The 115,343-nt window shown below is 54.0% G+C and carries 107 protein-coding genes and 1 riboswitch (1 of these 108 only partly in view); of the genes, 53 read left to right on the top strand and 54 right to left on the bottom strand.

The genetic code is table 11. The features are described from left to right. Window positions 1–77: 77 nt before the first annotated feature. Window positions 78–458: a YbgS-like family protein gene (locus ACMVME_RS06370; protein ID WP_025204646.1), complete on the bottom strand. Its 381-nt coding sequence runs from the start codon at window positions 456–458 to the stop codon at window positions 78–80. A 304-nt stretch (window positions 459–762) separates the two neighbouring features. On the opposite strand from ACMVME_RS06370, the gene aroG reads away from it, so the two are divergent. Next, on the top strand, window positions 763–1,815 hold the full coding sequence (gene aroG / locus ACMVME_RS06365; RefSeq protein ID WP_014169194.1) for a 3-deoxy-7-phosphoheptulonate synthase AroG: 1,053 nt from the start codon (window positions 763–765) through the stop codon (window positions 1,813–1,815). Between the two features lie 61 nt (window positions 1,816–1,876). Here aroG and gpmA read toward each other — a convergent pair whose 3' ends face one another. The 7 genes from gpmA to modE all read right to left on the bottom strand — a co-directional run bounded on the left by gpmA (window position 1,877) and on the right by modE (window position 9,628). Continuing rightward, window positions 1,877–2,629 carry a 2,3-diphosphoglycerate-dependent phosphoglycerate mutase gene (gene gpmA, locus ACMVME_RS06360; RefSeq protein WP_068795092.1) on the bottom strand — a complete coding sequence of 251 codons (753 nt, stop codon included), beginning with the start codon at window positions 2,627–2,629 and terminating at the stop codon, window positions 1,877–1,879. Between the two features lie 206 nt (window positions 2,630–2,835). Continuing rightward, complete coding sequence (gene galM / locus ACMVME_RS06355; protein WP_068795091.1) at window positions 2,836–3,879, bottom strand: galactose-1-epimerase; 1,044 nt, start codon at window positions 3,877–3,879, stop codon at window positions 2,836–2,838. Next, the gene (galK, locus tag ACMVME_RS06350) at window positions 3,873–5,021 is read right to left on the bottom strand and encodes a galactokinase (protein ID WP_414743399.1); all 1,149 of its coding nucleotides are present in this window, start codon (window positions 5,019–5,021) and stop codon (window positions 3,873–3,875) included. Before galK ends, galM begins: the two co-directional genes overlap by 7 nt. A gap of 3 nt (window positions 5,022–5,024) precedes the next feature. Then, window positions 5,025–6,071, bottom strand: coding sequence for a galactose-1-phosphate uridylyltransferase (gene galT / locus ACMVME_RS06345; protein WP_014169198.1), 1,047 nt, complete (start codon window positions 6,069–6,071; stop codon window positions 5,025–5,027). A 9-nt stretch (window positions 6,072–6,080) separates the two neighbouring features. Further along, entirely contained in the window at window positions 6,081–7,097 is a 1,017-nt protein-coding gene (galE, locus tag ACMVME_RS06340; protein WP_020884951.1) for a UDP-glucose 4-epimerase GalE, read from the bottom strand. A 202-nt stretch (window positions 7,098–7,299) separates the two neighbouring features. Then, on the bottom strand, window positions 7,300–8,772 hold the full coding sequence (gene modF / locus ACMVME_RS06335) for a molybdate ABC transporter ATP-binding protein ModF (protein ID WP_414743398.1): 1,473 nt from the start codon (window positions 8,770–8,772) through the stop codon (window positions 7,300–7,302). Window positions 8,773–8,839: 67 nt separating this feature from the next. After that, window positions 8,840–9,628: a molybdenum-dependent transcriptional regulator gene (gene modE, locus ACMVME_RS06330; protein WP_047366362.1), complete on the bottom strand. Its 789-nt coding sequence runs from the start codon at window positions 9,626–9,628 to the stop codon at window positions 8,840–8,842. A 127-nt stretch (window positions 9,629–9,755) separates the two neighbouring features. Between modE and ACMVME_RS06325 the strand changes: the two genes are divergently transcribed. The 4 genes from ACMVME_RS06325 (at window position 9,756) to modC (ending at window position 12,608) form a co-directional block, all read left to right on the top strand. Then, complete coding sequence (locus ACMVME_RS06325; RefSeq protein WP_020884948.1) at window positions 9,756–9,905, top strand: AcrZ family multidrug efflux pump-associated protein; 150 nt, start codon at window positions 9,756–9,758, stop codon at window positions 9,903–9,905. Window positions 9,906–10,084: 179 nt separating this feature from the next. After that, window positions 10,085–10,858: a molybdate ABC transporter substrate-binding protein gene (gene modA, locus ACMVME_RS06320; protein WP_020884947.1), complete on the top strand. Its 774-nt coding sequence runs from the start codon at window positions 10,085–10,087 to the stop codon at window positions 10,856–10,858. Further along, entirely contained in the window at window positions 10,858–11,547 is a 690-nt protein-coding gene (gene modB / locus ACMVME_RS06315) for a molybdate ABC transporter permease subunit (protein ID WP_014169203.1), read from the top strand. Before modA ends, modB begins: the two co-directional genes overlap by 1 nt. A gap of 2 nt (window positions 11,548–11,549) precedes the next feature. Next, window positions 11,550–12,608, top strand: a complete 1,059-nt coding sequence (gene modC, locus ACMVME_RS06310) for a molybdenum ABC transporter ATP-binding protein ModC (RefSeq protein WP_063156245.1) — start codon at window positions 11,550–11,552, stop codon at window positions 12,606–12,608. On the opposite strand, the gene ACMVME_RS06305 is transcribed toward modC, so the two are convergent. Then, a complete protein-coding gene (locus ACMVME_RS06305; RefSeq protein WP_025204641.1) occupies window positions 12,609–13,427 on the bottom strand; it encodes a pyridoxal phosphatase in 819 nt (272 codons plus the stop codon). Window positions 13,428–13,567: 140 nt separating this feature from the next. Between ACMVME_RS06305 and pgl the strand changes: the two genes are divergently transcribed. Next, window positions 13,568–14,563 carry a 6-phosphogluconolactonase gene (gene pgl, locus ACMVME_RS06300; RefSeq protein WP_014169206.1) on the top strand — a complete coding sequence of 332 codons (996 nt, stop codon included), beginning with the start codon at window positions 13,568–13,570 and terminating at the stop codon, window positions 14,561–14,563. A gap of 91 nt (window positions 14,564–14,654) precedes the next feature. Here the strand turns inward: pgl and ACMVME_RS06295 are convergent, their stop codons facing one another. Further along, complete coding sequence (locus ACMVME_RS06295; protein WP_014169207.1) at window positions 14,655–15,938, bottom strand: putative acyl-CoA thioester hydrolase; 1,284 nt, start codon at window positions 15,936–15,938, stop codon at window positions 14,655–14,657. A gap of 224 nt (window positions 15,939–16,162) precedes the next feature. Between ACMVME_RS06295 and hutI the strand changes: the two genes are divergently transcribed. From hutI to hutH, 5 genes are all read left to right on the top strand, one after another. Continuing rightward, entirely contained in the window at window positions 16,163–17,386 is a 1,224-nt protein-coding gene (hutI, locus tag ACMVME_RS06290) for an imidazolonepropionase (protein ID WP_044867708.1), read from the top strand. Beyond that, window positions 17,383–18,321: a formimidoylglutamase gene (gene hutG, locus ACMVME_RS06285; RefSeq protein WP_068795090.1), complete on the top strand. Its 939-nt coding sequence runs from the start codon at window positions 17,383–17,385 to the stop codon at window positions 18,319–18,321. Before hutI ends, hutG begins: the two co-directional genes overlap by 4 nt. Before the next feature lie 19 nt (window positions 18,322–18,340). Next, window positions 18,341–19,075 (top strand): histidine utilization repressor, encoded by a 735-nt coding sequence (locus tag ACMVME_RS06280; protein WP_014169210.1) that lies wholly within the window; start codon window positions 18,341–18,343, stop codon window positions 19,073–19,075. A gap of 136 nt (window positions 19,076–19,211) precedes the next feature. Continuing rightward, the gene (gene hutU / locus ACMVME_RS06275; RefSeq protein WP_044866435.1) at window positions 19,212–20,897 is read left to right on the top strand and encodes a urocanate hydratase; all 1,686 of its coding nucleotides are present in this window, start codon (window positions 19,212–19,214) and stop codon (window positions 20,895–20,897) included. Next, complete coding sequence (gene hutH / locus ACMVME_RS06270; protein WP_044866436.1) at window positions 20,897–22,417, top strand: histidine ammonia-lyase; 1,521 nt, start codon at window positions 20,897–20,899, stop codon at window positions 22,415–22,417. Before hutU ends, hutH begins: the two co-directional genes overlap by 1 nt. Window positions 22,418–22,459: 42 nt before the next feature. On the opposite strand, the gene ACMVME_RS06265 is transcribed toward hutH, so the two are convergent. Together ACMVME_RS06265 and bioA are read right to left on the bottom strand one after the other, a co-directional pair. Continuing rightward, complete coding sequence (locus ACMVME_RS06265) at window positions 22,460–22,936, bottom strand: kinase inhibitor (RefSeq protein ID WP_014169213.1); 477 nt, start codon at window positions 22,934–22,936, stop codon at window positions 22,460–22,462. Window positions 22,937–23,008: 72 nt separating this feature from the next. Next, window positions 23,009–24,298 (bottom strand): adenosylmethionine--8-amino-7-oxononanoate transaminase, encoded by a 1,290-nt coding sequence (gene bioA, locus ACMVME_RS06260; RefSeq protein WP_074439247.1) that lies wholly within the window; start codon window positions 24,296–24,298, stop codon window positions 23,009–23,011. An 86-nt stretch (window positions 24,299–24,384) separates the two neighbouring features. On the opposite strand from bioA, the gene bioB reads away from it, so the two are divergent. The 4 genes from bioB to bioD are packed head-to-tail and all read left to right on the top strand — an operon-like array spanning window position 24,385 to window position 28,012. Then, window positions 24,385–25,425 carry a biotin synthase BioB gene (gene bioB / locus ACMVME_RS06255; RefSeq protein WP_014169215.1) on the top strand — a complete coding sequence of 347 codons (1,041 nt, stop codon included), beginning with the start codon at window positions 24,385–24,387 and terminating at the stop codon, window positions 25,423–25,425. Beyond that, window positions 25,422–26,579 (top strand): 8-amino-7-oxononanoate synthase, encoded by a 1,158-nt coding sequence (gene bioF, locus ACMVME_RS06250; protein WP_044866437.1) that lies wholly within the window; start codon window positions 25,422–25,424, stop codon window positions 26,577–26,579. The genes bioB and bioF overlap by 4 nt, the downstream gene beginning before the upstream one ends. After that, window positions 26,563–27,318, top strand: a complete 756-nt coding sequence (gene bioC, locus ACMVME_RS06245) for a malonyl-ACP O-methyltransferase BioC (protein ID WP_050737368.1) — start codon at window positions 26,563–26,565, stop codon at window positions 27,316–27,318. Before bioF ends, bioC begins: the two co-directional genes overlap by 17 nt. Next, the gene (gene bioD, locus ACMVME_RS06240; RefSeq protein WP_050737367.1) at window positions 27,311–28,012 is read left to right on the top strand and encodes a dethiobiotin synthase; all 702 of its coding nucleotides are present in this window, start codon (window positions 27,311–27,313) and stop codon (window positions 28,010–28,012) included. The genes bioC and bioD overlap by 8 nt, the downstream gene beginning before the upstream one ends. On the opposite strand, the gene ACMVME_RS06235 is transcribed toward bioD, so the two are convergent. Next, on the bottom strand, window positions 27,975–28,697 hold the full coding sequence (locus tag ACMVME_RS06235) for an ABC transporter ATP-binding protein (protein ID WP_014169219.1): 723 nt from the start codon (window positions 28,695–28,697) through the stop codon (window positions 27,975–27,977). The genes bioD and ACMVME_RS06235 overlap by 38 nt on opposite strands. A 750-nt stretch (window positions 28,698–29,447) precedes the next feature. Here ACMVME_RS06235 and uvrB point away from each other — a divergent pair. Beyond that, on the top strand, window positions 29,448–31,463 hold the full coding sequence (gene uvrB / locus ACMVME_RS06230; protein ID WP_020884934.1) for an excinuclease ABC subunit UvrB: 2,016 nt from the start codon (window positions 29,448–29,450) through the stop codon (window positions 31,461–31,463). Window positions 31,464–31,549: 86 nt separating this feature from the next. On the opposite strand, the gene yvcK is transcribed toward uvrB, so the two are convergent. Then, a complete protein-coding gene (yvcK, locus tag ACMVME_RS06225; protein ID WP_020884933.1) occupies window positions 31,550–32,458 on the bottom strand; it encodes a uridine diphosphate-N-acetylglucosamine-binding protein YvcK in 909 nt (302 codons plus the stop codon). A 226-nt stretch (window positions 32,459–32,684) separates the two neighbouring features. Continuing rightward, a riboswitch (molybdenum cofactor riboswitch) is annotated at window positions 32,685–32,819 on the top strand. Here yvcK and moaA point away from each other — a divergent pair. From moaA to ACMVME_RS06195, 6 genes are all read left to right on the top strand, one after another. Further along, complete coding sequence (moaA, locus tag ACMVME_RS06220; RefSeq protein ID WP_032677720.1) at window positions 32,807–33,796, top strand: GTP 3',8-cyclase MoaA; 990 nt, start codon at window positions 32,807–32,809, stop codon at window positions 33,794–33,796. It overlaps the preceding riboswitch by 13 nt. A 24-nt stretch (window positions 33,797–33,820) precedes the next feature. Further along, window positions 33,821–34,333: a molybdenum cofactor biosynthesis protein B gene (gene moaB, locus ACMVME_RS06215; protein WP_020884931.1), complete on the top strand. Its 513-nt coding sequence runs from the start codon at window positions 33,821–33,823 to the stop codon at window positions 34,331–34,333. A 3-nt stretch (window positions 34,334–34,336) separates the two neighbouring features. Then, window positions 34,337–34,822 (top strand): cyclic pyranopterin monophosphate synthase MoaC, encoded by a 486-nt coding sequence (gene moaC, locus ACMVME_RS06210; RefSeq protein WP_008501142.1) that lies wholly within the window; start codon window positions 34,337–34,339, stop codon window positions 34,820–34,822. Next, the gene (gene moaD / locus ACMVME_RS06205) at window positions 34,815–35,060 is read left to right on the top strand and encodes a molybdopterin synthase sulfur carrier subunit (RefSeq protein WP_020884929.1); all 246 of its coding nucleotides are present in this window, start codon (window positions 34,815–34,817) and stop codon (window positions 35,058–35,060) included. Before moaC ends, moaD begins: the two co-directional genes overlap by 8 nt. Window position 35,061: 1 nt before the next feature. Next, window positions 35,062–35,514 carry a molybdopterin synthase catalytic subunit MoaE gene (gene moaE, locus ACMVME_RS06200; protein ID WP_014169225.1) on the top strand — a complete coding sequence of 151 codons (453 nt, stop codon included), beginning with the start codon at window positions 35,062–35,064 and terminating at the stop codon, window positions 35,512–35,514. Between the two features lie 58 nt (window positions 35,515–35,572). Next, complete coding sequence (locus ACMVME_RS06195) at window positions 35,573–36,280, top strand: Bax inhibitor-1 family protein (protein ID WP_014169226.1); 708 nt, start codon at window positions 35,573–35,575, stop codon at window positions 36,278–36,280. 58 nt (window positions 36,281–36,338) lie between these two features. On the opposite strand, the gene ACMVME_RS06190 is transcribed toward ACMVME_RS06195, so the two are convergent. Genes ACMVME_RS06190 through ACMVME_RS06180 form a run of 3 tightly spaced genes read right to left on the bottom strand, consistent with a single transcriptional unit; the run spans window position 36,339 to window position 39,300 of the window. After that, window positions 36,339–37,301, bottom strand: coding sequence for a lysylphosphatidylglycerol synthase transmembrane domain-containing protein (locus ACMVME_RS06190; RefSeq protein WP_020884928.1), 963 nt, complete (start codon window positions 37,299–37,301; stop codon window positions 36,339–36,341). Beyond that, window positions 37,301–38,542: a cardiolipin synthase ClsB gene (gene clsB / locus ACMVME_RS06185; protein WP_014169228.1), complete on the bottom strand. Its 1,242-nt coding sequence runs from the start codon at window positions 38,540–38,542 to the stop codon at window positions 37,301–37,303. Before clsB ends, ACMVME_RS06190 begins: the two co-directional genes overlap by 1 nt. Then, window positions 38,539–39,300, bottom strand: a complete 762-nt coding sequence (locus tag ACMVME_RS06180) for an endonuclease/exonuclease/phosphatase family protein (RefSeq protein WP_014169229.1) — start codon at window positions 39,298–39,300, stop codon at window positions 38,539–38,541. The genes clsB and ACMVME_RS06180 overlap by 4 nt, the downstream gene beginning before the upstream one ends. Window positions 39,301–39,433: 133 nt before the next feature. Between ACMVME_RS06180 and ACMVME_RS06175 the strand changes: the two genes are divergently transcribed. Next, window positions 39,434–39,844, top strand: coding sequence for a YbhQ family protein (locus ACMVME_RS06175; RefSeq protein WP_014169230.1), 411 nt, complete (start codon window positions 39,434–39,436; stop codon window positions 39,842–39,844). On the opposite strand, the gene ACMVME_RS06170 is transcribed toward ACMVME_RS06175, so the two are convergent. The 5 genes from ACMVME_RS06170 to cecR are packed head-to-tail and all read right to left on the bottom strand — an operon-like array spanning window position 39,806 to window position 45,446. Beyond that, window positions 39,806–40,912 carry an ABC transporter permease gene (locus tag ACMVME_RS06170; protein WP_014169231.1) on the bottom strand — a complete coding sequence of 369 codons (1,107 nt, stop codon included), beginning with the start codon at window positions 40,910–40,912 and terminating at the stop codon, window positions 39,806–39,808. The genes ACMVME_RS06175 and ACMVME_RS06170 overlap by 39 nt on opposite strands. A 9-nt stretch (window positions 40,913–40,921) precedes the next feature. Further along, a complete protein-coding gene (locus ACMVME_RS06165; protein ID WP_068795088.1) occupies window positions 40,922–42,055 on the bottom strand; it encodes an ABC transporter permease in 1,134 nt (377 codons plus the stop codon). Continuing rightward, window positions 42,045–43,784, bottom strand: a complete 1,740-nt coding sequence (locus tag ACMVME_RS06160) for an ATP-binding cassette domain-containing protein (RefSeq protein WP_068795087.1) — start codon at window positions 43,782–43,784, stop codon at window positions 42,045–42,047. Before ACMVME_RS06160 ends, ACMVME_RS06165 begins: the two co-directional genes overlap by 11 nt. Continuing rightward, entirely contained in the window at window positions 43,777–44,772 is a 996-nt protein-coding gene (gene hlyD, locus ACMVME_RS06155; RefSeq protein ID WP_068795086.1) for a secretion protein HlyD, read from the bottom strand. Before hlyD ends, ACMVME_RS06160 begins: the two co-directional genes overlap by 8 nt. Next, on the bottom strand, window positions 44,769–45,446 hold the full coding sequence (gene cecR, locus ACMVME_RS06150) for a transcriptional regulator CecR (RefSeq protein WP_014169235.1): 678 nt from the start codon (window positions 45,444–45,446) through the stop codon (window positions 44,769–44,771). Before cecR ends, hlyD begins: the two co-directional genes overlap by 4 nt. A 236-nt stretch (window positions 45,447–45,682) precedes the next feature. Between cecR and rhlE the strand changes: the two genes are divergently transcribed. Continuing rightward, entirely contained in the window at window positions 45,683–47,071 is a 1,389-nt protein-coding gene (gene rhlE, locus ACMVME_RS06145) for an ATP-dependent RNA helicase RhlE (protein ID WP_020884924.1), read from the top strand. Between the two features lie 96 nt (window positions 47,072–47,167). Continuing rightward, window positions 47,168–49,345, top strand: a complete 2,178-nt coding sequence (gene dinG, locus ACMVME_RS06140; RefSeq protein WP_068795085.1) for an ATP-dependent DNA helicase DinG — start codon at window positions 47,168–47,170, stop codon at window positions 49,343–49,345. On the opposite strand, the gene ACMVME_RS06135 is transcribed toward dinG, so the two are convergent. From ACMVME_RS06135 to ACMVME_RS06115, 5 genes are all read right to left on the bottom strand, one after another. Beyond that, window positions 49,332–49,835: a fimbrial protein gene (locus ACMVME_RS06135; RefSeq protein ID WP_068795185.1), complete on the bottom strand. Its 504-nt coding sequence runs from the start codon at window positions 49,833–49,835 to the stop codon at window positions 49,332–49,334. The genes dinG and ACMVME_RS06135 overlap by 14 nt on opposite strands. Before the next feature lie 5 nt (window positions 49,836–49,840). Then, window positions 49,841–50,830, bottom strand: coding sequence for a fimbrial protein (locus ACMVME_RS06130; protein ID WP_068795084.1), 990 nt, complete (start codon window positions 50,828–50,830; stop codon window positions 49,841–49,843). 22 nt (window positions 50,831–50,852) lie between these two features. Further along, window positions 50,853–53,396, bottom strand: coding sequence for a fimbria/pilus outer membrane usher protein (locus tag ACMVME_RS06125; RefSeq protein WP_139108125.1), 2,544 nt, complete (start codon window positions 53,394–53,396; stop codon window positions 50,853–50,855). A 26-nt stretch (window positions 53,397–53,422) separates the two neighbouring features. Further along, on the bottom strand, window positions 53,423–54,097 hold the full coding sequence (locus ACMVME_RS06120) for a molecular chaperone (protein WP_068795083.1): 675 nt from the start codon (window positions 54,095–54,097) through the stop codon (window positions 53,423–53,425). A 68-nt stretch (window positions 54,098–54,165) separates the two neighbouring features. Next, a complete protein-coding gene (locus ACMVME_RS06115) occupies window positions 54,166–54,702 on the bottom strand; it encodes a fimbrial protein (RefSeq protein ID WP_014169244.1) in 537 nt (178 codons plus the stop codon). Window positions 54,703–54,958: 256 nt separating this feature from the next. Here ACMVME_RS06115 and ybiB point away from each other — a divergent pair, with 256 nt between their 5' ends. Further along, window positions 54,959–55,921 carry a DNA-binding protein YbiB gene (ybiB, locus tag ACMVME_RS06110; protein ID WP_068795082.1) on the top strand — a complete coding sequence of 321 codons (963 nt, stop codon included), beginning with the start codon at window positions 54,959–54,961 and terminating at the stop codon, window positions 55,919–55,921. 115 nt (window positions 55,922–56,036) lie between these two features. Here the strand turns inward: ybiB and ybiJ are convergent, their stop codons facing one another. From ybiJ to mcbA, 3 genes are all read right to left on the bottom strand, one after another. After that, a complete protein-coding gene (gene ybiJ, locus ACMVME_RS06105; RefSeq protein WP_020884917.1) occupies window positions 56,037–56,297 on the bottom strand; it encodes a DUF1471 family protein YbiJ in 261 nt (86 codons plus the stop codon). A 285-nt stretch (window positions 56,298–56,582) separates the two neighbouring features. Continuing rightward, on the bottom strand, window positions 56,583–56,849 hold the full coding sequence (locus ACMVME_RS06100) for a DksA/TraR family C4-type zinc finger protein (protein ID WP_014169247.1): 267 nt from the start codon (window positions 56,847–56,849) through the stop codon (window positions 56,583–56,585). A gap of 117 nt (window positions 56,850–56,966) precedes the next feature. Beyond that, window positions 56,967–57,233, bottom strand: coding sequence for a DUF1471 family periplasmic protein McbA (gene mcbA, locus ACMVME_RS06095; RefSeq protein ID WP_032677729.1), 267 nt, complete (start codon window positions 57,231–57,233; stop codon window positions 56,967–56,969). 243 nt (window positions 57,234–57,476) lie between these two features. On the opposite strand from mcbA, the gene rlmF reads away from it, so the two are divergent. After that, on the top strand, window positions 57,477–58,388 hold the full coding sequence (gene rlmF / locus ACMVME_RS06090; RefSeq protein ID WP_044866819.1) for a 23S rRNA (adenine(1618)-N(6))-methyltransferase RlmF: 912 nt from the start codon (window positions 57,477–57,479) through the stop codon (window positions 58,386–58,388). A gap of 46 nt (window positions 58,389–58,434) precedes the next feature. Here the strand turns inward: rlmF and ybiO are convergent, their stop codons facing one another. The 6 genes from ybiO to rhtA all read right to left on the bottom strand — a co-directional run bounded on the left by ybiO (window position 58,435) and on the right by rhtA (window position 65,037). Then, window positions 58,435–60,645, bottom strand: a complete 2,211-nt coding sequence (ybiO, locus tag ACMVME_RS06085; RefSeq protein WP_068795080.1) for a mechanosensitive channel protein — start codon at window positions 60,643–60,645, stop codon at window positions 58,435–58,437. 131 nt (window positions 60,646–60,776) lie between these two features. Further along, the gene (glnQ, locus tag ACMVME_RS06080) at window positions 60,777–61,499 is read right to left on the bottom strand and encodes a glutamine ABC transporter ATP-binding protein GlnQ (protein ID WP_014169252.1); all 723 of its coding nucleotides are present in this window, start codon (window positions 61,497–61,499) and stop codon (window positions 60,777–60,779) included. Next, entirely contained in the window at window positions 61,496–62,155 is a 660-nt protein-coding gene (glnP, locus tag ACMVME_RS06075) for a glutamine ABC transporter permease GlnP (protein WP_014169254.1), read from the bottom strand. The genes glnQ and glnP overlap by 4 nt, the downstream gene beginning before the upstream one ends. A gap of 84 nt (window positions 62,156–62,239) precedes the next feature. Next, on the bottom strand, window positions 62,240–62,983 hold the full coding sequence (gene glnH / locus ACMVME_RS06070) for a glutamine ABC transporter substrate-binding protein GlnH (protein ID WP_014883108.1): 744 nt from the start codon (window positions 62,981–62,983) through the stop codon (window positions 62,240–62,242). Window positions 62,984–63,345: 362 nt separating this feature from the next. Further along, the gene (dps, locus tag ACMVME_RS06065) at window positions 63,346–63,849 is read right to left on the bottom strand and encodes a DNA starvation/stationary phase protection protein Dps (protein ID WP_010428924.1); all 504 of its coding nucleotides are present in this window, start codon (window positions 63,847–63,849) and stop codon (window positions 63,346–63,348) included. A gap of 300 nt (window positions 63,850–64,149) precedes the next feature. Next, the gene (gene rhtA / locus ACMVME_RS06060) at window positions 64,150–65,037 is read right to left on the bottom strand and encodes a threonine/homoserine exporter RhtA (RefSeq protein WP_068795079.1); all 888 of its coding nucleotides are present in this window, start codon (window positions 65,035–65,037) and stop codon (window positions 64,150–64,152) included. A 354-nt stretch (window positions 65,038–65,391) separates the two neighbouring features. Between rhtA and ompX the strand changes: the two genes are divergently transcribed. After that, on the top strand, window positions 65,392–65,910 hold the full coding sequence (gene ompX / locus ACMVME_RS06055; RefSeq protein ID WP_020884910.1) for an outer membrane protein OmpX: 519 nt from the start codon (window positions 65,392–65,394) through the stop codon (window positions 65,908–65,910). A gap of 96 nt (window positions 65,911–66,006) precedes the next feature. On the opposite strand, the gene ACMVME_RS06050 is transcribed toward ompX, so the two are convergent. After that, window positions 66,007–67,590: a phosphoethanolamine transferase gene (locus tag ACMVME_RS06050; RefSeq protein ID WP_068795078.1), complete on the bottom strand. Its 1,584-nt coding sequence runs from the start codon at window positions 67,588–67,590 to the stop codon at window positions 66,007–66,009. Window positions 67,591–67,873: 283 nt separating this feature from the next. After that, window positions 67,874–68,005 carry a manganase accumulation protein MntS gene (mntS, locus tag ACMVME_RS06045; protein ID WP_020884908.1) on the bottom strand — a complete coding sequence of 44 codons (132 nt, stop codon included), beginning with the start codon at window positions 68,003–68,005 and terminating at the stop codon, window positions 67,874–67,876. 183 nt (window positions 68,006–68,188) lie between these two features. On the opposite strand from mntS, the gene mntR reads away from it, so the two are divergent. The 9 genes from mntR (at window position 68,189) to ACMVME_RS06000 (ending at window position 78,829) form a co-directional block, all read left to right on the top strand. Then, window positions 68,189–68,662, top strand: a complete 474-nt coding sequence (gene mntR, locus ACMVME_RS06040) for a manganese-binding transcriptional regulator MntR (RefSeq protein WP_014169260.1) — start codon at window positions 68,189–68,191, stop codon at window positions 68,660–68,662. Continuing rightward, window positions 68,659–69,768, top strand: coding sequence for an anion transporter (locus ACMVME_RS06035; RefSeq protein WP_040016987.1), 1,110 nt, complete (start codon window positions 68,659–68,661; stop codon window positions 69,766–69,768). The genes mntR and ACMVME_RS06035 overlap by 4 nt, the downstream gene beginning before the upstream one ends. A 101-nt stretch (window positions 69,769–69,869) precedes the next feature. Next, entirely contained in the window at window positions 69,870–70,964 is a 1,095-nt protein-coding gene (locus tag ACMVME_RS06030; protein ID WP_020884906.1) for an HlyD family secretion protein, read from the top strand. Then, complete coding sequence (locus tag ACMVME_RS06025; RefSeq protein ID WP_014169264.1) at window positions 70,961–72,532, top strand: DHA2 family efflux MFS transporter permease subunit; 1,572 nt, start codon at window positions 70,961–70,963, stop codon at window positions 72,530–72,532. Before ACMVME_RS06030 ends, ACMVME_RS06025 begins: the two co-directional genes overlap by 4 nt. Then, window positions 72,532–74,052 (top strand): efflux transporter outer membrane subunit, encoded by a 1,521-nt coding sequence (locus tag ACMVME_RS06020; RefSeq protein WP_068795077.1) that lies wholly within the window; start codon window positions 72,532–72,534, stop codon window positions 74,050–74,052. The genes ACMVME_RS06025 and ACMVME_RS06020 overlap by 1 nt, the downstream gene beginning before the upstream one ends. Window positions 74,053–74,158: 106 nt before the next feature. Beyond that, window positions 74,159–75,199: an aldo/keto reductase gene (locus ACMVME_RS06015; protein WP_014169266.1), complete on the top strand. Its 1,041-nt coding sequence runs from the start codon at window positions 74,159–74,161 to the stop codon at window positions 75,197–75,199. A 147-nt stretch (window positions 75,200–75,346) separates the two neighbouring features. Further along, window positions 75,347–76,723, top strand: a complete 1,377-nt coding sequence (locus ACMVME_RS06010) for a glycoside hydrolase family 1 protein (protein ID WP_032677737.1) — start codon at window positions 75,347–75,349, stop codon at window positions 76,721–76,723. 51 nt (window positions 76,724–76,774) lie between these two features. Then, complete coding sequence (locus tag ACMVME_RS06005; protein ID WP_068795076.1) at window positions 76,775–78,097, top strand: PTS sugar transporter subunit IIC; 1,323 nt, start codon at window positions 76,775–76,777, stop codon at window positions 78,095–78,097. A 15-nt stretch (window positions 78,098–78,112) separates the two neighbouring features. Next, a complete protein-coding gene (locus ACMVME_RS06000; RefSeq protein WP_014169269.1) occupies window positions 78,113–78,829 on the top strand; it encodes a GntR family transcriptional regulator in 717 nt (238 codons plus the stop codon). A gap of 70 nt (window positions 78,830–78,899) precedes the next feature. Here the strand turns inward: ACMVME_RS06000 and ldtB are convergent, their stop codons facing one another. After that, complete coding sequence (gene ldtB / locus ACMVME_RS05995; protein WP_025204618.1) at window positions 78,900–79,820, bottom strand: L,D-transpeptidase; 921 nt, start codon at window positions 79,818–79,820, stop codon at window positions 78,900–78,902. 221 nt (window positions 79,821–80,041) lie between these two features. On the opposite strand from ldtB, the gene ACMVME_RS05990 reads away from it, so the two are divergent. Then, window positions 80,042–81,637 carry an ABC-F family ATPase gene (locus tag ACMVME_RS05990; protein ID WP_014169271.1) on the top strand — a complete coding sequence of 532 codons (1,596 nt, stop codon included), beginning with the start codon at window positions 80,042–80,044 and terminating at the stop codon, window positions 81,635–81,637. 76 nt (window positions 81,638–81,713) lie between these two features. Here ACMVME_RS05990 and ACMVME_RS05985 read toward each other — a convergent pair whose 3' ends face one another. Both ACMVME_RS05985 and ACMVME_RS05980 read right to left on the bottom strand, forming a co-directional pair. After that, complete coding sequence (locus ACMVME_RS05985; protein WP_068795075.1) at window positions 81,714–84,077, bottom strand: TIM-barrel domain-containing protein; 2,364 nt, start codon at window positions 84,075–84,077, stop codon at window positions 81,714–81,716. A gap of 17 nt (window positions 84,078–84,094) precedes the next feature. Beyond that, window positions 84,095–85,396: an MFS transporter gene (locus tag ACMVME_RS05980; protein WP_020884899.1), complete on the bottom strand. Its 1,302-nt coding sequence runs from the start codon at window positions 85,394–85,396 to the stop codon at window positions 84,095–84,097. A 287-nt stretch (window positions 85,397–85,683) separates the two neighbouring features. Here ACMVME_RS05980 and ACMVME_RS05975 point away from each other — a divergent pair, with 287 nt between their 5' ends. Further along, window positions 85,684–86,757, top strand: a complete 1,074-nt coding sequence (locus ACMVME_RS05975; RefSeq protein WP_068795074.1) for a LacI family DNA-binding transcriptional regulator — start codon at window positions 85,684–85,686, stop codon at window positions 86,755–86,757. Here the strand turns inward: ACMVME_RS05975 and ACMVME_RS05970 are convergent. The 4 genes from ACMVME_RS05970 to ACMVME_RS05955 all read right to left on the bottom strand — a co-directional run bounded on the left by ACMVME_RS05970 (window position 86,754) and on the right by ACMVME_RS05955 (window position 92,473). Beyond that, entirely contained in the window at window positions 86,754–88,010 is a 1,257-nt protein-coding gene (locus ACMVME_RS05970) for a DUF1479 domain-containing protein (RefSeq protein WP_068795073.1), read from the bottom strand. The two genes, ACMVME_RS05975 and ACMVME_RS05970, sit on opposite strands and share 4 nt — an antisense overlap. Window positions 88,011–88,159: 149 nt before the next feature. Next, window positions 88,160–88,975 carry a Cof-type HAD-IIB family hydrolase gene (locus ACMVME_RS05965; RefSeq protein WP_025204614.1) on the bottom strand — a complete coding sequence of 272 codons (816 nt, stop codon included), beginning with the start codon at window positions 88,973–88,975 and terminating at the stop codon, window positions 88,160–88,162. A 161-nt stretch (window positions 88,976–89,136) separates the two neighbouring features. Continuing rightward, window positions 89,137–91,569: a formate C-acetyltransferase/glycerol dehydratase family glycyl radical enzyme gene (locus ACMVME_RS05960; protein ID WP_068795072.1), complete on the bottom strand. Its 2,433-nt coding sequence runs from the start codon at window positions 91,567–91,569 to the stop codon at window positions 89,137–89,139. Between the two features lie 4 nt (window positions 91,570–91,573). Further along, on the bottom strand, window positions 91,574–92,473 hold the full coding sequence (locus ACMVME_RS05955; protein WP_068795071.1) for a glycyl-radical enzyme activating protein: 900 nt from the start codon (window positions 92,471–92,473) through the stop codon (window positions 91,574–91,576). A gap of 128 nt (window positions 92,474–92,601) precedes the next feature. On the opposite strand from ACMVME_RS05955, the gene fsa reads away from it, so the two are divergent. Beyond that, a complete protein-coding gene (gene fsa / locus ACMVME_RS05950; protein WP_068795183.1) occupies window positions 92,602–93,264 on the top strand; it encodes a fructose-6-phosphate aldolase in 663 nt (220 codons plus the stop codon). 40 nt (window positions 93,265–93,304) lie between these two features. On the opposite strand, the gene moeB is transcribed toward fsa, so the two are convergent. Beyond that, window positions 93,305–94,057 (bottom strand): molybdopterin-synthase adenylyltransferase MoeB, encoded by a 753-nt coding sequence (moeB, locus tag ACMVME_RS05945; RefSeq protein WP_040017000.1) that lies wholly within the window; start codon window positions 94,055–94,057, stop codon window positions 93,305–93,307. A 1-nt stretch (window position 94,058) separates the two neighbouring features. Next, on the bottom strand, window positions 94,059–95,294 hold the full coding sequence (gene moeA, locus ACMVME_RS05940; RefSeq protein ID WP_414743397.1) for a molybdopterin molybdotransferase MoeA: 1,236 nt from the start codon (window positions 95,292–95,294) through the stop codon (window positions 94,059–94,061). Between the two features lie 188 nt (window positions 95,295–95,482). On the opposite strand from moeA, the gene iaaA reads away from it, so the two are divergent. The 5 genes from iaaA to gsiD are packed head-to-tail and all read left to right on the top strand — an operon-like array spanning window position 95,483 to window position 101,745. Next, window positions 95,483–96,421: a beta-aspartyl-peptidase gene (gene iaaA, locus ACMVME_RS05935; protein ID WP_068794879.1), complete on the top strand. Its 939-nt coding sequence runs from the start codon at window positions 95,483–95,485 to the stop codon at window positions 96,419–96,421. Between the two features lie 11 nt (window positions 96,422–96,432). Next, window positions 96,433–98,304: a glutathione ABC transporter ATP-binding protein GsiA gene (gene gsiA, locus ACMVME_RS05930; protein ID WP_014169283.1), complete on the top strand. Its 1,872-nt coding sequence runs from the start codon at window positions 96,433–96,435 to the stop codon at window positions 98,302–98,304. Window positions 98,305–98,327: 23 nt separating this feature from the next. Next, a complete protein-coding gene (gene gsiB, locus ACMVME_RS05925; protein WP_068794421.1) occupies window positions 98,328–99,866 on the top strand; it encodes a glutathione ABC transporter substrate-binding protein GsiB in 1,539 nt (512 codons plus the stop codon). A gap of 45 nt (window positions 99,867–99,911) precedes the next feature. Further along, entirely contained in the window at window positions 99,912–100,832 is a 921-nt protein-coding gene (gene gsiC, locus ACMVME_RS05920; RefSeq protein WP_020884889.1) for a glutathione ABC transporter permease GsiC, read from the top strand. A 1-nt stretch (window position 100,833) separates the two neighbouring features. After that, on the top strand, window positions 100,834–101,745 hold the full coding sequence (gene gsiD / locus ACMVME_RS05915) for a glutathione ABC transporter permease GsiD (RefSeq protein ID WP_020884888.1): 912 nt from the start codon (window positions 100,834–100,836) through the stop codon (window positions 101,743–101,745). A gap of 51 nt (window positions 101,746–101,796) precedes the next feature. Here gsiD and rimO read toward each other — a convergent pair whose 3' ends face one another. Then, window positions 101,797–103,104: a 30S ribosomal protein S12 methylthiotransferase RimO gene (gene rimO, locus ACMVME_RS05910; RefSeq protein WP_068794422.1), complete on the bottom strand. Its 1,308-nt coding sequence runs from the start codon at window positions 103,102–103,104 to the stop codon at window positions 101,797–101,799. Between the two features lie 43 nt (window positions 103,105–103,147). Here rimO and ACMVME_RS05905 point away from each other — a divergent pair, with 43 nt between their 5' ends. The 5 genes from ACMVME_RS05905 to ACMVME_RS05885 all read left to right on the top strand — a co-directional run bounded on the left by ACMVME_RS05905 (window position 103,148) and on the right by ACMVME_RS05885 (window position 108,927). Further along, entirely contained in the window at window positions 103,148–105,034 is a 1,887-nt protein-coding gene (locus tag ACMVME_RS05905) for a recombinase family protein (RefSeq protein WP_414743396.1), read from the top strand. A 560-nt stretch (window positions 105,035–105,594) separates the two neighbouring features. Further along, entirely contained in the window at window positions 105,595–105,756 is a 162-nt protein-coding gene (locus ACMVME_RS05900) for a hypothetical protein (RefSeq protein WP_175392640.1), read from the top strand. A 78-nt stretch (window positions 105,757–105,834) separates the two neighbouring features. After that, window positions 105,835–106,356 carry a hypothetical protein gene (locus ACMVME_RS05895; RefSeq protein ID WP_068794423.1) on the top strand — a complete coding sequence of 174 codons (522 nt, stop codon included), beginning with the start codon at window positions 105,835–105,837 and terminating at the stop codon, window positions 106,354–106,356. A 54-nt stretch (window positions 106,357–106,410) separates the two neighbouring features. Then, window positions 106,411–107,805 (top strand): hypothetical protein, encoded by a 1,395-nt coding sequence (locus tag ACMVME_RS05890; RefSeq protein WP_414743395.1) that lies wholly within the window; start codon window positions 106,411–106,413, stop codon window positions 107,803–107,805. Between the two features lie 555 nt (window positions 107,806–108,360). Continuing rightward, entirely contained in the window at window positions 108,361–108,927 is a 567-nt protein-coding gene (locus ACMVME_RS05885; protein WP_350588582.1) for a DUF2778 domain-containing protein, read from the top strand. 725 nt (window positions 108,928–109,652) lie between these two features. On the opposite strand, the gene ACMVME_RS05880 is transcribed toward ACMVME_RS05885, so the two are convergent. From ACMVME_RS05880 to ACMVME_RS05865, 4 genes are all read right to left on the bottom strand, one after another. Then, window positions 109,653–110,318, bottom strand: a complete 666-nt coding sequence (locus tag ACMVME_RS05880) for a hypothetical protein (RefSeq protein WP_068794427.1) — start codon at window positions 110,316–110,318, stop codon at window positions 109,653–109,655. Between the two features lie 243 nt (window positions 110,319–110,561). Next, a complete protein-coding gene (locus ACMVME_RS05875) occupies window positions 110,562–111,167 on the bottom strand; it encodes a hypothetical protein (protein WP_068794428.1) in 606 nt (201 codons plus the stop codon). Window positions 111,168–111,176: 9 nt separating this feature from the next. Continuing rightward, on the bottom strand, window positions 111,177–111,740 hold the full coding sequence (locus ACMVME_RS05870) for a hypothetical protein (RefSeq protein WP_134178968.1): 564 nt from the start codon (window positions 111,738–111,740) through the stop codon (window positions 111,177–111,179). Then, window positions 111,713–112,072: a hypothetical protein gene (locus ACMVME_RS05865; protein ID WP_217493741.1), complete on the bottom strand. Its 360-nt coding sequence runs from the start codon at window positions 112,070–112,072 to the stop codon at window positions 111,713–111,715. Before ACMVME_RS05865 ends, ACMVME_RS05870 begins: the two co-directional genes overlap by 28 nt. Here ACMVME_RS05865 and ACMVME_RS05860 point away from each other — a divergent pair. Further along, window positions 112,071–112,622, top strand: coding sequence for an EAL domain-containing protein (locus tag ACMVME_RS05860; protein ID WP_068794431.1), 552 nt, complete (start codon window positions 112,071–112,073; stop codon window positions 112,620–112,622). The genes ACMVME_RS05865 and ACMVME_RS05860 overlap by 2 nt on opposite strands. Window positions 112,623–112,662: 40 nt before the next feature. Here ACMVME_RS05860 and ACMVME_RS05855 read toward each other — a convergent pair whose 3' ends face one another. Together ACMVME_RS05855 and ACMVME_RS05850 are read right to left on the bottom strand one after the other, a co-directional pair. Further along, window positions 112,663–113,472 (bottom strand): chaperonin, encoded by an 810-nt coding sequence (locus ACMVME_RS05855; protein ID WP_068794432.1) that lies wholly within the window; start codon window positions 113,470–113,472, stop codon window positions 112,663–112,665. A 161-nt stretch (window positions 113,473–113,633) separates the two neighbouring features. Continuing rightward, complete coding sequence (locus ACMVME_RS05850; protein ID WP_068794433.1) at window positions 113,634–114,197, bottom strand: hypothetical protein; 564 nt, start codon at window positions 114,195–114,197, stop codon at window positions 113,634–113,636. A 35-nt stretch (window positions 114,198–114,232) separates the two neighbouring features. Here ACMVME_RS05850 and ACMVME_RS05845 point away from each other — a divergent pair, with 35 nt between their 5' ends. Continuing rightward, entirely contained in the window at window positions 114,233–114,778 is a 546-nt protein-coding gene (locus ACMVME_RS05845) for a terminase small subunit (RefSeq protein WP_254660370.1), read from the top strand. 144 nt (window positions 114,779–114,922) lie between these two features. Next, window positions 114,923–115,343: the 5' portion of a phage terminase large subunit family protein gene (locus ACMVME_RS05840; protein WP_316246176.1), read on the top strand. 194 nt of this gene lie beyond the right edge of the window; the window shows 421 of its 615 coding nt (coding positions 1–421); it begins with the start codon at window positions 114,923–114,925; the stop codon falls past the right edge of the window.

The following is a 115,343-nucleotide window of genomic DNA, read 5'->3' as shown; positions in this document are numbered from 1 at the left end:
GTGTAGCGTTTTTAATGGCTTACTCCAAAAAGAAAGGAGAGCCAGAGCTCTCCTTTTACGTTTACATCCGTCACGGATTATTGGGTTGTGCCATCCGTTTTGGTATTGGCATCGTCGCCCACTTTGTCATTCGAATTCGGACACTTACCGTCTTTGCACATGGTGTTCTTATGCATCTCATCGGTACTCATCGTGTCATGATTCATGGTGCCAGAGCCGCTACTGTCCGGATGCAACATCGTGCCTCCGGTATTGGTGTTCCCGGTATTGATCTGGCTGTTATCGACATTATTCGGGGCGATATTCTGTTTTGCATCAGGGGCGACCTGACCCGCCGCCGCCGCGGCATTTGCATCACCGTTGTTATCTGTTGAGCCCGTCTCAGCGGCAAGGACGCTGCCGCTTGCCAGGGTGAGGGAGGCTGTGAGGAAGAGGGTTGCCAGTTTCGTCATTTTCATCTTGGTGCTCCTGTTCTTGTCGTTACGCTGGATAACATTTTCCAACAGTGCATCTTTTTCAGAGGCGAAAGATTCCGTCATACGGACTTACGTCAGTATGGAATCGCGTTTAATCAAATAAAAGTGGTTGTTACAGTTAAAAAGCTTAGGTTAGATCTCGTTTTTCGCTATTTTGTGGCGATTTTTAGGTGAATTCCAGGAATTATCTGCGTGAAGTGTAAAACCGTGTTTACACTTTCTGGTCGGCAAGTTAGATTGAAAGGATTGCTTTCATTACTAAAGATATGGCAGAGCTGGAAAGAAAATGAATTATCAGAACGACGATTTACGTATTAAAGAGATCAATGAGTTATTACCTCCTGTAGCACTCCTTGAGAAATTCCCCGCCACTGAAAATGCCGCAAACACGGTGTCTCATGCTCGTAAAGCGATCCATAAGATCCTGAAAGGTAATGACGATCGTCTTCTGGTGGTGATTGGCCCTTGCTCAATTCACGATCCTGCTGCGGCCAAAGAGTACGCAGCAAGGTTGCTCCAGCTTCGCGAAGAACTGCAAGGCGAGCTGGAAATTGTCATGCGTGTTTACTTTGAAAAGCCGCGTACGACCGTTGGCTGGAAAGGGCTCATTAACGACCCGCATATGGATAACAGTTTCCAGATCAACGACGGTCTGCGTATTGCGCGCAAACTGCTGCTGGAGATCAACGACAGCGGTTTGCCGGCTGCCGGTGAGTTCCTCGACATGATTACGCCGCAATATCTGGCGGATCTGATGAGCTGGGGCGCAATCGGTGCGCGTACTACAGAATCTCAGGTTCACCGCGAACTGGCGTCAGGTCTCTCGTGTCCGGTTGGTTTTAAAAACGGTACCGATGGCACCATTAAGGTGGCAATTGACGCCATCAATGCCGCCGGGGCACCGCACTGCTTCCTGTCCGTCACCAAATGGGGTCACTCCGCCATTGTGAATACCAGCGGTAACGGTGACTGTCATATTATTCTGCGTGGCGGTAAAGAGCCGAACTACAGCGCAAAACATGTCGCAGACGTGAAGGTCGGGCTGGAAAAAGCGGGTCTGCCACAACAGGTGATGATCGACTTCAGCCATGCCAACTCCAGCAAGCAGTTTAAAAAGCAGATGGAAGTCGGCGCCGATGTTTGTCAGCAGATTGCCGGCGGTGAGAACGCGATTATTGGCGTGATGATCGAAAGCCATCTGGTGGAAGGTAACCAGAATCTGGAAGGCAGCGAGCCGCTGGTCTACGGTAAGAGCGTCACGGACGCCTGCATCGGCTGGGACGATACGGATGCTCTTCTGCGTCAGCTGGCGAATGCGGTAAAAGCGCGTCGCGGCTGAGTTTCAGGAGCCAAATAAAAAAGCGTGGATTGCTCCACGCTTTTTTTATGTCCAGCGAAAATTATTTCGCTTTACCCTGGTTCGCTACAGCCGCGGCTTTTGCAGCGATCTCATCAGCGTTGCCCAGATAGTAATGTTTGATTGGTTTGAAGTTTTCGTCGAACTCATACACCAGCGGAACGCCAGTTGGGATGTTCAGTTCGAGGATCTCGTCTTCACCCATGTTGTCCAGGTATTTCACCAGCGCACGCAGGGAGTTACCGTGAGCTGCGATGATCACGCGCTCGCCGCTTTTCAGGCGTGGCAGAATGGTTTCGTTCCAGTAAGGCACAACGCGGTCGATGGTCAGCGCCAGGCTCTCGGTCGTTGGCAGCTCAGCATCCGTCAGTTTCGCGTAACGCGGGTCGTGGCCCGGGTAGCGCTCGTCATCTTTGGTCAGCTCTGGTGGGGTTATCGCGAAGCCGCGACGCCACTGTTTAACCTGCTCGTCACCGTATTTTTCAGCGGTTTCCGCTTTGTTCAGACCCTGCAGCGCACCGTAGTGACGCTCGTTCAGTTTCCAGGATTTCTCAACCGGCAGCCAGGCCTGATCCAGTTCGTCCAGAACGTTCCACAGAGTATGGATGGCACGTTTCAGCACAGAGGTGTAAGCAAAATCAAAGCTGAAGCCTTCAGCCTTCAGCAGTTTACCTGCTGCTTTTGCTTCGCTTACGCCTTTTTCTGACAGATCAACGTCGTACCAACCGGTAAAGCGGTTTTCGTTGTTCCACTGGCTTTCGCCATGACGCACCAGGACCAGCTTAGTTACAGCCATATCGTACTCCTCATAAGCTTTATTGAATGATAACAATTCTCATTATATTGCCGTGACAGTGCCAGCAGCAACGCTTAACCCTAACCATAGCGAAAATAGTCTCTGAGTGTAAGATGCTTGTGAATCCAGGGTTATGATTTTGTCTGCGATCGGCGCTATTTTCAGCAAGACGGAGAGAAAAAGCCCTCCGCAAGGAGGGCTGGGAATTATGAATGCGGGATGAAATGATATTCTGTCACGCTAACGTACTCTTCACCCGGGCGCAGCACACAGTCCGGCTGTGGCCATTCTGGATGGTTCGGGCTGTCCGGCAGGAACTCGCTTTCCAGCGCCAGCCCTTGCCAGTCGCTGTACTCTTCATGTTCGCGTGCCGTGGTGCCGCCAAGGTAGTTGCCTGAATAGAATTGCAGGGCAGGGGCCGTGGTGTAGACCGTCATCTGCAGTTTCTCATCCGCAGACCAGACCTGCGCGGCAGGCTGAGTCACATCGCCTTTCGCCTGCAGCAGGAACGCGTGGTCATAGCCTTTCACCTTGCGCTGATCGTCATCGCTCAGGAAATCCTGCGCGATGGTTTTTCCGCTGCGGAAATCAAAGCTGGTACCGCTGACGGCCTTGAGCCCCTGATACGGGATCCCCATTTCATCCACCGGCAGATAGGCATCGGCCAGGATCTGGAGCTTGTGATTACGCACGTCGCACTGGTTGCCGTCCAGGTTGAAATAAGCGTGGTTGGTCAGATTGACCGGGCACGGCTTATCAACTTTCGCGCGATATTCAATGGCGATACGGTTATCGTCAGCCAGCGTGAAATGCGCGAACGCGGTGAGGTTACCGGGGAATCCCTGGTCACCGTCACGCGAGTCCAGTGAGAACAGCACTTCGCGGTCGTTTTGCTGAACGATTTTCCAGCGGCGCTTATCGAACCCTTCAGGTCCACCGTGTAACTGGTTTTCGCCCTGACTGGAAAGCAGCGAGTAACGCTCGCCATCAAGTTCGAAAGCGCTTTTCGCGATGCGGTTAGCATAACGGCCGACAGACGCGCCAAGATAGGCGGACTGATTGACATACTGCTCAGGCGACGCGCAGCCAAGCAGGGTTTCACGTACGCTGCCATCAGGCATTGGTACGCGAGCGGATAGCAAAGTGGCACCCCAGTCCATTAACGTAACCACCATTCCTGCGCTGTTGCGCAGGGTTAACAGGCGATACGGCAGGCCATCCGGGGCAAGGGTTGGCGTTTCGTTTAGCACTGTCCTGCTCCTTGTGATGCTTTACACACGTAGAAAGTTTCTTTAATACCTGTTTTCGCTTCGTACTGTTTTTCCACCGCCTGCTGGACGGCAGGGACGAGCTCTTCCGGCATCAGGGCAACAATGCAGCCACCGAAGCCGCCGCCGGTCATACGCACGCCGCCTTTATCGCCAATCGTGGCTTTGACGATGTCCACCAGGGTATCGATTTGCGGAACGGTGATTTCAAAATCATCGCGCATGGAGGCGTTAGATTCTGCCATCAGTTCACCCATACGTTTCAGGTCACCTTTCGCCAGCGCGGACGCCGCTTCAACGGTACGGGCATTTTCCGTCAGCACATGACGAACGCGTTTCGCCACTACCGGATCCAGTTCGTGTGCCACTTTATTGAACTCGTTGAGCGAAACGTCACGCAGCGCAGGTTGCTGGAAGAAGCGTGCGCCGGTCTCACACTGCTCGCGGCGGGTGTTGTACTCACTGCCCACCAGCGTGCGTTTAAAGTTGCTGTTAATAATTACCACAGCTGCGCCTTTTGGCAAGGGAACGGCTTTGGTGCCCAGAGAGCGGCAGTCGATAAGCAAGGCATGCTCTTTTTTACCCAGCGCGGAGATCAGCTGGTCCATGATGCCGCAGTTACAGCCCACAAACTGGTTTTCCGCTTCCTGACCATTCAGGGCGATTTGTGCCCCGTCCAGCGGCAGATGATAAAGCTGCTGGAAGACGGTACCCACGGCGACTTCCAGCGACGCGGATGAGCTTAATCCGGCGCCCTGAGGCACGTTTCCGCTGATGACCAGATCAGCGCCGCCCACGTTTTTATTACGTTTCTGCAGGTGTTTTACCACGCCGCGCACGTAGTTAGACCATTGCTGGCTGTCGTGGGTAACGATGGGTGCATCGAGGGAAAACTCATCCGTCTCATTGTTGTAATCCGCTGCAATAACGCGGACTTTGCGATCATCGCGCTTAGCGCAGCTAATGACCGTCTGGTAATCAATGGCGCACGGCAGAACGAAACCATCGTTATAGTCGGTATGTTCACCAATCAGGTTCACGCGGCCAGGCGCCTGAATGACATGGGTGGCAGGGTAGCCAAATTTCTCAGCAAACAGGGATTGTGTTTTATCTTTCAGACTCATTTTTTAGACTCCTGATTCGCGATAATGGACGTCACTCACAGCACGCAGGCGTTCTGCAGCCTGTTCTGCCGTCAGGTCACGCTGGGTTTCTGCCAGCATTTCATAGCCCACCATGAATTTACGTACCGTCGCAGAGCGCAGCAGCGGCGGATAGAAATGGGCATGCAACTGCCAGTGTTGATTCTCTTCACCGTTAAACGGAGCGCCATGCCAGCCCATTGAGTAGGGGAAGGAGCACTGGAACAGGTTGTCATAACGGCTGGTCAGTTTCTTCAGTGCCAGGGCGAGGTCATCGCGCTGTGCGTCGCTCAGATCGGTGATGCGCAGAACCTGTGCTTTTGGCAGAAGCAGCGTCTCAAATGGCCATGCTGCCCAGTAAGGTACGACGGCCAGCCAATGCTCGGTTTCCACCACCGTTCGGCTGCCATCGGCCAGTTCACGACGGGTGTAATCCACCAGCATCGGCGATCCATTTTCCGCGAAATAGGCTTTTTGCAGACGGTCTTCACGCTCGGCTTCGTTTGGCAGGAAACTGTTGGCCCAGATCTGACCGTGCGGGTGCGGGTTAGAGCAGCCCATTGCCGCGCCCTTGTTTTCGAACACTTGTACCCACGGGTAGGTCTGGCCCAGTTCAGCAGTTTGCGTCTGCCAGGTGCTGACGACCTCTTTCAGCGCGTCAACACTCAGCTCCGGCAGCGTTTTGCTGTGGTCGGGCGAGAAACAGATAACACGGCTGGTGCCGCGCGCGCTTTCACAGCGCATCAGCGGGTCCTGGCTATCCGGCGCGTCGGGCGTGTCGGTCATCAGGGCGGCAAAATCGTTGGTGAAAACGAAGGTGCCTTTGTAGTCCGGGTTTTTATCGCCCGTTACACGCGTGTTGCCCGGACACAGGAAGCAGTCCGGGTCGTGCTGCGGAAGCGTCTGTTTTGCAGGCGTCTCTTGCGCCCCCTGCCAGGGGCGCTTGGCGCGATGCGGAGAAACCAAAATCCATTGCCCGCTTAGCGGGTTAAAACGACGATGCGGATGATCGACGGGATTGAACGAAGTCATGACGGATCCTTAGTCCGGATAACCTTGTGGATGGCGAGACTGCCAGTGCCAGGTATCCTGTGCCATTTCATCAAGCGTGCGGGTGACACGCCAGTTAAGCTCTTTATCGGCTTTGGAGGCATCGGCCCAGTAAGCCGGGAGGTCGCCTTCACGGCGCGGTGCGAAGTGATAATTCACAGGCTTACCGCAGGCCTTACTGAAGGCATTCACGACGTCCAGCACGCTGCTGCCGATCCCGGCGCCGAGGTTATAAATATGCACGCCTGGCTTATCGGCCAGCTGCTGCATTGCCGCCACGTGGCCGTCGGCCAGATCCATGACGTGGATATAATCACGCACACCGGTACCGTCTTCGGTTGGATAATCATTACCGAAAATAGCCAGAGACTCACGGCGGCCAACGGCCACCTGGGCGATGTACGGCATCAGGTTATTCGGGATGCCCTGTGGATCTTCACCCATATCGCCTGACGGATGGGCGCCAACCGGGTTGAAGTAGCGCAGCAAGGCGATGCTCCATTCAGGCTGTGCTTTTTGCAGATCGGTGAGGATCTGCTCCACCATCAGTTTGCTTTTGCCATACGGGCTTTGCGGCGTACCGGTCGGGAAGCTTTCAACGTAAGGGATTTTTGGCTGATCGCCGTAGACGGTTGCGGAAGAGCTGAAGATAAAGTTTTTGACGTTCGCTGCGCGCATGGCGGAGATCAAACGCAGGGTACCGTTGACGTTGTTGTCGTAATACTCCAGCGGTTTCGCGACGGATTCACCCACCGCTTTCAGGCCGGCGAAATGGATCACCGTCTCAATGGCATGGTCGTGAAGGATCTCGGTCATCAACGCTTCATTGCGGATGTCGCCTTCCACGAAGGTCGGTTGTTTACCGCCAAGACGTTCAATCACAGGCAGCACGCTGCGCTTACTATTGCACAGGTTGTCGAGGATGATGACATCATGACCATTTTGCAGCAGCTGCACGCAGGTATGACTACCAATGTAACCGCTACCACCTGTTACCAGAACTCGCATATTTCGCTCCATTGGGCTTATGGTATGTAATAACCATAGCATAACAGAGACGCGAAAAGTGTGACATGGGATAAAATAGTGGAATCGTTTACACTGCTTTTAAAATCCGTTTTTTGGCGGCAATGCGACATTGTAGATCAAAGGGATAGTGAAGTCTTTGTGCAGGTTATCCGAAAAAACGGAGGGGCAGAGCCCTCCGGAGTTAATCGATTTTGCTCAGCAGGTACTGATAGCGTTCACCGTCGGGCACAAACTCGAGGCGGTGCGTAATGCAGGACGGGGCATCTTCGGCATGATGGGAAACGAACAGCAGCTGCGTTTCACCTTCGCTAATCAGGACATCCACAAAACGGCGGATCAGCTGGCGGTTTAATGGGTCCAGCCCCTGTAGCGGTTCGTCGAGGATCAGAAGGGTCGGGTGTTTCACCAGCGCGCGAACGATCAGCGCCAGACGCTGCTGTCCCCATGAAAGGCTATGAAACGGCGCGTCAGCGACCCGGTTATCCATCCCCAGAATATCCAGCCACTGCTGGGCCAGCTTATGCTGTTTGTCCGAGACCGCCTGATAAATGCCGATGGAATCAAAATACCCGGACAGGATCACATTGCGCACCGTGGTGCTGACCCGGTAATCCAGATGCAGGCTGCTGCTGACATAGCCGATATGCTTTTTGATATCCCAGATCGTTTCACCGCTTCCGCGGCGGCGGCCAAACAGGGTGAGATCGTTACTGTAGCCCTGAGGGTGATCGCCGGTGATCAGGCTCAGCAGCGTTGATTTTCCCGCGCCGTTGGGGCCAACAATTTGCCAGTGTTCACCCGGGTTGACCGTCCAGCTGAGATGATTAAGGATCGGCCGATCGTCATACGCTACCACGCCATCACGCAGCACGATGCGCGGCTGGTGGGGATCTAACGCGTGGCGGGCAGAAGGTGCGTCCGGTTCCGGCAGCGTAATGCCGTCCAGGTTTTCACTGTGCGCCAGTTGGGCAATTAACGCCTGCTTAAGTAACGCCGATTTTTCGCCGGTTTCAGTCAGGTTGCAGTCAGTGAGCACGCCGGCGTTCTGAATAAACTCAGGAATTTCATCAAAACGGTTAAGCACCAGTACCAGCGTATAGCCCTGCTGGTTAAGCGAGCCGAGCAGGGTGGCCAGCTGTGCGCGGGACTGCACGTCGAGACCGTCGAACGGTTCATCAAGAATCAACAGTTCCGGCTCGCTCATCAGCGCCTGACACAGCAGCGTTTTCCGGGTCTCACCGGTCGAAAGGTATTTAAAGCGCCGGTTCAGCAGGGAGGTGATGCCAAACTGTTCTGCCAGATACGCACAACGGGCAGGATTGTTGACCTCATCCTGAATAATGTCTGCCGTTGTGCGGCCCGTATCCTCTTCACCCGGGCTGAGTAAATCGGTGTTATTGCGCTGCCATTCATCGCTCACCAGCTTTTGCAGCTGCTCGAATGACAGGCGCGTCAGGCGCGTAAAGTTACACTGGTATTCACCTTTAAGGTGCGCGAGCTCTCCGCTCAGCGCACGGGCCAGCGCTGATTTCCCGCTTCCGTTTGTACCGACAAATGCCCAGCTTTCACCGGCGCGTATTGTTAAATCAGAAATCGTCAGCGTTCGGGTGTCGCTAAGACGAAACGTGCCTTGCGAAATATGCAATGATGACATGACTTATCCCATTTTTTGCAGCAACAGTTGTCAGGGATACTCACTGTCGACACGCTTGTCAATGTGCTCAGCACAATGTGGCGATAATCACCCGGTCGGCGTTGAAATATGCGGTCACCACAGCACCTTCTTCTAATTCTGCGGCATCGCTGAGGGGAAGGGTTGCGCAGAGTTCTTGCCCGTCCGGCAGGGTCATCAGTACTTCACACTGCTCTTCACCGCGTTCAACGTGGCGGATGGTACCGCGTAGCTGGTTATCAGCGGCTTTTGCTTTTTCGGCATCGGCAGTGATATTCACCCATGGCGCTTTCAGTAACACCAGCACCTCTTTACCTTCATTCAGCGCCAGTCGGTCTGCGCTTTGTGCGGTAATCGCGGCTTTCAGACGGGTTGTTCCATCGGCAAGCAGGATCTCAATATGACGCTGCACCTGGGCGTTATCGCCCGCCATCACCGTACCAAACCACTGGTTACGGGCGCTGGTTTGCAGCGAAAAGCGGGAAATGGCAGCCAGCAGGCTGTCCAGCGGGAGATTATCGTCGTCACTTAACACATCAAACGCTTTTTGCTGGATCTGCGCCAGCAGATCATACAGTTGAACCAGGCGCTGGCCGTAACGTGTCAGGATCGCACCTCCACCGCCTTTGCCGCCCGTGGCCCGGTCAACCAGCGTTTGCTCGCTCAGGGTGTTCATGTCGTTGATGGCATCCCAGGCGCTTTTATAGCTAATGCCAGCGTTCTTAGCCCCCTGGCTTATTGAACCGGTTTGTTCTATTTGTTTAAGCAGGGCGATACGTCGCGGATCGGCGAAAAGCTTCTGCTGTAGTCGTAGAGTGAGGAGAATTTCGGCCTGCATAACACTGTCCTGGCAAAAAGTGCATTGTGACCCAAATGGCGAAGGTCGCAAAGGGCACCGCACAAAAGGGGATGTTTTTCTCACTTTTCAGGGTAGAATAAGCCATTCACAATATCTGGAGAAAACCATGTTGGAATTGTTGAAAAGTCTGGTATTCGCCGTGATCATGGTACCAGTAGTGATGGCCGTTATCCTCGGTGCCATCTACGGCCTGGGTGAAGTGTTCAACGTATTTTCGAACATTGGTCACAGAGACCAGGCTAAAAAGCAGCATTAATTTCCCCCCGAAACGCCCGGCTTGCCCGGGCGTTTTGCTCTCAAGTATTTCCCTTTCTCGCCGATATGATTTAAAGCATCAGCTTGCTGTACCCCTTGAGCGGTACGATTTAACGCTGGGATCTCCCCGGAGTTACCGTTATATTAGTGTGTATATAACGATACTCACAGGAGCTACAAATGGCACGTACATGGGTACGCCTTTTCGCAGGGGCAACGCTGACACTTTCGCTGAGCGGACACGCGCTGGCTGACGAGGGTAAAATTACCGTCTTTGCGGCAGCGTCGTTGACCAACGCGATGCAGGATATTGCGACAGCGTATAAAAAAGAGAAGAACGTCGAGGTGGTCTCCTCTTTTGCTTCTTCATCGACGCTGGCACGTCAGATTGAAGCGGGAGCGCCGGCCGATCTGTTCATCTCTGCAGACCAGAAGTGGATGGATTACGCGGCTGAAAAGAAATCGATTGATGCGACAACCCGCGAAACATTGCTGGGGAATAGCCTCGTCGTGGTGGCGCCGAAAGCCAGTAAGCAAGGCGAAATCACTATCAACAACGAGACCCCCTGGACCCGGTTGCTGAACGGAGGACGCCTGGCCGTTGGCGATCCGGAGCATGTACCGGCGGGGATCTACGCCAAAGAAGCATTGCAAAAACTGGGTGCCTGGGAGACGTTATCGCCCACACTGGCTCCGGCTGAAGATGTGCGCGGTGCTCTGGCGCTGGTTGAACGTAATGAAGCGCCGCTGGGGATAGTCTACGGGTCGGACGCCGTCGCCAGTAAAGGGGTGAAAGTGGTTGGTACGTTCCCGGAAGACTCCCACAAGAAAGTGGAATATCCTGTTGCGATTGTTGATGGACATAAAAATGCGACCGTGACGGCCTTCAGCGAATACCTGAAAGGACCCGAAGCGTCCGCAATCTTTAAACGTTACGGATTTACGACTCACTAATGATATTGACCGATCCCGAATGGCAGGCTGTCCTGCTGAGCCTGAAAGTCTCTTCCCTGGCGGTTGCGCTGAGTTTGCCCTTTGGGATCTTCTTTGCCTGGTTACTGGTTCGCTGTAAGTTTCCCGGCAAAGCCCTGCTGGATAGCGTTCTTCATCTTCCCCTCGTGTTGCCACCGGTGGTGGTTGGCTACCTGCTGCTGGTGTCGATGGGGCGGCGCGGTTTTATTGGCGAATGGTTATATGACTGGTTTGGGCTGACGTTTGCGTTTAGCTGGCGAGGGGCGGTACTGGCGGCGGCGGTGATGTCATTCCCGCTGATGGTCAGGGCCATTCGCCTGGCGCTGGAAGGGGTTGATATCAAACTGGAACAGGCTGCCCGCACGCTGGGTGCCGGGCGCTGGCGCGTTTTTTTCACCATCACGCTCCCGCTTACGCTGCCGGGCATTATTGTCGGCACGGTACTGGCGTTCGCCCGCTCGCTGGGTGAGTTTGGTGCCACGATTACCTTTGTGTCGAATATCCCCGGTGAGACGCGAACGATCCCGTCAGCAATGTACACCCTGATTCAGACGCCGGGTGGAGAAGGTGCCGCGGCGCGGCTGTGCATTATCTCAATTGTGCTGGCGCTGGTCTCGCTGCTGGTTTCGGAATGGCTGGCGCGACTCAGTCGCGAGCGGATGGGGAAATAGTCATGCTCGAACTTCAGTTCACCCAGACGCTGGGAAATCATACCCTGACCCTTAACGAGACGCTGCCTGCGAGCGGCATTACCGCCATCTTTGGCGTATCTGGTGCAGGGAAAACCTCATTGATCAATGCCATCAGCGGACTGACGCGGCCGCAGTTCGGACGGATTGTGCTCAACGATCGCGTCTTAAACGACGTTGAGAACAAAATTTACCTGGCACCGGATAAGCGGCGAATTGGTTATGTTTTTCAGGATGCGCGATTATTTCCGCATTACAGCGTGCGCGGTAATCTTCGCTACGGCATGGCCAAAAGCATGGCCGCGCAATTTGATAAGCTGGTGGCGCTGCTGGGCATTGAGTCACTGCTGGACCGGCTCCCTTCATCGCTTTCTGGTGGTGAAAAACAGCGCGTGGCGATAGGCCGCGCGTTGCTCACCGCGCCAGAACTGCTGTTGCTCGACGAACCGCTGGCCTCGCTGGATATTCCGCGAAAACGTGAACTGCTGCCCTATCTTCAGCGCCTTGCGCGTGAAATCAATATCCCGATGCTCTACGTCAGCCACTCGCTGGATGAGATCCTGCATCTGGCCGATAAAGTGCTGGTACTGGAAGAGGGCAGCGTTAAGGCATTCGGTAATCTGGAAGAGGTGTGGGGCAGCAGCGTGATGCACCCGTGGTTACCGAAGGAGCAGCAGAGCAGCATCCTTAAGGTGAGCGTGCTGGAACATCACCCGCATTATGCGATGACCGCACTGGCGCTGGGCGACCAGCATTTGTGGGTCAACAAAATCGACAAACCGCTGCAGTCTGCGTTGCGTATACGCATTCAGGCTTCAGATGTCTCTTTGGTGCTGCAAGCGCCGCTGCAGACCAGCATTCGCAATATCCTGCGCGCGAAAGTGGCGGAGTGTTTTGATGATAACGGTCAGGTTGAAGTGAAGCTCGAAGTGGGCAGCAAGACGCTCTGGGCGCGCATCAGTCCGTGGGCCAGAGATGAGTTAGGGATCAAGCCTGGCCTGTGGCTTTACGCACAAATCAAGAGCGTCTCCATCACCACCTGATTACAGCAGGTGGGTATAAATATACTGCGCGATGCTGTCGGTGGTGTTATCACCAATCACGACGTTAGCACGCGCTTTTACCGCATCGTCGGCGTTGCCCATTGCCACGCCTGTACCGGCGGCCTCCAGCATGCTGATGTCGTTGTAGTTATCGCCAAAGGCAATCACATCCTGCATTGACCCGCCCTGAGACTCCACGAACTGCGTCAGACGCTTGCCTTTGCTGTTGCCTTTGCGGGCGATATCGACCTGGTCGTGCCAGGACCACTCGCACTCCAGACCCAGCGTTTGTTCAACGTGCGTCGCGAAGGCATTCAGTTTGGTGGTATCTTCATCCGTCAGCGCAAATTTCCAGATAGCATCGACATCCTGAGCCGCCTGGCGCAGGGAGGAAACCTGGGTAAAGACCGGACGCTGCGCTTCAGGCAGAGACAATGCCCAGTTGCTGGTGCGGATCACGTGGCCTGTCGGACGTTCATACACCATTGCGTTATCCACGTACATCAGGCCGTGAATAGCATGCTCATCAAGCAGATCAATCAATTGCAGCGCCTGAGGCACGGGCAGCGGATCGGATTCTAAAACCTTTTTTGCCTGATAATCATACAAATAAGTGCCATTACAACAAATTGCAGGTGTATCTAACGCCAGTGCCTGATAAAAAGGATGAATGGCAACGTGATGTCGACCCGTTACGATAAGGAGTTGATATCCCACTTCCTGCGCGCGTTTGAGTGCTTCAAGGGAAGAGGGGAGAAGGGTTTTCTGCGGAGTAAGTAAGGTACCGTCTAAATCCAGAGCAATTACACGCGAGGTCATTTGTTTTTCCGGGTTAATATTGAATTTACGTTCTGAAGGGATGGTACACCGAGAGGCAAAGGCTTCAAAATTCCCGATGACAATTCAGCATTCACCGTCAAAAGTTAATTACTTTCATGCGCAGTGAGGAGTGAATATTCATGAAACAAACCGTTTATACCGCCAGTCCTGAAAGCCAGCAGATCCACGTCTGGCGTTTAAATACCGAGGGTACCCTCACGCTGGTTCAGGTTGTTGATGTGCCAGGTCAGGTGCAGCCGATGGTTATCAGCCCGGATAAACGTTTCTTGTACGTGGGTGTGCGCCCGGAGTTTCGCGTGCTGGCCTACCGCATCTCGCCGGACGACGGCGCGCTGACTTACACTGCGGAAGCACCTTTACCGGGCAGCCCAACGCATATCTCCACCGATCGCAAAGGCAACTTCATCTTCAGCGGCTCTTACAATGCCGGCTGTGTCAGCGTAACGCGTCTGGAAGCGGGCCTACCGGTTGAAACCGTGGAGGTGGTTGACGGGCTGGAAGGTTGCCACTCGGCGAATATTTCTCCGGATAACCGTACGCTGTGGGTCCCTGCGCTGAAACAGGATCGTATCTGCTTGTTTACCCTGAGCGATGACGGTCACCTGGTGGCGCAGAATCCTGCAGAAGTGACCACCGTTGAGGGCGCGGGCCCGCGCCATCTGGTGTTCCACCCGAACCAGCAGTACGCCTATGTGGTGAACGAGCTGAACAGTTCTGTGGACGTATGGGAACTGAAAGATCCTAACGGCAAGATTGAGTGCGTGCAGACGCTGGATATGATGCCGTCTGACTTCTCTGACACCCGCTGGGCGGCTGATATTCACATCACACCGGATGGGCGTCATCTGTATGCCTGCGACCGTACCTCCAGCCTGATTACGGTATTCAGCGTTTCTGAAGACGGTAGCGTGCTGGCGATTGAAGGTTTCCAGCCTACCGAAACCCAGCCACGCGGGTTTAATATCGATCACAGCGGTAAATACCTGATTGCGGCGGGGCAAAAATCTCACCACATCGCGCTGTACGAAATCAAAGGTGCGCAGGGGCTGCTGGAAGAGAAAGGGCGTTACGCCGTCGGCCAGGGGCCAATGTGGGTGGTGGTAAACGCACACTAAAAGGCTTAAAACAAAAAACCTCGCAAATGCGAGGTTTTTTTATGCCCGGTGGGCACCGGGCGAGTACAGCAAAAGACATCAACGCATTCTTTTATTGCTTAGGCTCAGCAACCACTTTGCTACCCAGACCGCGGTTGTTGTATTCCCACATGCGGTTGAAGTTCGCGTCATTCAGGTTGCGCTGCACGTTACCTTTATCATCCACGCTACCGGTATTGCCGGAGAAAGGACGTTTGGAGATAGCGGCATCGGCCCATGGCTTAGCCATGTTGAAACCTTCGTTGATCACGCTGTCACGAATAACAACCTGACCGTTGGTGGCAGAGTCCACATCCAGCGAGCGGCCCAGCTGCGCGACGCCGTCACCGGACGCGTTAAAGCGGCTGTTAACGGCCAGGAAGCCGTAGAACAGGTTAGATTGCGTGGCAGGGGCAAACACATAACCTTCCTGCTGAGTGCGTGAATTCACCACGCGGAAATCGGTGTTCTCAAACACCACCGCGCCGCGACCGGAGACCAGATCCACGTCACCTTCAACGTAGCTGTTAGTGACCAGCGTACGGGTCAGACGGTTATTCTGCAGCGTGTTCTGAACACCGCTGTTTGTCACAAAGAAGGTGTTCTGACGGCCGAGAATATTCACGTTGTTGATCTGCACTTTATCGCCATCGCTACGCAGTGCAACGGCCTGGTGGTTACCGGCATCAACGCTATCGCCCAGGGTATTCTGAATGGTCAGGTTCTGCAGCTGCAGGCCATTATTCTGAGACCAGACGACCGCCGAACACATCACGCCGATGGTAGCTGCACGCTTGCTCTGGCAGTTGTCAAACATATACCACGCCGGTTTGCCTGGCATGTATTTACCCGCCGGGTTGACCAGGCGACGCCAGGTGTTGCTGTCGATTTCAGAATCAATCGCCAGACCAATTTTCACGTCGACCGCTTTCTCGCCTGTCCCGTAAAGGGTGATGCTGCCCGGTGCTGCCGGAACGTAAACGGTGCCTTCATATTCCCCAGGTAGGATCGCGATGTACTGGCGAGAGGCGCTGTGTTTGGTGATAGCCGCGTCAACCGCAGCCTGAATCGTCGTGTGCGTCACGCCCTGCGTACCTGCCGGACCGACAACGAAGTCAGGTTGTTTCGGCAGGTTAATAGAAGACGGTGTCCACGGCGCAGCGTTAGGGTCCATCGCCGAGAAGTAGTGTGCACGGTCAAAGTTCTTCGCTTCATCAGCGGACAAAATCGGGCGAGAGGCGGTACCCGGTGCAACCTGCTCAGAAGGTTGCTGGTCCGGTGGGGTAGAACTGCATGCGGATAATGTCACGCCAAAGGCGAGCGCTAACGCCAGACGGGAAATCCTGGAAATGTTCAAGGTAAAGCTCCTGGGTATGCAAGTCTTAACGGGATAGACGAAATAGCCTGCTTTTTTATACTAAGTTGAGCGAAACGGGAAGATAAAAAGGGTAAAAGATGCATTTTTTACCCGCGGGAGGCGGGAAAGTCATCACAAATAAATAACATTTTCCGCCAGAGCGGTTGACAGCAGGGGGCAGATGAAAATAAATGTCTATACAACCCATGACAAGTGGAATGCCCATGCAGCAGCTTCATCCCGACGATGTAATATGGCGCAATGCGCGACTGGCGACAATGATCCCGGACGACAGCACGCCTTATGGCCTGAAAGCGCAGCACGCCCTGGTGGTGCGCGGCCAGACGATTCTGGCCGTTATTCCCGAATCTGACATCCCTTCCGGCCACCGTCACTGTGTCGATCTGCACGGTCGTCTGGTCACCCCCGGGCTGATTGACTGCCATACCCACCTGGTGTTCGGTGGCGATCGTGCGGCAGAGTGGGAGCAGCGTCTGAACGGCGTCTCTTATCAAACCATCAGCGCGCAGGGCGGCGGGATTAACGCGACCGTGACGGCGACGCGGAGCAGTTCGCCCGAGACCCTGCTCAGGCTGGCGCAACAGCGTCTGCAGCGGCTGATCGATGAAGGGGTGACCACGGTTGAAATCAAGTCGGGATATGGTCTCAACGCCGAAGCGGAAGAGAAGATGCTGCAGGTCGCCCGCCAGCTGGGCCAGAACAATCCGGTAGAGATCAGCCCAACGCTTCTGGCTGCGCATGCGGTTCCGGCGGAATACCGCCACGACGCGGACGCGTATCTCACCAGGGTGTGCGAGCAGATGATGCCCACGCTGTGGCAAAAAGGCTTATTCGAAGCCGTGGATGTGTTTTGCGAAAACGTCGGCTTCACGCCAGCGCAAACCGAGCGGCTCTTCCGCGCTGCCAGCGCCCTGGGGATTCCGGTCAAAGGACACGTGGAACAGCTTTCAAATCTTGGCGGCGCGGCGCTGGTCAGCCGCTTTAAGGGGCTTTCCGCCGATCATATTGAATATCTCGACGACGCCGGTGTTCAGGCGATGGCGCACAACGGCACGGTTGCGGTATTACTGCCGGGGGCGTTCTATTTTCTTCAGGAGCGCCAGCGTCCGCCGGTTGAACAGCTCAGAAAAGAGGGCGTTCCCATGGCTGTCGCCACCGACTATAACCCCGGCACCAGCCCGTTCGCGAGTATTCATCTCGCGATGAATATGGCCTGCGTGCAGTTTGGCCTGACGCCTGAAGAGGCCTGGGCTGGCGTGACGCGACATGCTGCCCAGGCGCTGGGACGCGGGGCCACGCACGGGCAGCTGCAGGCTGGATTCGTGGCTGACTTTGTCGTCTGGGATGCACATCACCCGGTCGAAATGGTCTACGAGCCGGGACGCAATCCGTTGTATCAACGTATTTTCCGTGGGGAGAGCGTATGAGACTCTGGCGGCCGGTTGCCGAGACCGTCTGGCAGGGGCGCGACGACAGCGCCGAGGCCAGCAATGCAAAACGTATTTTTCAGACCCTGCGAGAGATGCCGGTATTTACCCCTCAGTCGTCCGGCATCGCTTTGATAGGGTTTGAATGTGATGAAGGGGTAAAACGCAATCAGGGCAGGCCCGGCGCCGTACAGGCCCCGGAGGTGCTTCGCAAAGCGCTGGCGAACATGGCAAGTCATCATGGACATGACCGGCTGGTAGATATGGGGTCGGTGTATGTCGAGGGCGATAATCTGGAAGCGGCTCAGCGGGCGTTAAGCGATGCCGTGCAGGCCTGCCAGCAGTCCGGCATGCGTACGCTGGTTTTTGGCGGGGGACACGAGACCGCCTGGGCGCATGGCCGCGGGGTTCTGGATGCTTTCCCGAACGCGCGCGTGGTGGTGATAAACCTGGATGCACACCTTGACCTGCGCAAGGCGGACCACGCGACCTCCGGCACGCCGTTTCGTCAGCTGGCACACTACTGTGCGGAACAGGCGCGCGATTTTCAGTATGCCTGCCTGGGCGTCAGCCGGGCGGCGAACACGCAGGCGCTGTGGGATGAAGCTGAGCGACTAAACGTCACGCTGGTGGAAGACCTTCATTTCAGGCGAGATGCGTTATCGGCTCTGGACAAGATTCTGGCCCAGGCCGACCGCGTTTACCTCACCATTGACCTCGATGTTTTGCCTGCTGGCGAAATGCCAGCCGTCTCAGCGCCCGCGGCGTTAGGGGTACCCGCGCTGGATCTTCTGCCGGTGATTGAACACATCTGCCGCAGTGGAAAACTGCAGGCTGCCGATCTGGTAGAATTTAACCCGCAGTACGATCGGGACGGACAGGGGGCAAAGCTTGCCGCCCGTCTGGCCTGGCAAATTGCTCACTGGTGGGCATAACAACGTTTAAGGAGTCAGAATGTTTTCACGCTCACCCCTGTCGCAGTCCAGCCCTCCCGCGCCTTTCTACGAAAAGGTGAAGCAGGCCATCAGCGAAAAAATCGCAACCGGCGTCTGGCGGCCGCACGATCGCATTCCGTCCGAGGCCGAACTGGTCGCACAGTTTGGTTTTAGCCGAATGACCATTAACCGGGCGCTGCGCGAGCTGACCGATGAGGGCCTTCTGGTGCGTCTGCAGGGGGTCGGAACCTTCGTTGCGGAGCCGAAAGGGCAATCGGCACTGTTTGAGATCAGAAGTATTGCCGATGAGATAGCTTCGCGTAACCATCAGCACCACTGTGAAGTGCTGGTGCTCGAAGAGACACAGGCCAGCGCCGAGCAGGCCGTGGAGCTAAATGTCAAAGAGGGAAGCCGCATCTTTCATTCCGTGATGGTGCATTATGAAAACGACATCCCGGTGCAGATTGAAGATCGCTGCGTGAACGCCGATCGGGTGCCCGAGTACCTGGATCAGGATTACACCCAGACCACGCCGCATGCCTATCTTTCGCTCATCGCGCCGCTGACGGAAGGGGAACACATCGTGGAAGCGGTTCGCGCTACGCCGCAGGAGTGCGAACTGTTGCGGATCAAAGAGCACGATCCTTGCCTGCTCATTCGTCGCCGTACCTGGTCTTCGTCGCATATTGTGTCGCATGCCAGACTGCTGTTCCCGGGAAATCGATACCGGTTGCAGGGCCATTTCATGTCGTAAGGGTCATACGTTTTAAAAGCGTGATAGCTAACGCAATATAACAAAATTGTATCTTTTTTGTTAAATCCGACCTTGTGTGTGCTTGTCTATACAAGTATATCTGAATACATCATCTGTCCCGTATGAGGAGCACACAATGTCGTCAGGTAAATACCGCCAGCAGGATGTCCGCGCCGCGCGCGGCACCACACTTACCGCCAAAAGCTGGCTCACCGAAGCCCCGCTGCGCATGTTGATGAATAACCTCGATCCTGAGGTCGCGGAAAACCCCCACGAGCTGGTGGTGTATGGCGGCATAGGCCGCGCCGCGCGCAACTGGGAGTGCTATGACGCGATTGTTGAATCCCTGACTCATCTGGAACATGACGAAACCCTGCTGGTGCAATCCGGCAAACCGGTCGGCGTGTTCAAAACCCACAAGAATGCACCGCGCGTGCTGATCGCCAACTCTAACCTTGTCCCGCACTGGGCGACCTGGGAACACTTTAACGAGCTGGACGCCAAAGGGCTGGCGATGTATGGCCAGATGACGGCGGGAAGCTGGATCTACATTGGCAGTCAGGGGATTGTGCAGGGCACCTACGAAACCTTCGTGGAAGCCGGTCGTCAGCATTATAACGGTTCGCTGAAAGGTCGCTGGGTACTGACCGCCGGTCTGGGGGGAATGGGGGGCGCACAGCCGCTGGCCGCGACCCTTGCCGGTGCCTGCTCCCTGAACATTGAATGTCAGCAGAGCCGCATTGATTTCCGACTGCGTACCCGTTACGTCGATGAACAGGCTGAAAACCTGGATGACGCGTTGGCACGCATCAAAAAATACACGTCAGAAGGCAAAGCGATGTCGATTGCGCTCTGCGGCAACGCGGCTGACATTCTCCCTGAACTGGTGGCCCGTGGCGTACGCCCGGATCTCGTCACCGACCAGACCAGCGCACACGACCCCCTTCACGGCTATCTGCCATCGGGCTGGACGTGGGAAACGTATCAGCAAAACGCCGAAAGTGACCCGGAAGGCACGGTGCTCGCCGCTAAACGTTCCATGGCGGAGCACGTGAACGCCATGCTGGCCTTTAGCCAGATGGGCATTCCGACATTTGATTACGGCAACAATATTCGCCAGATGGCGAAAGAGATGGGCGTGAGTAACGCCTTCGACTTCCCGGGGTTTGTGCCTGCCTATATTCGTCCGCTGTTCTGTCGCGGTATTGGTCCGTTCCGCTGGGTGGCCCTGTCCGGCGACCCGGAAGATATCTACAAAACCGACGCCAAAGTGAAGGAGATCGTCGCCGACGACGAACATCTGCACCACTGGCTGGATATGGCTCGCGAGCGCATTAACTTCCAGGGCTTGCCGGCGCGGATCTGCTGGGTCGGGCTGGAGTGGCGACAAAAACTGGGTCTGGCCTTTAACGAAATGGTGCGCAGCGGTGAAGTCTCCGCGCCGATTGTTATCGGACGCGACCATCTCGACTCGGGCTCTGTTGCCAGCCCGAACCGTGAAACCGAAGCCATGCGCGACGGCTCCGATGCCGTCTCCGACTGGCCACTGCTGAATGCCTTACTGAATACCGCCAGCGGGGCGACCTGGGTGTCGCTGCATCACGGTGGTGGCGTAGGAATGGGCTTCTCCCAGCACTCGGGAATGGTCATCGTGTGTGATGGTACGGATGAAGCGGCAGCGCGTATCGCTCGCGTGCTGCATAACGACCCGGCAACCGGCGTAATGCGCCACGCGGATGCCGGTTACGAGATTGCGATTGAATGTGCCAAAGAGCAGGGCCTGAACCTGCCGATGATCCCTGCCACACAAGGAAAGCATTAATGAACGCCTTAACCCTCACTCCCGGCTCACTGACGCTCAAACAGCTGCGTAACATCTGGCGTCAACCGGTTACGCTCTCACTTGATGAAAGCGCCCACGCCGCGATTAACGACAGCGTTGCCTGCGTTGAAGCCATTATTGCCGAAGGACGTACCGCCTACGGCATCAACACCGGATTTGGTCTGCTGGCGCAGACGCGTATCGCCACGCACGATCTGGAAAATTTACAGCGCTCGCTGGTGCTTTCGCATGCGGCGGGTGTCGGTCAACCGCTGGATGATGACATTGTCCGCCTGATGATGGTGCTCAAAATCAACAGTCTGGCACGTGGGTTCTCCGGAATTCGCCTCAGCGTGATCGAGGCGCTGATGGCGCTGGTGAATGCGGAAGTCTATCCGTGGATCCCGGCAAAAGGTTCCGTCGGTGCATCCGGCGATCTTGCGCCGCTGGCCCATATGTCGCTGCTGCTGCTCGGTGAAGGTCAGGCTCGCTGGAAGGGCGAGTGGCTCCCTGCGAAAGAGGCGCTGAAAAAAGCCGGGTTAACCCCGATAACGCTGGCGGCGAAAGAAGGGCTGGCGCTGCTTAACGGGACCCAGGCCTCGACGGCGTTTGCGTTGCGTGGTCTGTTTGAAGCCGAGGATCTTTTCGCCTCCGCGGTCGTGTGCGGTGCGCTGACCACCGAGGCGGTGCTTGGCTCACGTCGTCCGTTTGACGCCCGTATCCACGAGGTGCGCGGCCAGCGCGGGCAGATTGACGCCGCGGCGATGTACCGTCACCTGCTGACCGAGACCAGCGATATTGCAGACTCTCACCATAACTGTGACAAGGTACAGGATCCCTATTCGCTTCGCTGTCAGCCCCAGGTGATGGGAGCCTGTCTGACGCAGTTGCGCCACGCGGCAGAAGTGCTGCTGGTGGAGGCGAATGCGGTGTCTGATAACCCGCTGGTGTTCGCTCAGGAAAACGAAGTGGTCTCCGGGGGAAATTTCCACGCCGAGCCTGTGGCGATGGTGGCGGATAATATCGCGCTGGCGATTGCGGAAGTAGGGGCCTTATCCGAACGTCGCATCGCGCTGATGATGGATAAACATATGTCCCAGCTGCCGCCGTTCCTGGTCCGCAACGGCGGGGTTAACTCCGGTTTTATGATTGCCCAGGTGACGGCCGCGGCGCTGGCGAGCGAGAATAAGGCCCTGTCGCATCCGCACAGCGTGGACAGTCTGCCAACGTCAGCGAACCAGGAAGATCATGTTTCTATGGCCCCGGCCGCCGGACGTCGTCTGTGGGAGATGGCCGCCAACACCCGCGGCGTGCTGGCGGTGGAATGGCTGGCCGCATGTCAGGGCGTTGATCTGCGTGAAGGTCTGACATCCAGCCCGCTGCTGGAACAGGCGCGTCATCTGCTGCGTGAACAGGTCGCGCATTACGATGATGACCGTTTCTTTGCGCCGGATATTGATAAAGCGATCGCGCTGCTGGAGAAGGGAAGCCTGGTGGGCTTACTGCCTTCGGTGCTCTAAGATTTGCCCGGTGGCCCGGACACGTACAGGCCACCGGTTTTTTTACGAATACATCGCCGTGATCGATGCGCTGCCCAGCGAATGAAAATGGACGTTAAAGCCGACCATTGCGCCACTCGCGCCCTCATCCACCTCAATCTTGTCCACATCCAGCGCGTGAACCGTGAAGATATAGCGGTGCGTTTCCCCTTTTGGCGGCGCGGCGCCACCGTAACCCGCTTTGCCAAAATCGGTTCGGGTCTGGATAGCGCCTTCAGGCAGCGCCACCAGGTCAGAGCCGGAACCTTGCGGCAGAACGCGCGTATCCGCAGGCAGGTTCGCCACTATCCAGTGCCACCACCCTGAGCCTGTAGGAGCATCCGGGTCATAGCAGGTGACAACAAAGCTTTTGGTTCCCGCCGGAACATCATCCCACGCCAGATGCGGAGAGATATTATCCCCCTGATAACCCATGCCGTTAAAAACGTGGCGTTCAGGCAGTTTTTCCCCGTCGCGCAGATCTTTACTGATGATTTTCATACGATTTACCTCGGTACCCGATTATGCAAAAAGTGTAATGCATAAACAGAGTACCGACGTTAACGCTCAGGGTTAAATCGCAAAATGTGCGGGAATGTTAACGGCGTCAACTACCGCAGCCGTTAACTGACGTAGCTGAGCCGGCGAGATAACATAAGGCGGCATCAGATAGATAAGCTTGCCGAAAGGACGCACCCACACTCCCCGTTCCACGAAGAAACGCTGCAGCGCCGCCATGTTAACCGGATGGGTGGTCTCAATCACGCCGATGGCACCCAGCACGCGCACATCCGCCACGAATTCAGCCGCTGACGCTGCGCTCAGCTCCTGGCGAAGCTGCGCTTCAATCGTCGCGACCTGCGTTTGCCACTCGCCGCTCTCGAGAATGGCCAGGCTTTCGCTCGCCACCGCGCAGGCCAGCGGGTTGCCCATAAACGTCGGGCCGTGCATAAAGCAGCCTGCGTCGCCGTCGCTGATGGTGTCGGCAACGTGGCGCGTTGTCAGCGTGGCGGACAACGTCATGGTGCCGCCGGTCAGCGCTTTACCCAGACACAGAATATCCGGTGCGATCCCCGCATGCTCGCAGGCGAACAGCTTGCCGGTGCGGCCAAAGCCGGTGGCGATCTCATCGGCAATCAGCAGAATGCCCTCGCGATCGCACATCTTACGAATGCGCGTCAGCCACGCCGGGTGGTACATCCGCATCCCGCCTGCACCCTGCACAACCGGCTCAAGAATAACGGCGGCAATCTCATGGCGGTGGGCAGCCATCAGCCGCGCAAAACCGACCATGTCCATTTCATCCCACTCCCCGTCAAAACGGCTTTGCGGTGCCAGGGCAAAGAGGTTCTCTGGCAGATAGCCCTTCCACAGGCTGTGCATGGAGTTATCCGGATCGCACACCGACATCGCGCCGAACGTGTCGCCGTGATAGCCGTTGCGGAAGGTGAGGAACCGCTGGCGGGTCTCACCTCTGGCGTGCCAGTACTGCAGCGCCATTTTCATCGCCACTTCCACGGCAACAGAGCCGGAATCTGCAAGGAAAACGCACTCCAGCGGGGCCGGGGTCATCGCGACCAGACGCCGGCACAGGTCAACCGCAGGCTGATGGGTGATACCGCCAAACATCACGTGCGACATCTGGTCAATCTGCGCTTTCATCGCCGCATTCAGACGCGGGTGGTTATACCCGTGAATAGCCGCCCACCAGGATGACATGCCGTCCACAAGCGACTCACCGCTGCTCAGGGTCAGTTCGCACCCGTGAGCCGAGGCGACCGGGTAAACGGGGAGGGGGCGGGTAGTGGAAGTGTAAGGGTGCCAGATATGCTGCTTGTCGAAGGCGAGATCGTCCTGGGTCATAATCGACTTGTAAACCATTTTGAAAAGTTTTAGGTTTACGAGTATAAACCGATCTGAAAATTAACAAAACCCTTTGGAGAAGCCCCATGGCTCACCACGCACGCTGGACGATGTCGCAAGTTACTGAATTATTCAATAAACCTTTCCTTGAGCTGATGTTTGAAGCCCAACAGGTGCATCGTCAGCACTTCGATCCACGCCATGTGCAGGTCAGTACGCTGCTGTCGATCAAGACTGGCGCATGCCCAGAAGATTGCAAATACTGCCCGCAGAGTGCGCGCTATAAAACCGGGCTTGAATCTGAACGTCTGATGGAAGTGGAGCAGGTGCTCGACTCTGCCCGTAAGGCGAAAAATGCAGGCTCAACCCGATTCTGTATGGGCGCGGCATGGAAAAACCCGCACGATCGCGACATGCCGTATCTGGAGCAGATGGTGAAAGGGGTGAAAGAGATGGGGCTGGAAGCCTGCATGACCCTTGGCACGCTGAACGAAGAGCAGGCGCAACGCCTTTCCGCGGCAGGGCTGGATTACTACAACCACAACCTCGACACCTCCCCTGAATTTTACGGCAATATCATCACCACGCGGACCTATCAGGAGCGTCTCGATACGCTGGATAAAGTGCGTGACGCCGGCATCAAAGTCTGTTCAGGCGGGATTGTGGGACTGGGCGAAACGGTGAAAGACCGTGCGGGTCTTCTGCTGCAGCTGGCGAACCTGCCCACGCCGCCGGAAAGCGTGCCGATCAACATGCTGGTGAAAGTTAAAGGTACGCCACTGGCGGATAACGAAGACGTGGATGCATTTGATTTTATCCGCACCATTGCGGTGGCGCGTATCATGATGCCGACCTCCTACGTGCGCCTCTCGGCGGGTCGTGAACAGATGAGCGAGCAGACGCAGGCGATGTGCTTTATGGCCGGGGCCAACTCCATCTTCTACGGCTGCAAACTGCTGACCACCCCGAACCCGGAAGAGGACAAAGACGTCCAGTTGTTCCGCAAGCTGGGGCTGAACCCGCATCAGACCGACGTCCTGACGGGGGATAACGAGCAACAGCAGCAGCTGGAGCAGCAGATTTTCAACGCCGATACTGACCAGTTCTACAACGCGGCAACCGTATGACCTGGCAGGCACGTATCCATTCCGCGCTTGAAGAACGGCGGGCGGCAGATGCCTTTCGCGTTCGCAACGTGGTAGAAAACGGCGCAGGCCGTTTTCTCACCCGCGAGGGCCGGCAGTTTTGCAATTTCTCCAGCAATGATTATCTCGGGCTGAGCCAGCACCCGGCGATCGTCCGCGCCTGGCAACAGGGGGCGGAGCGGTTTGGCGTCGGCAGCGGCGGTTCGGGGCATGTCAGCGGCTACACCACGGCGCATCAGGCGCTGGAGGAGGCCCTTGCCGACTGGCTGGGGTATCCGCGTGCGTTGCTGTTCATTTCAGGTTTTGCCGCCAACCAGGCGGTCATCACCGCGCTAATGGGCAAGGACGACCGCATTGTTGCCGACCGCTTAAGTCACGCCTCGCTGCTGGAAGCGGCAAGTTTAAGCCCTGCGCAGCTCCGCCGCTTTGCCCATAACGATGCGGCTCAGCTTGCTGGCCTGCTCGATAAGCCCTGCACCGGACAGCAGCTGGTGGTCACAGAAGGGGTGTTCAGCATGGACGGCGACAGCGCACCGCTGCGTCCGCTGCATGAGACGGCGCAGCGACAAAACGCCTGGCTGCTGGTTGATGATGCCCATGGTATTGGCGTGATGGGTGAGGAAGGGCGCGGTAGCGTCCATCAGCAAAACGTGAAGCCGGAACTGCTGGTGGTGACTTTCGGGAAAGGTTTTGGCGTGAGCGGGGCGGCCGTGTTGTGCAGCGAGTCTGTCGCCGACTATCTGCTGCAGTTCGCCCGTCATCTCATTTACAGCACCAGTATGCCACCCGCACAGGCCGTGGCGCTGTCTGCATCACTGGCGGTGATCCGCAGCGCTGAAGGTGCGGAACGACGAGCGCGTCTGGCGGAACATATTCGGCGTTTTCGCCAGGGGTTACGCCATCTCCCGTTCCAGAGCACCGATTCGCAGAGCGCAATCCAGCCGGTGATGGTGGGGGAAAACGGTCTGGCTCTCACGCTGGCGCAGACGCTTCGCGAGCGCGGGATATGGGTGACGGCTATTCGTCCACCAACCGTACCGCCAGGCACTGCCCGGCTGCGTCTGACGCTCACGGCGGCGCACGAAGCAGAGGATATCGAGGCACTTCTGGAGGCGCTGCATGACACCCGTGAATAAACAGGCGATCGCGGCGGCATTTGGCCGGGCCGCGCGCAGCTATTCGCAGCACGATGAACTCCAGCGTCAGAGCGCGCAGGGGCTGCTTACTTTACTCAACGAGACCCGGTTCCCTCAGGTGCTGGACGCCGGGTGTGGGCCGGGTGCCAATAGCCGACACTGGCGTGCGGCCGGCAGCGAGGTGACGGCTATCGATCTGTCGCCCGATATGCTCGAGGAGGCCCGTCAGCAGCAGGCCGCGCACCACTATCTGGTTGCCGATATTGAGTCCATTCCGCTGCCGGATGCGCGGTTTGATCTGGTCTGGAGCCATCTGGCGGTACAGTGGTGCAGTAGTCTCCCGCAGGCATTAAACGAGCTTTATCGCGTGGCGCGCCCGGGTGGATGCGTGGCCTTCACCACGCTGCTGGAAAGCTCTTTACCGGAGCTCAATCAGGCGTGGAAAGCGGTGGATGAACAACCTCACGCTAACCGTTTTTTGTCGCACGAGCAGGTCATCCACGCGCTGGCGGGATGGCGCTATCGCTGTGCTGAGCAGACCATTACGCTGAATTTCGACGATGCCTTCAGCGCCATGCGCTCCCTGAAGGGCATTGGCGCGACCCATCTGCATGCGGGGCGTGAAAAGAAACCTCTTACCCGCGGCCAGTTGCAGCGTCTGGAGCTGGCGTGGCCGCAGCAGCGGGGGCAGTTCCCGCTCTCATATCAACTTTTTCATGGGATTATTGAACGTGACTGAACGTTATTTTGTCACCGGAACAGATACCGAAGTGGGCAAGACGGTTGCCAGCTCAGCGCTGCTGCAGGCGGCGCGCATGCAGGGAAAAACCACCGCCGGATATAAACCTGTCGCCTCCGGCAGCGAGATGACGGCGCACGGGTTACGCAATACCGACGCGCTGGCGCTCCAGCGCAACAGCACGCTTGAACTTGCCTATTCAGCGGTGAATCCGTACACCTTTGCCGAGCCCACCTCACCGCATATTATCAGCGCCGATGAAGGTCGCCCGATTGATTTTGCCGTGCTTTCTGCCGGGTTACGCGCCCTTGAACGCCAGGCTGACTGGGTACTGGTGGAGGGCGCCGGTGGCTGGTTTACGCCACTTTCGGCGGACCAGACCTTTGCTGACTGGGTGCAAATCGAGCAGCTGCCGGTAATTCTGGTGGTAGGGGTCAAACTCGGCTGTATCAACCATGCGATGCTGACTGCCCAGGCCGTTCAGCAGGCCGGGCTGCGCCTGGCCGGCTGGATAGCCAACGACGTGGTTGCGCCGGGCAGGCGACATCAGGAGTATCAGGCAACGCTGAAGCGGGTGCTTCCTGCGCCGTTTCTTGGGGAGATCCCGTGGCTGGCTGACACTGCCGGGTGCGCTGAAACCGGGCATTACCTCGATCTCAGCGTCTTGCCTCCAGCGACATCCAGTGGGCGATAAGCTCGTCATCCAGCTCGTTAACGTGGCCCTGGGCCACGTTACGCCCGCGATACAGCATGCAAAAGCGCTCCGCGACCCGGCGGATAAACGACAGCTGCTGCTCAGCTAACAACACCGTCATTCCCAGTTCCCGGTTTAACCGCACCAGCAGCTGGCTCAGCTTCTGGGCGAAGCTGTGGCCCGCGCCATGCATCGGTTCATCCAGAATCAGCATCCGCGGACGGATGACCAGCGCATTGGCCAGCGCCAGCTGATACTGGTCGTCTGGCGAAAGCGTGTTGGCCCGGGTTTGTCGCAGCGCATAGAGTTCCGGAAAGAGGTCGTAAACGTCACTTTTCGCTTCAGGGTCAGGTTTCCCTGTCGCGCGCATGGCGATATGCAGATTTTCATCAATGGTTAACTGGGAGAAAATCCGCCTGTCCTGCGGGACATAGCCTATTCCCGGGCCAGCGAAGGGTTCTGGCGTCTGGCTAAGCAAATCTCGCGGCGGTGCACCGGCTTCGTGCCAGATGATGGTGCCGCTGTCGACAGGCACTTTCCCGGCGATGCAATTCATCAGGGTCGTTTTGCCCATCCCCGGCAGGCCAACAACGCCTGTACACATGCCTTTGGGAAAATCTAAATCCACGTTCCATAGCGTATGTTGGCTTCCGTAAAACTGGTTAACTGCACGCAGACTCAACATCTTTCTCTCCTTAAAATCTGTGTGGATGAGGCTCATTGTGGGATGTGCAAAACTCCTGCCAGAAACCCTAAATTGATTAAAAAAGAGACTTTTTTAGGAATTTGTCCCGGATAAGCGGTGTGTGATTACCCCCTTTGCACATCCGCGGTGCCGGACGTGATGAGTTGTGGTGCAGGGTTAAAATGGTGGAAATGTGAGCAAGATCGCATCGGTTGGTTATGAATGACACAACTGTTTATCAGCAAAAAATAGCTATAAAAAATTTTTGCTGCCGTTTCGTGGGAAAAGTCGGGAATTTGCTGAGCGGCGGTCTGCACGGGCTGGAAGCAGTTATCCACTATTCCTGTGGATAACCATGTGCATTAGAGTTAGAAAACACGCGATAAGCGAGAGAAGACGCGGGTTACGACCAAATTGGCGCGAAACGCGGCTTTAGAAAATATCGCTTAATATTTAATTGGTTAGATAAAAGCAATTGCCGTAATGAAAGTGTCACCTGTTGCCATAAAACTATCATTACCTGGCTTGACAAATGTTAAAAAAGAAAAAGTTCTGGGGATAACCCGTCCTGACTGGTGTTTTATGTTGTCACAGTCCAAATTTTGACCGCTATCGCGCTAATCACCCTGCCGGTACTCTAAATATCCTGACATGCTACTGGTTTTTCATCCAGTGTTTTTTACTGGCATTCCTGGCAGCAACGAGTAAAATTACTCACCTGCCGCTTATAACGTCATCAGGTTGTCGCCCATGAGTAAACCGTTCAAATTGAATTCTGCATTCCGTCCTTCCGGCGATCAGCCTGAGGCGATCCGACGTCTCGAAGAGGGGCTGGAAGATGGGCTGGCGCACCAGACGCTGCTGGGGGTAACCGGTTCGGGCAAAACGTTTACCATTGCCAACGTTATCGCCGATCTGCAGCGCCCCACGATGGTGCTGGCCCCAAACAAAACCCTGGCCGCTCAGCTTTACGGCGAGATGAAAGAGTTCTTCCCGGATAACGCCGTGGAATATTTTGTCTCCTACTACGATTACTACCAGCCTGAAGCGTATGTCCCGAGCTCTGACACCTTCATTGAGAAAGATGCCTCGGTGAACGAACACATTGAGCAGATGCGTCTGTCGGCGACGAAGGCGCTCCTTGAGCGTCGCGATGTGGTGGTGGTGGCGTCAGTGTCGGCTATCTACGGTCTGGGCGATCCGGATCTCTATCTGAAGATGATGCTGCACCTGACCCAGGGGATGATCATCGATCAGCGCGCTATTTTACGCCGTCTGACAGAGCTGCAGTACACCCGTAACGATCAGGCGTTCCAGCGCGGTACCTTCCGCGTGCGCGGCGAGGTGATTGATATCTTCCCGGCAGAGTCGGACGATATCGCCCTGCGCGTTGAGCTGTTTGACGAAGAGGTTGAACGCCTGTCGCTGTTTGACCCGCTGACCGGCCACGTCGAGTCGGTCGTTCAGCGCTATACCATCTACCCGAAAACGCACTACGTGACGCCACGTGAGCGTATCGTGCAGGCGATGGAAGAGATCAAAGTTGAGCTGGCAGACCGCCGTAAGGTGCTTCTGGCGAATAATAAGCTGCTGGAAGAGCAACGCCTGAGCCAGCGCACCCAGTTTGACCTGGAGATGATGAACGAGCTGGGCTACTGCTCCGGTATCGAAAACTACTCACGTTTCCTCTCCGGGCGTGGTCCGGGCGAGCCACCGCCGACGCTGTTTGATTATCTGCCGGCAGACGGTCTGCTGGTGATCGACGAATCTCACGTGACTATCCCGCAAATTGGCGGGATGTATCGCGGTGACCGAGCGCGTAAAGAGACGCTGGTGGAGTATGGTTTCCGTCTGCCATCGGCGCTGGATAACCGTCCCATGAAGTTTGAAGAATTTGAGGCGCTGGCACCGCAAACCATCTACGTCTCGGCTACGCCGGGCAACTACGAGCTTGAAAAATCGGGCGATGAGGTGGTTGACCAGGTGGTGCGTCCGACCGGGCTGCTGGATCCGATTATCGAGGTGCGTCCGGTCGCCACTCAGGTTGACGATCTGCTGTCAGAAATCCGTATCCGCGCGGCCATCAACGAGCGCGTGCTGGTAACGACGTTGACCAAGCGCATGGCGGAAGATCTCACCGAGTATCTTGAGGAGCACGGTGAGCGGGTGCGTTACCTCCACTCGGATATCGATACCGTCGAGCGTATGGAGATCATCCGCGACCTGCGTCTGGGCGAGTTTGACGTGCTGGTGGGTATCAACCTGCTGCGAGAAGGCCTGGATATGCCAGAAGTCTCGCTGGTGGCGATTCTGGATGCCGACAAAGAAGGCTTCCTGCGTTCTGAACGCTCCCTGATCCAAACCATTGGCCGTGCCGCGCGTAACGTTAACGGTAAAGCGATCCTTTACGGTGACAAAATTACCCCGTCAATGGCGAAAGCAATTGGCGAAACGGAGCGTCGTCGTGAGAAACAGCAGCGTTACAACGAAGAGCACGGCATTACGCCGCAGGGCCTGAACAAGAAAGTGGTGGATATTCTGGCGCTGGGTCAGAACATTGCGAAGACCAAAGCGAAAGGGCGCGGGAAAGCGCGTTCAGTGGTTGAGCCGGATACCGTCGAGCTGACGCCAAAAGCGCTGCAGCAGAAAATCCACGAACTGGAAGGACAGATGATGCAGCATGCGCAGAACCTCGAATTCGAAGAGGCCGCGCAAATCCGCGACCAGCTGCATCAGTTGCGCGATCTGTTTATCGCCGCCTCCTAGGTAAAAGCAAAATGACAGCCGCAGGCTGTCATTTTTTTAGTGTTTGCACTCTCCCGTGGGAGAGAGGTTGGGTGAGGGCATAATCTCTATCCCAGATCCTGAATCGCCTTCTCCAGCGCTTCACGCAGCAGGTGACGGTCGTGACGATATTTGATATCGCTCGCTTCCAGCGGCTCCTGCACCACCACGCGATCGCCAATCCCTGATACATCAACTTTCGGGCCGACCACTACGCCATCGATGATTTTCTTCCCGACGTACTGCTCCATCAGATTCAGTTTGTCCGCCAGCGACAGGCTGGCCGCCGCCGGGCTCAGCTCACGGCCTAAATTGCCGATGTAAACCATGGGGGCGGGCGTTCTGCGCAGGGCCTGTGCCAGCTCTTTGACCAGTAAAATGGGCATCAGGCTGGTGTAAAAACTGCCCGGCCCAATCAAAATCAAATCCGCTTCGCCGATGGCCTCAATGGCTTCACGCGTGGCGGGCACGCTTGGGTAGGTCATCAGCTCTTTTGGCGGCACGGTAAGCTGGTCGATGTTCACTTCGCCATAAACCTCGTGCCCTTCCGCATCGATTGCCATTAAATCGACCGGTTGTTCGGACATCGGGATCAGGAACGCGTCAACCTTGAGCAGGTTTCGGATCAAATTGATGGCTTCCAGCGGGCGCACTGACAGGTGATCCAGCGCTTTAAGCATCAAATTTCCAAGGTTATGCCCGGAAAGTTCGCCGTTACCGCCAAAACGGTACTCAAACATCGCCGAAGCGACGCTCGGCTCGGTAATTAACTGGTTCAGACAATTACGCATATCGCCCCAGGCGATACCCCCTTCCGCGCGTCGAATACGCCCGGTGGAGCCGCCATTATCCGTGGTTGTCACTATCCCTGTCAGCCTTGAGCCAAGTGAGGACAGAGAAGACATCACTCGCCCCAGACCATGGCCTCCGCCAAGAGCGACAACACGGTCAAGATCCGCAAAAGTGCGATTGCGCATACACATTCCTTATCACGTTCGATCTGCGTAACACTACCTTAACTACCCCTAAAAGACGATGCCTCACCCGGCGCAAAATGACGTATATCAATGTGAATATGCTGTTTTTAGGTATTCTGTAGCGAAAATACACGATTATGTCGTTATGTATATGGTTATATAGCGTTAAGTGATAATGGCGAAGGGAAGATTTCCGCGCTACTATCGCCATAACCACGTTTTCAAATTTGAAAACATACACTCGAGCCCTGGCGCCTGTGTCGAAAGATATGGCGTCCTGGCCGTGGCGAATATGCCACCAGGGTACAGAAAGAAATGACTGTGCCTCCCGTCTCTGGAAAGGTGTACATGGCTTCACAACTTACTGATGCATTCGCGCGTAAGTTTTTTTACTTACGTCTGTCGATTACCGATGTGTGCAACTTCCGTTGCACCTACTGCCTGCCCGATGGCTACAAACCGGGCAGCGTCACCAATAACGGCTTTCTCTCCGTGGACGAAGTGCGCCGCGTCACGCGCGCATTCTCTGAACTCGGCACGGAAAAGGTCCGCCTGACCGGAGGGGAACCCTCTCTGCGTCGTGATTTCCCCGATATCATTGCTGCGGTGCGTGAGAACGATCGTATTCGTCAGATTGCGGTCACCACCAACGGGTACCGCATGGCTCGCGACGTTGCGGCCTGGCGCGACGCGGGCTTAACCGCCATCAACGTCAGCGTGGACAGCCTCGATGCCCGCCAGTTTCATGCCATTACCGGCCAGGATAAATTCCGCCAGGTGATGGACGGTATTGACGCGGCGTTCAGTGCCGGTTTCCAGAAGGTCAAAGTCAATACGGTGCTGATGCGTGACGTCAACCATCACCAGCTTGATACCTTCCTGGCGTGGATCAAATCCCGCCCCATCCAGTTGCGTTTTATCGAGCTGATGGAAACTGGCGAGGGCAGTGAGCTGTTCCGTCGGCATCACATCTCCGGGATGGTGTTGCGAGATGAGCTGCTGAAACGCGGTTGGATCCACCAGATCCGTCAGCGCAGCGACGGCCCGGCGCAGGTTTTTTGTCACCCGGATTACGAAGGGGAAATCGGGCTTATCATGCCGTATGAGAAAGACTTCTGTGCCAGCTGTAACCGTCTTCGCGTCTCCTCCGTTGGTAAGCTGCATCTGTGCCTGTTCGGGGATGGCGGTGTCGACCTTCGCGATCTGCTGGCGGAAGACGCCCAACAGGCCGCGCTTGAAGCGCGGATTTCTGAAGCTCTGACGCACAAAAAACAGACCCACTTCCTGCATCAGGGCAACACCGGCATTACTCAGAACCTGTCCTACATTGGCGGGTAATCAGGCTTAAGAAGGAACCAGAAGATGAGTCAGGTTAGCGCGGAATTTATCCCGACACGCATTGCTATTCTTACCGTTTCCGACCGCCGCGGTGAAGAGGATGACACCTCCGGCCACTGGCTGCGCGATGCGGCACATGATGCCGGGCACAGTATTGTTGATAAGGCGATCGTGAAAGAGAACCGTTATGCCATTCGTGCCCGGGTCTCTCAGTGGATTGCCAGCGATGAGGTGCAGGTGGTGCTGATCACCGGTGGCACCGGTTTTACCACAGGCGACCAGGCTCCCGAGGCGCTCGTCCCGCTGTTTGACCGGGAAGTGGAAGGCTTTGGTGAAGTGTTCCGCATGCTCTCGTTTGAAGAGATTGGCACCTCCACGCTGCAGTCGCGTGCGGTGGCCGGTGTGGCGAACGGGACGTTGATTTTTGCCATGCCCGGCTCGACAAAAGCGTGTCGCACCGCGTGGGAAAATATCATTGCGCCGCAGCTGGATGCCCGTACCCGTCCGTGTAATTTCCATCCCCATTTAAAGAAATAAGTTATGTCGCAACTGACCCACATTAACGCCGCTGGCGAAGCACATATGGTGGATGTCTCCGCCAAAGCCGAAACGGTGCGTGAGGCGCGTGCTGAAGCCTTCGTGACCATGTTGCCAGAGACCCTGGCGATGATTATTGACGGCAGCCATCACAAAGGCGACGTCTTTGCCACCGCCCGCATCGCCGGGATCCAGGCTGCGAAACGCACCTGGGACTTAATTCCGCTCTGCCACCCGCTGATGCTGAGCAAGGTGGAAGTCAACCTGCAGGCGCAGCCGGAGCATAACCGCGTGCGCATCGAGTCGCTCTGCCGCTTAACCGGGAAAACCGGGGTTGAGATGGAAGCCCTGACGGCGGCCTCTGTGGCCGCGTTGACTATCTATGACATGTGCAAAGCGGTGCAGAAAGATATGGTGATTGGCCCGGTTCGTTTGCTGGCGAAAAGCGGTGGTAAATCCGGTGATTTTAAGGTGGACAGCCATGATTAAGGTGCTCTTTTTTGCTCAGGTCCGCGAGCTGGTGGGCACCGACAGCCTGACGCTTGATGCCCCGTTTGACACCGTTGCCGACCTGCGTGCGCATCTTGCCGCGCAAAGCGACCGCTGGGCGCTGGCGCTGGATGAAGGCAAGCTGCTGGCCGCGGTTAACCAGACGCTGGTGGAGCTGACCCATCCGCTGACGGCCGGGGATGAAGTGGCCTTCTTCCCGCCGGTGACAGGGGGCTAAGATGGCTGAAACCCGAATTCTGGTAGGTCATGACCGTTTCAGCGTTGGTACAGAATATGACTGGCTGGCAGAGCGTGACGAAGACGGTGCGGTTGTCACCTTCACCGGCAAAGTGCGTAATCATAATCTCGGCGACAGCGTAAAGGCGCTGACGCTGGAGCACTATCCGGGCATGACGGAGAAATCCCTCGCGGAGATCGTTGAACAGGCGCGTGGCCGCTGGCCGCTCGGGCGAGTGACGGTTATCCACCGTATTGGTGAAATGTGGCCTGGCGAGGAAATCGTTTTTGTCGGCGTGACCAGTGCCCATCGTAGTAGCGCGTTTGCCGCAGGGGAGTTCATTATGGATTACCTCAAAACCAAAGCGCCATTCTGGAAACGTGAAGCGACGCCGGAAGGCGACAGGTGGGTTGAGTCGCGTGACAGCGACAAAGAAGCCGCCAGTCGTTGGTAGTCGGTTTGCGTGAATGTGTTAGTCTTAACGTGTGTGTCTACTTAATCAGGAGTGAATCATGGACCGATTTCCGCGTTCCGATTCAATAGTACAGCAGACCCGTACCGGGCTGCAGACGTATATGGCTCAGGTTTATGGCTGGATGACGGTCGGTTTACTGCTGACCGCCTTTATCGCATGGTATGCAGCCAACACGCCTGAGCTGATGATGTTTATCTTCTCAAGCAAAATCACCTTCTTTGGGCTGATCATCGCGCAACTGGCGCTGGTCTTTGTTCTCTCCGGCCTGGTGCAGAAGCTGAGCGCCGGAATGGCGACCACGCTGTTTATGCTCTATTCGGCACTGACGGGGCTAACGCTCTCCAGCATCTTCATCGTGTATACCTATTCCTCCATCGCCAGCACGTTTGTGGTCGCTGGCGGGATGTTTGGTGCGATGAGCCTCTACGGCTACACCACGAAGCGTGACCTGAGCGGTTTCGGCAGCATGCTGTTTATGGGGCTGATTGGGATTGTGCTGGCGTCGCTGGTGAACCTGTGGCTGAAGAGTGAAGCGCTGATGTGGGCGGTGACCTATATCGGGGTGGTGATCTTCGTCGGTTTGACGGCCTACGACACTCAGAAGCTGAAAAATATTGGCGAACAGATTGACGTACGCGACAGCTCAAACCTGCGCAAATACGCGATTCTGGGCGCCCTGACGCTGTATCTGGACTTTATCAACCTGTTCCTGATGTTGCTGCGTATTTTAGGCAACCGTCGTTAAGGGTATTTCCCTTACCCGACCTGCGTTGCGCAGGCCGGGTAAGTTCCCCCGCCAGACCTCACTTCGCTAACGCTTTCTCATTCTTCGCCCGCAGTTTCTTCGCCCGACTCTCCAGCACCAGATAACATACCGTTGCCAGCGCCAGCGGCAGGAAGTAATAGAGCATACGGTAGGCCAGCAGGGCGGCAATAATCGTACCCTGTGAAACATGCTCTCCGGCGAGCAGGGCGATAAATACCGCCTCCAGCACCCCAATCCCCGCCGGAATATGCACGATCACGCCGGCAATGCTGCTGACCAGCAGCACGCCCAGCACAAAGAAGTAATTCACATCTTCACCAATGAGCATCCAGATAATCGCCCCCATCGCCATCCAGTTGGCGCTGGACACGGCCATCTGCAGGACCGCGAATTTCCACGAAGGCAGCACCAGTTTTTGCCCCTTGATGGTCATGTGTCGGCGTTTGGCAAAGGCGCAGGCCCAAAGATAGAGCGCAATAATGAGCAGTAATGCAAAGCCTAAAATTCGCAGCGTGGTTTCATCGATGTACCAGTGCGCAGGCAATTGCACCACGCCGATGGTGAAAATCACCCCGCCGAGCAGAATGTAACCCAGCCAGTTGGTGGTGATGCTGAGGGAAAAAATGCGCGTAATGGTCCCGCCCGGCAGACCGAGGCGCGAGTAAAGGCGATAGCGCATGCCGATCCCGCCCACCCAGGTACTCAATGTCAGGTTAAAGGCGTAGCAGATAAACGACACCAGCATGACCTGGCGCTTCGCAAGCTTATGGCCGCAGTAGGCGCGGCCCAGCAGGTCATAGCAGCCGTATATGAGGTAGCTTACAATCACCAGCCCCACCGCGCCCAGCAGCACCAGCCGGTTGTAGTTGCGGATAACTTTCCACACCTCTTCCCAGTCAACTTTCTGTGCGTAAACCACCAGCAGAACCGCGACGGCGATGAAAAACAGCCAGGTGAGGATCTTTTTAGCCAGCCGCCAGCGTGGATGTGATTTCGACATCAGGTTTTCCCTCCATCTTCCGCTTCAACGCGGTCCTGGGTTTCCATTTCGGGCTGGACAGGCGGATCCACCAGCGCAAGTTTTGGCGTGTGCGCCGGCAGCCAGCCCACCATCGCCGGGAAATGACGCAGGAAGTGGAACACCACCACGCTAATGCCCAGATTCCACCAGGTGCGTTTGGGCACCATGGATTCGTCCACGCGCACGCAGTCGTTCACGATCAACGCCTGCAGGTTATCCCTCAGAGTCTGGTTGAACTGGCGATCGTGGATGATCAGGTTAGCTTCAAGATTGAGTGACAAACTCAGCGGGTCGAGATTGCTGGAGCCCACGGTGGCCCAGTGATCGTCCATCAGGGCTACTTTGCCGTGCAGCGGCCGGCGGCGATATTCGTAAATTTGTACGCCACCTTTCACCAGATAGTTGTACAGCAACCGGGCACCGATTTTGACAATCTGCATGTCCGGCTCGCCCTGAACAATGAGCTTCACGCGCACGCCGCGTCGGGCCGCATTGCGCATGGCATGCAGCAGGCGATAGCCCGGGAAAAAGTAGGCGTTGGCGATAATCACTTCGCGCTTTGCATTCGCCAGCATCTTCAGGTAATGCCGCTCAATGTCGTCCCGGTGCTCACCGTTATCCCGCCAGACAAACAACGCCTGCGCTTCACCGGGGTGACGGTTCTCTTCCGGGCGATGATGGCGGCGCTGCCACCAGCGCCGGGCAGCCTCTTTACCGGGCAGGTTTTCCAGCTCAAAGAGCAGGATATCCTGCACCACCGGTCCTTCAATGCGAATCGCGTAATCCTGCTTGGCTTCCGGGCCGTAATCGGACATATGTTCAGCGGAGTAGTTAATGCCGCCAACAAACGCTACCGTCTCATCCACCACCACAATTTTGCGGTGCATCCGGCGGAAAAGATTGGTACGCATGCCGAAAAGGCGAGGGCCAGGATCGTAGTAGCGGAACACGACGCCTGCTGAGGTGAGCTCATTGACGAACGCATCACTGAGGTCCGGTGAGCCATAGCCATCCAGCAGCACTTCGATTTTGACGCCACGCAGGGCAGCACGCAGCAGCACGCTGTGCAACTGCTTACCGACGTCGTCTTCGAACCAGATAAACGTTTCAAGGATCACTTTCTGCTTTGCGTGGTCAATCGCGTCAAACACCGCGGGGTAATATTCATCCCCGTTGACCAGCAGCGTGATCCGGTTGCCTTCCTGCCATGAACATTTCATAAGTGGATCTCCGCGCTGAGCGGCGCATGGTCGGAAAGATGTCGCCAGTTAAGTAACGCCAGTGCGGTCGGGCTGCTGGCATGGGCGTTTTTCACGTAGATTCTGTCGAGTCGCAAAAACGGGAACCGTACCGGAAAGGTGCGTGCAGGCCTGCCGTTTGCACGGGTGAAAATCTCCTCAAGTCCCGCATCAACCTTCAACGGATGGTTAGCCCGCTGCCGCCAGTCGTTGAAATCACCGGCCACGACCACGGGTTCACCTTCGGGCAGGGCATTGGTCCATTCGGCCAGCATTTTTAGCTGTGCCTGGCGATGGGCTTCGCGCAGGCCCAGATGAACACAGCCCACGTGCACCGGGAACGCCAGGTCCGGCGGGGCGATGCGGCAGTAAAGCAGCCCGCGTTTTTCACTTTCACCCACAGAGACGTCGCGGTTCTCGTAATGTTCAATGGGAAAACGTGACAGCACCGCATTACCGTGATGCCCTTCCGGGTACACCGCGTTGCGCCCGTAGGCGTAATCACTCCACATGGTGTCGGCCAGGAATTCGTAGTGCGGGGTGTCCGGCCAGTTTTCAAAGTGAAGCGGATGCACTTCGTGGGCGCCCATGACTTCCTGAAGACAGACAATGTCCGCGCTGACGGTGCGTACCGCGTCGCGCAGCTCCGGTAAAATGAAGCGGCGGTTAAATGCTGTGAAGCCTTTATGAATGTTTATCGTCAGCACTTTAAGCGAGAAATGCTGCATTTTTTTGGTCATACGTTCCTTCCAGGGTGACTATCCCGATGAAAATAAAGTGTAGTAGGCGTCACAAAAAGATGCGGTGTTACGGAATTTTCCGTAAAGTGCGGTAGTCTGATTAAGCAGAGAAAAATCCTTCAGGAGAGAAGCCATGAAGTGGCAACAACGCGTTCGTGTCGCAACTGGCCTGAGTTGCTGGCAGATAATGTTGCATTTACTGGTCGTGGCCGTGCTGGTGATGGGCTGGATGAGCGGCACGCTGGTGCGGGTCGGCTTAGGGCTATGCGTCCTCTATGGCGTCACCGTACTGTCGATGCTGTTTTTACAGCGCCACCACGAAGCACGCTGGCGTGAGGTGGGTGATGTGCTCGAAGAGCTCACCACCACCTGGTACTTTGGTGCGGCGATGATTGTGCTTTGGTTGCTGTCGCGTGTGCTGCAAAACAACCTGCTGCTGGCCCTGGCCGGTCTGGCAATCCTCGCAGGGCCTGCCGTGGTCTCGTTACTGACCAAAGAGAAAAAGCTACGCGATGTTTCGTCTAAACATCACGTACGCCACTGAGCCCGTCGTGGCCGCTATGATCAGTAGCGGCCACAAACTTCCCCAGACAATGTCCAGACTCGCATCCTTCAGATAGATCTGCTTGGTGATATCCGTGAAGTGCCGAATCGGGTTTATCCACGTCAAATCCTGTAACCATACCGGCATGTTCTCGACGGGTGAGACGTAGCCCGAAAGCAAAATCGCCGGCATCATAAAGACGAACACGCCAATAAATGCCTGCTGCTGGGTAGAGCAGAGCGCGGAAATCAGCAGTCCAAACCCGACCAGCGACAGCCCGTAAATCACCATCGTGAAGTAGAACAGCGCCAGCGAACCGGCGAACGGGATCTGGTAGGCCCATATTCCCACGCCCAGCACGATGGTGGCCTGGAAGGTCGCGACAATCAGCGCCGGAACCGCTTTGCCGACGAAAATTTGCCATGTTGCGAGCGGGGAAACCAGCAGCTGATCGAGCGTCCCCTGTTCGCGCTCACGGGCGACGGAAAGCGACGTTACGATCATCACTCCGATAGTGGTGATCATGGCAATCAGCGATGGCACCACGAACCATTTGTAATCCAGATTCGGGTTATACCAGTTGCGCACCACCAGCTCGCTGTTGTTAGGTTTTGGTTTCCCGTCCATCAACTCCTGTTGGTAATCTTTCACCACCTGCTGAAGATAGTTGGCTGCAATCTGGGCGCTGTTGGAGTTGCGCCCGTCGAGGATTAACTGCATTGGTGCCGTCTGGAAGGTATCCAGGTTGCGGGAAAAATCGGCCGGAAAACGCACCAGCAATAACGCTTTTTGCGTATCGATGGTGGGCTGGATCTCCTGCGGGCTTTTCAGCAGCAGGATGTGGGTAAAAGCCTTCGCGCGGGCGAAACGCTGCGTCAATTCGACGGAATGTTTGCCGTTATCTTCGTTGTAGATAGCAATGGTGGCGTTAGTCACCTCCAGCGTGGCGGCAAACGGGAAGAGCAACACCTGAAGCAACACCGGTAATACCAGAATGGCGCGCGTCTGCGGCTCGCGCAGCAGCGACTGCAGCTCTTTGCGTATCAATGTCCATAAACGGTGAAACATGTTCGCTCCTTAATCCAGACGCCGTTTGGTCTTTATCCACGTCAGCCCAATAAACATCGTTGCCGATACCAGCAAAAACAGCGTGTTGATGATCAGCACCACCGGAATATTCCCCGCCAGGAACAGGCTTTGCAGCGTACTCACGAAGTAGCGCGCCGGAATAATGTAGGTCACGGCACGGATCACGGCGGGCATGCTGTCTATCTGGAAAATAAACCCGGACAGCATAATCGACGGTAAAAAGGCGGCGTTCAGGGCCACCTGCGCGGCGTTGAACTGGTTACGGGTGATGGTGGAGATAAGCAGCCCCATCCCGAGGGTGCTCAGTAAAAACAGACTGGTGATAAAGAACAGCACCACCAGCGATCCACGGTACGGCACGCCGAGGATAAACACCGAGACCAGCATGCAGAGCAGCATCGCCAGCATGCCGAGGAAGTAGTAGGGGATAAGCTTACAGAGCAGCAGTTCAACCCGTGTGACCTCGGTAGACAGCAGCGCCTCCATGGTGCCGCGTTCCCACTCGCGGGCAATCACCAGCGAGGTCAAAATGGCGCCAATAACCGTCATGATGATGGTCACCGCACCCGGGATAATAAAATGCTGGCTAATGGCCGCAGGGTTAAACCAGTAGCGCGTCTGCACGTCGATCAGCGGTTCGAAGGTTTCCCCGCGATCTTCGGCGCGCTGCATTTGCCACAGCTGCCAGATGCCCTCCACATAGCCTTGTACAAAGTTCGCGGTGTTTGGCTCGCTGCCGTCGGTGATCACCTGCACCGGCGCACTGGCATCGGTGCGCGCCATGTTGGCGGCAAAATCCACCGGGATCACCACCAGCCCGCGTATCTTCCCGGCCTGCATCATCTGGATTAACGCCTGCCGGTTGTCGCTGATGGTGGCGTCGATGTAAGGGGAGCCGGTCATGGTGTGGGTGAAATCAAGCGCCTCTTCGCTCTGCTGCTCCAGCAAAATCCCGACCCGCAGTTTGCTGGAGTCGAGGTTGATCCCGTAGCCAAAGATAAAGAGCAGCAGCAGGGGGATCACCACAGCGATCAGCCAGCTGCTGGGGTCACGCACGATCTGGCGCGTCTCTTTGATACACAACGCACGCACCCTGCGCCACGAAATGGCGTTATTGCGCATGGGCATTCTCCTTATCCCAGTCGTGGATGAGGGTAATAAACGCCTGTTCCATGGTCGGGTCCGGCACCTCGTCATCGGCGGCCTGTTCTTTCAGGTCGTCCGGCGTACCGTGGGCAATCAGCTTGCCGCGATACACCAGCCCGATGCGGTCGCAGTATTCCGCCTCATCCATAAAGTGGGTGGTTACCATGACCGTGACCCCTTTCTCCACCATGCTGTTAATATGCAGCCAGAACTCGCGGCGGGTGAGGGGGTCAACGCCGGACGTCGGCTCATCGAGAAACAGGATATCGGGCTCATGCATTAATGAGCAGGCCAGCGCCAGCCGCTGCTTGAAACCGAGCGGCAGTTCGTCGGTGGCATGGGAAGCAATGCCCGTCAGGCCAAAGGCCTCGCTCATGCGGTGGATTTTCTCGTTCTGCGCGCGGCCCCGCAGGCCGTACACGCCGGAGAAAAAGCGCAGGTTCTGCTCGACCGTCAGGTTGCCATACAGCGAGAATTTTTGCGCCATATAGCCCAGATGCTGACGCGCCTTGCCGGAGCTGACCTTCAGGTCCATGTCGAGCACCAGCGCTTTCCCCGAGGTCGGTACCAGCAGACCGCACATCATCTTAAAAGTGGTCGATTTCCCGGCGCCGTTTGGCCCGAGCAGGCCAAAAATCTCACCGCGTTTCACCGCGAAATTGACGTTATCGGTGGCGGCGAAATCCCCAAACTTTTTGGTGAGGGATTTGGCTTCAATCACCGTTTCACCCGGCGTACCTTCAACCGTGTGCAGGATCGCGGCGAGGGGGGATTCTGATGTCCCTGCGCCGCCGAGCAGATCGATAAACGCATCTTCAAAGCGTGGCGCGGTCTCCTCCATCTCAATTTCAGGCATACCCGGTGCACGGCGTATATCGTCCTCGGTCGCCTCTTTCGTGAGGATCACGCGCACCGAACGGCCCTGAATCATTCCATCGCTGACCTGAGGTAGCTTTAGCACCCGCTGCAGCAGCTGACGGTTGGAGGCCTGGGCGCTGTGCAACAGGAAGCTGCGACCAGCCATGCTCTGCGTCAGCGTGGTCGGCTCTCCCTGATAAAGCAGCTCACCTTCGTTCATCAGCAGAACGTCACGGCACTGTTCCGCTTCATCAAGGTACGAGGTGCTCCAGAGGATCAGCATCCCATCGCCGGCTAACTCATGCACCATCTGCCACAGCTCGCGGCGCGAAATCGGGTCGACGCCCACGCCGGGTTCATCGAGCAAGAGAACTTTCGGCTCGCCCACCAGCGTACAGGCCAGCCCCAGCTTTTGTTTCATCCCGCCGGAGAGCTTGCCCGCCAGCCGGTCGGTGAAGGGGCCAAGCGAGGTAAATTCCAGCAAACGGGCAAAGGTCTTCTGACGGGTTTCGCCAGTGACGCTGCGCAGGTCAGCATACAGATTGAGGTTTTCCATCACCGTCAGGTCTTCATACAGACCAAACTTCTGCGGCATATAGCCCAGCATGGCATGGAGCGCGCCATCGTTTTTAATCGGGTCGAGTCCGAGCACGCTGGCGGTTCCTTCATCAGGCTTTAACAAACCCGCCAGCATCCGCATCAGCGTCGTTTTGCCTGCGCCGTCCGGGCCAACCAGCCCGGTCACATAGCCTTTCTGAATGGTACAGTTCAGCGGGGCGACGGCAGGTTTTTCCATCCCCGCGAAGCGTTTGACCAGATTGTTGAGCTGAATAACCGCGTCATTCATGTCGTTCCCCGTCGCTGACTTTTACGGTGACAGGCATGCCCTGACGCAGCGCGTCGTCGGCATCGGTCACGATGATGCGCAGGCGATAAACCAGGTCGGTACGCAGATCCGGCGTTTCAACCGTTTTGGGTGTGAATTCAGCCGTCGGTGACACAAAGCCAACTTTGCCATGATACGGTTTATCCGGCCGACCGTCGGTGTAGAGCAGCAGCTCGCGGCCCGGCTGCATCTGGCCGAGATTAGGCTCATCAATGTAGGCGCGCACCCATACCGGACGCGTCAGAGAAAGCGTCAGGACGGTGCTTCCCGCGCTTAACATGCTGCCCGGCTCCACGGCGCGGGTCATCAGCGTGCCGTCAGACGGGGCAATGAGCGTGGTGTCGTGCAGATCCAGTTCCGCCTGCGCCAGCTGCGCCTGCGCCTGTTCCAGACTGGCTTTTGCCTGCGCGATGTCCTGCGGGCGGTTACCGGTGTGGTACTGGCTTAATTTATCCTGGGCGGATTTCAGCGTCGCCTGGGCCTGGTCGCGGGAGGAGCGGGCGTTTTCCAGGTCGTTGGCAGAAATGGTGCGGCTTTTCCACAGTCCCTGCTGACGGGCATAGAAGTTTTGCGCGTAGTCATAGGCGGCCTGCGCCTGTTTGACCGCGGCGGCGGCCTGAGCAATCTCTTCGTCACGGTAGCCGGCCAGCATCAGGTCATATTGCGCCTGCGCCACGGAAACGCCTGCTTTCGCCTGCATCAGCGTGTTCTCGTACGGGGCCTTGTCGAGCATCCCCAGCATCTGACCGGTTTTGATGGTATCGCCTTCATCAACGGTGAGGGAGGCCAGGCGCCCCCCGACGCGGAAACTCATATTCACGGTGCGAATATCGACGTTACCGTACAGCGTCAGGCCTCTGTCCTGGTGACTTTGATACCACAGCCAGCCGCCGATACCTGCGGCAAGCAGAACAACGACCACCAGAATGATGGCGACAGGTTTTTTCATGACTTCAGGCTCCTTTGCGTTAAGCCTTGCAGGATCAGATCGAGATGACAGGTGATGACCTGGCTAATCTGCGCGGCTTTATCCTCATCAAATTGTGTCCAGCCGGTGCGTAACAGGATCGTTTCGCGCCCAAGACGGAAGGCGAGAATTTCACCCAGCAGGGCGTGGGTATGCAAAATAGTCTCGGTATCGTCGGCGTCTCGTCCGGTATAGGCCGCGATCAGCCGGGTCAGGTGCGTATGCATCGGGGCAATCACCTGATCGTGCACTCGCTGGTAAGCCGCCGTAGGGGAGAGCTGCTCACGGGAGATGAACTTACTCAGGCTCAGCGTCTCGTCGTGGGTCAGCAGGCGAATCATATTGTCGCAGGCGCTGATAATCAGCTGCCTGATGGCGGCGCGATCCGGCGACGGCTGGCTCAATAGCCCGCTGGCCTCTTCAACGTGTGGCCGAAAATGGTTACCGATAAAGTCGGCGATCCACTGGGCACAGGCGAGGTACAAATCCTCTTTTGAGCCAAAATAGTAGGTGATAGCCGCAATGTTTTGCCCGGCCTGCGCCGCGATGTCCCGCGTGGTGGCATGCAGACCATATTCGCCAAACTGCGCCAGCGCGGCGGCAATAAGCTGGTTTTTGGCCTGTTCACCTTTCGATGTCGTTGGGGTCGTATTCATGGCGGTTTTAAAAATTAATCAATCGATTGATTAACATTATGCACGGTTGCCCTTTTTGTCCAGTGACCACACGGCGGGAAATCTTTCGTCAACGCAGCGCCGCGGGATATTTTATGCGCCACGTCACAAAACCTGCTACACTCCGCTGCTTCACGACATTGTGGTTTTTGTCCTTCCCTATCGTTATATCTCCCTGAAAACTACACCTGTGATGGTCGGGGCGGTTCGGAGTTTTTATGTCTTTTGATTCCCTTGGCCTGAACCCTGAAATTTTGCGCGCTATCGCAGAGCAGGGCTACGTCGAGCCAACCCCAATCCAGCAGCAGGCTATTCCGGCCGTTCTGCAGGGCCGCGACCTGATGGCCAGCGCCCAGACCGGTACCGGTAAGACCGCGGGTTTTACCCTGCCGCTGTTAGAGTTGCTGGTAAAAAATCAGCCGCACGCCAAAGGACGTCGTCCGGTGCGTGCCCTGATCCTCACCCCAACGCGTGAGCTGGCGGCCCAGATTGGTGAGAACGTGCGTGAGTACAGCCGCTATCTCAACATTCGCTCGCTGGTGGTTTTCGGTGGAGTAAGTATTAACCCGCAGATGATGAAGCTGCGCGGTGGCGTGGACGTGCTGGTGGCAACGCCGGGTCGTCTGTTGGATCTTGAGCACCAGAATGCCCTGAAGCTTGATAGCATCGAAATCCTGGTGCTGGACGAAGCTGACCGCATGCTGGATATGGGCTTTATCCACGACATTCGTCGCGTGCTGGCTAAGCTGCCACCGCGTCGTCAGAACCTGCTGTTCTCTGCCACCTTCTCTGATGAGATCAAGGCGCTGGCGGAAAAACTGCTGCATAACCCGCTGGAAGTGGAAGTGGCGCGCCGCAACACCGCCTCTGAGCAAATTACCCAGCACGTGCACTTCGTTGATAAAAAGCGTAAGCGGGAACTGCTCTCCCATATGATTGGTCAGGGCAACTGGCAGCAGGTGCTGGTCTTTACCCGTACCAAGCACGGTGCTAACCATCTGGCGGAACAGCTGAATAAAGACGGTATCCGCAGCGCGGCGATCCACGGTAACAAAAGTCAGGGGGCACGTACCCGCGCGCTGGCTGAATTTAAATCCGGTGACATTCGCGTCCTGGTTGCCACCGACATTGCTGCCCGCGGTCTGGACATTGAAGAGCTGCCGCACGTCGTCAACTACGAGCTGCCAAACGTACCGGAAGACTATGTTCACCGTATCGGTCGTACCGGTCGAGCGGCGGCAACCGGTGAAGCGCTCTCGCTGGTGTGTGTGGATGAACACAAACTGCTGCGTGATATCGAACGTCTGCTGAGAAAAGAGATCCCGCGTATCGAAACCCCGGGCTATGACGTGGACCCGTCCATCAAGGCGGAGCCTATTCAGAATGGCCGTCAGGGCGGCGGCGGTGGTCGTGGTCAGGGTGGCGGGGGGCGCAGTCAGCAGCCGCGTCGTTCTGAAGGCGGTGCACCGAAAGCCGCGGGCAAACCTCCGCGTCGTAATACAGAGGCTAAGCCAGGCGGTGAAAGCCCATGGCGTAGCGGCGAGGGGAAACCGGCAGGGGAAGGGCAGCGCCGACGCCGCCCGCGTAAACCTGCTAACCCGCAGTAATCTGGAAGCCCGGTCGTAAAGCCGGGCTTTTCTTTTGCGGCAGCGGAAAGAAAGTGCCACAATAGTGGCTGTTTATACAGTATTTCAGGTCCTCCGATGGCTTTAACCGCGGCGCTCAAAGCGCAAATTGGCGCCTGGTATAAGGCGCTACAACAGCAGATCCCCGATTTTATCCCCCGAGCGCCTCAGCGGCAGATGATTGCTGATGTGGCAAAAACGCTCTCCGGGGACGACGGACGACATCTGGCGATTGAAGCCCCGACGGGTGTCGGGAAAACCCTTTCGTATTTAATCCCGGGCATTGCCATCGCGCGGGAAGAGCAAAAAACGCTGGTGGTCAGCACCGCTAACGTGGCCCTGCAGGATCAAATCTTCAGCAAAGACCTGCCGCTGCTGCGCAAAATCATCCCTGAACTGCGATTTACAGCCGCCTTTGGCCGCGGGCGTTATGTGTGTCCGCGCAATCTCGCGGCTCTCGCCAGCAGTGAGCCCTCTCAGCAGGATCTGCTGGCCTTCCTGGATGATGAACTGACGCCGAACAACAAAGCGGAACAGGAGCAGTGCGCGAAGCTAAAAACCGAGCTCGACAGCTACAAGTGGGACGGCCTTCGCGATCACACCAGCCATGCCATCAGCGATGATTTGTGGCGCAGGCTCAGCACCGATAAAGCCAGTTGCCTTAACCGCAACTGCCACTACTACCGCGAGTGCCCGTTCTTTGTCGCACGGCGGGAGATTCAGGAAGCGGAGGTGGTTGTCGCTAACCACGCGCTGGTCATGGCCGCGCTGGAGAGTGAGGCCGTCCTGCCGGAGCCCAAAAACCTGCTGCTGGTGCTCGATGAAGGCCACCATTTGCCCGATGTGGCGCGGGATGCGCTGGAGATGAGCGCCGAAATCACCGCGCCGTGGTTCCGCCTGCAGCTGGATCTGTTCTGCAAGCTGGTGGCGACCTGCATGGAGCAGTTCCGCCCGAAAACCACGCCGCCGCTGGCGGTGCCCGAGCGGCTGAGCGAACATTGCGAAGCGGTCTACAGCCTTATTGCTTCCCTGAATAACATTCTCAATCTTTATCTCCCGGCGACCCAGGAAGCAGAGCACCGCTTTGCGATGGGAGAGCTGCCCGACGAAGTAATGGAGATCTGCCAGCAGCTGGCGAAGCACCTTGAAAAGCTGCGCGGGCTGGCGGAGATGTTCTTAAACGATCTCAGTGAGAAAACCGGTACCCACGACGTGGTGCGTTTGCACCGCATTCTGCTGCAGATGAACCGTGCGTTGGGCATGTTCGAAGCCCAGAGCAAGCTCTGGCGTCTGGCCTCGATGGCGCAGGCGTCCGGTGCGCCGGTCACCAAATGGGCAACCCGTGACGTGAAAGACGGACAGGCGCACCTGTTTTTCCACTGCGTGGGGATTCGTGTTGCCGATCAGCTGGAAAAGCTTATCTGGCGCAGCGTGCCACACGTGGTAGTGACTTCCGCGACGTTGCGTTCCCTGAACAGTTTCTCCCGTTTACAAGAGATGAGCGGGCTGAAAGAGAAAGCCGGCGACCGTTTTGTGGCGCTGGATTCGCCGTTTAACCACTGTGAACAGGGCAAGCTGGTCATTCCGCGCATGAAGTATGAGCCGCTTATCGACAACGAAGAACAGCACATTGCCGAAATGGCAGCGTATTTCCGCGAGCAGCTGGAGAGTGAAAAATATCCCGGCATGCTGGTCCTGTTTGCCAGTGGAAGGGCGATGCAGCGTTTTCTGGAGCACGTTACCGACCTGCGATTGCTGTTGCTGGTGCAGGGCGATCAGCCCCGCTACCGGCTGGTAGAGCTGCACCGAAAACGCATTGATAACGGGGAACGTAGCGTGCTGATCGGGCTGCAGTCATTCGCGGAGGGGCTGGATCTGAAGGGGGATTACCTGACGCAGGTGCATATCCATAAAATCGCCTTCCCGCCCATCGACAGCCCGGTCGTCATCACCGAAGGTGAATGGCTCAAAAGCCTCAATCGCTATCCGTTCGAGGTCCAAAGCTTACCCGCGGCATCGTTTAATCTGATTCAGCAGGTGGGGCGTCTCATCCGTAGCCACAGCTGCTGGGGAGAGGTGGTGATTTATGACAAACGTCTGCTCACCAAAAATTACGGCCAGCGGTTACTCAACGCTCTGCCTGTTTTTCCGATTGAACAGCCGGACGTGCCCGACGTTAAAAAACGTCCGGCAAAACCTGCCGCTGGGCGGCGTAAAAGCGTCCGTACGAAGGGGCGCGGTTCTACTGGTAAGTAAAGGTCACCTGGACCACACTGTTAAACGTTCCGGCGGTGACGGGCAATGCGCTGGCATAATAGCGGGCAGCCAGAGGAAACGTTGCCGTGTGGTCCGCTGAGTTAACCGGAACGTTAAAGGCTGCCTGCGGGGCAATGAGTATATTGTCCTGGCGGTCTGCCAGTTCCAGAGCCAACCCTTTCGCACTGCCGATATTGGCGAATTTTGTCGGGTGCGTACTGTCGGCCTGACCATAGAAAAAGGCGGTCGCCAGCGCAAGTGTGGGAGGGCAATGCGAGACCGAGAGCGTAAAGTCTTTCCACGCGCCGGTATCGCCCACATTTTTAAAATCCCCTGATACCGCCTGGCCTATATCCACCGTCAGGTTGCGGCTGGCGCTGTCAATAATGCAGGTGTTGGCGTAAATATTGCCTGTCATCTGGATCTGAATATCGTCCGCCTGTGCCCGGGCAATCAAGCCGAGAATCAGGATCGCAAGTGTCTTTTTCATGTCGGTCACTTATAAGCCAGAGTGATCGTCGCCACGGTATTGGCCGGCCCCGGTGTCACCACGTTGCTGACCTGTTCGTAACGAACCTCGAACGGTATTCGCAGGGTTTCGTTGGCGATGGCCTGGCTTCGGGTACTGACATAGGTGTCAAAGGTGGCGAGATGGTCATCAAAGAGCATTCTCACGCCCACGCCGGTTGCCATTCCGTTCTGCTGAGTCAATTTGATCACCCCTTCGAATGCCGTTTCGTAGCCGTTTGCGCTGGTCACCTTTAGCTCAGGCTGGACGGTGCTGTCGCAATTAATCGTGACGTCAAAGTTTTGTGCAGGGCTGGATAGCAACCCGATACTGATAAAATCACTGACGGGAAAATCGCCCAGGTTCACGGTGAGATTTTTAGGCAGGACAGAGCAGGTAACCGTTTCGAGATTCACATTGCCCGCATAGGAAATCGTATTAGGATCGCTGATGCCTTCATGCTGATAAACCCCGACACCAAATTTAGACTCCGCCTGAGAAAGCGAACCTGATTTGACCGTATTGCTCGTTTTCACCAGTTCCAGCGTGACATTAAAGTTAAAGGCCTCAGAAATGTCGTTGGAGACATAGCCCAGCGGCGTGCCGCTTGAATTACAGTACATTCCCCCGGCACCGGTAATTCGCTGGCCTTTGTCATTCATCAGCGCTACGCCAATTCCTTCCAGCCCTGATTCATACACCCCAGAAAGACCGGGGATCTCCAGACCTGCGCCGTAATAGCACGCAACAATCGGAAGCCCGAAGTCAGAAGGGTTATAGCAGTTGCCCGCTACGTGAACGGTCTGCTCGGTGCCCGGAATGGTGGCACCTACCGGCAACGTGCTTGAGACGGATACGGAGGCCACATTAATCTGTTTTGGCAGATCGGAGGAGGTACAGAGCGCGTTAGCATGTGGCATAAATAACGCGGCGGTTCCCAGGACCAGGAAGAAAAAGCACTGTTTAATCATTTGCATAATGGTTTGCCTGAACGGTGAATCAGTGGCACTGCGCAGCAGCGTTAAGGATGTTGGTTTTCTCTGTCTCATCCGTAAGGACGTAGTCGGCCTCGCAGTGCTCGCTCGCATCCAGTCCCCAGGTGACGGCGAGATGCCCTTGCTTTGGCAGGCCGGAGAGATAGGTCTGGCCGTCATTGCCGACAATAAATTCGCTGTCCTTATCCTCCGTTGTTACCGTCGCACCGAAGGGCAGCGGTTTACCGTTGTGCGTCAGCGTCATCAGGACCCGGCTGCCCACGCGGGTATTAAAGCTGGCGCGCACCACGGCCCCGCGTGTCGGGGTAACAACGTACGCTGCGTGCGTCACGTCGGCCTCGTCGGGCAGGGTTTCGGTATCCAGCGCAATGGTATTGTGGCGATAAGGAGTAACAAACGGCACGACGGTATAGCCGCGGAAGTCGGTCTCAACGCCCGTCTGATTGGCGATATGGGTACCGTGTGTTCCCGGTGCTTTCACCAGCGCAATGGTCTCTCCGAGCGGCTGGCTCAGGGTTATCCCGTTGGCGTGCACGATCGCGCCACCCTGCAGCCCGACGTTTACGGTTTGCTGGTATTTATCCTGGCTTACCCCGCCACTCACTTCGCCATAGGTCGCTTTATAATCGGCGTTCATGCTGGTGGAGTTTCCGCTACCGGTACTGCTCAGCCCCTCCTGAATATTCCAGTTCAGGTTGTCTCCCTTCAGCGCGGTACCGTTAAGGCCGATGTTCTGCGTCGTACCGTCTTTGGTGTTGTTGAGGTTGTAGGTGGCCCAGGTGTTATGCATCCAGCGATCCAGTGGAACGGAGACATTTAACGAGAACTGGTTGTCGTTCATCACATCGTCACCGTTCGCATCGCTGTCCTGGGTGTTTTTGTTCATGCTGTAGCTCAGGCTGTAGCTGACGCCGTGCCAGCTGTTGTTGTAGCTGACGCTCATGGAGGTCATATCCTGGCTCTGGCTCCAGTAGGTCTCTTTGACCAGGCTCAGGGTGACAGAGCCCCAGCCCGCGGGCAGCGTCTGGTCGACGGTGGCTTCCGTTCGGGCACGTCGCTGCTGCGGCGCAGACCCGTCATCTGAACGGGTGTAAGACTCCATCGTGTCTTCCAGGGTGTAAAACCCTTTGCTGTTGTAGCGATAGCCCGCCAGGGAGAAGTGAGTGCCCGAGGCGACAAAATCTTTGCTGTAGCGAACGCGCCAGGAGCGGCCTTTGCTGGTCTGCTGTTTTTTCAGCAGCGCTTTGGCGCGGGTGACATCAAGGGAGAAGGCACCCAAATCGCCCAGGTTTTTCCCGACGCCCAGCGCCCGGGACTGATAATGGCGACTCTGCTGTGCACCACCGTAGGCGGTGAAACCCAATGGCATGCCGTAGATGGCGCTGCCCTCGGCAAACGGGGTTTGTTCGACGTCTTTGTCGTAAGACCGGTAACGCCCGGCGGTCACGCTGTAGCGGAGATTCTTTTCACGCTGCAGGACCGGGACCGAGGCGTAGGGCACGACAAAGTGACTTTCGCTGCCGTCGGTCTCTTTCACGGTGACCTGCAGATCGCCGCTGCTGCCGGTGGGATAGAGATCGTTAATTTCAAACGCACCGGGTGCGACCGTGTTCTGATAAATGACGTAACCGTTCTGACGAACCATCACCAGCGCATTGCTGTGGGCAGTGCCGCGAATAATCGGCGCATAGCCTTTTTCACTGTCCGGGAGCATGTCGGTATCGGATTTCAGCTCAACCCCGGTATAGGGCACGCTGTCGAAAACGTCCGACGGGGAGGTGCTTTGCCCGACGGTCATATCGCTTTTCATCGCCACGATATCGCGTTGAGCATAGGTGTAGACGGAGGAGAACCTGTGCTCTTCCTCGTTGCCCGTTGTGCTGCGATTCCACGTGGAATAATTGCGTATGCGCCAGGCGCCCACATTGAGGCCCGGGCGCAGGTTAACGTACTGGCTGCTGTTATCCTGCTCTCCCTGTACACGGGCATGGCTCTGGCTGGCGGTGGCGCTGTAGTTCAGCAGACCTGCGGTGATCCCTTCGTCGAACGTTTTCGGGTCGATATACCCGCGCGGGACCTGGCCCAGCGCCGTTTGTGGAATACTGAGCAACAGTTGCTGATGACGAACCTGAAACGTTGCGGATGCCGCGGGAATGGCGTTTATATCGGCGCACTGGCCTTTAGCCATCAGCGCGGGATACTGCCGGGTTTTGATCCCAAGGTTTTTTAGCTCATCCAGGCTAAAGCAGGGTTGAAGAGAATGATTGCCCTGAGCGTCTTTTATTAATTTGAACGTGACATCACGGGTATCAATTTTATTATTGTTGATGAAAATATTGACCTGATATTTCCCGGGGGCTTGTCCCGGTCCTTTTTCATAAACAGACAGGTCGGTTTTCCCCTGTTGAGGATTATCAATATCCAGTAATGCCGGGTTGAAATAATCATCAGCCATAACCTGCTGCGCAAAGATCGCCAGTGCCAGGCCACATAAAATGACCCGCATTGAAGAAAGGCGATGGATGAACGGCTTTTTATGGCTGTACATGATGATATTAATAGCCTGAGTGGGTGTTAATGAACGGATGCCGACCAGGTCTGACTGATGCTGCCGTAATCAGTAATAATGGAGTAGGTGACGGTCGACCCGCTGGCATTATCGGGTAAGGCAAAGTGCGTTTCCGTTTTGGGGACTGCCCAGGTGGCTTTATCCACTTTATGGCCGTTAAACATCACCGTCTGGAAATTCATATAGAAAGGCGTCGGGTTATTCACAACCAGGTCGTGACCTTCACGATGCCACTGAAGCTTGTCCGCCACAGCCTCGGGTTTGCCAGTTATTGCTGACGGGCGATACAACAATTTAATGCGTGTATTAATGGCAATCTGCAGGGTATTTACCCCTTCGACGTGCTTTGACGAGGGAATAGCTTTGATATTAAGCCAGTAGAGAGACTCACGATCCTCGGGCAAATTCCCGCCAGTGCGCACGACACGCAGGACGTTATCCTCTTTTGCATCGAGACGAAACAGCGGTGGGGTGATCAGGAAGGGGGCTTTAGCCGGGTTTTTACCGCCAGAATCAACCCAGGACTGTACCAGATAATCCGTGGCATCTGGGTTTGAAAGACCCAGAGACGACTCCTTTTTGTCGCCCTGATAGACCAGGCGTGTGCCATTAATAACGACACCGGCATGGGAAGTGGCGGCTACCAGTAAAAGAGCACTCAGTAAATAACCGTGGCGCATAAAGGTATCTCAATAAAAGAAGAGATATTAACTCTCAGAACAGAGCTAATATCTCAGGATGGATAATATCAGTTATAAATAACGGTGAAGGTCGACACGGCGTTTGCCAGGCCTGCGGTGATTGCAGCCTGGGTCTGAATATAACGGGCTCCAAATTCCAGGTTATTGACCGCCGTACCGGAGGCTAACGGATATTGCTGAGAGGGCGTATACAGACTCACCGGTTGCTCAGACGCGTCCACCAGTTGAATAGCGACACCTGTTGCAGCGTCTACATCCGGTGTTAATGCCAGCGTAGTGTTGTTATCCGGATCCGGCGTGCCGCCGAAGTTAATGGCGGCAGATGTCACGGTCTCCGGGCAATTCTTTAATTGAATATCAAACTTCGTTAATGTGCTGGTAGATCCAGCCCCGGTAAATACCGTTTTAGACACTTTGCCTAACTGAACATTTAATGGATTACTTAACCCGTTCACTACCTGACAAGCAGAATCAATAATTTCACCGGTGAAGTTAATCTGACCTTCACCGTTTGTTGCCGCAAATGCGGATGCAGAACATCCTGCCGTTGCGGCGATAAATAAACCTATAGCAACCTTGTTCATAACAAATCCTGGTATGTTTCTGGTGAGAACGTTGCCTGGACGTTTTCACCGTTGACCTTAAATGATTTTCCGTTGGTTATTTAATCAGAAACGGGTGGGGTAAGAATCTTCAACGGCAATCACAAATAATTGAAATAGTGCTTGAGTTTCTTTTTTCATCATAAAAACAGAAGGATGATCCGGTTCAAAAACACTAACGGCCAGACGTTCTTCAGGGCTATATTGTTAACAAGATGAAGCTGTCAGGAGAGATGTCGTGGATTATCGCAAAATTATCAAAGAGGTAGGACGAGGGAAAAATCATGCCCGCGATCTGGACCATGAAACCGCTCGTGCGCTCTATACGCATATGCTCAACGGTGACGTACCCGACCTTGAAATGGGCGGTATCCTGATAGCGCTGCGTATCAAAGGAGAAGGCGAAGCGGAGATGCGTGGCTTCTACGAAGCAATGCAGGTGCAGACCCTGCGCTTAAACGCGCCAGTGGCAAAACCGATGCCGATTGTGATCCCGAGCTATAACGGGGCACGCAAGCAGGCCAACCTGACGCCGCTGCTCGCTATTTTATTGCACAAGCTGGGCTTCCCGGTGGTGGTGCATGGCGTAAGCGAAGATCCAACCCGCGTGCTGACCGAAACGATTTTCGGCATGCTGGGTATCGAACCCACACGGCATGCCGGCCAGGCACAGGCGAAGCTTGATGGCCATCAGCCGGTTTATATCCCTGTCGGAGCCCTTTGCCCCCCGCTGGAGAAGCAGCTGGATATGCGCTGGCGCATGGGCGTGCGTAACAGTGCGCATACGCTGGCGAAACTGGCTACGCCGTTTGGCGAAGACGCGGCTCTGCGTCTTTCCAGCGTCTCTCACCCGGAGTACGTGACGCGCGTGGGGAAATTCTTTGAAGACATAGGCGGCAGGGCCTTGTTGATGCACGGCACGGAAGGTGAGGTGTATGCTAACCCGCAGCGCTGCCCACAGATGATGCTGATTGATTCCGCTGGCACGCGCGCCATTCTCGAGCGAGGGGAAGAGCGTTCCGACGCGATCCTGCCTGACGCAAAAGATCCGCATACCACCGCCCACTGGATTGAGCAGTGCCTGGCCGGAAAGGTTCCGGTGCCGCACGCGATCAAGCTGCAGATGGCCTGTTGCCTGCTGGCGACCGGTGAAGTTGAATCCGTAGAGGCAGGGATGGAACGCGTCGGGAAGACGTTTTAAGCCCAAAAAAAAGCCCGTCCAGTGGCGGACGGGCAAGCAAGGGTAACAACAACAGGGTCAATGAGGGTTGGAGCAGCTCACCAGAGGGTATGGCGAGGGTGGAGCATTCAGTCAATTACTTATAGATAACCGCAGTACCGCTCAGTTTGTTATTGGTGTTCGCGGAGGTGATGGTGTATCCGCTTGCACCGGCAGCAGCAGCTTTCTCAGCCAGTTTCGCTTCCAGACCGTCCAGAGTGGTCGCGCCTTCAGCACTTACCACACCGAGTTTGTTCATGCTCTGCGCCTGAGATGGAGACACAGGTTCTGCAGCAAAAGCGCCGAAAGACAGAGCGGACAGGGCAACAGCAGCAACAGCATATTTGATGGTTTTCATAATTAATCTCTCGCAGGTGATTCTGTTAAGGGGACGATGTTCCGTCGATGTGATAAGTATCACGTTTTTTTATGCGAGAGAAAATCGAAGAGAATTGACGTGGTTGCTCAAAAAAATTGAATGACAAATAACTTATTGAATATTAATAAATTCAGAGGACGACTTTACACTTCTTGTAGCTGCGCTTTACAGACGCGACGAGAAGGGCACATTTTGCTACGCGGTTCGCAAAAAACCGTGAGCGTAAAGGTAACCGCTTGCGCCGTTAACTTCGGTAAAGGAAAGTCAACGTAGCTGGCTGTCTTTCGATCCTCTGCGATTATATCCTGAGTGTGCGCTATTTTTCGAATCTTTCTCCTGCTGGCAGGCGATGCATAACCGTACGCCCGGTATGGCTTTGCGCCGCGCTTCCGGGATCACTTCTCCGCACTCTTCACATTCATAGAGACTTTCACCGCGCGGAATTTCACCGCGAGCGCGCGCAACCGCATCTTCAATTGTACTGTTGATTTGTTCGTTAACGGCGTCATCATTCGCCCAACCGGAAGCCATGGTTTACTCCTGGGATCTGTTAAGCCCTGTTTTTACTATGGGGTGAAAAAACGTGCAGTCAAGGCAGAGAGGAACTGCATCTGTCAGGCAGATGCAGTTTGTTTATAGAAAGAGACCTTATTTATAAATGGTCGCCGTGCCATACATATGGTTATCCCCGCCCGCGGCGTTAACCACGAAACCTTTAGCCCCTTCCTGGCGGGCTTTTTCGGCGAGTTTATTCTGGAGATCGTCAAGGTTACTTGCGCGGCTTACCGAGACGGTGCCCGCAGGCTTGAGCTGGCTGGTATCTGTATTGTCGGTCAATGACTGTACCGCCATGGCAGAGAATGACGCGGTAGCCAGTGCACCCGCGAGAACAACAAGGGTCAGGTATTTTTTCATAATCACATCCTCATGAGGAAACAACAGGTGATTCCCTTTAAGTTTAGAAGCCTGGCGAGTGTGATTTAGCGCAAAAATTTGATGATGATCTGCTTATTTTTTGAACGATATAAACTGACGTTTTACTGACAGATCATAGACATAAAGGTGTTTGATTTGTGACGGGTTTTTGAGCGTCGCAGAGAAATATTTACCGTTGAGCCTGCAAAGGGTATCTTACGCCGCTGTTTAAAGGAGAAAGCCATGACTTCCCAAAAGCCGGGATTGCACCCACGAAATCGCCATCGTAACCGCTATGACATGAATGCGTTATGTCAGAGCTGTCCTTCGCTGCAGGACTACATTGTGCAGACACCTGCCGGTGAACCTTCGGTCAACTTTGCCGATCCGCAGGCGGTTAAAATGCTCAATAAAGCCCTGCTGGCACACTATTACGGTGTGGCGCACTGGGATATTCCGGAAGGCTTTCTCTGCCCACCCGTGCCGGGGCGGGCCGATTATCTCCACCATCTTGCCGATCTTCTCGCTGGCGATCGCAACGGTGTCATCCCTGAGCAAGCATCCGTGCTTGATATCGGTACCGGGGCGAATCTGATTTATCCGTTGATTGGCGTTCATGAATATCACTGGCGCTTTACCGGCAGTGAAATCGGTAATGAGGCGTTTTCCAGCGCACAGGCGATTATCAACGCCAACCCTGGGTTAAGCCGGTCTGTCCGCTTGCGTCGGCAGAAAGATGCCGCATCGATCTTCAACGGGATTATCCACAAGAACGAAAGCTACGATGCCACCCTGTGTAACCCACCGTTCCATGACTCCGCGGCCACCGCCCGTGCGGGCAGCGAGCGCAAACGCCGCAATCTTGGTCAGGCGGAAGATGCCGCGCTGAACTTTGGGGGGCAGCAACAGGAACTGTGGTGCGAGGGGGGAGAAGTGGCATTCATCCTGCGAATGATTGAGGAAAGTAAAGTATTTGGCCGTCAGGTTAAATGGTTCACGACGCTGGTATCCCGTGGGGATAACCTGCCACCCCTCTACCGTGCACTGACCGATGTGGGTGCCGTTAACGTGGTGAAAAAAGAGATGGCGCAAGGCCAGAAGCAGAGCCGCTTTATCGCCTGGTCATTTATGGACGCTAACAAGCGCAGTAAATAACCCACAGGCAGGCCGGGTAAGGCGACGCCTCTACCCGGTCCCCACGCTATAAGGTGGGTTCCTGTGGCGGTGTGGGGGACGCCGGTGAGGGTAATACCTGATAGGTCTGCACCGGCATCCGCACCGCGGCCAGGTCAAAGTGTTTTTTCACCATACTGTCGAGCGCAAAGCGCACCGTCCACTGCTTCAGTGGCTGCGTGGTGAACGACACGCGCAGGGTAAATGCCGTGTTCGTCAGGCCGACAATACCGGCAAACGACGGCTCTCCAATCACCAGCCCGCGAATATCCTCCATCGCCATCATCTCTTCCACGGCGTCCCGTAGCGCCTGTTTCGCTTTATCTGCATCTTCATGACGGTCAACGTCGTAGTTGGCCACTACCGAGCCAATGCCTCGGACAAAGTTAGCGAAGGTGGTTATCGATGACCAGGGAATTATGTGGTACGCCCCGGTGTCCTGGCGCACGCCGACGGAGCGAATGGACATGCGCTCTACCGTGCCGGTTAACGGCCCAATCGTGACCAGATCCCCGGTGTTCATCCCGTTCTCAAACTGGATAAAGACACCGGTGATTATATCCTTCACCAGGGTTTGCGAACCAAAGGAGACAGCCAGCCCCAGCGCGCCGGCACCTGCCAGCAGCGGCGCGATGTTCACGCCGATTTCCGAGAGCACAATCATGATGGTGATGGTGCTGATAATAACCGCCAGCGCATTGCGAAACAGCGTCAGCAGGGTGCGGGCACGGGCGCTGGGCAGGGGGCGGCCGTGAATGTCGGAGACCAGACGGTTCTCGATAAGGCTCGCCAGCAACGTCCAGCCAACCGCAGAGAAGAAGAGGATCAGCGCGATGCGAATTAAAATATCGACGGTCTTTTCGCCCGCGCCGTTGTGCAGCCAGTTCCAGAAGTCAAACAATCCCCATGCGTTAAGCAACAGCATAATCGCCACGCAGACGGTGAGAATGCGCGCCACTTTCAGTGATACCGAGATCCAGCCGTTGACCCTTTTTTGCAGTTCCGGATAACTGCGCTGCACCTGTGGCGAGAGGGTGAAGGTTTTCGATAGCCAGCGCGACAGCAGGCCAGAGACAAATGCCGCAATGCCAATGATGGCCAGGCTCTTGAACGTCGCCCCCATCATAAATTTCAGGCTGTTGCCCGGGTCGAACAGTGAGAAGAAGCACAACACGATAAAGTAGGCGCTCGCCAGCCAGTGCCACACTAGCGCGAAGGCGCGGATAAAGAGACTGAAAAACGACAGGGAACGATCGGCCAGATGCAGCAAGCTTTGGGTAATGGTCTTTTTGTTATGGAAGATAAGGTACAACGCCCAGACGGTAATGCAGATCATAATCAGCACATTCGCCAGGGCGCCAAACTGCACGTTGACCTGATTGGAGATGATCGGCACGGCAACCAGCAGACCGTAACCAATCAATCCACTGAGCACGCTGAGGCGCAGCGCCCAGTATCTGGCGCTCTCATCCCGAATCGAGAAGGGACGAAGATCCGGTACGTGCGGGCAAAATATCAAACGCAGCAGCGCCTTAAAGAACTCGATCAGCGCAAAGGCGTTGAGGAAGAGCGCCTGCTGGAAAGCGATGGTTTTATTGCCGGCGTTAAGCCTGTCGGCCAGGACCTGGCCTGTAAACAGCGTCAGCGCCAGCAGCAGTAAATCGATGATAAACGCCGACGCTATCATCAGCGGCAGGTGTAACCAGCTGCTTTTCTGCTGGTTCTTCTTGCGCCCCCATTGCCCCATCTTACGGTAGAGCGGCCATGCGCACAGGCGTACCAGCCAGTAAAACAGAAATACAGCGCCCGCCAGCATCAAAAACTGCGTGGCGGCTGTCGTAAACGTATGGGGATTAAACGGTTTATGGGGCGAACCAATCAGGTTGCGATAGAGCTGGGCAAAGCGCGAGGAGAGCTCGCTTCCATAGTGACGGCTCACGTCGGTGACATTTTCCAGCACCGTTTTTTGTTCTTCCACTTGCGGAGGGGTAATTGTCGGCACCGGCTCCAGCGGCGACGTGGCGGCGACTTTTCGCAACTGTCCGATTAACTCCTGCCGGGAGGTATCGTTTTCAAGCACATCGGCAAGGGCACTGTAGGCGGCTTTTTTCTGTTCAACATTCGGCTCTGGGGGCGGTGTCGTTTGCTGTGTGGCGGTCGTGCCGGTGGTGACGCCGGGGATGGAAACGGCGAACGATGGCGCACAAAACAGGCTAAGCAACAGCAAGATCCACGGCACGGCATCCTCCGGTGAAAATAATGAACAAAAAGATAAGTATAGAGGGCGAGGCGCGCGGGAGGATTTTTGGGAACAATCTGGCGTAAAAAAGCCGGGTATGCCCGGCTCAGAATGGCGTAACTGAAGCGCTATCAGGATACGTGCTGCAGGAACTCCTGCAGGCGCTGGCTCGGTGGATTGGCGATCAGCGCTTGTGGGTTACCGTCTTCAGCGATACGGCCCTTATCAATAAAGATCAGGCGGGAAGCCACTTTCTCAGCAAAGCCGATTTCGTGGGTCACGATAACCATCGTCATCCCTTCTTCAGCCAGATCTTGCATGACTTTCAGCACTTCGTGACGCAGTTCCGGGTCAAGCGCCGAGGTTGGCTCATCAAACAGCATCATCTTCGGTTTTACCGCCAGTGCGCGGGCGATAGCCACACGCTGCTGCTGTCCGCCGGACAACTCAGAAGGGTAGTGATGAGCACGTTCCGCGAGGCCGACTTTAGCCAGCAGATCTTTAGCCAGCGTTTCCGCCGCCGCTTTGCTGGCGCCACGTACGCGCAGTGGACCAAACATTACGTTTTCCAGCGCCGTCAGGTGCGGGAACAGGTAGAACTGCTGGAACACCATGCCAGCTTCCTGACGAATCAGACGGTCGTCGACTTTCGGGTCATTCACCTTCAGGCCATCGACAATCAGATCGCCGCTGGTGATCTCTTCCAGCTTGTTGATGCAGCGCAGCAGGGTCGATTTACCGGAGCCGGATGGCCCGATAATTACCACCACTTCACCCTGTTTGATATTCAGATCGATATTGTGCAGCACCTGGGTTGGGCCAAAGTGCTTGGAAACGTTTTTAAATTCAATCACAGGATTTTCATCCTTCTTTCAAGACGACGCAGAACGAAACTCAGAACCAGAGTGATGATCAGGTAGACAACGGCTACCGCACTCCAGATTTCCAGCGCACGGAAGTTGCCCGCAATGATCTCCTGGCCCTGACGGGTCAGCTCAGCAACGCCGATAACGATGAACAGCGACGTATCCTTAATACTGATGATCCACTGGTTCCCCAGCGGTGGCAGCATGCGGCGCAGGGCCAACGGCAGAATGACGTGGCGGATCGTTTCGCGACGAGAAAGGCCTAACGCCAGACCCGCTTCACTGAAACCTTTATGAATCGACAGGACCGCACCACGGGTAATTTCCGCGATATAGGCACCTGAGTTGATCATAATGGTCACGACAGCGGCGCTGAACGGGTCAATGCGCAGGTCGGTGAAAGCCATTGGCAGGGCGAAGTAGATGAACATGACCTGAACGACAATTGGGGTGCCGCGGATCACTTCGATGAAAACCAGTGCGATGTGGTTTGCAATCCAGCCGCCGTAGGTGCGGGCGAAACCGGCGACAAGACCGATAATCAACCCACCAACCAGACCGAGGACCGAAATCCACAGGGTCATTTTAGCGCCTTCAAGCAAGATAGGAATGGCAGGCCAGATGGCGCTCCAGTCAAACTGCATGATAGTTTCCTGTTACTGTTACCGTGTTTCTAAAATAGCAGGGGCGAAAGGTCGCCCCCGAGTGAACGTCATTTTTAAGAATTATTATTTAGGCTCGGTACCGAACCATTTTTTATAGATTTCGTTGTAGGTGCCGTTCTCTTTCAGGGTTTTCAGCGCGCCGTTAACTTTCGTACGCAGGTCGTCGCTGCCTTTCGGGAACGCAATACCGTACTGCTGGGCTTCCAGAGAATCACCGACGGCTTTGAACTTGCCGTTGCCCGCCGTTTTGATGAAGTACAGGATGTTAGGGGTATCGTGCAGCACCGCGTCAGCACGGTTGGTACCCAGCTCCATGTAGGCGTTATCGATGTTCGGGAACTGACGCAGATCTTTGGTTTTGATGTTTGCCTTCGCGTAATCAACAGAACCGGTACCGCCTTTCACCGCGACGACTTTACCGTCGAGGTCTTTCACGCTTTTTACATCGTTATTATCGGCTTTCACCATCACCAGCAGGCCGCTTTTGTAGTAGCCGTCAGAGAAGTCGATCGCTTTTTTACGTTCTTCAGTAATGGTGATACCGGCCAGGGCCAGATCAACGTTTTTCGTTTGCAGTGCCGGGATGATGCCGCTGAAGTCCATTGGCTTCAGGGTGTAATCCAGTTTGAGTTCTTTTGCGATAGCAGCCCACAGATCAACATCAAAGCCAACGTACTTATCACCCTGTTTGAATTCAAACGGAACGAACGCCGTGTCGGTCGCCACAACCAGTTTGTCGGCAGCCTGGGAAGAGACCGCAAAAGCCAGGGTAAGTGCAGCCAGTGAAACTTTTAATACAGACTTCATAGCATTTCCTTTTATATCCACGGGGCGATCCCCTGCGAGAACGAGTGGCACAATGAAAAAATCGTGCCAACTTTGCAAGCTGTTGTTTTACAAAGGGGATGATGTCATTCATTGCACAGAAAACGGGGCAATGAACTTTTATTGCACCAAAATGGAGCACCGTTTTGGTGCGCGTCATTTGGCTCAACAGACGAAGCGTTATTTAGCGTAAATTCTGACGAAAAAACAATCTTCCGTTAACGGTTGTGTGAGGTGATTATTACAATTTTTTCACTTTTGCAGCGTCTCAGGCCAAAAACGTGCACCATAGATGTGCAAAACCCTCACCGGAGGGCGAGGGTTGTATAGGAAATTCTTATGAATTATTCGATGTTGGACTCAATGAACCACAGGAACTGGTCCAGGTCGCGGGAAGCGGCGGTGAAGATATCGGCTGTATCTTCGTCTTTCGCTTCACCGATAGCTTTACGCACATCATTAGCCACTATCGCATAGCGGTCTGCCAGCTCTTTCAGGTGATCCTGAACGGTATGGATATCCAGCGGATAACTTTTCAGTGGCGTCTTGCTGTTAATCACCTGCGTGGTACCCAGTGCCACACCGCCTAACTGTACGGCACGTTCGGCCATGGTATCGAGGTGGGTAACCAGTGCTGTGCGGAAGCCATCCAGCATTTCATGAACGGCAATAAAGTTTGCACCGCGCATATTCCAGTGGGCCTGTTTGGTGATCAGCGAAAGATCGATGAACTGGATCACCTGGCGATTCAGCAACTCAATGGTCGCTTTTTTGTCGCTATCCGATACATCGTTACGGGTATAAAGCAGATTAGACGCTTTCGTTTTCACCAGTTTAGCGGTACTCATAATCTCATATCCTCTTGATGTTTGTGTCCCAGGTAATTGCGGGATTAAGTATAGCACCGGATTTTTTCCCTGCGGGGAGGCTCTGCCTATCAGTTTAATAGTGAGAAGGACGTTGTGTTTACAATGGTATGAAATTAAAGGGATTATTTAAAATTGATGCAGATCAATCCTAATTCAGGAAAACGTTATCGACAGCGGGGGAAATATTTCACGAAGAGTGCAAAGTATGTAAAAAAATATTTTAAACGGGGAACTGGCCTTTATTCTGCATGGCTATAAAGCCACGCAGAATATAGGGCGCTAATTGAGGTCAATTTTCTCAACTTTAGGTTCCGGGCGCATCGTTAGCGTTGAGCCCATTGAGGCGGCGATAATCGAACACAGGGCCAGCGTCTGGGTGAAGGTCAGGGTTTCCCCGAGGAAGACCATCCCTGACAGGGCGGCGAGCGCGGGCTCCATGCTCATCAGCGTGCCGAAAATGCGCGTCGGCAGGCGCGTCAGGGCTATCATCTCTAAAGAGTAGGGGAGTGCTGTGGAAAGAATGGCGACCGCCAGCCCGATGGGCATGACTGACCATTGCCAGATGGACTCGGTGGCCTGAGCCATACCCACCGGCACAAAGATGATAGCGGCAATTAATGAACCGATCGCCACCGTCGCCGGGCCATGCTCTTCCCCGGCGCGCTGTCCGGTCACTATATAGATAGCCCAGCAGGCACCCGCCCCCAGAGCCAGCGCCGCGCCCGTGAGATCGATCTCTGAGACGCTCTGACCCAGCGGCAGCAGGAACCACAGGCCAAGCACGGCTAAAATTACCCAGATAAAGTCAACGGGACGACGGGACGAGAAAAGCGCTACCGCCAGCGGGCCAGTAAACTCCAGTGCCACGGCAATCCCCAACGGAATTGTCTGGATGGAGAGATAGAACATGTAGTTCATCGCTCCCAGGGACAGCCCGTAAAAAAGCAGCGGTAAGCGTTGTTCTTTTTTAAAGCGTAAACGCCAGGGTTTGAAAATCACCACCAGGATCGCGGTTCCGAGGGCAATACGCAGGGCCGTGACCCCAGGCGCACCGACCAGCGGAAAGAGGGATTTGGCCAGCGAGGCACCGCTTTGAATGGACAAGATGGCGATGAGTATGACGACAACCGGCAACCAGACCGACGACGAGCGGGATAACCCAGGCATCCTTTCTCCTGTCAACTTATGTCAAATGAAGTAAAGGTTGCAGTGTAAAGGAAATAAGCTGCAACGGTTGAGAGACCGTTGAAAAAAAAACGTGTAAATTCCGTAAAATGGTTAAGCGCTGGTGGATTTATCGCCTGTCAGATTAGGAATAATCTGGATGAATGTAACTGCGCAGACGCGCAGTATGAGCGTTTTATAGCGAAAATTGTATGTGATTTGAATGAGATAGCTGACGCTGGAAACGTTCTGTTACAGGAAAGGTTCAGTTAGACATCACGAATCACAAAGAGTTTCGCAAATTTTTTTGATATATTTAAAACTTACGGACTTACTTGAAGCACATTTGAGGTGGTTATGAAAAAAATTGCATGTCTTTCAGCACTGGCCGCTGTACTGGCTGTTTCCGCAGGTACCGCTGTAGCTGCTACTTCTACTGTAACTGGTGGTTACGCTCAGAGCGATATGCAGGGCGTGATGAACAAAGCTAACGGTTTCAACCTGAAGTATCGTTACGAGCAGGATAACAACCCACTGGGCGTGATCGGTTCTTTCACCTACACCGAGAAAGATCGTTCTGAAAACGGCGCATACAACAAAGGCCAGTACTACGGCATCACCGCTGGTCCAGCTTACCGTCTGAACGACTGGGCAAGCATCTACGGTGTTGTAGGTGTTGGCTACGGTAAATTCCAGCAGACCGAAAACCAGGGTCTGAACCGCACTGCAAGCAACAGCGACTACGGCTTCTCCTATGGCGCGGGTCTGCAGTTCAACCCAATCCAGGACGTCGCTCTGGACTTCTCTTATGAGCAGAGCCGTATCCGCAACGTTGACGTTGGCACCTGGATCGCGGGCGTAGGTTACCGCTTCTAATCACTTCGGTGAGCCAGTAAAAAATCCGCCCAATGTGGCGGATTTTTTTTTACGTTAACCCCTCGCCTTGCAGGAGAGGGTAGCAGATTGCCCGGATTATTTACTCTTAATATCGAAGATATCGGTTCCCAGATGGTTATAGTCAACTTTCTGTAACTTGAAGTTGGTAACGTAAACTGGGGGAGCCTTCTTGTTAGAGACAAACGGGTACGCATTTTTTATCTGCTGTGCCGAAATCCCCGTCCACTGCGAGAAGAAGGTCAGGAAATCATTGGCCGAACGCCGCGCTTTAATAATGCGATGCGTTTTATCATCACTCGACACAACCATAAACGGTACCTGGAAGTTCTGCTGGAACTTGTCGTCGTGCGCCAGATACTGCACCTCTTTACCGCGCTCTTTAAACGCCAGCCCGTGATCCGAGAAGTAGACCATCGAGAAACTGTCACCCGTATTGCGTAACTGATCGTACAGTTTGCTCAGCAGGTCGTCGGTTTGCGTCATGGTGTAGAGATAGCATGAGGTCTCTTTGGATTGCACAAACTCTGCGTATTTACCGCCGGTCCGATCGCAGGCCTGCGGGTGAGACCCCATCAGGTGCAGAACAATCAGCTGCGGCTGGGTACGCGGAGAGGCAAAGACCTGCGCCGTCATTTTCAGCAACGCTTCATCTTTCGTGTTCTTGTCCGCTTCAAAATCACCGTTCTTCAGGAACTGCACTTCGTCGGCGCGTCTGGCGATACTGGCAATGGCCGTATCGTATTCGCCAATTTGCCCCTGATTGGAGAACCACCAGGTCTGGAAACCTGCGCGGTTCGCCAGGGTAACAAAGTTATCCTGAAACTGGGGTTTGTCGTCGACCACCCGGTTCAGCGTCAAGCCGAGAGATTTCTGCGTTGAGCCGCTGGCAGCAACATAATCGGTAAACAGGGTGCCTTTGACCGAACTGGCGAACGGCGTGTTGTCCCAGTGTCCGCCAAAGGCTCCCATGGCGTCGCGACGTGCACTTTCACCAATCACCACCACATAGGTGTGATATTTGGGCTTCACGCCCAGCACGTTCCAGGTGTCTTTCATATTTGAAAGCTCAGCCATACGTGCCTGTTCGTCGAGCACCTCTTTATTGTTAACGACGACGTCTTTCACAAATCGGAACACCGGATAGCCGGTATCCTTCAGCTTGAACACCCCACCCCAGGCCAGGTTTTGTACTGGTGCGACAAAGAACGCCACCACGCTGAACGCCAGGCACAGGTGCTCAATTTTTCCCCACGTTTTTTTCTCTTCCGCTTTACGGCGAACGGCTATCACGCCAAGGGCAAAGATAAAGAGGCCGACCACGTAGCTGTACCAGGGGAAGATCGTCAGGATCTCTGTCGACTCTTCCATATTGGTCGAGTGCAGCGCCAGCAGGGTATTAAAGTTCGGCGAGCCGTAAGCCTGACCAAACGGGAAATAGAGTGCAGCGACCAGAGAACAGATTCCGACTAACGTTTTTTGCGCGCGCGGAGCCGTTCGCCACAGCACATGCAATATGCAGGTAAAGGCCACGGTATAGAGCAGGCTAAAGGGATAGCCAAGCGCAAAGTTAATCAGTAATGACTGCAAAAAGTAAAATCCCGTCCACGGGCTTAAGGCCCGGCTACGGGTAACAACGGTGTCTATCAGGGTTAAATTCATAGGTCACTATCATGGATAAAAACGCCATGTGCTCACCCTGGCGTCAAGGGTCATAACCTGCCTGACAGTGCGTGGAGAGGGAATGAGGGTCCGCTTCAGCGAGCCGCAAATTGTGCAGGGCTGCAAGAAGATAGTGCGAGCGCTAAATAATAGCAACAGTTGCTAAGCAGATGTTTTGCGAAGGGGATTGCAAATCCGTAAAAAAGATCGGGAATAGGGCGGCTGAAAGCCAGTGTACAGAGGGTTTGTGACGGAAAAATGAAGCGGCGTACCGCAACGCCGCTTAGTGGGAGGGTTTGTCGTCCTGATGCGGGGGTTTGTTGTTAAACATATCGCACAGCATGTTCAACAACATCAGGCGTACTTTAAAGGGGGAATGGGTAAACACGTTCATACACCTCTTGAATTCGTTCATGAGACCTCCTGATTTTTGATCCCTTCGATCCGTGAAGGGTGACTGCATTACATACAGATATAGCACAGGCTATATTGTATAGCTATGGCTATTTCGTTAATTTTTTGTGCTTGTAGAGGGATGGTTTACAATGTGCGCTCTCGATACCGGGCGCTGGAAGCGTCACCCCACTGAGGAAGTACAATGAACCGTCGCGCAGGTAAGCCAACAATCAGAAAAACGACGCAACTGGTGAATGTTGAAGAACATGTCGAAGGTTTTCGCCAGGTACGTGAAGCGCATCGTCGTGAGCTGATTGATGACTATGTTGAACTGATTTCCGATTTGATTCGCGAGGTCGGGGAGGCGCGCCAGGTGGATATGGCTGCACGGCTGGGCGTTTCCCAACCGACAGTGGCAAAAATGTTAAAACGTCTGGCCTCCGTGGGCCTGATTGAAATGATCCCCTGGCGCGGCGTCTTTCTGACGCCGGAAGGGGAGAAACTCGCCCAGGAGAGTCGCGAGCGCCACCAGCTCGTCGAAAACTTCTTACTGGTGCTGGGCGTAAGCCCGGAAATTGCCCGCCGGGACGCGGAAGGAATGGAACACCACGTCAGCGAAGAGACGCTGGTTAAGTTTCGCGAATTTACCCTTAAATATGGTCCCTCCGCTGAATGAACATCCCCGGACTGCAGGCCCTGGCACGCGATCGTTTCTTCCATCTCTTATTCATCATTGGCGCAGTACTGAGCATCTTTGTGCCGTTTGCGCCACACACCTGGCCTGCGGTGATTGACTGGCGCACCATCATTACCCTCAGTGGCCTGATGATGCTCACCAAAGGGGTAGAGTTGAGCGGCTATTTTGACGTCCTGGGACGTAAAATGGTGCGCCGCTTTGCCACTGAACGCCGCCTGGCGCTGTTTATGGTGTTCTCTGCTGCGGTGCTGTCGACGTTTCTGACCAACGACGTGGCGCTGTTTATCATCGTGCCACTCACGCTCACGTTGCGTAAGCTCTGCGAGATCCCGGTTAGCCGGCTGATCATTTTCGAGGCACTGGCCGTTAACGCCGGTTCGCTTCTGACCCCTATCGGCAACCCACAAAATATTCTCCTGTGGGGACGCTCCGGGCTGTCGTTTGCCGCTTTTACCTGGCAGATGGCTCCGCTGGCGCTGGTGATGATGGTGTCGCTGCTGGCGGTCTGCTGGTTCGCGTTCCCGGTTAAAAAACTGCAGTACCACAGCGGTACCACGGGCCCGCAGTGGCAGCCGCGTCTGGTGTGGAGTTGTCTGGCGCTGTACATCGTTTTCCTGTTCGCGCTGGAACTGAAGTATGAACTGGCGGGCGTACTGCTCGTCGCCGCCGGTTTTTTATTCCTGGCGCGGCGCGTGCTGGTCAGCGTGGACTGGACGTTACTGCTGGTCTTTATGGTGATGTTTATTGATGTGCATCTGCTTATCCAGCTTCCGGTACTGCAACACGTTTTGCACAGCGTCAGTGGCCTGTCGCAGCCGGGATTGTGGCTCACGGCGATTGGTCTGTCACAGTTCATCAGCAACGTGCCTTCCACCATTTTACTCCTCAACTACGTTCCCCCTGACACGCTGCTGGCGTGGGCGGTGAATATCGGCGGGTTTGGGCTGCTGCCCGGTTCGCTTGCTAACCTGATTGCCCTGCGTATGGCTAACGATCGTCGTATCTGGTGGCGTTTCCATGTCTGGTCGATCCCGATGCTGATTTGGGCCGCGGCGATCGGTTTCGGAATTTTCCTTCTCATATAGTGCGCAATTTGTCAGTTTTTCCTGGCAAACGTATAGCAACGTCCTAGCTTTAGTGAACGGCATAGTGTGATGCCGCTCACTGACAGGACTGTTGCTGACCTATGGCTGAAGATCAAAACCTGCCTGCTGACGAGCAGGAAAACAACACTAAACAGCGTAAGCGCCCGGGCAAAAAACCGTTAATCATCCTTGGCATTGTCGTGGTGGTGATGGTTATCGTGGCGCTGGTCTGGTGGTTTTTAACCCGTAACGAAGAGACCACTGACGACGCCTTTACCGACGGTGATGTGGTGACGATTGCCCCGAAAACGGCAGGCTATGTCACCGAGTTGCGCGTGCGCGATAACCAGCGGGTGAAAAAGGGCGACCTGCTGGTGGTTATCGATCCGCGTGATACCACCGCCCAGCGCGATCAGGCGCAGGCCCAGCTTGGGCTGGCGATCGCCCAGCTGCATCAGGCTCAGGCGCAGCTGGCGCTGTCAAAAGTCCAGTATCCCGCTCAGCGTGATGAAGCCAAAGCGCAGGTGATTAAAGCGCAGGCCGATCTGGCCAATGCGCAGGCGGAGTATCGCCGCCAGCGAGGCGTTGACCCGCGAGCGACCACCCAGCAAAGTATTGATACCGCCAATGCCCAGCTGCGCAGTGCCCAGGCGGGCCTGGCAAGTGCGCAGGCGCAGCTTGAAGTGGCGGAGCAGGTACAGCTGCAGATCCGCCAGCAGGAAACCAATGTGGAAGCGCGTCAGCGCCAGGTCGATCAGGCCAAAGCACAGCTGGAAACCGCGACGCTGAACCTCTCTTACACCGAAGTCCGCGCCCCGTTTGACGGTTTTGTCACTAAACGCAACGTCCAGCCCGGCACCCTGGTGCAGGCAGGTACCGCGCTGTTTTCACTGGTCTCTCCGAATGTGTGGGTGGTGGCGAACTTTAAAGAGTCGCAACTCGAACGCATGAAGCCGGGCGATAAGGTCGAGGTGTCCGTAGATGCCTGGCCGGATATGGCGCTCGAAGGCCATGTCGACAGTATTCAACAGGGCAGCGGCTCGCGCTTCTCCGCCTTCCCGTCGGAAAACGCTACCGGTAACTTTGTCAAAATCGTTCAGCGCGTGCCGGTGAAGATCGTGATTGATAAAGGGCTGGATCCCAACAAACCGCTGCCGCTTGGGCTGTCGGTTGCACCGAAGGTGACAGTGGAATGACGGATCACAGCCACGACAACTGGCGACCTGCCAGTAATCCGTGGGCGGTGGCGATTGTGGTCACGCTGGCGGTGTTTATGGAAATCCTCGACACCACTATCGTTAACGTGGCACTCCCGCATGTGGCCGGGTCGCTCTCGTCCAGCTACGACGAATCCACCTGGGTATTGACCAGCTACCTGGTGGCAAACGGCATAGTGCTGCCGATATCGGCTTTCCTGAGCCGGGTTTTTGGCCGCAAGCAGTTCTTCCTCATCTGCATCGTGATGTTCACCGTCTGTTCGTTCCTGTGCGGGATCGCCACCGAGCTGTGGCAAATCATTCTCTTTCGCGTAATGCAGGGCTTTTTCGGCGGGGGGCTGCAGCCCACGCAGCAGTCGGTGCTGCTCGACTACTTTAAACCCGAGGACCGGGGTAAAGCGTTTGGTCTGTCGTCAATCGCCATCATCGTTGCGCCGGTACTTGGCCCGACGCTGGGCGGCTGGATCACCGATAACTACTCCTGGCGCTGGGTTTTCTTCATCAACATTCCGGTGGGGATTGTAACGGTGCTGGCGATCTACCAGCTGCTGGAAGACCCGCCATGGGAAAGCAAATCGAAAGAGAAGCTGTCTATCGACTGGACGGGGATTGGCCTGATCGCGCTGGGGCTGGGCTGCCTGCAGGTGATGCTCGACCGGGGAGAAGATGAGGACTGGTTTTATTCGAACTTTATTCGCACCTTCGCCGTGCTGACGCTCATCGGCATTATTGGAGCGATTTACTGGCTGGTGTATGCCAAAAAACCGGTGGTAGATCTGCACTGCATGAAAGATCGCAACTTCGCCATCTCCAGCCTGTTGATGGCGGGCATGGCGATGATTCTGTACGGCAGTTCGGTGGTGATTCCGCAGCTTGCACAGCAGGATCTGGGCTATACCGCCACCTGGTCCGGGCTGGTGCTTTCGCCGGGCGCCGTGTTGATCGTATTGACTATCCCGCTGGTGCTGAAGCTGATGCCGGTGGTGCAGACGCGCTGGATTATCGCTTTTGGTTTTACCTGCCTGGCGGTGTCGTTCTTCTGGTCACGTACGCTGACCCCGGATATCGATTTCGAAACGCTGGTGCTGTTCCGCAGCGCCCAGTCGATAGGGCTTGGGTTCCTGTTTGTTCCTCTCACCACCATTGCTTTTATTTCGATACCGAGGCGGCTGAACGCCGATGCGGCGGCTCTGTTCACCATGTTCCGCAACGTGGCGGGCTCAATTGGCATCTCGCTTTCTACGGCGGCCATTACCGAACGTTCCCAGGCGCACAGCGCGCATCTGGCCTATCACGCGTCACCGTTTAATGAACAGTTCCAGCTGGCGATACGCGAAAGCGCGCAGGCGATCCAGAACTTCACCACTCAGGTCGGGGACCCTACCGGTATCGCCACCGGGCGCATGTACCAGACCATGATCGAGCAGTCGCGCTTCCTGGCGTATATCGACGTGTTCACCATTCTGAGCGTGGTAGCCATGTTACTGATTCCGTTTTGTTTGTTGCTCTCGCCGGTTAAGAGCGAGGGGAGTGCAGGAGCACATTGATGATACACAGACGTTTAACCCCCCTGATGATCATGCTGCTGGCAGGCTGCGCCGTGGGGCCGGATTACCAGCCGCCGGCATCGCAGACCCCGACATACTGGAACGATCCGGGTGACAGCGGCGTGAAGTCAAAAACGGCCTCGACGGCAACCAACCCACGCTGGTGGAAAACCTTCGGTTCACCGCAGCTGGACAGCCTGATAGAGCGCGCGATCGCGGGAAATTTATCCCTGCAGCAGACAGTATTGCGTATTGCCGGGGCGCGCGAACAGATTAACCAGGCGGGTGGGGCGTTTTACCCTTCCGTAAACGGTAATCTGCAGGCAACGCGCCAGCAGCTTGGGCTGGAGGGAGAGCTGAAATCCCACGGCGTGTACGACCAGCTTGATAACGTGGATCCTGAACTCAGGGGTGCGTTAGGACCGCTGACGCAGCCGATCAATCTTTACCAGGGGAGCTTCGATGCGCAGTGGGAAATCGACCTGTGGGGCAAGGTGCGCCGACAGGTAGAGGCTGCCGAAGCGCAGCAGAAAGCGGCGATAGAGCAGCGTAACGACGCGCTGGTGTCGCTGGAGGCGGAAGTGGCGCGCGCATGGCTGCAGCTGCGGGGGGCGCAGAGCATCATTGCCACGCTGAACACCCAGATTAAGAGCGCGCAACAAACCCTGGAACTCACCGAAAGCCGCCAGCGGGGCGGGCTGTCACCGCAGATGGACGTTGAAAATGCGCGTGCCCAGTTGGGGAACCTCGAAGCGCAGCTTCCTCAGTATCAGGCCCAGGCACGGCAGGCAATGAATGGCCTCGCGATTTTACTCGGCAAGCCGCCGGGGGCGCTGGATGCGGAGCTGCAGTCGGCGCAGCCGATGCCCGCCCTGCCGGATATCGTACAAACGGGTATCCCATCCACGCTGGCCCGTCGTCGTCCTGACGTACGTGAGGCGGAAGCCAACCTCCACGCCGCCACGGCGCAAATTGGCGTTTCCGTGGCGCAGCTGTTCCCGAGCTTTACCCTCTCCGGGCAGTTTGGTCTGCGAAACAGCGAAACCAACTGGCTGACGGACTGGAGCAGCCACTTCTACAGCTTCGGCCCGCAGGTCTCGATACCGATTTTCCAGGGCGGAAGACTGGTCTCGAGCGTGAAGGTGGCGCGTGCGCAGCAGGGCGCGGCAGTGCTCGACTACCGCCAGACGGTGCTCACCGCGCTCGGGGACGTAGAGAATGCGCTGGTGAGCTACCGCACCGATCAGCAGCGTGAAGCCGGCCTTGCTAAAACCATCGATGCGTTGCAAAACGCGTTTGATTTGGCAAGCGACAGCTACCGGCAGGGGATCGCCAGCTTTATTGACGTGCTGGATGCCCAGCGGCAGCTGGCGCAGGCGCAGCAGCAACGCGCGCAGGCGCAGGTACAAAGTGCTCTCGATCTGGTGGCGCTCTACAAAGCGCTGGGCGGCGGCTGGGAGCCGTATCAGCAGGTGCAATTACCGGATTACAAGGTCTTTGGTGAGGCTCCGCGCGGATAAGATTCAGAGGATTGGGCAAGAAACGGACAGGAACACCACATTCGCGATGGCTATGGGGCGGGTATAACTATCGGGTACCCATCGAACGACATGCGAGGATTATCTTATGCGTTATCAAAAACTGGGCAATACCGGTCTGTTTGTGTCTGAACTGTGCCTTGGCACCATGACCTTCGGCGGAGAAGGCGGCATGTGGGGCAAGATTGGTCAGCTGCAGCAAAGTGAAGCCGAGCAGCTGGTGGGCCGTGCACTGGATGCCGGAATTAATTTCATCGATACCGCGGATGTGTATTCGGAAGGGCGCTCGGAGGAGATCACCGGCCAGGCGCTGAAGAACCTGAAAATTCCGCGCGAAAATGTGGTGGTTGCCACCAAAGTGTTTGGCGAAACGGGCACGGCCGGGGTGAACTCCCGCGGCAGTTCGCGCTATCACATCATCAGTAGCGTCAAAGAGAGCCTGCGCCGTCTGCAGCTCGATCATATCGATCTGTATCAGCTCCACGGTTTTGACCCGGCAACCCCTGTCGAAGAGATGCTCTACGCGCTGGATAACCTGGTACAGCATGGGCACGTGCGTTATATCGGCGTCTCTAACTGGGCGGCGTGGCAGATTGCCAAAGCGCTGGGCATTTCCGAACGCCTTGGACTGGCGCGTTTTGCTTCACTGCAGGCGTATTACACCATCGCCGGGCGCGATCTTGAGCGTGAACTGATACCGATGATGCAGAGTGAAGGCGTCGGGTTGATGGTCTGGAGCCCACTGGCAGGCGGTCTGCTTAGCGGAAAATATGGCCGTGACGGGCAGAGTGAATCCGGCGGTCGCCGCCTGGAATTTGACTTCCCGCCGGTGAATAAAGAGCGTGCTTTCGATTGCGTGGATGTGATGCGCACCCTGGCCGAGCGCAAGGGTGTCTCTGTGGCGCAAATTGCGCTGGCGTGGTTGCTGCATCAGAAGGCCGTAACCAGCGTCATTATTGGTGCCAAACGTGTCGACCAGCTGGACGACAACATTGCCGCCACCGGGATCCGTTTAAGCGAAGACGAGCTTAAACAGCTTGATGCCGTCAGCGCGCTGCCGCGTGAATACCCGGGCTGGATGCTGGAGCGGCAGGGTGAATATCGTCGTCATCAGCTCGCACAACAATAACCGTCCTTCCTCCCGGTCTCGCTTCGCTGACCGGGTTTTTTTCCCGCCTTGCTCACAAAAAACGATCCTCCTCTTTGATTGATTTTTCGTCTTCGCCTATATGACTAGTCATGAAATTTTAAATGACTAGTCATATAGGGAGCGATCATGAATCAATTTCTGCCAGCCAATTTTTTATGGGGCAATTCCGTATCCAGTATGCAGACGGAAGGGGCCTGGAATGAGGGAGGAAAGGGAATGTCGGTATATGACATTCGCGAAGCCGGGGAGAACGTTTCTGACTGGAAAGTCGCGACCGATTCCTACCACCGCTATCGGGAAGATTTCGACCTGATGCAGGATCTGGGCATGAACTGCTACCGCTTTCAGATCGCCTGGAGCCGCGTATGTCCACAGGGCGACGGTGACTTCAACGACGAAGGTATCGCCTTTTATGACCGCTTTATTGACGATTTAATTGCCCGCGGCATTGAGCCGATGATCTGCCTCTACCACTTCGATATGCCGCTGGCGCTGGCGCAGGAGTACAACGGTTTTAACGATCGCCGTGTGATGGACGCGTTTATCCGCTACGGCAAAAAGATGATCGACTGTTACGGCGACCGGGTGAAGTACTGGCTGACGTTTAACGAGCAGAACATCTTCCACATGCCGGAAGCCTTCCGGATCTCGGGCTATATGAAAGGCGAGAAAACCCTGCGCGAGCTGTATGAACTGCAGCACCACACCATGGTCGCGCATATGACCCTGACCGAATACCTGCACCAGACCCGTCCGGGCCAGCTGATGGGCGGTATGCTGGCGCACCAGCTGGTCTATCCGGCGACCTGTAAACCGCGTGATATCTTCTGCGCCCAGCAGTATGACGAATTCCTCAACCAGAACCTGCTGCGCGTCTTTGCCGGCCAGGGTTACAGCCCGGCGGTGATGGCGGTCGTTGAACAGCAAGGTTTTGCGGATATCTACCGCGCTGAGGATCTTGCGCTGCTGGCGCGTACCAAAAACGACTATATGGCCTTCAGCTACTACGCCAGTAAAACCCTCGACAGCGATGCGATCCCCGAAGGAACGCCGGTCAACGATTACCTTCTGCACGGTGATAAAAATAACCCGTACCTGAAAGCGACCGAATGGAACTGGCAGATTGATCCGCTGGGCTTTCGCACCATCATCACCCGCTATTACAACGACTGGCGTATGCCGGTATTCCCGATTGAAAACGGTATTGGGGTGATCGAGTCCTGGGACGGTGTGAATCCGATTGAAGATACCTACCGTATTGACTACCACCGGGCGCATATCGAGGCGATGAAACAAGCCATGTTTGAGGATGGCGCAGAGGTGATCGGTTACCTCGGCTGGGGCTTAATCGACATTCTGAGTTCACAGGGAGACATGCGTAAGCGTTACGGCGTGGTCTATGTGAACCGTGAAAACCACGACCTGAAAGACTTAAAGCGCGTACCGAAGAAGAGCTACGCATGGTTGAAACAGGTTATCCATACCAACGGACGCGAGATGTAAGCCGTACGCTGCCGGGCCGTTTTTGTGACTGATTGAAGGGAAATATCCGCTATGTCTGAAACAAAAATAACACCGCATATGCAGTCTTTTGTCGACAGATTTGTTGAGTTCTCGGCGCGCCTGGCAAACCAGGTGCACCTGCGTTCCCTGCGCGATGCCTTCGCCACGGTCATGCCCATTTTCATCCTTGCCGGTCTGGCGGTGCTGGTGAATAACGTGGTATTTCCATGGATTTTTGAAGGCGACACGCTGGTGCATTTTAAGGTGTGGGGCGAGGCGATTATTAACGGTACGCTGAATATCGCCGCGCTGTTGCTGGCACCGATGATTGCCTGGTCGCTGGCACGCAACAAAGACTTCGACAACCCGGTCTCGGCAGTGGTTATCGCCATCAGCAGTTTTATCATTATGATGCCGATGCGCTTACAGCTCACGCCCGTCGGCAGCGACGCCACGGTGAACGTCACGCAGGTGCTGACGTTCTCCAATATTGGCTCAACCGGCATTTTTGCCGGGGTGCTGATTGGTCTGCTCTCAACGGAACTGTTTATCGCCATTTCTCGTCTGAAAGCGCTGCACATTTCTTTAGGTGAAAATGTACCGCCGGCGGTCAGTAAATCGTTTACCGCGCTGATCCCGACGATCCTGACGCTTTCCCTGTTTGCCATACTGGCCGCGCTTCTGGCGAACGTGTTGCACACGGATCTCATCCATCTGATCACCACTTTTATTCAGCAGCCGCTGCGCCTGATCAATACCAGCCTGCCGGGCACGATTTTTATCTATAGCTTTGGTAACTTCCTGTTCACGCTTGGGATCCATCAGTCGGTGGTTAACAGCGTGGTGCTGGAGCCGTTTCTGCTGATCAACACCAACGAGAATATGCTGGCCTTTGCCAATGGTCAGCCTGTCCCACATATCATCAATAATATCTTTGTACCGACCTTTGGTATGGTGGGGGGGACCGGCAGCACGATTTCCCTGTTGATTGCCATTTTCATCTTCTCACGGCAAAAATCGGCGAAACAGGTGGCCCGTTTGTCGCTGGCGCCGGGCCTGTTTAACATCAACGAGCCGGTCATTTTTGGCCTGCCGATTGTGTTCAACCTGCCGCTGATGATCCCCTTTGTGCTGCTACCTGCCATAGGTATCTGGTTTGCGTGGCTCTGTACTACCCTGGGGTTAATGTCGCGCTGTGTGGTTATGATCCCGTGGACAACCCCGCCCATTCTGAGCGCCTGGCTGGCAACGGCAGGGGACTGGCGCGCCGTGGTCGTGCAGTTGGCAATCATTGTATTTGGTGTATTCTTCTACCTGCCTTTCCTCAAAATTGCCGAGAGAGTGGCATTAAAAAACAGCGGGACAGAAAACTAACAAAAAGGAAGGACGATGGCGGCGAAGTACATCACCATAGCGCGGGAAATTAAGAAACGCATTATTAGCCAGCAATACGCCGCCAACGAACCGCTCCCGGACCAGTTTGCCCTGGCGGCGGAGTTCAGCACCAGCCGGATGACCATACAGCAGGCCATACGCCAGTTAATCGTGGAAGGGCTGATCTATACCCGTCAGGGGCAGGGGACGTTTATCCGCAAAAATTTCCTGCAACTCTCGCAGTGGGATCTTTCCGGCAGCGACTACTTCGGCGCAACAAAAACCTGGGAGCATCTGGGCACCGTTTCCAGCGTCGTGGTCCATTTCGAGCTGCGCTTTCCGAACGAGAAGGAGCAGGCCTCGCTGATGATTAACGCCGATGCGCCTGTCTATGACTTTGTTCGTTTGCGTCTGCTCAACGGTGAGCCGATGTCGCTGGACTCCACCGTAATGCCGCTTAATCTGGTGCCCGGTCTGAATAAAAGCCATCTTGAAGGCTCCGTGTTCCGCTACGTGCAGGAGACGCTGGGGCTGAAAATTATGGGGTCGTACCGGGTGGTGCGGGCGCTAAAACCGAACGCGCTGGATATGCAACACCTTATCTGCGAGCAGACCGATCCGGTGCTGGAGGTGGAGCAGGTTATCTATCTGGAGGATGGCACACCGCTTGAGTATGCCCACTGTCACTACCGTTACGACCACGGCGGGATAGTTATCGTCAATAACGGATAAAAAAAAGCGGGCATCAGAGCCCGCTTTTTTATTCTCAGACCCGGTCAGCAAAGCGCCACCGGGCAGAAGGTCAGTTCAGACGCACTGGCATACCAGAACGGTTCTGAACGGCCTGGTCAACAATCGCTGTCTCTACATCCGGCTGAGAGGTCACGGACTGCACCGCGCTGTTCAGCGTAACCGGAACGATTTCGTTGTTGTTGATCTGGTCTTCGCTGGTGGACAGCGGGTTGTGTACTTCAATGTAACGGCTGCCATCCGGCTCAGACGTCGCTTTAACCGGTTCGTTGATGAACTGGACGCGGGTTCCGACCGGCACGTTTTCGAACAGGAATTTGATGTCTTCGTTACGCAGACGTACGCAGCCGTGGCTTACGCGCAGGCCGATACCGAAGTTGGCGTTGGTCCCGTGAATCGCGTACAGACGGCCAATGTACAGCGCGTACAGACCCATTGGGTTATCCGGGCCTGCCGGTACAACAGCTGGCAGGGGTTCACCCGCAGCGATGTACTCTGCGTGCATTTTGGCGGTTGGCGTCCAGGTTGGGCCTGCTTTCTTACGCTCAACTTTGGTCGTCCAGTTCATTGGGGTGTCTTTACCCAGCTGACCGATACCGATTGGCAGCACGATAACCGTGTTGGTGCCTTTCGGGTAGTAATACAGACGCATTTCCGCGCTGTTGATGACGATACCTTCATGGACGGTATCCGGCAGGATCAGCTGCTGAGGAATGTTCAGCACGGTACCGGCTTTAGGCAGATACGGGTCAACACCCGGATTCGCTTCCAGCATGTTAGACAGGCCCAACTGGTACTGCGCCGCGAAATATTCCAGTGGCTGAGCGTTACCTTCAGGCACCGTGACCACCTGGTTTTGACCAACCAGACGGCTACCGTCTGTCGGCAGCGGATAAGTCACCGCAGAAGCGGTTTTGCAAAAACCTACTACGGCTAACGCCGCCGCAAAAAGCGTTGTTAATTTCATGTTCATGTTGTGCGAGGTATCTAAGCCATTCCGGCGATGAGTTGATAAGTCTGAATCTTGATGGGAGCGCATTATATGTGCATTCCCGCTAACAGGGAATTCAGATGTGTACGAAATCACATTTTTTTCGATTTTGTTAAAGTTTAGCGGATTGCCGCAACGCGGGATCTCAATTCGGAATTGTGGCATAATGCCGTGTTTATCACACTTTTCGCAGGAATCTCCCCGTGTTAGTTACCAGCAACGTCACTATGCAGTTTGGCAGTAAGCCGCTGTTCGAAAACATTTCCGTCAAATTTGGCGGCGGCAACCGTTACGGCCTGATTGGCGCCAACGGTAGCGGTAAATCTACTTTTATGAAAATCCTCGGCGGTGATTTAGAGCCGACGCTGGGCAACGTTTCGCTCGATCCAAACGAGCGCATCGGTAAGCTGCGTCAGGATCAGTTCGCCTTTGAAGAGTTCACCGTCCTTGACACCGTTATCATGGGACACGCGGAGCTGTGGGAAGTGAAGCAGGAGCGCGATCGCATCTACGCGCTGGCGGAGATGAGTGAAGAAGATGGCTACAAAGTGGCCGATCTCGAAGTGTTGTACGGCGAAATGGATGGCTACTCTGCGGAAGCGCGTGCGGGCGAGCTGCTGCTGGGTGTGGGTATTCCGGTAGAACAACATTACGGCCCGATGAGCGAAGTCGCGCCAGGCTGGAAACTGCGTGTTCTGCTGGCGCAGGCGCTGTTCTCCAATCCGGATATCCTGCTGCTTGACGAACCAACGAACAACCTGGACATCGACACCATCCGCTGGCTGGAGCAGACGCTGAACGATCGCGACAGCACCATGATCATCATCTCGCACGACCGTCACTTCCTGAACATGGTGTGTACACACATGGCGGACCTGGACTACGGCGAGCTGCGCGTTTATCCGGGCAACTACGATGAGTACATGACGGCAGCCACGCAGGCGCGTGAACGTCTGCTGGCGGATAACGCCAAGAAGAAAGCCCAGATTGCTGATCTGCAGTCTTTCGTCAGCCGCTTCAGCGCGAACGCCTCCAAATCTCGCCAGGCGACCTCTCGTGCGCGCCAGATTGACAAGATCAAGCTTGATGAAGTGAAAGCGTCCAGCCGTCAGAACCCATTCATCCGCTTCGAGCAGGACAAGAAACTGTTCCGTAATGCGCTGGAAGTGGAAGCCCTGGCTAAAGGTTTTGAAAACGGTCCGCTGTTTAAAAACTTTAACCTGCTGCTGGAAGTGGGCGAGAAGATCGCCATTCTGGGTGCCAACGGCGTGGGTAAATCCACCCTGCTGAAAACCCTGGTCGGCGAACTGCAGCCGGATAACGGTACCGTGAAGTGGTCTGAAAACGCGCAGATTGGTTACTACGCACAGGACCATGAATACGAGTTCGAAAACGACCTGACCGTCTTCGACTGGATGAGCCAGTGGAAGCAGGAAGGCGATGACGAGCAGGCGGTGCGCAGCATTCTGGGTCGTCTGCTGTTCAGTCAGGACGACATCAAGAAGCCTGCTAAAGTGCTGTCCGGTGGTGAAAAAGGGCGCATGCTGTTCGGCAAGCTGATGATGGAAAAACCCAATATCCTGGTGATGGATGAACCGACTAACCACCTGGATATGGAATCTATCGAATCGCTGAACATGGCGCTGGAGATGTATCAGGGGACCCTGATCTTCGTCTCTCACGACCGTGAATTCGTCAGCTCGCTGGCGACCCGCGTGATCGAAATTACGCCTGAGCGCGTGGTGGACTTCACCGGTAACTACGAAGATTACCTGCGCAGTAAAGGTATCGAGAGTTAAAAAAAGCCCGGTGGCGATACGCCTACCGGGCCTGTGTTTGATGCCCTCTCCCTGTGGGAGCGGGCATCAGGCCGTACTAGACCACCCATTCACTCCCTTCAATACCATTCACCAGCAGCGTGCGTTTTTCCCCGGCCGGTAACGATATCTTCAGCGCTTTCCACGCCGGACGATAATCTCCCCGCGCACTGACCTTCAGGTTGATGGTGGCACCGTCGCATGCCATGTCCCATTCCACCCACAGCGCATTGCCGTTCTGATAGCCCCAGCTTTCACCATCGTCTTCAAACAGCAGGCCCGCGGTTGAACCGACGCCTTTCACCGGGAACAGTTTCAGCTCACGGATAGTGTCTTTTTCCGCGCTGACATGCGTAATGCGTTCGCTGAGCGGCAGACCCGCACCGGCACGTACCAGCAGCGGCAATTTCTCCAGCGGCGCATCACGTACGATCCACTGCCCGCCAGCGAACCACTCGTGGGTGTAAAAATCGTACCAGCCCGTTTCGTTATCCGGCAGCCAGACGCGTCGCTCGCGCTGCCCGGCCTCCACCACGCTGGCCACCAGCAGGTCGCGACCCAGCAGGAAATCATCGTTCTCTTCAAACGTCTGCGCATCGTGTTCGTGGTCGAGGAAGGTCGGGCGTAGCATCGGTTCGTCGTCAGCATGCGCCTGCCAGAGCAGGGTATAAAGGTACGGCAGCAGACGATAACGTAATTCAATGGCACCACGAATAGCCGGCGTCACGCCCGGATACATCCACGGCTCGTTAACGGTGTGGTCATCATTCCATGAGTGAATAGTAAAGCGCGGATGCATCACGCCGTTTTGCACCCAGCGTACGAACAGTTCCGCGTCGGGTTTGTCGCCAGAAAAACCACCGACATCATGCCCCACATTAAACAGCCCGGACAGGCTCATTCCCAGACCCATGCGGGTGTTATAGCGCAGGGTATCCCAGCTGGTACGGTTATCGCCGCTCCAGGTCTGGACGTAACGCTGCATGCCCGCGCAGCCGGAGCGGGAAATGAGATACGGACGTTTTTCCGGGGCAAAACGCTGCTGCGCTTCCAGCGAGGCACGCATCATCAGCAGCGGCATCACCGGGCGAATGTGCTTGATCGCGATTTCCTTGCCAAAGCCGTGGCAGCGGGCTTCGCCATCCCACACTTCATATTCGTTGTTGTCGTTCCAGGTGGCGTCGATCCCCATCTCAAGCAGCTGCGTGGTTACCCCTTCCTGCCACCATTTCACCGTCTGTGGGTTGGTAAAATCGAGGTGAGAACCTTCGTCATCCCAGAAACTGGAGCGTTCTGGCGCGTCGGTTTCTGAATCGCGGATGAACAACCCGTTTTCCTCAACTTCGTTATAGCGCGGGTGATCCTGCAGCAGGCATGGCTTGATGTTGGCCGCCAGCTTTAACCCCGCGTCGTGGAAGGCCTGGGTCATCACCTTCGGCTGCGGCACCTTGTCGTGGTTCCAGTTAAAGACGTAGCGCTTGCCGTTGATCGAGGTATAGCCCGAAGAGAGCTGGAACGAGTCGCAGGGAATAGCATGTTCTTCGCACAGACGAATAAAGTTCATCAGCTGGTTCTGCGCATCCGGCGCGTCGGTGTAATGCATGGTCGAACCGCTGTAACCCAGGCTCCATTTCGGCCCGAAGAGCGTTTTCCCGGTCAGACGCACGAAAGCTTTGGTCACGTCCAGCGCCCGTTTTCCCGTGAACAGGTAGTAATCGATGTCGCCCGCTTCCGCCTGCCAGCGACGATAGGCGGTGTGATAGTTGTCAATCTCGTTGCCCAGATCCAGCCAGCAGCTGCTCAGGTTGTCGTAGAAGAGACCGTAGCTCACGTCATCGCGACGGGTGAGGGTGAACGGAATATGTTTGTACAGAGGATCGGTGCTGGCCGCGTTGTAGCCCATTGCATCGAGGTTGCGCATCTCGTAGCGTTTACCGTTACGCTGCAGATCGCCGGCTTTCTCACCCAGACCGTAGAAGCGTTCATCCTTGCGGCGGCTCAGGTAGTGCGCCGCACCGTCGCCATGGGCATTCAGCAGATAGGCACTGGTTGGACGGTCGTTGACCAGTGGCTGCCACTCACCCGCCTCATTGCGGTAGTGCCACTCCAGCCACAGCGGCTGATGCACGGTCACACGCAGCTGTTCGGTAGCAACCGTCAGTACGTCGTCCTGCTGCGTTAGCGTCCAGGCGGGGCAGGTGAAACCACTCAGATCGTCGCGGCGGCGACCTTCCCACGGCACATCTTGCTGCGGGGCGATGCTCCAGGTGCGATCCAGCGTCAGTTCACCTTTGCGTTTAATCAGCACGCGGAACAGATTTTCTTCCAGCACATACAGGCACAGACGGTGCTGGTTATCGACCAGCAGTTCCAGATGGTGTGCCGACTGCTTATCAACGGTCCAGTTTTTCAGGGTTTTCATATGCAATACATCCACTATCAGGCGCGCTTGGCGCGACGTTCAGCAATAAATGCCACCAGGAAAACAGCGCCAATCAGGTCAAAAAACCCCATGGCAATAAAGAGCGGGTTAAAGCCGATTTTGTCGGCGGTCACCCCAATTAACAGGGAGAACAGGAAGCTGGCGATCCAGGCCGCCGAGCCGCGCATGCCGTTAACGGTCGCCATCTGACCTTTATCAAATGACTCCACGACCAGGGCGCTGAGCATGCAGGAGATGATCTGATGCCCGAAACCGCCGATGGAGATCAGCACGATGGTGATATACGGGTCGCGGGTAATGGCCACGACCGCCAGGGAGATCATCAGGAATGCGCCGGTGACGGAGCTGGCCACCACCGAGTTCACACGGCTGCAGCCGAACAGTCGGGCATACAGACGGGTGAGGTAGCCGCTTGCCACGCTGCCGAGGTCCGCGGCAAGGAACGGCAGCCAGGCAAACATCGCAATCTGCTTCAAATCCATGCCGTGCTCTTTGGCGAGATACAGCGGAACCCAGAAGCTCAGCACGGCCCAGGCCGGTTCGGCCATAAACGCCGGAAGGGCGATACCGTAGAAGCGCTTATTTTTGGAGACATTTTTCAGCGCGGTGAGGAAGGGCAGTTTTACCGCAGGCGGTTCGTTATCCTGCTTGATAAACGCCAGCTCGTCCTTGCTCAGGTTCGGATGCTGTTCCGGGTTGTGGTAAAAAGCCCACCAGAGGATCACCCACAGCAGCGCCAGCACGCCGGTAAACATAAATGCGCCCTGCCAGCCAAACGAGGCGTGCGCGAAATAGATGATGGGCGGTGCCAGCATCGCGCCAATGGAAAACCCTACGCCCGCCCAACCGGCCGCGACAGGACGTTCCGATTTCGGGAACCATTCGCCAATGGTTTTCGCATTCGCCGGCGTGGCGGCCGCTTCAGATGCACCCATAAAGAAGCGCAAGATAGCCAGGTGCAGCCAGCTGCCCGCCCCGGCGTGGAAAATACACATCAGCGCCCAGATCCCGGCGCAAACCATAAAGCCAATCTTCAGACCAATCACGTCGATCAACCAGCCGCACAGAGGCTGGAAAATGGTGTAGGCAATCTGAAATGCCCCGACGATCCAGGAGTATTGCTCGGTGGTGATCCCAAGGCTCTCTTTCAACTCAGGGGCGAGAATACCCAGCGAGTTTCGGGTGATGTAGTTAACGGTGACGCCCAGTAAGAACAGCACCAGCACATACCAGCGCAGGTTCTTAATGACGCGACGGGTTTTGCTTGTCGCAACGGTGTTATTGATGTCCTGACTCATTTTACTCTCCACAAGACGGACGGTAAGGGGACGGAGGTTCAGGTGTCACACAGATTTTTATGGCTTTGATTTCTATCCGTTTTAATTTCGAAGTTGCTATACAACTAGTATGGAAGTGGTGTGACAAATTCACCTTAAGGGAGAAAATGAGCGGGCAATAGTGGATTTTGTGCAAAATTTCTCATCAATGACATAAATCATCTGGCATGATGCTTTTCATGCCAGTTACTGCCTGATGAGTACGCTATGAAAATTTTTTCATTTCGCAAATGGAGCCAGATCACAAAATGGACAAAAGGCTAAAAATCACCGAAATTGCCGCCCGCACACAGCTCTCCATCAGCACCGTGTCGCGGGTGCTGGCAGGAAAAGCGAACACCAGTGAAAAAGCGCGCGCCAGAGTACTGGCTTGTGCGCGGGAGCTGGGGGTGATGGACGGTCTGGCGGCGGGGCGTCTACTGCTCAACAGCCTGGTGGTTTTTGCGCCACAGCGCGCCTTTGACGAGCGGTCCGACATCTTTTACTACCGCGTGATTCAGAGCGTGAGTAAAGGCCTTGCTTCCCACGATGTCCGTCTGCGTTATTGCGCGCTGGAAGAGAATGACAGCGACGCACAGCTTTTTCTGGCACGGATGAACGAGCCGGAGACACAGGCCGCTATTCTTCTCGGTATCGACGATCCGCATATCCACGATCTGGCGGTGGATGTGGGTAAACCCTGCATGCTGATTAACTGCCGCGACCGGCATATGCGCCTGCCTGCAGTGGCACCGGACCACCGCTCGATAGGTGAGCGGGCCGCGGACTATCTGTTTGAAATGGGACACCGTGAGGTGATGATTGTCCTCTGCCTGCGGCGTTACACCATGGAACTGCGTCTGGCCGGGATCCGCGATGCGTGGCAATCTCACAACCTGAAATTCAACGATAAACGCGATCTGCTGGTGGCTCCGAGCTTCAGCGCGCGTGAAACGGAAGAGCTGGTCACCTCCTGGCTCCGTCAAATGCAGGGTAAGGATCTGCCCACCGCATTTTTGGTCGGCGGCGATTTTATGGCGGCGGGCACCATCAGTGCGCTGCAAAAACAGGGCTTGCGCGTGCCGCAGGATATCTCGGTGATGAGCATTGACGGGTTTAATCTGGCGGCCATTCAGGATGTTCCGCTCACGGCGGTGCACGTACCGCGCGATGAACTGGGAACCGAAGCGGTGCATATGCTTCAGCAACGGCTGATGCGCCCGGATGCGCCGGTGGGAACGTTATTGCTTAACGGCACGCTGGCCGTGCGGGGATCTGTCCGGCGGATACGTCAGGGGAAACGACGCACCGCCGTGGAGCGGGAAGGGTTATACGACAGTTAAGCCATACCCAGGGCACGCTTGCCGTGAATATTCAGATCGTTCACGGTAAAGCGGTCCTGCCAGTTTTTTTCATAATCTTCGCGCGGGAAATCGCCCGGCGATGCACCGGTTTCCAGCGCTGCTTTCACTTTTTTCGCATAGGCGAGGTTTTTCTCGCACATCGGGGCGGCAGGGATATACATCACGTTGCCCCAGCCTTGCTGATTTTCCACCGGTGCAACGGAGTGGATGACGTCACAGTGCCACCACACGGAATCGCCTGCTTCCAGTGCAGGAATGCTGCTCAGCGCTTCGATTAACAGCGGATGCCATTTCTCGGAGACCGGCAGGACACGCCCCGGCGCGACGCCGCAGAGTTCATCTTCCGGGACATCATCCAGCAGCGGACGCAGCAGAATGTAGGCCATCGCTTCCGGGATCGGCACCACATGCAGCAACCCCTGACCCGGGATCATATCTGACAGCGCCGTCCAGCCCTGGAAGGTGCGGAATACAGAACATTTTGTGGTGTTATCCACGGTGTACTCTTCCACTTCGGTACGGTGTGCGGCGTTCCACGGATCGTATTTATCCACGTTGCCGTCAAAAACGCGGGCAAAGACCTGCTGATAGGCCGGCAGCAGCCAGCGCTCCAGCGCGCCGGAATCGGTATGCGCGCCCAGCCCTTTAGAGGTGGTACCCGGTGGGCGACGACGAATACGGTCCGGATAAATGACGCTGACGTCCGGATCGAACCACTGTTTGCCATTACTCTCGAATGTCCATAAACGGTTCAGGAACGACTGTACCTGCGCCATCTCTTCACTCTGGCGAGCCTGCATTTGCGCCTGCGACCAGTAGATAGGGTAAATTTCCGGACGTGAGGCGGTTAAGGTACCAAAGAAGTTATCGCCCGGACCTTTATAGACCTCATCAAACCGGTTGAGATCGAGGTAGTCGAGCATCGATTGATCCCACGCCAGCGCCTGCTCGCGAGGGAAGTGACCTTTAATCACCGCGCAGCCACGGCGTTTGACCGCGTCACGCTGTGCCTGGGTGATCGTCCCGTTTTTCACATCCGCAAACGGGATAACCGGCCAGACGGTTTCACCTTTGTTCTTCAGGGCATTAATTTCCGCCACGCGGGTCGCGATTTTATCGCTGAGCGTGTCGAATACCGCCTGAACGTCTCCGATCTGCGCTCGTAATTCACGCTTCAACTGACGAATCGCTGCTTTATGGTCCTCAGGCAAACTTTCACTGGTAAACGTCATAACTGCCTCGCATCTTTCATTCGAAAGTAAAAATATCTACAAGTGATACTTTAAGTTAAAAATTAGTTAATGCAAGTTTAAATATTTGACGAGTGCCACAGGATGGAAAAAGAGTGAGGTACCGGAGCAGTGCTCCGGCAAGAGAGAGATTACGCGTCGAACGGGGAGTGGTCGTCAAGCACGGCCTGAATCACATTCAGTGCGCCCTGATGGTTGTTGTCATCCGTGCTGTAGCGGCAGATCGTTTTGATGCTCTGCGCCGCGTTGCCCATGGCAAAATTGTATTTCACCAGCTTCAGCATTTCCGCATCGTTGCCGCTGTCGCCGATGGCCACGCACGCCTGTGGGGAGATTTTCCAGCGCTTCAGCAGACGGCTAATGCCGTTGGCTTTGTGCAGGCCCGGGATAATTAAATCGACAAACCCAAAACCGCTGGTGACGGGTTTCATAATCCCGTCGAGGGAGACGTGCAGTTTGTCGACAAGATTCGGGATATCGCTGTCCGGCAGATTCAGGGAGAATTTGAACAGCACGTCGTCAATTTCGCGGTAATCACGGATGCGTTTTAAGCGGTGGTAGTGCTTTGACATGAGCGCCACAAACGCGTCCGGCGCCCGTTCGCTGACGTAGGCGCTCTCCAGCCCACAGGCCACAAAGTTGAGCGCGTTGTCTTTCAGCAACTCGCCAATGACAATTTGCGACTCATGGCGGGTCAGTTCACCGTGAAAAATCTGCTCACCGTGATCGAACACCAGCGCGCCATTTTCCGCCACGAAGGAGATCTGATCTTTCAGTTCCGGGAAGAAGGAGATGAGCTGGTAATACTGGTTGCCGCTGGCGACAACAAATTCAATATCACGGGCTTTAAGCTGCTCAAACTGTGCCTGAAAGCGGTCGCGGTCGTACTGCTTGGCATCATCAAGGAAAGTTCCGTCCATATCGGTGACGATAACTTTTACGGTCATACTGTGCTCCTGAGTCACTGCGTTTGAAACATTCTAATAACAAGGTGACGGAGAGCACAAATTTAATTTCATTCGAAAGTCAAAGCAAAGCGGCAACCGAAATTGCCGCTTAAAGACAGGTTCCCTCTCCTTGATGGGAGAGGGCATAAGTCTGAAGAGAGTTAAAGCGTGTGCTCGGTACGCGCAATAATATCGTCCTGCGCATCCGGCGACAGGGCGGTAAAGAACGCGGAGTACCCTGCGACGCGCACCACCAGGTCACGATACTGGTCCGGGTGTTTCTTCGCTTCCAGCAGCGTTTCACGCGAAACGATGTTGTACTGAATATGCCAGCCCTTGTGCACTTCAAAGAAGGTACGCAGAAGCACCATCAGTTTCTGACGGTCACTGTCATTTTCCAGCGTCGACGGATTGAGCTTCTGGTTTAACAGTACCCCGCCGAGGATCGCTTCGGTTGGCAGTTTGCCGACAGAGCCAATTACCGCCGTCGGGCCGAGGTGGTCAGTACCGGAGGCCGGGCTGGCTCCTTCTGCCAGCGGAGTATGCGCCTTACGTCCATCCGGGGTTGCCATCGTTGCCGCGCCAAACGGCACGTTCGCGGAGATAGATGACGTGCCGGCATAGTAGTTACCGCCAATCGGACCACGGCCATAGCGCGGGTTATGGTACTGCTTCAGCTCGGCGATATAGGTTTCGTAGGCACGGGTCAGCAGCATATCCACGCTGTCGTCATCGTTACCGTATTTTGGCGCGCCGTTGATCAGCCGCTGACGCAGCTGCTCGTGGGTCAGCCCGTCGAAATCATCGGCCAGAGCGGCGGCCAGCTGTTGCTGACCTATCGTACCCTGTTCGAAGACCAGTTTTTTCACCGCGGCCAGGCTGTTGCCCAGGTTAGCAATACCCACCTGCAGGCCTGACACCCAGTCATACTTCGCGCCGCCTTGTTTGATGCTTTTCGCGCGTTCTATACAATCATCCACCAGCGCTGAGCAGAGAATATCGGGGACGTTCTCTTCCAGCATCGTGTCTACCACATACTCAATCTCGATAGATTTGCGGGTGTAGTAGCGGATCTGGGTATCCCACGCCGCCATCACCTCTTCGAAGTTATCGAAGTTACCGGCAGAGAGTGCTTTCTCCTGTGGCAGGAATACCTTACCGCTGGTGGCATCGCGGCCGCCTTCCAGCGCTGCCAGCATCACGCGGGCGAAGTTGATAAAGCTCATGCCGGTGCAGCGATAACCCCATTTGCCACCCACTGCGGTTTCGATGCAGCCAATCGCGGCATAGTCATAGGCATCCTCTTTTTCGACGCCGAGCTTGATGAATTCCGGAATAACAATCTCATCGTTGTTGAACGCGGGCATACCAAAGCCGCAGCGGATCACCTGCACGCAGGCGTCGAGGAAGTCATTGCTCATGCCCGCATGATAACGCACGCTCAGGTTTGGCTGCGTGGAGCGCAGGCGACCGCAGGATTCCAGAATCGCGTAGCTGAGCGGATTGACTGCGTCCATAGGCTCACCGTTGATCAGCGTCTGTCCACCGATGGTGACGTTCTGATACAGCGGGCTACCCGCTGAAGCTTTGGAGTGCGAACCGGAGCGGATTTTGTTCACTTCCAGCAGCTTCAGCCAGCAGCTGTGCAGCAGCTCGATGGCATGTTCGCGGTCGAGGCTCTGGTTCAGCTCCACGTCGCGGCGGTAGTACGGATAGAGGTACTGGTCCATGCGGGCAAACGAGACGGAGTGGCCATTGGACTCAATCTGCAGAATAAGCTGGATGAAGTAGCACAGCTGCAGCGCCTGCCAGAAGGTTGTTGGCGGCTGATGGGCGATTACATCACAGTTTTCTGCCATCGCCAGCAGCTCGTCGCGACGGCTTTCACGGGATTCGGTTGCCGCCATTTCACGCGCCAGCGCGGCGAAACGTTCGATGTGCAGGCTGACCGCTTCCAGCACAATATCGATCGCTTTCAGGAACTGTTCCCCGTAAAGGTCGTCGAGCACCGTCAGGTTGATACGCGAACGACGCTCGGCCACTTTGTCGCGCAGACCATCGAGGCCTTTCTCCAGCAGCAGCGGGAAGTTAACCGCCAGGTGTGCGTCGCCGGAGGTCATGTTACCTTCCGCTTTGATAATGCCGGTTTCCAGCAGCCCTTTTTGCTCGTCGGTGAACATGCCGTAGCAGCGATCCTGCACCGTCTGGCCGCGCCACCATGGGCAGATCTCATGCAATACGCGCTTGTTTTCTTCGCTCACCGCAAAGCCTGCGCCCGGACGGTCCGCCAGATCGTCAATCTCTTTTTCAATCCACGAGACGGTGTATTCCGGGAAAATTGGCGCGGCGCGGACTTCACTGGCCTGGTTACCGATGATCAGCTCATCGTGTTTTATCCAGATGGTGCGCTGCGCGAGGTGATGCGCCAGCGCCAGCGCGCGACGCACCGGGATCGGCTTGTCCATATGCTGCTGGTACATCTCGGTGTAATGCAGGGCGCGCTCGGTACAGACCGGCGGCTTCACGATATGCACGAGGGCCGTTTTGTGTGCTTTTATGCGCTCGCTAAGGGTGCTGAGATTCAGGGTCGTCATAAGTTTATCCTCGTAAGGTCGCGGTTAACCCTTTCTGGCAGGCGTACTGCTGTGCGAAGTCCAGAAGCGCAGGATCATCCAGCGGTTTATCAGGGGCAGAGTAGGGTTGGCCGAGCAGGGTATATTTGTTCATGCCCAGCGTGTGGTACGGCAGAAAATGGATCTCGCGGACGTTGAGTTCGTCTGCGGCAAAATTGGTGATGGCGGTAATCGACGCTTCATCGGCGTTGAAGCCCTGAATCAGCGGTACGCGGATGGTGACCTGTTTACCGGCGGCGGCCAGGCGTTTCAGGTTACCAAGGATCCGTTTGGCGGAACCGTCGGTCCACTGTTTGAACGTCCTGCCATCAACGTGTTTCAGGTCCGCCAGGAACAAATCGACATACGGTAATGACGGTGCAATATAATGCCATGGCACGTGGAGACAGGTTTCCACGGCGGTATGTATGCCTTGCTCATGGCTGGCTTTAAACAGGGCATGAGCCAGATCGGGATTCATAAACGGTTCACCGCCGGACAGGGTTATCCCACCGCCGCTGCGGTCATAGAACGGCTTGTCGCGCAGTACGGTGGACATAATCTCTTCAACCTGCTTTTCTTCACCACAGACGGTGAGCGCCTGCGTCGGGCAGCAGTCGGTGAGGGCGTCAAGAATCTCTTCGTTAAGCTTTTCACGGTGGATAACCAGCCCATTCAGCGCACGATCGATAATGCCCGGCGCCGCTTTCTGGCACAGGTCGCAGCCTTCCAGGCACAGCCGTGCGTCAAAGAGCACATCCCGGTGGCGGGAGCGGCTTTCCGGATTCTGGCACCAGCGACAGCCCAGCGAGCAGCCTTTCAGGAACACCACGGTACGAATACCGGGGCCATCGTGGGTAGAGTAACGCTGAATATTGAAGATCATGTTTTCGCCTCTCATCTTGCATATGAAGATTAAATTACTTTCGAATGAAAGTTATCTTGATGCAGGTCAACTCCTGAGCAGGTTTTGTCGTGATAGGGTAAATGCAGGCTAAATTTGAGGGTTACATCATGGAACTTTATCTCGATACTTCTGACGTCGCGGCAGTGAAACGGCTGGCGCGTATCTTCCCGCTGGCGGGCGTGACCACGAACCCCAGTATCGTGGCGGCAGGGAAAACGCCACTCGAGGCGCTGCTACCGGCGCTGCAGGATGCGCTCGGTGGGAAAGGTCGCCTGTTCGCGCAGGTCATGGCGACCACCGCTGAAGGGATGGTGGAAGAGGCGCGTAAACTGCGCACCATTATCAACGACCTGGTGGTTAAAGTGCCGGTAACGGCGGAAGGTCTGGCGGCGATCAAAATGCTGAAAGCGGAAGAGATCCCGACGCTGGGTACGGCGGTGTACGGTGCAGCACAAGGGATGCTGTCCGCGCTGGCGGGCGCTGAGTATGTTGCCCCTTACGTTAACCGCGTGGACGCGCAGGGCGGGGACGGGATCCAGACGGTGGTTGAACTGCAGCAGCTTCTGACGCTGCATGCCCCGCAGTCAAAAGTGCTGGCCGCGAGCTTCAAAACGCCGCGTCAGGCACTGGACTGCCTGCTGGCAGGTTGTGAATCCATCACCCTGCCGCTGGATGTTGCTCAGCAATTTATTACTTCGCCTGCGGTGGATGCGGCAATAGTGAAGTTTGAGCAGGACTGGCAAGGGGCGTTTGGCAGAACGACGCTCTGATACGGTTGCCGGGTTATGCTAACGCTTGCCCGGCTACCATTTAGCGTCCGCATACCTCACAGCCGGGGTTGCGCATCAGTTTCATCTCGCGGAACTGGCAGGTCATCGCGTCATACATCACGATTTTCCCCGCGGCAGGCGTCCCGTAATGCGCCAGCACTTTGATCGCTTCCATAGCCTGCAACGAACCTATAACGCCGACTAACGGAGCCATGACGCCCGCCTCCACGCAGGTGAGGGCGTTCTCGCCAAACAGACGGCTCAGGCAGCGATAGCACGGTTCGCCCCCGGCGTAGGTAAAGACGCTGATTTGGCCTTCCATTCGAATGGCGGCACCGGAGACCAGCGGCGTTTTGTGGGCAAAACATCCTGCATTCAACTGATTGCGAATGGTGACGTTATCGGTACAGTCCAGCACCAGATCGTGTCGTGCTATCTGTGCCGACAGCGCCTCATCATCCAGCAGGGCGTCAATCAGGGTGAACTTCACGTGAGGATTGATGCGCGCCAGCGCCGCGCGGGCCGATTCCACTTTGGGCTGGCCGAGGGTCGCGTCGCTGTGCAGCGTCTGGCGCTGAAGGTTCGACACCGACACGGTATCAAAATCCAGCAGCGTCATATTGCCCACCCCCGCCGCGGCCAGATACTGGGCCGCAGCGCAGCCCAGCCCCCCCAGCCCTACGACCAGCACCCGTGCTGCCTTAAGCGCTTCCTGGCCGTCGAAATCAAAACCGCGCAGAACAATCTGGCGGTTATAGCGCATCATCTCCTGGTCGCTGAGTTCAGCCGTCATGTTAGCCTCCGAAGAGGTGGTTAAAGCTTTCCACCTCAACCCATTCACCCGGCTCCACGCTGCCGCGTTCACGCTCGAGAACGATAAAGCAGTTGCCCTGGCTGAACGAGCTGAAGATATGCGAGCCCTGGTGTCCGGTGGTGCTCACTTCCAGCTCGCCTTCAGCGTTGCGCGTCAGAATACCGCGCTGGAAATCAAGACGGCCCGGTGATTTCTTCAGGCGCGTCGCCGCTCGTACGCGCTGGCGAACCGGCAGCGGGTGGGCCTGGTGGTTACCAGACAGTTTTGCCAGCAGCGGAATCACCAGCTGGTAGAAGGTCAGGGCGGCGGAAACCGGGTTACCCGGCAGGCCGCAGAACCAGCTGTGTTTCAGCTGACCAAACGCGAATGGTTTGCCCGGCTTGATGGCCAGTTTCCAGAAGCCGATCTCCCCCAGCTCCTCAAGAATGGTTTTGGTGTAATCCGCTTCACCTACGGAAACGCCGCCGGAACTAATTACCACGTCCGCAGACTGGTCCGCTTCAATAAACGCGGCGCGCAGTTTCTCCGGATCATCCGCAATGATGCCAAGGTTAATGACCTCACACCCCAGCTGTTCAAGCATCAGGTGTACCGCGAGGCGGTTAGTGTCGTAAATCTGGCCGTCCTGCAGTGGCTGGCCCGGAAGCTGGAGTTCATCGCCGGTGGAAAAGACCGCCACGCGTACCTTACGGATAACGTCAATTTCTGCGATGCCGAGCGAGGCCAGCACCGGCAGTTCGCCCACCGTCAGTTTCTGCCCGGCGGCAAATACCGTTGCGCCACGCGTGATGTCTTCACCGGTACGACGGATATTCTGTCCCGCTTTAACACTCGCGGTGAAGCGGATGCCCGCTTCCGTTTGTTCGGTCTCTTCCTGTATCACCACCGCTTCGCAGCCTGGCGGTACGGGGGCACCGGTCATGATGCGTACGCAGGTACCCGCAGGCCACTCACCGTTAAACGGCTGTCCGGCAAATGCTTTCCCCGCCACGGGCAGCGCCGTATCCGTCCGGATATCCGCCAGGCGTACCGCGTAGCCGTCCATTGCGGAGTTATCGAACCCAGGCACGTTAAGCGGAGAGACGATATCGCGCGCGGCAATACGACCAAAACAGCGCACCAATGGCAGCGTCTCGTGGTCGTGCAGGGGGGAAATTCGGTCAAGCATCTGCGTGAGTGCCGCCTCAAGCGGCATCAGTCCGGCGGTAAAATCCATGGTGGGCTCCTGCGGAGTAACGACGAAAGCGTCCATTATGGCAGAAAAGTGCCACTAACTGTATGACCCGATGGGTGTACGCTTTACATCACAGTTGCGTCTTTCTATATTCAAAAATCATCTGAAGTTTCAGCGACGATAATGATATTTATAGAAAAAGCCGCAAATCAGGCTAACGGGTGATGGGAATGGTTAATGCGGTAATCGCAATTCATGGTGGCGCCGGGGCAATCACCCGTGCCCTGCTCAGTCCCGAGCAGGAAAAACGTTATATTGATGCGCTGTATGCCATTGTGGAAACGGGCCAGCGGATGCTGGAGGCGGGCGAGAGCGCGCTGGATGTGGTTACCGAGGCGGTACGTCTGCTGGAAGAGTGCCCGTTGTTTAACGCGGGCGTTGGTTCAGTCTTTACCCGCGATGAAACGCACGAGCTGGATGCCTGCGTCATGGACGGTGTCACCCTTAAAGCGGGCGCCGTCGCGGGGGTGAGCCATCTGCGTAATCCGGTGCTGGCCGCGCGTCTGGTGATGGAGGCGAGCCCGCATGTTCTTCTGACCGGGGCCGGGGCGGAGACGTTTGCCGCGGAACATGGCATGACGCCAGTTTCTCCCGATCTGTTTTCAACGCCGGAGCGTTATCAACAGCTGCTTGAGGCGCGCTCGGCAAACGTGACGCAGCTTGACCATACCGCGCCGCTCGATGAGCGCAGCAAAATGGGCACGGTAGGGGCGGTGGCTCTTGATAAAGCCGGGAATCTGGCTGCGGCCACGTCGACCGGCGGAATGACCAACAAACTGCCGGGCCGGGTAGGTGACAGTCCATTACCGGGGGCAGGGTGCTATGCCAATAACGCCACGGCGGCAGTGTCGTGCACCGGAACCGGTGAAGTGTTTATTCGCGCCCTCGCGGCGTATGACATCACCGCGCTGATGGATTACGGCGGGTTAAGCCTGGCCGAAGCCTGTGAGCGCGTGGTGATGGAGAAACTGCCCGCGCTGGGGGGTGTCGGTGGGTTAATTGCGGTGGATCGTGAGGGCAACGTGGCATTGCCGTTTAACAGCGAAGGTATGTACCGCGCGTGGGGTTATGCCGGTGATGAACCCAGTACGGGGATCTATCGTGAATAAGGGGGCAAAGCGTGCCGCACAGTGAAGAGCTGGACAACCGTGAAGTGCTGGCTGTCCATCAACTGAATATTGCGTTTCAGGAAGAGCGGCAGTTCATCCCCGCAGTACAGAATTTATCATTCTCGCTCAACCGCGGCGAAACGCTGGCGATTGTAGGCGAGTCCGGTTCAGGGAAATCGGTCACCGCACTGGCGCTGATGCGTCTGCTGGAACAGACCGGCGGACAGGTCAGCTGCGAAAAAATGCTGCTGCGCCGGCGTAACCACCAGGTCATTGATTTAAATGAGCTGAGCGCCTCGCAGATGCAGAGCGTGCGCGGGGCCGATATTGCGATGATCTTCCAGGAGCCGATGACCTCGCTGAACCCGGTCTTTCCGGTCGGGGAACAGATTGCCGAGTCCATCCGCCTGCATCAGGGGTTGAGCGGTGATGAGGCGCTTCGTGAAGCGAAACGCATGCTCGACCTGGTACGCATACCGGAAGCGCAGGCCATTCTGGGACGCTACCCGCATCAGCTTTCCGGCGGTATGCGTCAGCGCGTCATGATTGCGATGGCGCTCTCCTGCCGTCCCGCGGTGCTGATTGCCGACGAACCCACGACGGCACTGGATGTGACTATTCAGGCGCAAATTCTGCAGCTTATCAAAGTGCTGCAGCAGGAGATGGAGATGGGGGTGATTTTCATCACCCACGATATGGGCGTGGTCGCCGATATTGCCGATCGCGTGCTGGTCATGCATAAGGGCAACGCCGTGGAAACCGGCACGGTTGAGCAAATTTTCCATGCGCCGGTTCATCCTTACACCAAAGCGCTGCTGGCGGCGGTTCCGCGGTTGGGGGCGATGAACGGCAGCGATTTACCGCGCCGGTTCCCGTTGATTTCTCTCGAAGCGGCAGGCCAGCAGGAAGATGAAATCGAGCAGGATACCGTGGTACCCGGAAAGCCGATTCTGGAAGTGCGCGATCTGGTGACCCGTTTTCCCCTGCGCAGCGGAATGTTTAACCGCGTGAAGCGCGAGGTGCATGCGGTTGAAAACGTCAGTTTTGATTTATGGCCAGGCGAAACGCTGGCGCTGGTGGGAGAGTCGGGCTGCGGGAAATCCACCACCGGGCGGGCGCTACTCAGGCTGGTGGAGTCCCAGGAGGGCAGCATAACCTTTAACGGGGAACGCATTGATACCCTTCCGGACAGCAAACTGCAGGCGGTGAGGCGGGATATCCAGTTTATTTTTCAGGATCCGTATGCCTCCCTCGACCCGCGCCACACGGTGGGGTATTCACTTATGGAGCCGCTGCGGGTGCATAACCTGCTCGACGGTGAAGCCGCGCAGCGTCGGGTGGCCTGGCTGCTCGAGCGCGTGGGGCTGAAGCCGGAACATGCCTGGCGTTATCCGCACGAGTTTTCGGGCGGTCAGCGGCAGCGTATTTGCATTGCCCGCGCGCTGGCACTTAACCCGAAAGTGGTGATTGCAGATGAATCCGTCTCGGCGCTGGATGTCTCTATCCGGGCGCAAATCATTAATTTACTGCTCGACCTGCAGCGGGATATGGGGATTGCCTTCCTCTTTATCTCACACGACATGGCGGTGGTTGAGCGTATCAGCCACCGTGTCGCGGTGATGTTTATGGGACAAATTGTGGAGATAGGACCGCGCAGGGCGGTATTTGAAAATCCACAACACCCTTACACACGCAAACTTATTGCCGCGGTGCCGGTTGCCGACCCTGAGCATCGCCACGGCCAGCGTGTGCTGCTGCAGGACGAAATGCCGAGCAATATTCGTAAACGGGGCGAGGCGGTGGAGCGCGTGGCGCTGCGCGAGGTTGGCCCAGGGCATTTTGTGGCCCCCCCGCGTCAGGACAATGCATTCTCGCGGTTATAACTTAAAACAGGCAGGAGAACACAATGGTTAAATTTGTAGCGCGCAGATGGTTACTCGCCGTGAGCGTGACGGCAGCCCTGGCCGCCGCGCCGGCGTTCGCTGCCAAAGATGTGGTGGTCGCCGTCGGTTCCAATTTCACCACGCTGGATCCGTATGATGCCAACGATACGCTCTCCCAGGCGGTGGCGAAATCGTTCTATCAAGGGCTGTTTGGCCTGGATAGCGAGATGAAACTTAAAAATGTGCTGGCGGAAGGGTATACCGTTTCCAGCGACGGGCTGGTGTATACCCTTAAGCTCAGAACCGGTGTGAAGTTCCAGGACGGTACAGATTTCAACGCGGAGGCGGTGAAGATAAACCTCGATCGCGCCAGCAACCCGGAAAATAGCCTCAAGCGCTACAACCTGTATAAAAACATCGCCAGCACCGAGGTGGTCGACCCGACGACGGTGAAGATCACCCTGAAAGAGCCGTTCTCGGCGTTTATCAATATTCTGGCGCATCCGGCCACGGCGATGATTTCGCCCGCCGCGCTGAAAAAATACGGCAAAGAGATCGGGTTCCATCCGGTGGGTACCGGCCCCTACGAGCTGCTCACCTGGAACCAGACCGACTTTGTGAAGGTTAAGAAGTTTGCGGGTTACTGGCAGCCGGGCCTGCCGAAGCTGGACACCATTACCTGGCGTCCGGTGGTGGACAACAACACCCGCGCGGCGATGCTGCAGACCGGCGAGGCGCAGTTCGCGTTCCCGATCCCCTATGAGCAAGCCGCCATTCTGCAGAAAAACAGCAAGCTGGAGCTGGTCGCCAGCCCGTCCATTATGCAGCGCTATATCAGCATGAACGTGACGCAAAAGCCGTTTGATAATCCAAAGGTGCGAGAGGCCATCAACTACGCCATTAACCGCCAGGCGCTGGTAAAAGTCGCCTTTGCTGGCTATGCCACGCCGGCTACCGGCGTGCTGCCTCCGGCGATCGCCTATTCGCAAAACTATCAACCGTGGCCTTACGATCCGGCCAAAGCGCGTGAGCTGTTAAAAGAGGCGGGTTTCCCGAACGGCTTTAGCACCACGCTCTGGTCGTCGCATAATCACAGTACCGCTCAGAAGGTGCTGCAATTTACCCAGCAGCAGCTGGCGCAGGTAGGTATCAAGGCGCAGGTCACCGCGATGGATGCCGGTCAGCGTGCGGCTGAAGTGGAAGGGAAAGGGCAGAAAGAGAGCGGCGTACGGATGTTCTACACCGGCTGGTCGGCCTCTACCGGTGAAGCGGACTGGGCGCTGTCGCCGCTGTTCGCCTCACAGAACTGGCCGCCGACCCTGTTCAATACGGCCTTCTACAGCAACCCGAAGGTGGATAAAGACCTGGCGGATGCCCTGAAAACGACCAAACCGGAAGAGAAAGCGCGCCTGTATAAAGAGGCGCAGGATATCATCTGGAAAGAGTCACCGTGGGTACCGCTGGTGGTGGAAAAACTGGTTTCCGCGCATAACAAAGCGCTGACCGGGTTCTACATCATGCCGGATACGGGCTTTAGCTTTGATGAAGCAGATTTAAAATAATACTCATGCCCGCAGGCCACCGCCTGTGGGATGAGAGGGAAAGGCATGCTGAATTATGTTTGTAAACGCCTGTTGGGGCTTATCCCGACGCTGCTGATTGTGGCGGTGCTGGTGTTTTTGTTTGTTCATATGCTGCCGGGCGATCCGGCACGTCTGGTTGCAGGGTCAGATGCGGATGCAACGGTTATCGCGCTGGTGCGAAAACAACTGGGCCTCGACCAGCCTTTGTATATGCAGTTTCTCCACTATATTGGCAACGTTCTGCAGGGTGACTTTGGCACTTCTATGGTGTCACGTCGTCCGGTGTCGGAAGAGATTGCCAGCCGCTTTATGCCCACGTTTTGGTTAACCATTGCCAGCATGAGCTGGGCGGTGCTGTTTGGTCTTGGCGCAGGAATTGTCGCTGCCGTCTGGCGCAACCGCTGGCCGGATAAGCTCGGTATGGCTCTGGCCGTCACGGGCATTTCCTTCCCGGCATTTGCATTGGGGATGCTGCTGATGCAGATATTCTCCGTGGAGCTGGGCTGGCTGCCGACGGTCGGGGCCGACACCTGGAAACACTACATTCTGCCCTCAATGACGCTGGGCGCGGCTGTTGCAGCCGTGATGGCCCGCTTTACCCGCGCCTCGTTCGTTGACGTGCTGAGCGAAGATTATATTCGCACCGCCCGGGCGAAAGGGGTCAGCGAGAAATGGGTCATCCTCAAACACGGCTTTCGTAACGCGATGATCCCGGTGGTGACGATGATGGGGCTCCAGTTTGGTTTTCTGCTGGGCGGCTCGATTGTGGTGGAGAAGGTCTTTAACTGGCCGGGACTGGGACGTCTTTTGGTGGATTCAGTCGAAATGCGTGATTACCCGGTTATTCAGGCCGAAGTCCTGCTTTTCTCACTGGAATTTATTCTTATCAACTTAGTGGTGGATGTGCTCTACGCCGCCATTAACCCGGCCATCAGGTATAAGTAAAATGCGATTGTTGAACTGGCGTCGTCAGGCCATGTTAAACGCTATGCCGGGGCTAAAGCCGGACCATATCCGCACGCCGTGGTCTGAATTCTGGCGGCGTTTTCGCCGTCAGCCGGTCGCCATGACGGCGGGGCTGTTTGTCCTGCTGCTGATTGTGGTGGCGGTCATTGCGCCGTGGGTCGCACCGTTTGATGCGGAAAACTATTTTGATTACGACCGTCTCAATGATGGACCGTCGATGCTGCACTGGTTCGGCGTGGACTCGCTTGGGCGCGACATCTTCAGCCGCGTGCTGGTGGGGGCGCAGATCTCTCTCGCCGCCGGGGTTTTTGCGGTACTGATTGGCGCGGCAATCGGCACCGTGCTGGGTCTGGTCGCCGGATATTACGAAGGCTGGTGGGACCGCATCATCATGCGTATCTGCGACGTGTTGTTTGCCTTCCCGGGCATTCTGCTGGCGATTGCGGTAGTGGCGATAATGGGCAGCGGTATGGCTAACGTCATTATTGCGGTTGCGGTCTTCTCAATACCGGCGTTTGCGCGTCTGGTGCGAGGCAACACGCTGGTGCTCAAACAGCAAACCTTTATTGAGTCTGCGCGCAGCATGGGGGCCAGCGATGCCACTATCCTGTTCAGCCATATTCTGCCGGGGACGGTGTCGTCTATCGTGGTCTATTTTACCATGCGTATCGGCGTGTCGATTATCTCGGCGGCCAGCCTGTCGTTTCTGGGGCTGGGTGCGCAACCGCCTACACCGGAGTGGGGCGCGATGCTGAATGAAGCAAGAGCGGACATGGTCATTGCACCGCACGTGGCCATCTTCCCGAGCCTGGCCATTTTCCTGACCGTGCTGGCGTTTAACCTGTTGGGTGATGGGTTACGCGACGCGCTGGATCCGAGGATTAAGGGGTAGGATGGAAACCCTCTCCCGGCGGGAGAGGGTGAAGGGAAGGGTAAAACGCCGTTAAACCCGGCTTCCCCACAAATCATACTCGTCGGCGTTTTCAACTTTCACGCGGACAATATCGCCCGGCTTAACGCTGGTTTCGCCGTTCAGGTAGACCGCGCCGTCGATTTCAGGGGCGTCCGCCATGCTGCGGCCAATCGCGCCTTCTTCGTCCACTTCATCGATGATGACCAGAATTTCGCGGCCCACTTTTTCCTGCAGACGTTCAGCAGAGATCTGCTGTTGCAGCTGCATGAAGCGGTTCCAGCGCTCTTCTTTCACCTCTTCCGGAACCTGATCCGCCAGTTCGTTGGCGGTCGCGCCTTCGACCGGGCTGTATTTGAAGCAGCCTACGCGGTCCAGACGTGCTTCTTTCAGGAAGTCGAGCAGCATCTGGAAATCTTCTTCGGTTTCGCCCGGGAAGCCCACAATGAAGGTGGAACGCAGGGTCAGGTCCGGGCAGATTTCACGCCACTGTTTGATGCGTGCCAGCTGGCGATCGACGGAGCCAGGACGCTTCATCAGCTTCAGAATACGCGGGCTGGCGTGTTGCAGCGGGATATCCAGATACGGAAGAATTTTCCCTTCTGCCATCAGCGGGATGACATCGTCAACGTGCGGGTAAGGGTAGACGTAATGCAGACGTGTCCAGATACCCAGTTTGGCAAGCTGTTCGCACAGGCCAACCATGCTGGTTTTCACCGGCTCGCCGTTGTGGAAACCAGAGCGATGTTTCACGTCGACGCCATAGGCCGAGGTATCCTGAGAAATGACCAGCAGCTCTTTAACGCCTGCGTCTGCCAGACGTTTGGCTTCTGCCAGCACTTCACCAATCGGACGGCTGACCAAATCGCCACGCATGGACGGGATAATGCAGAAGGTGCAGCGATGGTTGCAGCCTTCGGAAATTTTCAGGTACGCATAGTGACGCGGGGTCAGCTTCACGCCCTGTTCTGGCACCAGGCTCAGGAACGGATTGTGCTTAGGTTTAGGGACATAGTGATGAACATGCTCCAGTACCTGCTCGTAGCTGTGCGGGCCGGTGATCTCCAGCACTTTCGGGTGCACTTCGCGGATCTGGTCCACTTTCGCGCCCAGACAGCCGGTCACAATCACTTTGCCGTTTTCCGTCAGGGCTTCACCGATGGCTTCCAGTGACTCCTGAACCGCGCTGTCGATAAACCCACAGGTGTTAACGATCACCATGTCGGCGTTGTCGTAGCTTGGCACCACGTCATAGCCCTCGGTGCGCAGTTCGGTCAGGATGCGTTCAGAATCCACCAGGTTTTTTGGGCACCCTAATGATATAAATCCAATCTTAGACATTTTTTTGTACAATCAGTTGCTCACAATGCCGGGGATTATATAGATGCCGCAACTTTATAGCTACATCAGGTGGTCAACAGATAGGCAGGATAAAGGGACTACCAGAACCAGACAGGTAGCGGCGGCGAAAGCCTATGCTGAAGAAGCTGGCCTTGAAATGGTTGAAATTATCGAGCCTGGCGTAAGTGCTTTTCGCGGAAAGAACAGGGCGGGTAAGTTGGGCGACTTCATAGACGCCGTAAAAAACGCTGCTATACCGTCTGACTCATGGCTTTACTGTGAGAATCTTGACCGCCTTTCACGTGATCAGGTAGATGAAGCACTGCGTTTATTCCTTGAGTTGATAGGTTTAGGGCTAACGATTGTCACGGGAATGGATCGGAAGGTTTATAACCGAGATACCATCAGACAAAACCCTACTGATCTTATGATTTCTATTCTGATGTTTATCCGTGGCAATGAAGAGTCCGAAACGAAATCTAACAGGACTGCAGGTAATGTTGTTGCTTTGGTCGAACGCCACAAAGAAGGGTTGCCAGTAAACATCAAGTCAGTTGGCCGACATCCATTCTGGATAGATGATACTGGATCACAATATGAAGCAGTAAAAAAACATCCTTTTTACTGGAATATTGCCCGAGAAATAATTGATATGTTCTTGTCTGGCAATGGTGTTTACAGTGTTAAGAAATACCTTGATGAGAAATATCCAAATGGTTTGAAGGGAAGGGAGTGGGATTACCAAGTACTCAAAAAAATGCGTGATAACCGTGCATTGATTGGAGAACGTACTATAAATCTTAGAGGTGTACCTTATAAGTTAGAAAATTATTATCCGTGGTTGTGCAAAGATGAAGCTGAGTTTTTCTTATTGGAAAAAAGGAAACAACAAAACAACTACAAATCAAAAAAAGATGGTGCAGACACAATAAAATTACTTTCTGGTCTTTCTATTCTCAGATGTAGTAAATGTGGCGGGACTATGCATTCATTTATGAATCATGGTAAAGCTCGATACATCTGTACTAATGGGGTACATCTGCAAAAAAATTGTTCAGGTTGGTCAATTACAGCACAATTAGTTGAACATTGTACTATGATTGCACTCCTAATTGGCTACATGGATAAAAGTAGAAAAAATGGTAGTGATACAACCCTAATAGAAGAAGAACTCAATGAAAAAGAAAAATTGATCAAAGCTTTAGATTCTAAAATTTCAAATTTGGTTACTGCAATAGCTATTGCACCTGATGTAAATTCTTTGGCTCATTCTTTGAACGAAATTAATAGCAAGAGAAAGGAACTTGTTTTATCCGTAGAGAAATTGAAAGAAAGATTAGTTTCATTACAAGGAAAAGGTTCTTTTGAAGTAGATATCATGGAATTTCTCATCCTTATTCAATGGGCTTTTTTTACGAACATGGAAGATAATGATAGGGATAAGATCAGAAAGATTATAGATGCAATTATTGAATATATCGTCGTAGATAAAACAAATGATTGTATAACTATAAAAATTAAATATTATGGTAATGATGAAGTTTTGGTGTTCGGTGGCGTTGATAGAAAACCACATTGGCGGTTTTCTATCGATTTTGATACAGGGAAAGAGGGGGTACTAACAGTACTTGAAAATGATCTAAAGGATGTGCCTGAAATCCAAAAGGCAGTAAGCTACTTGCATAAATTAGAAAAAGGTTATTTAGCGATGTATGATTCTGCGGTAACTATGCTTGCCGAAGTTGGTTATCCAGAAATTAAAGGTACACAATTTTGGCCTAATTCAGGAAAGCACGAGAAAGTAACGGTTGCTTTTGACGGTGTGGAACACACAATTTCATTGAACGGCAGGTTGCCTAAAGCGATAGTAAGTGCAATTGAAACAACAGGGTTAAATCGTCAACAATTTATTGAAAAATTCAAAGTATAGCCCTAACTATTTTGATTAAGCCCCGAAAGGGGCTATTTCATGCCTGTTTTTAACTCTCAGTACTAAATACTAAAAATAATGTACTTGAGAGGATGTATGAATTTATTAGTTAAAATTATTTTAGAAGTACTGGCATTCGTTTTTTGCGTGTGTGTACTCTTACCATTCTACATGGTTTGTTTCATCATCTACATGATCTTAGGTGTACTAACACTGCCTTTGAAGATCCCATACATTAAACGAGTGGTACTGAGTTACCTGAAACGGGAAAAATAAACATGGTATAATATAGGTGTAGAGTACCTAATGCTTTCTTTCAACTTCTTCAGTACTTCCAGATTGAATCAACAATAAGGATTTAAAAATCCGTGAAACGATTTTTATTTAAATCCTATACTACATATGTCTTCAACATATCTCACATGTTCCGAAGAAAAATAATAAATAACATATAGATTGTGACTCATCTATCCTTCCATTGAAAAGATACCCTACGCCGTAGGGTTCTTTTTACATGGTGTTTATTACGAAATCGAAATCATTAAATAAGGAAAAAATAAATGAAAAACAAAAATGATGTAAAAACTAATTGTGTGACTGTGCGATTAACTGACGCTCAAGTTATCGCTCTACAGGAACTATCTAAGAGTGGAGTATGCGAGCGTGAAACATTGGCAAGTGCTTTTCAGTACTTACTTAATAAATTCATTATTTTGAAATAAGGCTAATGCTGTACGCCTAATAAAGTTATAGCAAATGGTGAGACAGGATGTTTCACCACAAAAGAAAGGAATCTTAAAATGGAAAGAGTTAATGATTTAAAAAATGTACGTGAACATAAAGACTACCCAAATCTAAAAGCAGGTCGTAAGGCATTCAATAACATGTTCGATAGGACATTGTACAATCCTGATTATGCTGATGTAGATGTTAGTAATGAATTTAGTAATCTAACATCATTCTTAGATTGGCATGAGCAGAATTATGTAAAAGATTGGCAACTTGATAAAGACATTCTAACTCCTGGTTCTCGTGAGTACTCACCTCAAAACTGTATGTACGTTCCTCCTGAAGTAAACCAACTATTCAAAAGTACCAAACCTGGTAAGTACATGAAAGGTGTTGAGGCATCAGGTAAGAAATTCAAAGCTTATTGTAGTGTTGATGGGAAAAAGATTTGTTTAGGTACTTATCCTACAGAACTTGAAGCACATAAAGTACATATGAAGTGGCGTAAGGCACGTTTGATAGAACTCGCTGAGAAGTACAAGGAATATGAAAAACTAAGTGCGGCACTATTAGAACACGCTAACAAAATTTAATAAAAAAGGCACTACGTGGAGGTAGTGCCATAAAATATATGGAGATATTATATAATGTATAACTATTTATCGAAAAATAAAATGAAGTTTATCAGCGGTGATTGTGGTAGTGGTAAAACACACTCGTTGGTACAGCAAATTTTACGAACACCAGATAACTATATTGTTGTGCAGGGTACATTACATCTTACACAGCAGACCGCAAAAGATTTAGGTGAAGTGGCAAAACTAATCACATCAGTAACATCAAAAAATGTTCATGAGGATATGATTGAGTTTCTGCTAAACCCTACACACCGTGTACTAATAATAACTGATATTGCTTTCCTAAAGATACCTGATATGACGTTACTACAAAAATGGAAAATCTATCTTGATGATGTTGTTTCTTTCCATCACTTTGCTACACCTAACACAAACCAGAAATCACTCATTGAGAATGAGTTGTTTCATAGCTTTGAAGCAGTAGGTTATAATCACGAAACGGCTAAACCTGTCACCGATTTTGATGATGTAGTACTTGAAAATGCCGCTAAAGCGTTTGCTTTCGTGCAGCAGTACGATCACTTCCTTTTCAATGCACGTTTCTTTGAGAAAGTAGGTGGTACTAATCAGTACAAGCAGGAGAAAGACCAACTACAGGTTATGTCATGGGTAAACCTAAAACGCTTCATAGGGCTTGATATTACCTTTATGGCTAATGACTTTGAGAACACCCTTGTGTACTTGTCTTCACCTGGAAGTTTTGAACGTACTACCCTAACGCTAATACAGCGTACAGTACCACTAAATCAACGCATGAGAGTACATTACTTTAGTGATGTACCTTTGACGGCATCACTACGTTCAAACTCCCCAGAACAGTTTGAGAAGGTTTTAGCATGGGTACGCAATAACCTCGCCGATTACATCTTTACCGTGAACAGCGATCAGAGTGAAAAGGTACTTAACGGCAAGTCTGTACCGCCTAAAAGCCGTGGTATCAATGATTACAAGAACTATACAAAAGCCGTTTGGTTAAGTAGTCTCAAACCTTCCCATGTAGAAGTAAAACAGTGTGAACTAATGTTTGGTCTTACATACGAACAGATAGTACAGGCACGAGAGAAGGAAGAACTATATCAATTCGTACAGCGTACCAAACTACGCGATTATAAAAGTGATGAAGTAGTAGATATCTATGTGTTCGATAAAGAACAAGCACTCTCACTTTCAGATACACCTATCTTCATAGATTTAGGAATTGAAGTAACTAATAGTGCCAAATCAGTTAGTACTTTTGTTCCTTTGAATCTCAGTACTTCACAGAAGAAGGCATACCAACGCATATCTCTTGAACGGTTCCCTACAATTGAGTTATTCAATAAGTGGATGAACAAGAAAGCACAGTTAGTACTCAATGAACAGCAAAGAGCACATTTTGTATCTAAGTACAATTCACTCCTATGATCATAAAAATGTCTCTAAAAACTATCTAATATTATAGGTAATAAAAGGAGACAAAATTAGAAAAAAACCGAGCAAGAACAAAAAGAACGGGCTACGCTCGTTCTTTTTTTCGCAGTGAGTTCGACATAAGGCGGTTGCTTGCAACTGCCTTATCGAGATTAATATAAAGAAGCACAAACGCTAACGCGTTCGGCTTTGAATTTCTATTTCTATGTACTCGCCTGAGTAGTTCATGTACTTCTTCTTGAAAGTACCTAATACTGGCGAGTACATACAAATATCATTCAATTTCTTTTTTGATTAAGTACATACAAATCCCTTTTGTATTAAGTACACAAAAGTAGGGGTCGGCACTACGTGCCTAAAGTATTTCGCTGTACCGCTTCGCTCAAAGGGCGGGGGATCGGGCTGTTAAATCCCTTTATGTACTGACAAATACCCTTGTTATTATTCCAATCAAAGGGGTGAAATTCGCTGTAGTGAAACATAGTTCTTCAGTACCACTATCGCTATCTTCCTACCATTTTTTATAGGTCTGCTCAATGCACTATCCATATGATAGAATTGCCAGATGCAAACAGCAGGGAAAACAAAATGCAAATAATGAGGATGACATACGACGATATTGATAATAATGGCTACGCCAAATTACACGTCTATGGAATAGGAACTTTCTCGGTTTTCAGTGGGCAAAACCCATATACCAATGATCCCAATTGTGCGTTTATGCCTAACAGTGCAATACCTACTGGACGGTACTGGATAGTTGATAGGCCAACTGGCTCTACACTGAATAAGATCCGGGCATGGGGCGTTGATACAATCACAGGTAATGACCACTCCGAATGGTTTGCACTCTTCAGTGCTCAAACCATGACAGATAGCATAATGATTAACGGTGTATCACGTGGTAGTTTCCGGTTACATCCACTCAGGCCGGATGGCTCTGGTTTCTCAGAGGGGTGTATTACTTTCGTCAATCGACCGGATTTCTATACTGTACGTAGTCAGTTGCTCCGTACTAAAAAGGTTAAAGTACCAGGATCAAGGACTGGATTGATGGCATATGGTTATGTTGATGTGCAAGGGGGGAGCGACTATGCGAAGTGCAGGATTCGTTAAGAATGCGGCCATATACAGTATCTGTATTGTCTTTGCATGGTGGCTATCAAGTTTCGGTAAACCTCTCAATGGACTAACGCAATGGGTCATGGATACCGCCTATAATACTTTCGGTTCTGGCCTGAGTGGTTCATATGAAACTGATGCAGATCCGGTAAGGTTCATCGCCTTAATCCTGATGGTACTTATCTATGCTACCATATTGTTCTTGCTCACACGCTTAGTACAAAGAAAGTTTCAGGCCAATCGCTAATACCTCATTTTATTAAGTACCCTCACTGCATATGGTGAGGGTATTTTTCAAATAGTCATATGTTCTGTTTTGGTGTTTAATTCATGATTATTAGTAAATACCTATAAAGGTTAGCAGTACTAACACACGATAGGATTTACGAAATGATAAGAATAGAATTTAACACCTACGATGATGGGACATACTATTTCCTGTATGTTACAGAGGAAGTACGTATTGAAACTAATGGTTCTGATGGTTTGCAGATGGAAACCCGCGATTCGAGGGTAAGGGATTTGGGTGATCCGTGCCAGTACTTAACCATTAAACAGCGAAAGGATGAGTACTTTAACGAAAGTTTAATCAATCCTTACATTGATATAGTAATAAAAGCCGCTGAAATTATATTTTACACAATATAAGAAAGTGCTGTATTACATTTAGGGCATGTTGGAACTCCTTTTATATCCACTTCATACGATGTGAGATGTAACTATTTAAAGAGTGTATCGAAATCAACAGTTAAATCTTTAATTGATTGAGCTAATAATTTATGGGAATTTTCGACATCGTCCTTTTTTTCTTTCCATGATAAAAGGACATTATATAAATTACTCTCATTATTATATTGTCGTAACATGTCAGAATGGAGTCTGTTAACTCTATTTAATGTTTTAATTAACAGAAGGAATTTATCTGTTTGTAAAACAGAAATTTTCCACACTTGTAAACTTTCACATCTGGTCCCAAAGTCAATTACTTTTTTACTGAATTCTTGCCATAATTCATGATGCCGTTTAAAGGCATCTTGAAGCTCCATCGGGGTAGGATTTCTAACCTGAATGATCCGTAATCTGTAACTGGATACCAAATGTTGTTGAAGTATCCTTAACTGTACCATTTCAGCCATGCACATACTGGCTTGCTTGAACCCTTCATGTTGTATTTTAGGAGAGATCCAATCTTTTGCATTGTACGCAGCATAGACAGCCGCACCAGCCATCGCCATATTACATGCAGCACTTACCCAATCAGTTACGCTCCCCCATTCGAATCCTTTAACATCCAGGAAGAGAACCTTGATAAGTACCAAAACTGCAACAATGAACAGCACTACAATGATGCCTAATAAAGTAAAATTTGTTTTTTTTAATTCCACTGTTGATAAAATCCGCAATTAAATTTATTGATCAAATATTGTACTTTACCATCACAGCCACAATCAAGTACACTCTGAACATCACTCCCACCCACTATGGGTAGGTTTGTTTAAGGTGTGGGTGTGGCGTGAAACTCAGGTTTGTTTGTATTTGCGTCAAGATGCAGAAGAGCAAGCATTCAAGCCATTCGTTATTGCTTTAACTAAAGGAAAATGTAATCAAATAAACCTTCAATAGAGGATTTATTTTACTTGAAACAAATCAATAAATTTTGTTTTTTTGAACTTAAGATATTTCTGTTCCGTTTCTGCCAAGTCCTTAACATAATCATTATAATGTACTTTGAAATGCTTGAATGAAGTACTGAATTCATCCATACCAATATGTTCAGCATCATATATACAGCTTTTTGCTAATGAAGAAGCATTAAAAGCGGAGACACTTGAATCACGAAGTTTCTTTAACACGTCATTAATTATGTCTTTGTCTTTCAAAAATAACGACCACCTTTCTATCATTTCCAAATTTTCTAATAGCTCGTCTATTCTTTGAATATCAAACGTGTGGTTTAGAATAAGCATTTGATAATCATGAGCTTTGTTTTCATCAACATAAGTTATGCGTTCATCGACAGCTTTCAAGTACTCAAACGCATCATGTAATTCAGATATGTACTTTTTAGTTTTACTGTATTGTTCATCGATATCGGATAACAGTTGTTCGGCTTTATCAAAACCTTTAGTGTGTGATCGTTGTGAGAACCACTGATTAGCATTTGCAGCAGCGTATACAGCTACACCTGCCATAACCCAATCAGCTATAGTACCAGTAATATCATACCAAGCCATAGCATATCCTCAATCAACAAATAATTCACTGTAGTGTTTCATTATATTATTATGGGAGCCTCGAACAATTTTGTAAAATTCACTGATTTGTCTGTCATACTCAAAGCTGTTTTGTAACCGTAATCTGATTTCATTTGCCCCAATAGATAGCGATTCCTCTATTTTATATGCCAGGCCTAAATGTGAATCAATAAGGTCTTTGAAGTGTACTTCGTTTTTAGGTTTTAATCCCCATAAATCCATACGTTCCATTGTGGTACGAAGATTGATAATATTCCTTCTATATTCAATTTCCCTCTGGTATATCGCGTTCCAGCGTTTTCGGAATATCTCATCATCACCTTGTTCATCTGGATCTGTATTGATTATTTGTTTCACATCACTATGCAGGTAAAACCCCTCCTGCTGTATTTTACAAAACTGATCAATAAGCTCATCTGCAAATTTAAATTTTCGCTCATTGATTTTTGGTGAAAGCCAATCTTTAGCTTTTGCAGCAGCATACACAGCTACACCTGCCATTACAGCATTACATCCAGCACTAATCAGATCTGAACCATTTCCCCAATCCATGAATCCCTTCCCGATACAATCTTTTGTATTGTATGTACCACAACCTTGTTTAAGGAGCTATCAAAAGGTAATTCACCCTGCATATCACAGAAAGCGTCATCCTTATCATGTGCCTCCAACATAGCTTGCTGTGCGTAGAACCAACTACCAACAGCAAAGATATCCACTAGCTTAGCTACCTCAAGCATAAAGTAGTATGCGTTACTTGAAGCCACACCGAACCAGTACAAACGAGTACCATCCTCATGAGATGTTGTCTCGAACAAGACACATTGCCCATCTTCAATACGTTCTAAGTACCCTCCAGTACTGAACAGTAAGTACTTCATCATGGCCATGACGGTCGAAGGGAAGAAGGAACTACTCAAACAACAATTAGAGACAGTAGAAGTTCATGCGTCATGGTTCAGAGAACACCGGCTTTTCTGTACCGTTAACGTTGATACTGTACAGGCACGGCTATGTATCTTTGACAGGGATATTATTCAGCTATTGGATAAGCTGGATTTCATCAGGCTTGAGATCTCAGAGAACTTTGAAGGGCTTGAAATGGGTATTGAACATCCGATACTCAGAACACTGTTAAACGTTGGCTATCGTTTGTTCCTTGATGATCTTGGCTCAGGCCGTGCCAATGTCGAAGCACTAACTACTGGATGCTATGAGGCGGTAAAACTTGATAGAGCGTTCTACCGTCAGGAAGTACAGAAACCCACATTCAACGTACTGATGAAGAACATCATGAAGTACTGTCCGTATGTGATCGTTGAGGGAGTAGAGCAGCGGCAGGAGCTACCAGTACTACGCGATGCTGGAGTAACAGCGGTTCAAGGCTATCTATATAGGTCAGTTAATTTTCTAAAGGTAGATACTTTAATTTAAACTAAGGCCACTTTTTAAGTAGCCTTAAAATGTATCAATTTTACTTGTTGCTTGGGTAGCTGACGCAGGTATGACCAGAACTCATCAAAGTCATCTGGTTGCCTTCAAGAGGAACAAAAGGAAAAGAAACATATTTGAAATTACTGGAAGTCATGTTGAAGTACAGCTTCTTATCATTCATCGTGAGTTGTGTTGCGTGTGCTGGGAATGTACCTTCACCAGCTTGTGTTACTAAAAAAGCCATTGGGTAGAAATGTAGGCATGAACAAACACAGTTATGACCGTTATTAAAGAAGCCAACAGTTTGGGCTGTTATTTGCAGCTTGTGAGGATAAAACCAATAGTAAAAGTCGTGAGTAGCGTGTATGTCCTCATTTTTACCAAGAACAAATTGTTTTAAAGGGGTGTAGAAAGGTGAATCAACAGGTGGGTTTATGCAATCTGTTACTGAAGTAGCTGCAAGCAAATGGCCTACCATTGCTCGTGTAAATGCAACAACATCGGCCTTGAAAGAAATCATGTTCAAAGGAAATGGTGTACCCTTAAAATAATGATTTAGTAGTAATGTAAATTCTTTTGTTACTTTACCAATCTCATTATCAAGCGAGCCTAATAGGTCGTTATTGCATTTGATACATATGGTTTTAAAAGTTGTACCTATTTTAGCATCAAGAGGGCGAACTTCACTAAGTGAAAAATATTCTACAACAGACTTCTGAAGCATTTTCTCCGGCTTGCATGCACTCTTAGGCGGTACGTGGTCTCTGGTGAGTCTACCAAAATTCCCGCATATATTGCAGTAACCCTCATCAATTCTTACATGTTTAAGTCTTTCTGTAATTTTGCTCATGCGTTCTTATCCTTCAAGGCAATTAGAAAGAATATAAATTCAATTGAATAAATAATCAAGTATATAAAATAGGTTCTCCCTGAACTTTCAAAAGACCGCGTAGTTTCGCCACCGGATATAAAGATTTGTGTGTGAACGAAATAACTATACCCGCACCGCAGTCAAAAAAGAACAACGCCAATTTCATTTAATTCACATTGGCAATTATATTTTACTGGACACTCACATAATTTAAAAACAGCGTAAGAGCCATTGAGTTCTTCACTAACGTACTTTTCCATAAAATCGATATCATCTGGTTCACAAAAAAGATGAAACCCGACACCGAGATAATTACGCATTTTGTAGTCACAATGTTTAATAGCATTAATTTTCTTTTGGTCGGCTGCTAAGCCCCTAACTAATGGTGCAACACGTTTAGTACATTTGAACTCTATAAAAATATAATCATCAGAGGGTGAGGATTTTTCACGCAGAATCAAATCTACTTTAGCAAGTCTGCTATCAGGGTAATCTACTGGATCGAGGTATATTGTGACTTCACGATGTAGCTCGTACTTCTTTTTTGAAGTGAGATAATGAGCAAATTCTATTTGCAGCCATTTTTCCCAATCATTAGTTTCTTTTTCAACAAAAGAATGTAGCCTTTTTTTTATCTCATCTTTCTTCAAAAACCCGTTCAGCAATTTTACTAACAGAGAAAAATCATTGTTACGGTCTGACATTGTAAACCCTATAAATAAAATAAAAAGGATTAAATATGGATATCTCATTAAGATCATTAGCGAGACAGTACGGATACGATGAATCTACAGTTCGAACCTGGGTAGAAAAGGGAATGCCGACAGGCTCTGATTCTAACGCAAGAAATTGGATTGTAGATAATGTACTAAAGCCGTTGCGTGATACTAATACAAAAGAACAAATTGAACAAGAACGTTTGAAGAAACTTTCAGCAGAAAGGCAGTTAGCAGAATTAGAGTTAGCAGAAAAGAATGGGCTGGTGGTCAGTACTGAATATGTAGAACAAGTACTAACAGAATATCTATTCCAGATCAAAACAGCAGTACGTGCAATACCATCAAAAACTTATCTTGAATTATTCGCACAATCAGATGCAAAGGATTTACGCGATGTATTAAGAACGCATATTGATAAAACATTATACCAATTAGGCTCAATGGAATTTGAGCTACCCGATGACATGGAAGTATTAGAGGATGGAAACAAACAAAAAGAAATTAACGAGGATTCTGAAGAAAGTACTACCAACGATACAACCTCCGAAGATTCAGAAAACCAGTGAGTGGATTAGTAATGGTGTAGTTAAATTTGTTGATGGGCCGAATATGGGCCTTGATTGGATACCCTTTAGTTTCCAAAAAGAACCAATGGATATAGCTCAAGAGCGAAGTACTAAAAGATTGTACTTCAATCATGTTCACAGCTTTTGAAAACAACAGTACTTCAATCAATCGCTTTTAGTCTAATGGCAAATGATCCCTGTAACTTTGCTTTTGGTAGTAGTTCTGAATCAGAAGTGAAGAAATTCAAGGATGGTAAATTTCTTCCAGCAATTGAAACAAGTGAAGTACTAAAGCCATTAGTAACCGATAAGAATGACAAGAACGCCGCCAATAACTCTAAACAAACACAAATGGTGAACGGTACTTTTATCTATTGGTTAAATCTCAACACGCCCGGGAACCTTCGCGGTATCACAACCAGGTGTGTTCTGTTAGATGAGGTCAGCAACTGCGAAATTACTGATGAAGGGAATCCAATCAAACTGGCAGAAGCACGTACCAGTACCTTTGGTAGTGACTCATTGGTGGTTGTATCCTCAACACCTTTGTATAAAGATGATTTAA

The organism is Enterobacter cloacae complex sp. 2024EL-00711, assembly GCF_047529885.1.
Classification (GTDB): Bacteria; Pseudomonadota; Gammaproteobacteria; order Enterobacterales; family Enterobacteriaceae; genus Enterobacter; species Enterobacter ludwigii.
The sequence above is the reverse complement of the archived record's forward strand: the minus strand, read 5'-3'. Positions and strand labels throughout refer to the sequence as shown.

Coding starts and splice junctions, on each gene's coding strand:
- ACMVME_RS06120 (WP_068795083.1), bottom strand. CDS start 54,097: ATGCGCCACGGTTATTTACTGAGTGCTCTTTTACTGGTAGCCGCCACT.
- ACMVME_RS05890 (WP_414743395.1), top strand. CDS start 106,411: ATGTATAACTATTTATCGAAAAATAAAATGAAGTTTATCAGCGGTGAT.
- ACMVME_RS05905 (WP_414743396.1), top strand. CDS start 103,148: ATGCCGCAACTTTATAGCTACATCAGGTGGTCAACAGATAGGCAGGAT.
- hlyD (WP_068795086.1), bottom strand. CDS start 44,772: ATGAAAAAACCTGTCGCCATCATTCTGGTGGTCGTTGTTCTGCTTGCC.
- ACMVME_RS06125 (WP_139108125.1), bottom strand. CDS start 53,396: ATGTACAGCCATAAAAAGCCGTTCATCCATCGCCTTTCTTCAATGCGG.
- yvcK (WP_020884933.1), bottom strand. CDS start 32,458: ATGCGCAATCGCACTTTTGCGGATCTTGACCGTGTTGTCGCTCTTGGC.
- bioB (WP_014169215.1), top strand. CDS start 24,385: ATGGCTCACCACGCACGCTGGACGATGTCGCAAGTTACTGAATTATTC.
- hutH (WP_044866436.1), top strand. CDS start 20,897: ATGAACGCCTTAACCCTCACTCCCGGCTCACTGACGCTCAAACAGCTG.
- ACMVME_RS06135 (WP_068795185.1), bottom strand. CDS start 49,835: ATGAAAAAGACACTTGCGATCCTGATTCTCGGCTTGATTGCCCGGGCA.
- rhlE (WP_020884924.1), top strand. CDS start 45,683: ATGTCTTTTGATTCCCTTGGCCTGAACCCTGAAATTTTGCGCGCTATC.
- moaB (WP_020884931.1), top strand. CDS start 33,821: ATGAGTCAGGTTAGCGCGGAATTTATCCCGACACGCATTGCTATTCTT.
- ACMVME_RS06265 (WP_014169213.1), bottom strand. CDS start 22,936: ATGAAAATCATCAGTAAAGATCTGCGCGACGGGGAAAAACTGCCTGAA.
- ACMVME_RS06195 (WP_014169226.1), top strand. CDS start 35,573: ATGGACCGATTTCCGCGTTCCGATTCAATAGTACAGCAGACCCGTACC.
- moaA (WP_032677720.1), top strand. CDS start 32,807: ATGGCTTCACAACTTACTGATGCATTCGCGCGTAAGTTTTTTTACTTA.
- ldtB (WP_025204618.1), bottom strand. CDS start 79,820: ATGAACATGAAATTAACAACGCTTTTTGCGGCGGCGTTAGCCGTAGTA.
- bioA (WP_074439247.1), bottom strand. CDS start 24,298: ATGACCCAGGACGATCTCGCCTTCGACAAGCAGCATATCTGGCACCCT.
- fsa (WP_068795183.1), top strand. CDS start 92,602: ATGGAACTTTATCTCGATACTTCTGACGTCGCGGCAGTGAAACGGCTG.
- ACMVME_RS05900 (WP_175392640.1), top strand. CDS start 105,595: ATGAAAAACAAAAATGATGTAAAAACTAATTGTGTGACTGTGCGATTA.
- ACMVME_RS06305 (WP_025204641.1), bottom strand. CDS start 13,427: ATGACCTCGCGTGTAATTGCTCTGGATTTAGACGGTACCTTACTTACT.
- modF (WP_414743398.1), bottom strand. CDS start 8,772: ATGTCATCATTGCATATTTCGCAAGGCACGTTTCGTCTTAGCGACACC.
- ACMVME_RS06370 (WP_025204646.1), bottom strand. CDS start 458: ATGAAAATGACGAAACTGGCAACCCTCTTCCTCACAGCCTCCCTCACC.
- ACMVME_RS06100 (WP_014169247.1), bottom strand. CDS start 56,849: ATGGCTTCCGGTTGGGCGAATGATGACGCCGTTAACGAACAAATCAAC.
- moaC (WP_008501142.1), top strand. CDS start 34,337: ATGTCGCAACTGACCCACATTAACGCCGCTGGCGAAGCACATATGGTG.
- mcbA (WP_032677729.1), bottom strand. CDS start 57,233: ATGAAAAAATACCTGACCCTTGTTGTTCTCGCGGGTGCACTGGCTACC.
- moaD (WP_020884929.1), top strand. CDS start 34,815: ATGATTAAGGTGCTCTTTTTTGCTCAGGTCCGCGAGCTGGTGGGCACC.
- hutU (WP_044866435.1), top strand. CDS start 19,212: ATGTCGTCAGGTAAATACCGCCAGCAGGATGTCCGCGCCGCGCGCGGC.
- ACMVME_RS05875 (WP_068794428.1), bottom strand. CDS start 111,167: ATGGCTTGGTATGATATTACTGGTACTATAGCTGATTGGGTTATGGCA.
- gsiC (WP_020884889.1), top strand. CDS start 99,912: ATGCTGAATTATGTTTGTAAACGCCTGTTGGGGCTTATCCCGACGCTG.
- aroG (WP_014169194.1), top strand. CDS start 763: ATGAATTATCAGAACGACGATTTACGTATTAAAGAGATCAATGAGTTA.
- ACMVME_RS06005 (WP_068795076.1), top strand. CDS start 76,775: ATGTCTGAAACAAAAATAACACCGCATATGCAGTCTTTTGTCGACAGA.
- moeB (WP_040017000.1), bottom strand. CDS start 94,057: ATGACGGCTGAACTCAGCGACCAGGAGATGATGCGCTATAACCGCCAG.
- ACMVME_RS06115 (WP_014169244.1), bottom strand. CDS start 54,702: ATGAACAAGGTTGCTATAGGTTTATTTATCGCCGCAACGGCAGGATGT.
- glnH (WP_014883108.1), bottom strand. CDS start 62,983: ATGAAGTCTGTATTAAAAGTTTCACTGGCTGCACTTACCCTGGCTTTT.
- ACMVME_RS06000 (WP_014169269.1), top strand. CDS start 78,113: ATGGCGGCGAAGTACATCACCATAGCGCGGGAAATTAAGAAACGCATT.
- gsiD (WP_020884888.1), top strand. CDS start 100,834: ATGCGATTGTTGAACTGGCGTCGTCAGGCCATGTTAAACGCTATGCCG.
- ACMVME_RS06170 (WP_014169231.1), bottom strand. CDS start 40,912: ATGTTTCACCGTTTATGGACATTGATACGCAAAGAGCTGCAGTCGCTG.
- ACMVME_RS05845 (WP_254660370.1), top strand. CDS start 114,233: ATGGATATCTCATTAAGATCATTAGCGAGACAGTACGGATACGATGAA.
- modB (WP_014169203.1), top strand. CDS start 10,858: ATGATATTGACCGATCCCGAATGGCAGGCTGTCCTGCTGAGCCTGAAA.
- ybiJ (WP_020884917.1), bottom strand. CDS start 56,297: ATGAAAACCATCAAATATGCTGTTGCTGCTGTTGCCCTGTCCGCTCTG.
- ACMVME_RS06025 (WP_014169264.1), top strand. CDS start 70,961: ATGACGGATCACAGCCACGACAACTGGCGACCTGCCAGTAATCCGTGG.
- ACMVME_RS05965 (WP_025204614.1), bottom strand. CDS start 88,975: ATGACCGTAAAAGTTATCGTCACCGATATGGACGGAACTTTCCTTGAT.
- ACMVME_RS05870 (WP_134178968.1), bottom strand. CDS start 111,740: ATGGATTGGGGAAATGGTTCAGATCTGATTAGTGCTGGATGTAATGCT.
- mntR (WP_014169260.1), top strand. CDS start 68,189: ATGAACCGTCGCGCAGGTAAGCCAACAATCAGAAAAACGACGCAACTG.
- ACMVME_RS05850 (WP_068794433.1), bottom strand. CDS start 114,197: ATGTCAGACCGTAACAATGATTTTTCTCTGTTAGTAAAATTGCTGAAC.
- ACMVME_RS05980 (WP_020884899.1), bottom strand. CDS start 85,396: ATGAGTCAGGACATCAATAACACCGTTGCGACAAGCAAAACCCGTCGC.
- galT (WP_014169198.1), bottom strand. CDS start 6,071: ATGACTTCGTTCAATCCCGTCGATCATCCGCATCGTCGTTTTAACCCG.
- ACMVME_RS06235 (WP_014169219.1), bottom strand. CDS start 28,697: ATGTTGAGTCTGCGTGCAGTTAACCAGTTTTACGGAAGCCAACATACG.
- ACMVME_RS06050 (WP_068795078.1), bottom strand. CDS start 67,590: ATGAATTTAACCCTGATAGACACCGTTGTTACCCGTAGCCGGGCCTTA.
- ACMVME_RS06180 (WP_014169229.1), bottom strand. CDS start 39,300: ATGACCAAAAAAATGCAGCATTTCTCGCTTAAAGTGCTGACGATAAAC.
- rimO (WP_068794422.1), bottom strand. CDS start 103,104: ATGTCTAAGATTGGATTTATATCATTAGGGTGCCCAAAAAACCTGGTG.
- ACMVME_RS05960 (WP_068795072.1), bottom strand. CDS start 91,569: ATGACGACCCTGAATCTCAGCACCCTTAGCGAGCGCATAAAAGCACAC.
- ACMVME_RS05885 (WP_350588582.1), top strand. CDS start 108,361: ATGATAGAATTGCCAGATGCAAACAGCAGGGAAAACAAAATGCAAATA.
- ACMVME_RS06015 (WP_014169266.1), top strand. CDS start 74,159: ATGCGTTATCAAAAACTGGGCAATACCGGTCTGTTTGTGTCTGAACTG.
- ACMVME_RS05970 (WP_068795073.1), bottom strand. CDS start 88,010: ATGACGTTTACCAGTGAAAGTTTGCCTGAGGACCATAAAGCAGCGATT.
- ACMVME_RS06280 (WP_014169210.1), top strand. CDS start 18,341: ATGTTTTCACGCTCACCCCTGTCGCAGTCCAGCCCTCCCGCGCCTTTC.
- hutG (WP_068795090.1), top strand. CDS start 17,383: ATGAGACTCTGGCGGCCGGTTGCCGAGACCGTCTGGCAGGGGCGCGAC.
- iaaA (WP_068794879.1), top strand. CDS start 95,483: ATGGTTAATGCGGTAATCGCAATTCATGGTGGCGCCGGGGCAATCACC.
- gsiB (WP_068794421.1), top strand. CDS start 98,328: ATGGTTAAATTTGTAGCGCGCAGATGGTTACTCGCCGTGAGCGTGACG.
- glnP (WP_014169254.1), bottom strand. CDS start 62,155: ATGCAGTTTGACTGGAGCGCCATCTGGCCTGCCATTCCTATCTTGCTT.
- ACMVME_RS05855 (WP_068794432.1), bottom strand. CDS start 113,472: ATGAGCAAAATTACAGAAAGACTTAAACATGTAAGAATTGATGAGGGT.
- dps (WP_010428924.1), bottom strand. CDS start 63,849: ATGAGTACCGCTAAACTGGTGAAAACGAAAGCGTCTAATCTGCTTTAT.
- ACMVME_RS05955 (WP_068795071.1), bottom strand. CDS start 92,473: ATGATCTTCAATATTCAGCGTTACTCTACCCACGATGGCCCCGGTATT.
- ACMVME_RS06010 (WP_032677737.1), top strand. CDS start 75,347: ATGAATCAATTTCTGCCAGCCAATTTTTTATGGGGCAATTCCGTATCC.
- ACMVME_RS06325 (WP_020884948.1), top strand. CDS start 9,756: ATGTTGGAATTGTTGAAAAGTCTGGTATTCGCCGTGATCATGGTACCA.
- pgl (WP_014169206.1), top strand. CDS start 13,568: ATGAAACAAACCGTTTATACCGCCAGTCCTGAAAGCCAGCAGATCCAC.
- bioF (WP_044866437.1), top strand. CDS start 25,422: ATGACCTGGCAGGCACGTATCCATTCCGCGCTTGAAGAACGGCGGGCG.
- clsB (WP_014169228.1), bottom strand. CDS start 38,542: ATGAAATGTTCATGGCAGGAAGGCAACCGGATCACGCTGCTGGTCAAC.
- ACMVME_RS06035 (WP_040016987.1), top strand. CDS start 68,659: ATGAACATCCCCGGACTGCAGGCCCTGGCACGCGATCGTTTCTTCCAT.
- ACMVME_RS05860 (WP_068794431.1), top strand. CDS start 112,071: ATGGCCATGACGGTCGAAGGGAAGAAGGAACTACTCAAACAACAATTA.
- ACMVME_RS06175 (WP_014169230.1), top strand. CDS start 39,434: ATGAAGTGGCAACAACGCGTTCGTGTCGCAACTGGCCTGAGTTGCTGG.
- ACMVME_RS05985 (WP_068795075.1), bottom strand. CDS start 84,077: ATGAAAACCCTGAAAAACTGGACCGTTGATAAGCAGTCGGCACACCAT.
- modE (WP_047366362.1), bottom strand. CDS start 9,628: ATGCAGGCCGAAATTCTCCTCACTCTACGACTACAGCAGAAGCTTTTC.
- ACMVME_RS06160 (WP_068795087.1), bottom strand. CDS start 43,784: ATGAATGACGCGGTTATTCAGCTCAACAATCTGGTCAAACGCTTCGCG.
- cecR (WP_014169235.1), bottom strand. CDS start 45,446: ATGAATACGACCCCAACGACATCGAAAGGTGAACAGGCCAAAAACCAG.
- modC (WP_063156245.1), top strand. CDS start 11,550: ATGCTCGAACTTCAGTTCACCCAGACGCTGGGAAATCATACCCTGACC.
- ACMVME_RS05865 (WP_217493741.1), bottom strand. CDS start 112,072: ATGATGAAGTACTTACTGTTCAGTACTGGAGGGTACTTAGAACGTATT.
- dinG (WP_068795085.1), top strand. CDS start 47,168: ATGGCTTTAACCGCGGCGCTCAAAGCGCAAATTGGCGCCTGGTATAAG.
- modA (WP_020884947.1), top strand. CDS start 10,085: ATGGCACGTACATGGGTACGCCTTTTCGCAGGGGCAACGCTGACACTT.
- ACMVME_RS06190 (WP_020884928.1), bottom strand. CDS start 37,301: ATGTCGAAATCACATCCACGCTGGCGGCTGGCTAAAAAGATCCTCACC.
- mntS (WP_020884908.1), bottom strand. CDS start 68,005: ATGAACGAATTCAAGAGGTGTATGAACGTGTTTACCCATTCCCCCTTT.
- rlmF (WP_044866819.1), top strand. CDS start 57,477: ATGACTTCCCAAAAGCCGGGATTGCACCCACGAAATCGCCATCGTAAC.
- ACMVME_RS06030 (WP_020884906.1), top strand. CDS start 69,870: ATGGCTGAAGATCAAAACCTGCCTGCTGACGAGCAGGAAAACAACACT.
- ACMVME_RS06130 (WP_068795084.1), bottom strand. CDS start 50,830: ATGCAAATGATTAAACAGTGCTTTTTCTTCCTGGTCCTGGGAACCGCC.
- hutI (WP_044867708.1), top strand. CDS start 16,163: ATGCAGCAGCTTCATCCCGACGATGTAATATGGCGCAATGCGCGACTG.
- ompX (WP_020884910.1), top strand. CDS start 65,392: ATGAAAAAAATTGCATGTCTTTCAGCACTGGCCGCTGTACTGGCTGTT.
- moaE (WP_014169225.1), top strand. CDS start 35,062: ATGGCTGAAACCCGAATTCTGGTAGGTCATGACCGTTTCAGCGTTGGT.
- galE (WP_020884951.1), bottom strand. CDS start 7,097: ATGCGAGTTCTGGTAACAGGTGGTAGCGGTTACATTGGTAGTCATACC.
- uvrB (WP_020884934.1), top strand. CDS start 29,448: ATGAGTAAACCGTTCAAATTGAATTCTGCATTCCGTCCTTCCGGCGAT.
- rhtA (WP_068795079.1), bottom strand. CDS start 65,037: ATGCCTGGGTTATCCCGCTCGTCGTCGGTCTGGTTGCCGGTTGTCGTC.
- ACMVME_RS05895 (WP_068794423.1), top strand. CDS start 105,835: ATGGAAAGAGTTAATGATTTAAAAAATGTACGTGAACATAAAGACTAC.
- galK (WP_414743399.1), bottom strand. CDS start 5,021: ATGAGTCTGAAAGATAAAACACAATCCCTGTTTGCTGAGAAATTTGGC.
- ACMVME_RS05975 (WP_068795074.1), top strand. CDS start 85,684: ATGGACAAAAGGCTAAAAATCACCGAAATTGCCGCCCGCACACAGCTC.
- ACMVME_RS06020 (WP_068795077.1), top strand. CDS start 72,532: ATGATACACAGACGTTTAACCCCCCTGATGATCATGCTGCTGGCAGGC.
- bioC (WP_050737368.1), top strand. CDS start 26,563: ATGACACCCGTGAATAAACAGGCGATCGCGGCGGCATTTGGCCGGGCC.
- moeA (WP_414743397.1), bottom strand. CDS start 95,294: ATGGATTTTACCGCCGGACTGATGCCGCTTGAGGCGGCACTCACGCAG.
- ACMVME_RS06165 (WP_068795088.1), bottom strand. CDS start 42,055: ATGCGCAATAACGCCATTTCGTGGCGCAGGGTGCGTGCGTTGTGTATC.
- gpmA (WP_068795092.1), bottom strand. CDS start 2,629: ATGGCTGTAACTAAGCTGGTCCTGGTGCGTCATGGCGAAAGCCAGTGG.